Here is a 115,343-nt window from a genome sequence, read left to right on the forward strand (position 1 = left end):
GTAGCAAAATAACATGGCATTTTCCGAGTGTCAATCGCGCGACATGGTAGTAAAATCGCCATGTCTATAAGGTGGCACGTCCATTTTGTAGTCAAATAACACAACAACACGGAGACACCATGCTCGACTTCCAGCGCCGGCTGAGCCCTTCCTTCTACGCCCTGGCCAGCCTGCCCGCCACCGCCATGGGCTTTGCCCTGTGCATCCAGATTTCGGCGCTGAGCTGGTTACTGAGCACCAGGTACCACCTCGACATCCACGAGATCGGCATCGTCTGGGCCGCCGGCCCGCTGGCGGGCATCCTCGGCCAGGTCATTATCGGCTTCATCAGCGACAAGACCTGGTTCTGGGGCGGGCGGCGCCGGCCCTTCATCCTGGTCGGCGGCACGCTGGCGGCGCTGTCGGTCTTCCTGCTGCCGCGCATCGAGGTCGTGGCAAGCCTGCTCGGCACGGCCAACCTGCTGGTGGTGGCGGTGATCATCGCGCTGACGCTGGACCTGTCGATCAACATCAGCTTCAACCCCACCCGCTCGCTGATCGCCGACGTCACGCCCGAAGGCGAGGCGCGCACGCGCGGCTACACCTGGATGCAGACGATCTCCGGCTTCTGGGGCGTGATGGCTTACCTGATCGGCGCCTACATCGACAACTATGCGCTCATCTCGGTGGGCGTGTTCATCGTGCTGGCCTTTTCGGTGCTGCCGGTCTTCCTGATCGAGGAGCCGCGTGAACTGGCGCCAGCGCAGCAGGCTAGCGCCGAGGAGGCGACCAGCACCGACTGGGGCCAGCTGTGGCGCCTCTGGACCGCGCACGCCTTCAGCTGGTTCGGCGTGCAGGCCATGTTCGTCTACATCATTGCCTTCATCCAGCAGCACGTGGTGGCAAGCGGGGCCACGCCCTCTGAAGCGGCGGCGCAGTCGGGCCACGTGATCGCCATTTCCTTCGCCGTGATGAACGTGGTCGGCTTCCTGCTGCCGGCCCTGGTGCTGGCGCCCCTGGTCACGCGCTTTGGCAGGGTGCGCACCCAGGCGGGCTGCGTCGGCATCATGGCCCTGGCCTACTTTGCCATCGCCCTGTTCGCCCGCACTCCCGGCGCGCTCTACGCGCTGATGGCGGTGGTGGGCATCGGCTGGGCGGCCGTGGTCAGCCTGCCGTTCGCGATCATGAGCGAGAAGGTGGACAAGCGCCGCATGGGCTTTTTCATGGGCCTCTTCAACCTGTCGGTGGTGCTGCCGCAGCTGGCCACGACGAGCGTCGGCTATCTATTGAAATCGGCGGCCGACAAGAACGTGCTGTTCCTGATCTGCGGCGGCTGCCTCGCCGTCTCCAGCGTGCTCTGGCTGCTCGTACGCGAGAATAAAGCCGCGCCCGTCGCGGCGCCTGCGCTTGCGAGCGCTCACTAAGCTCATGAAAGCCCGTCACTCCATGACATTGACCCGCTCCCTCCTCGCGCTTGCCCTGGCCGCCACGCTCTGCGGTTTTGCTTCGGCGGCCGACAACATCGCGCCGCCACCAAAGGCATCCACCGCCCTGCCTGGTGTGAGCCTGCTGCCGGAACTTCCCGAGATGCCGGCCCTGAACCGCAAGCGGCAGGTGCGCCTCTACCTGCCGCCGGGCTATGCGACCTCGAACAAGCGCTACCCGGTTCTCTACATGCACGATGGCCAGAACCTGTTCGACGATGCCACCGCCTATGCCGGCGAGTGGAAAGTCGACGAAACGCTCGATGCGCTGGCCAAGGAAGGCAAGCTGGAACTGATCGTGGTCGGCGTCGACAACGGCGGCGACAAGCGCATGACGGAACTGAACGCCTGGGACAACACGCGCTTCGGCGCCGCCGAGGGCAGGCAGTACATGGACTTCATCGTCAAGACGCTGAAACCCCTGATCGACGCCCGTTACCGCACCCTGCCCGACCGCGCGCATACCGCCATCATGGGCAGCTCGATGGGCGGGCTGGCCTCGCACTACGCGATCGCGCAGTATCCGGATGTCTTCAGCAAGGCGGGCGTGTTCTCGCCGGCCTACTGGACCGCCGAGCCCTCGTACGGCTTCATGGCGCAACATCCGCTGCCGAAGGACGCGCGGGTTTACCTGTTGATGGGCGAAAAGGAAGGCGAGTCGATGGTGCCGGATGTGGAACGCATGGCGCAGGTGGTGCGGACGAGCGGGCATCCGGCGGCGAATACGGTCTTGCGCATCGTGCCGGAACAGCGCCATAACGAGGGATTCTGGAGCGGGGAATTGCGGGCGGCGCTGCTGTGGATGTTTGCGGACCAGAAGGCGGCGCGCTAGCGTCAACGTAGGGCGGGGTGAATGTGGCCGGGGGCCTCATTCACGAGCCCACGCGGATTCAGGCAACAGCGTATCGAAACGCTGAAGGAAACGCGAACGCCAACACTCAAATACCAGCGCTACTCAGCAGCCGGTGAGACCGCGTGGGCTCAAGAGCCCACCCTACGTGCCTGCGGCGACGAAGGTATGCGGATCTATATTGAACGCGTGGACGGCCAGCCGTCCACGCGACGCCCTCACTCCGGCTTCGGTCCCTTGCGGTGCGGCTTCTTCGCGCCATCCTTCTCGGCGAAGCGGCGGTCACCGGCCTTCTTGAAGAAGGCCTTTTTCGGCGGCGGTGCTTCCTCGCCATCGCGCGTGATGTTGAGCTGCTGGCCCGCGACCCACACGCCCTTCAGGTGGCCGAGCAGGTCGTTGGGCAGGTCGGCCGGCAGGTCCAGGGTGCTGAAGTCGTCGTAGATTTCGATGCGGCCGATCAGCTTGGAGTCGATGTTCGCTTCGTTGGCGATCGCGCCGACGATGTTGCCCGGCTTGACGCCATTCACATGGCCGACTTCGATGCGGTAAGTCGCCATGCCCGCTTCCGGCGTGCGCATCACGCGCTCCTTCTTGAAGCCGGTGCTGGCGCCGCTGTTGGCCCCGAACTCGCGCTGCGGACGGGCCGGACGGTCTTCCCAGTTGGGTGCCGCATCGCGCGGCGCACGCGGCAGGCGCTCGACGAAGTCGGTGCGCGATGGGCGCTCTTCCCAGCTCGACGGCTTGGCTTCGCGGTCCGGCTTTTCCAGCAGCAGCGGAACGTCGCCACGGCCGAGCTTTGCCAGCGCGGCGGCGATGTCCACCGCCGGCACGTTGTTCTCGCGCTCGTAGTCCTCGATCAGCGAGCGGAACTGCTCCAGGCCGCCCGCTTCCAGGGTTTCCGTGATCTGGTCCTTGAATTTCGCGATGCGCACATCGTTCACCGCCTTGATCGTCGGCAGCGTCAGCGCCGCCACCGGCTGGCGCGTGGCGCGTTCGATGGCTTTGAGCAGCCCGCGCTCGCGCGGCGTGATGAACAGGATGGCGTCGCCGCTGCGGCCGGCGCGGCCGGTACGGCCGATGCGGTGGGTATAGCTTTCCGGATCCGACGGCACGTCGTAGTTGATGACATGGCTGATGCGTTCGACGTCGAGGCCGCGCGCGGCGACGTCGGTGGCGACCAGGATGTCGATCTTGCCGTTCTTGAGCTGCTCGATGGTGCGCTCGCGCTGCACCTGGGCCATGTCGCCGTTGATGGCAGTGGCCGCGAAGCCGCGTGCCTGCAGCTTCGTTGCCAGTTCCTCGGTACCGAGCTTGGTGCGCGCAAAAATGATCATGCCGTCGAAAGGCTCGGCTTCCAGGATGCGCGTCAGCGCTTCCAGCTTCTGCATGCCCGACACCAGCCAGTAGCGCTGGGTGATGTTGTCGGCGGTGCCGGTTTTTGCCGCCACCGTGACTTCAGCCGGGTTGCGCAGGTAGGTCTTGGCAATGCGCGCGATCGCCGACGGCATGGTGGCCGAGAACAGCGCGATCTGGCGCTCTTCGGGAATGCGCTTGAGGATGGCTTCGACGTCGTCGATGAAGCCCATGCGCAGCATTTCGTCGGCTTCGTCGAGCACCAGGGTTTTCAGCTGCGACAGGTCGAGCGAACCCTTCTCCATGTGATCGATCACGCGGCCCGGGGTGCCGACGATGATCTGCACGCCACGGCGCAAGGCCTGCAGCTGCGGACCGTAGCTCTGGCCGCCGTAGATCGGCAGCACGGCGAAATTCTTCATGTGCGCGGCGTAGCTCTGGAAGGCTTCCGCCACCTGGATCGCCAGCTCGCGCGTCGGCGCCAGCACCAGGGCCTGCGGCGCGTGCTGCTTGGTGTCGATGCGGGCCAGCACCGGCAGCGCGAAGGCCGCGGTCTTGCCGGTACCGGTCTGCGCCTGCCCCAGCACGTCGCGCCCTTCCAGCAGCAAAGGAATGGTGGCTGCCTGGATTGGCGACGGCGTCTCGTAGCCAACGTCCTTCAGGGCCTTGAGGAGGGGCGCCGGCAGGTTAAGGTCGGAAAACGATGGGATGGGGGTGTCAGACATGGATGAGTTGCTCTTAAATTGAAACGGAAGCGACAGTTTACACCGTCGTCCGCGGAGGCGTGGCTAAATTGCCACCAGTCCTCATTTTTGCGGTGAGGAAAAGAAAAAAGCCCTTGCAGGCATGGCCTGCAAGGGCTTGCTGTGATGCGGATGAAATTACAGTTTGTAATTCAGACCCAACAGCATTTGACGGCCATATTTCACATAGCCGCGTGGACGGTCCGGCGAACCCGCATAGGTCTGGAAGTCGGTGTCGGTCAGGTTATTCACCTGGAACAGCACCGACAGGCCCTTCACTTGCGGGATGTCGTAACCGAGCTGCATGTCGACCACGGTGTCGCCCTTGACGAAGGTCAGCTCGCTGGCGCCGCCGATGCCGCCGATCTCGCCAACGAAGTCGCTGCGGCGACGGCCGCTGACGCGGGCCGAGAAGCCGTTCGCCTCGTAGTAGCCGGTCACGTTGAACACGCGCTTGGACAGGCCTGGCAGCGGGATATCCATGCTGCCGAAACGCTGGTCCTTGATCGCGATCTGGCTGCTGGTGAACGAGGCGTTGGCGGTGACGCCGAAGCCGGCCAGCATCGGGTGCAGCACTTCCAGCGGGGTCGACACGGCGAACTCGAGGCCGGCGATGCGGCCGCCGTCGCCGTTCTTCGGCTGGTTCATGGTGCCGATGTTGCTGGTGGCGCCTTCCAGGCGGTACTCCGAGAAGTCACGCGGCACGGTGATGTTGTAGATGTACGACTTCAGGTCCTTGTAGAAACCGGCAGCCGACACATAGCCCTTCTTGGCGAAGTACTTTTCGTAGGACAGGTCGATCTGGTTGGCGCGCCATGGATCCAGCTGGGCGTTGCCGCCGTTGCCGTACGGCGTACCGGTGCTCTGCTGGGTCAGGCCGACTTCCAGCGCGGCGTTCAACTGGTCGAGACGGGCGCGTGCCAGCGTGCGGCCGACGCCGAAGCGCAGGACCTGGTCTTCCGGCAGGGTCCAGGCCAGGTTCAGGCTAGGCAGGTAGTCGGTGTACTTCTTGCCGTCGGTGAGCGGCACCAGGTCGGCGAACGGCCAGGCGCGCAGCGTGTTCGCGGTCGAGCTCTGGTCGGTCTTGACGACCTGCACGCCGACGTTACCGCGCAGCGGCATGGCCATCAGTTCGGTGTCGATGTTGAGCTTGACGTAGCCGGTCTTGACCTTCTCGTCGATCGACCAGTTCTTGGTCGCGCCCCAAGGCACCAGGATGGCCGGGGTGTACGGGCCGAAGTTCTGGGCCAGCACGCCGTTGATGTCCCAGCTCAGGGTGTTCGGCAGCGCGTACAGGTCTTGCGAGCCGTTGACCACGTTGGCTGCGAAGCTGCCGTCGCCCAGCTTCGAGAAGCCGGTTTCCAGGTGCTGCTTTTCCTTCTCGCGCTTCGAGACGTTGAAGCCGACTTCGACGCTGCTGAACGGGCCGTTGCCGAACTTGTATTCGACGCTGGCACGGGCCGAGTTCAGCCTGTCGGTCATGTGCGGGGCGTTGACATAGCCTTCGCCGAACTGGCCGCCGATGCGGATGTCGGCCGGGTTGTCGTAGCTGCCCGACAGGTTCAGGTTCGGGATGGCGCCGTTGCCGTAGTCGAAGCCGAGGGTCTGGCGGGTGGCGCGGCCGGCGTTGATCTCGACCAGCTCTTCCTTGTGATCGGCCTTCGAGTGGGAGAGGTCGATGATGCCGACCCAGTCGCCCGAGGTGAAGCGGTTGTTCCAGCCGAACGCGGTCAGCTTGTCGTCGCGCGACATGCGGTTGTTGCGCACGACCGGATTGACGTCGGTGGCGGTGCCGCTGACCATCACGCCGTTGACGATCTTCCCGTTGGTGAAGCCGACGGTGCCGTCGTCCTTCAGCGGGATTTCCATGCCGCGGCGGACTTCGTCCTGGTCGAAGCGCGAGTGGTACACGTCCAGGGTCGAGCTGAAGTTGCGGTTCGGGCGGTACTCAAGAACGCCCATCAGGCCGTCACGGACCTGGTTGCCGGTGGTGGCGAGGGCCTTCATGCCTTTCGGGACCTTGGCGGCCTGGCCATCCACGGTGCCGTCGACCCAATCCCAGGTCTCGAACTGTTCCGAGACGTTCGGCTTGTCCTGGCGCGCGTAGCCGATGGCCACGCCGATGGTGCGGTTGGCGAACTGGTCGACGTAGGAAGCGCTGACGCGGTTGCCGGTGTCCGGCGAACCGGCGCTGACTTCGCCCTTCGAATTGCGCTCGCCGCGCACGTTCAGGCTGATCGAGCGCTCGCGCAGCGACAGCGGCTTGATGGTCTGCAGGTCGACGGTGCCCGACAGGCCCTGGCCGACGAGGCCGGCGTCGCTGGTTTTGTAGACGGTGACGCCGTTGATCAGTTCGGACGGGTACTGGTCGTATTCGACGGTACGGTTCGAGCTGGTGCTGACCTGTTCGCGGCCGTTGAGCAAGGCGGTCGACAGGTCGCCCGAGGTGCCGCGGATGCTGATCTGCTGCGCCTGGCCATTGACGCGCTGGGCCGACAGGCCCGGCAGGCGTGCCAGCGATTCGGCGATCGAGATGTCCGGCAGCTTGCCGATGTCTTCGGCGGAAATGGCTTCGACGACGCCGGTGGCGTCGCGCTTGACGGCGATTGCGTTTTCGATCGCGCGGCGGATGCCGGTGACCTGGACGGTCTGGATCGGCGCCTCGGCCGCTGGCTCGGTGACCGCGGTTTGTGCGGTGGCGTTACCGGCCATGACCGATACGAAAATGGCGCAGCCGACCGCGACCGGGCTCAGCTGGAATGCAAGGCCTGCCGTGTTTGCAGTGCGCTTGTGTGCGGAATGTTTCATTTGTCCCCTCAGATCAATACGACGTAATTTCCCGAAGACAGCTGCAGAGCCACGGCACGGGAGCGAGTTCAACGTTCTTTTGGACGTTCTGGCAAGAATTCTGTACTAAAACTAGATGCACTGTCAACGAGAGTTCATTTCCACTACGCTATTCGCGAAGCCATAGCCCCGTTATATAGAATGAAACAGCAATTCGTTGTATGCCAGCTACATAAACATCCCTACAGCGTTGTAGTCGGACTACAAGTTGCTTGCTTTTCACCATCTGGGGGCGAAAATGCACCAACAGGGTGCGCGCTCAACCAGGCCCGTACAAACAGACAGTTCACCTGGCCAGTTTCCGGAAGACGAATTGCAATGCAGAAATTTTTGAGCGATGTCGCGTCAGAGCCCTGTATGTACCTAAACTAGATCACCCTTGGCGTTGCCCAGTCCATGCGCGTGGTGTATTCTCAGCCCATTGGCAGAGCCACAAGCCTGTACTTTGCCATGCTTGCCCTGGATTGTTCTGTAGCCAAACTACGATCTATTGGCCAGCTCGACTACTTTTACCGCGAGTGTCCATGAAGCGATCCTTGGCAGCCCTCCTCCTGACCACCCTTTCACTGGCTGCAAGCGCCGATTCCCCACCCGCCATCGAGCACGTCGAACCGCCCTTCTGGTGGACCGGCATGGCGCACAAGGGGGTGCAGCTGATGGTCCACGGCGCCGGCATCGGCCTGTTGCAGCCGACAATCGACCACCCGGGTGTGCGCCTTGTATCGAGCACGCGCGTGGCCAATCCGAATTACCTGTTCATCGACCTCGAAGTCGGGCTTGATGCACAGCCGGGCAGTTTCGATATCGTCCTGACTGGCCAGGGGCGCAGCGAACGCCACCCTTACCTGCTGCGCGCACGCGAGACGGGATCGAAGCAGCGCCAGGGCTTCGGCAACGGCGACGCCATCTACCAGATCATGCCGGACCGCTTCGCCAACGGCGATCCAGGCAACGACAATGTCCCCGGCCTGCTCGAACGTGCCGACCGCAGGGCCGGCGGCGGGCGCCACGGCGGCGACATCCAGGGCGCGATCGACCGCCTCGACTACATCGCCGGCCTCGGTTTCACCCAGCTCTGGCCCACGCCCCTGGTCGAAAACGACATGCCCGCCTATTCGTATCACGGCTACGCCGCCACGAATCACTACCGCATCGATCCGCGCTACGGCAGCAACGAGGACTTCGTGCGCCTGTCGCGCGAAGCGAAAAAGCGCGGCATCGGCCTGATCCAGGACGTGGTGCTGTCGCACATCGGCAAGGGACACTGGTGGATGAAAGACCTGCCCACGCCGGACTGGGTCAACTTCGGCGGCCGCTTCGTGCCCACGGCGCACCACCGCGTCGCCGTGCAGGACAAGTATGCCGCCCAGGCCGACAGCCGCAACTTCACGGCCGGCTGGTTCGCACCAGGCATGCCCGACCTGAACCAGACCAACCCGCTGGTGGCCACTTACCTCATCCAGAACAACATCTGGTGGATCGAATACGCGGGCCTCTCCGGCCTGCGCATCGACACCTACAGTTATTCGGACGGCGCCTTCCTGACGGAATATACAAAGCGCCTGATGCGCGAATACCCCGAGCTGAACCTGGTTGGCGAGGAATGGAGCACGCGCGTACCGGTGGTCGCACGCTGGCAGCGGGGCAAGGCCAACTTCGACGGCTATACCTCCTCCCTGGCCAGCCTGATGGACTTCCCGTTGGTCGATGCGATGCGCTCGGCCCTCGCCAAGCCAGGCGAGAACGGCCTGAACGAGGTCTACGAAACGCTCTCGCTCGACTACCTGTACCCGGAGCCCGACAAGCTGGTCCTCTTCGGCGGCAACCACGACATGGCGCGCATGGTCAGCGCCGTCGGCGGCGACTTCGCGCGCTGGCGCATGAACCTGGTCTTCCTGATGACGATGCCGCGCATCCCGCAGTTCTATAGCGGCGACGAGATCCTGATGACCAGCACGACCGAAGGCCGCGACGACGCCAGCTACCGGCTCGACTTCCCCGGCGGCTGGCGCGGCGACAAGGTCGATGCCTTCACCGGCACAGGCCTGGACGCGCAGCAGCGCGCGGCCCAGGACCTGGTGCGCAAGCTGGCCAACTGGCGCAAGAGCGAGCCCGTCATCCACAGCGGGCGCCTGATGCAGTTCGGGCCCGAGCACAATACCTGGGTCTACTTCCGCTATAACAAGGACAAGCGCATCATGGTCGCGATGAACAACAACGACAAGGAAATGCGTCTGCCGGCGGCGCGCTTCCAGGAGATGCTGAAAGGGACCGCTTCCGGTGTCGATGTCCTGACCGGGAAGACGGTCAGCCTGGCGGACGAATTGCGTCTTGCACCGAAGTCCGTGCTGCTGGTCGAACTGCCGGGGGCGTGATGAAGACGATCCACGGCATCGCCCTTGCCATCGCTCTCGCCGCCGCCTTCAACCTGGCCCATGCGGTGAACAAGCCGGGCGTCGACGCGTTTTTCGATGCCATGACCATCGAGGCCGCCCCCGGCCAGCAGGCGCGCTTTGTCGCCGGCGACAACCTGGCCGGCTACTTCGAGGGATTCACGCACAGCGTCGACGCCGGAGCCGGCTATGTCTTCAAGAGCGGCACGGTCTTCCACAACTACCTGAGTCTCGTCGACGGTGCCCGCAACGAGCGTGCCAGCGGCCGCGAACGGGTACTGCCCTACGGCCACCGGGTCGACTACGCCAACGGCAGCAGCGAGGAACTGGCGCTGCTCTCGAAACAGCGGGCGCTGGCGCTGCGGGTAAGCGCCGCCCAGCCAGCACGGCTGGCATTGCGTGCGCTGCTGAAGACGCAAGGCGCCGTCATGCAATCCGACGGTGTCGTGATCGTCGCGCCAGGCAAGGATGCGCGCCTGTACATGGCGCTGGCGACCGACCGCCCGTTCACGCTGGAAGAAGGCCTGACCCTGCGCGCCACGGCGCCAGGCACATCGCTGCTGGTCGTGGCCGCCTTTGCCGACAGCGCCCACGAGGCGGCAGCGCGTGCGCGCGCGCTCGCCGCGGGCGACCCGATCGGCGACGAACGCCGCGCGACCTACGCCGCCCCCACGCGCAGCTACCTGGCGACGAACGACACGGAATACGACAAGGCGCTGAACTGGGCCAAGGCGTCGTCGCGCCTGTTCGTGGTCGACGAATACGGCGCCGGCATCTGGGCCGGCCTGCCCGGGTTCCGCGAGAACTGGGGCCGCGACACCTTCATCGCCCTGCCCGGTACCCTGCTGGTCTCGGGCGAATTCGACAGTGCCCGCGCCGTGCTGGCGAACTTTGCGCGCTACCAGAACCTGCGCACGCCGCGCGACGCCGACTACGGCCGCATCCCGAACCGCGTGTCGCCCGACGAGATCATCTACAACACGGTCGACGGCACGCCCTGGATGCTGCGCGAAGCCTTCGAATACATCCGCTACACGGGCGACCGTGCTTTCGCCGCCGACATGTACAAACTTGCCGTGCCCTACTTCGAGGGAGCGATCGCCAACCACGTCGACAGCGATGGCCTCTTGCGCCACGCAGCCTCGGACACCTGGATGGATGCGCGGGTCGAGAACCCGACCCACCAGCCCTGGTCGGACCGCGGCCCGCGCGCAGTCGAGATCCAGGCGCTCTGGTACACGGCGCTGCAGACCGGCGCCTGGTTTGCCGAACAAGCGGGCGACACCGGTCGCGCGCAGCAGTGGCGTGCCCTCGCTTCCAAAGCCCAGGCCAGCTTCCTGCGCCTGTTCTGGGATGGCGAGGTCATGGCCGATCGCCTGCGCCAGGACGGCAGCCGCGATGTGAAAGTGCGCCCGAACCAGCTGATGCTGGCGTCGATTCCTTTCGACGACTTCGTGCCGCCGGCCGTGCAGGCGCGCGTCACGCGCAACGCCGTCTCGCAGCTGCTCTACCCCTATGGCATCGCTTCGCTCAGCCAGGACGACCCGACCTTCCATCCGCGCCACGAGAATCCCGCCTTCCACCACAAGGACGCGGCCTACCACAACGGCACCATCTGGGGCTGGAACGCGGGCTTCACCGTCACGGCCCTGAACCGCTTCGGCTACCAGGACATGGGCTGGGCGCTGACGCAGAACCTGGGCCGGCAGATCCTCGGGCTCGGCACGCTCGGCACGCTCGGCAGCATGAGCGAGAACCTGGACGCGCTGCCCCACGAAGGCGGGCGCCTGCAGCCGACCGGCACCTTCGCCCAGTCCTGGAGCGTGGCCGAATATGCGCGCAACGCCTACCAGGATTACGTCGGCTTCCGCCCCGACCTGGCGGAAAATACCCTGGCCTTCGAGCCGGCGATCCCCGCCGCCTGGAAGCGCTTCGAGGCGATCCTGCCCTTCGGCCAGGGCGAGTCGCTCGACGTCGATTTTCGCCGCGTGCATGGCGGCCAGCGCTGGGCCCCTGCGCCTGCGCGGCAAGGAGGCGCGTACGCTGCGCATGGCCTGGCTGGACGCCGACAAAAGTCGCGCGCAGACCACGTTCAGGCTGGTGCCGGGCAAGACGGTGACCCTGGCCCTGCATGGCAAGCGCGCGACCCTCGACGGCCGCGCTCTCGCAAGCCGGCCAGTGCGCGCTTCGTATGCCGCCACGATCGGCACGCTGCGCTTCGTCGATCCAAAACCCTACCGCAGCGAGGACTTCCCGATGCTGCGCAGCAGGACGCGCTGCGTGGCATCATCGAACGACACGAGTACCGCTGACAGGAGCACGCATGAACCGATCGCACCCGCTGCTGGCCATCCTGGCCGGCGCGATGAGTTGCGCAGCCGTCGCCGCCGATCCTGGCCCGCTGCGCCAGGAGAGATGTTCGTGCGCGGGGGCTTCAACGGCTGGGGTACCACCCACCCTTTGCGCCACCGGGGCGGTGGTGTCTACCAGGCCGATGTGCTGGTCGCCCCGGGCAATCATGGCTTCAAGCTGGGCAGCGCCGATTGGGGCCGCGAGTGGACAGCGGCGGCCGCTACGCCACGTGCGCCGGTCGCAGCCGGTGCCACCGTACCGCTGGCAACGCATGCCGGGCCGGAAGCGACGCTCTTCGTGCGCAGCACCGCTACCTACCGCTTCACGCTCGACGCCAGCCGCCCCGCAGCGCCCACGCTACGCGTCGAGCGCCTGGCCGTCCCCAGCGGCACGGCAGCCATCGACCCGCATGCGGGCCATGCGCGCGTGGCAACGCTCAGCTACCCCACCTTCGACGGCAAGCGCGAGAGCGCGCGCTTTCGCTGCTGGACCCCGAAGCCCAGCTGCGCACCTACGTGCACTCGACGACCTTGAATCTGCGGGACCCGCTGCCGCAGCACACGCGCTACAGCGAAGCCGCCGGTCAAGCCTATACGCGCAGCGGCAACCTGGCCTTCGACGCCCTGTTCGCGCTGGCGTCCAGCGAGATGCGCCAGGACGCGGTCAGCCATATCCGCGACGGCAACTACAAGGGCGGGGAGCCGATTCCCTGCGCCTGCTTCGAGACCGGCGAGCAGTGGCATTACGTGTGGACGCGCGACCTGTCGTATGCGGCCGACCTGTCGCTGGCCATGTTCGATCCGGCGCGCGTGCGCAATTCGCTGCTGTTCAAGCTCGCGCCCTACCGTGCCGGCGTGCCGAAGGCGCCGCAGGTGGCGGGTACGAAAGATGGCCTGCAGATCGTGCAGGACACGGGCAGCGGCGGCAGCTGGCCGGTCAGCACCGACCGCGTCACCTGGGCCTTTGCCGCCGATGCGACCCTGCGCCAGTTGCCGCCCGCCGAGCGCAGTGTTTTTGCGCGCCAGGCGCTGGCTGCGCTCACCAACACGATCGAAAACGACCGCCTTGCCGTCTTCGACCCGATTGACGGCCTGTATCGGGGCGAAGCATCCTTCCTCGACTGGCGCGACCAGAGCTACGCCGCCTGGATCGTCGATGACCTGGCGGCGATGGCGAGCAGCAAGGCGCTGTCGACCAATGTCGCGCACTACGCGGCCCTGGGGCTGGCCGCGCGCCTGGCAGGCGAGGCCGGCGACAAGGAGCGCGCCACGCGCTACACGGCCTGGGCGCTTGCGTTGAAAAAGGCGATCAATGCGCGTCTCTGGCTGGCTGATGCCGGCATGTACAGCAGCCTCACCGCCGGCCACGTCGACGGCGCGGCCCTGCACAAATTCGATTGGCTCGGCCAGGCATTGGCGATCGTCACGGGCGTGGCTGACGCTAACCAAACGCGCAGCATCCTGGCGCACTACCCGCACGGCCCGATGGGCGCGCCCGTGATCTGGCCGCAGCAGCCGGGCATGCCTGTCTACCACAACCGGGCTTTATGGCCGTTCGTGACGGCCTACGGCTTGCGCGCGGCGGCGATCGGCCGCAACGATGCCGTGGCCGATGCCGCCTACGATACGCTGATGCGCGGCGCGGCACTCAACATGTCGAACATGGAGAACCTCGAGTGGCTGACTGGCCAGCCACTGCTGCTCGACGAACGGCACCCGGAGCTTACCGGCCCCGTCATCAATTCGCGCCGCCAGCTATGGTCGGTCGGCGCCTACCTCGGCATGGTCGTGAACAACGTCTTTGGCGTGACGGCGCAGGACGAGGGCATTGCGCTGCGCCCCTTCGTCACCGCCAGGCTGCGGCGCGAAACCTTCGGCAATACCGACCAGCTGACCCTGCACGACCTGCGCCTGCGCGGCAAGCGCCTGGGCGTGCGCCTGCTGCTGCCCGCGGCCAGCCAGGGTCGGGCTACCATCCCGTCGAACGGGTGCTGCTGAACGGCGCGCAGGTCGCCGGCACGATTCCCCGGGCGCAGCTTCAGGATGGCGACATGATCGAAGTGGCGCTGGGCGCGGTGGTCCAGGGCGACAGCGGCATCCGCCGCGTCGATGCGGACCCGTATGCCGAGTCGCCCGCTGTGTTCGGCCCGCGCGAGCCCCGCATCGACAGCACGAACAGGACGCTGGCCATGCACGGCTGCGCTTCAAGGCGGGCGACGACAAGGAAGTCGTCTACAAGGTTTACCGGGATGGCGAACTGGTGGCCGCGCAGCTGACGGCCGGCAGCTGGCGCGACCCGCAAGCCCATCCGTACGCCTGCTACGCGGTCGAGGCGCAGTTCGCCGGCTCCGGCAACCGCAGCCATCACAGCCAGCCGCAGTGCGCCGGGCCGGTCAGCGAGATCGCCGTGCTTGACGCGCGCGTGTCCTCGAACGTGAAGCTTGCCGCGGTCAAGGGCGCGCCCTATCTCGCTGGCTGGGGCGCACCGGCCGACCGCTTCGACCTGCGCGACCTGCGCATCGACGCCGCCGGCGACTATCGGATCCAGCTGCGCTATCGGAACGAGGCCAACCAGATCAATCTCGGCATCAGCGCCGGCGTCAAATGGCTGAGCGTGGAAGACGGCAAGGGCCGCACGGTGGCGCAAGGCGTGATAACGCTGCCGCACACCCGTCCCGACGGCCCGGCCGGGCTGTCGACACCATTGTCCGCGCGCCTGCAGCCCGGCAGCTACCGTATCCGCCTGCGCGATTTTTATAACATGAGCTACCTGGAGAGCAATGCCAGCTTCAGCGGCGCCGGCGGCAGCGGCGGTCCGTCGAACCGCTTCGACCTTTATGGCATCCGTGTGCAGCGCGTGGAGTGATCAGAAGGCGCCCCTCCCGGTTTTGAACCAGGCCGTCCGTCGGTCGGCGCATGCCGCCCTCACTGTTAACGAACATGAGGCAGGTTGCAGGCTGCCAGCTCAGCCGAGGCAAAACCGTTTTTTCATCGTCCCGGCTTCTGCCGCCTTGTAAGTAAGGAAGCACAGGAGCGCAAAAGAGAGCAGTATTGGCCACCAACTCCAAAGCAGTATTGCTGCATACGGGCTGACGGACCCTGTTATCGCACCCCACACCATTGCAGTGTTCCTCCATGCTCTGGAAGGAATGACGACCCACAACTCGCCGCAGCTTCGACACCTCAAAGAGTTCTGAAAGACGCTAGCGAAAACAATCCCAAGTATCGGCAGCGTCGGCTTTTTACATCTTTCACATTGCTTGGCCATGGTTGAATTCGCTAGTGCTTTGCCAGTTCTTCGAGTTCGGAGGCCCGCTCGCTTCGTGCCGTCACCTCGCACTCGGCTGCAAACATACGCGCCGAGGTGCCGCCATCGGGATCGTAATAGAACCGACAGTTCGCTTCAGTGTATTTGCCCCAAAGACGCTGTGCTTCAAGCAGTTGCTTCTTGCGCTCTCCCTTGAGGGACCCCATCAAGTTTCGATAGGCTGTGTTCAAACGCTTGTCTTGACGGGCATATTCCCCCGAAATGCACTCGAGCACTGCCGGGTCTACGGCGCCCGCCCTATCGATGCACTGCCCGTATTCTTTTGTTCGCGGTGCATTCTCTGCCCCATACGACAACGAGCTCGCGAAAAGCAGCAATGAAGCCAATCCGATTTTTGTCACGTCGGCACCTGTGGGTGAGGAGAAACTGCGCTGTAATGAACGACCATTGTTGGCCGAATGCAGAAGTTCAGAATTGCTCAGTGTACGGTGTTGTGGCTATCAAGACGAACGCGAGGTTTTGTCAGGCGCTTTTAATGCCGCGGGACGGCCGCAGGCCAACCGATCCGCCCCGCCCGCCGCAGGCTGGCCTTGACGACCATGCGGTGGAAGGGCGCGATCACGAAGAGATAGACGCGTCCCAGCAGGTTATGGCAGTGCACGACCGTGGAAACGGTAAGCTGGGGCGTAGCGCTGCCCGAACACAGCACCGACACGCGAAAGTCGAGGTGCCGGTCGTCCTCGCCGACCACGATCTCCGTGTCGCTCGTGCTGTAGACCTTGAAGATGCCGACCCTGCCCGCCCGCGCAGTGCTCTCCAGCGTGGCCAGATGCTTACCGGTCTTTAGCCCGAGCCTGCCGACGATCGTGTCGCGGATACGCATGAGCATACCGACCCAGGCCGGCTGCTGCGCGAAGAGGAAGCGCGCTAGCACATCCGGATCGCGCGCTGCACCCTGCGGCAGGCGGATCGAAAAAGCATCGGCGAGATGTACCGTCTCGTAGACCCCGGTGACACCAGACTGCGCAGGGAGCGGAACCGCGGCAACGGCGGTGGCGAGGGCAAATTCACTGGACATGCGCACTCCTTGGGATGGCAGGGTCAACGCGAAAAACTTGGCTTTTTTGCAAATAGGATTATGGGCCCCGGCTGTGCTATGCGTCAATGAGTGGTCGGGCTAGCGCTGTGTAATGCGCTGTCCCATGCGCGATCGGGGTATGCGGGAAAGCGATTGGCTACCGCTAGCGCTGGCCTATCAACACTTCGCAACTTTCCCAAGTAGCAACAGCTTCCGCTAAACTGGTCGCCCGAGGAACGTCTGCGATCGGCTAAGAATCGACATGAATGGATCAGTCATTCGTGCACCGATGGAAGAATGGGAGCCGGCCTATGCCGTCGCTTTCCCGTACGCGCCGATTACCAAACACCATTACCAGAAAAGACAAGCATATGTGGAATTGGGCAGTCGATAGGGGCTATGCACCGCCCTGGTTATGGAAAGCAGCTCCCCTGATCCTGCTCATCGTAGTCTCCTTCAGTCTACCGACATTGCTGGAGCAGGGTTACCGCCCTTTCATGGAGATGGGGTCCGTTCAAGGCAGACTCAGTCATGTCGACATTACAAAGTGTAATTCCTACAAGGGGCAGACCTCATGGACCCCACTGGTGAGCTATGAATACACCCTTCCATCAGGGAAATATACAGGGGTTAGGTTTTCCATCGAGCGGGTCTGCGCTTCCCGGGAGCGACTGGAACAGGACATGCGCCACCTCGAGCCAGGTCAGCCCATTACCGTGTTCTACAACAAAAGCCATCCCCGCTTTGCAATGTTGAAGAAGCCAGGGTCACTGTTGTCGATGTATCTTTACCAGTCGCTCCTTGGGTTGGGCGCCATCCTTATTCTTTGGAACAGCATCCGACTGACACGGGAACGAGCACTCCCGTAGCAAGTCGCCGAGAAAAACAAAGCGTGCTTTGCAAATATGCGGCCCCTGATGAGTACACGCTGCAGCTACAGCTCGACTTGAGCTTCTTCTTTCGGCGCTAGCTGTTACGACCTGCGAGCTTAAGGTCCGCAATGGGTCCAGGCTGTGTAAAAACGCAAAGTCGGCGGCATGGCGACGACACTCGACCTCTCAAAACGCCCGCTACGGCGCTTTCTCGATGCCGGGAATGGTGAAGAGACCCCTGAAAACACACGGATCTCGCGTTTTTACACAGCCTGGGTCGTAAGCGAACGTACGCCGGGGCAAGTCTTCTCCTAAAATTTCCTTCCAAACAACATATCCGGTACACTGACCGCTTGACGAACGTCTGCGATCGGCCAAGAGCGGACCTAAGGGGACACGATGGAATGGCAGCCAATCTCAGAAGCGTCCCTGTGGGATGCGATCATCGGTGCGGAAGGACGGATGAATCCCCAAGTGTTTCGCTTTTGGGAAGCTATCAAAATATTATCGCCTGAAAAGTGGAGTGAAGAAAGGTATGGCTCGGTTGGGGGAGGTTTTTGGGTCGTGGCCATCATGGGTAACCGTGTACTTTGGTTCAACGATATTGAGGACGGGTTTAACTGGTCGTCGTATGTCGTCTGGGGACGTCTCGCTGAGTACTTTTGCAATCAAGATGAGCTCGAACTGGCTGTTCAGAAGGGGTTGAATATTTTCGAATAGGCCGTTGCCAAAGTACTTCCCAAGCGGTGGTGGCAGTGCACGCGAAGAGCTAAGGTGAAGGTCCGCTCCGGGTCGGGAGCTGCCTGTCGCGACAGGCAGAAAACGGCTAGAAGCAATGTGATGGACTTTCTCCTCCCCCGAAGGGTCAGTCGGTCTTAATGCGTTGGCTACATACACTTCAATCACTGGATTTCCGAATGGCAGTTGAATCCGTACGTAAGATCTTTTGGCTTCTCTTATTTCTGGAGGCAATCCTCATACTTATAAGTGATCATGTAGCGCTAAAACATCTGCGGGTTACCCAATTCGGAGAACGTGGAAATGAAGAGATATTAAATAATCTGCTTCGATCCTTAAATCTAGGAATTGTAATAATTTACGCTTCTGCTATTGCAACTTCAATTAGAATCAAAAGTTTGCTTGGAAGCGAACCGTTGCCAAGTAGGCTAAAAAATCTGAGTATAGCCGTCGTATGGCCGGTTATTGTGTTTTTGTTCTATGGTTATCTGATCGGTTACTCCGCGAGCTAAAAATTGATCACAGATTCCTGTTGTTCCAGTAACGACTACACCATACACTGAGCCAATCTGAACGTCGGCAATAGGCCAGGAGCGGTCCTTCAACGGCCAAGGTCTAAAGGGGCAAATGAAGACTTTCATCTTGGAAAAGACCGATCAGGTCCGCTGGTACACCAATATGCGCGACGTGTTCGAAGCCGCCAACATTGCGCCGCAAGACTATGACTGGTACGTCAGCGACATCGAAACAAACTGGAGGCCACCGGGCTTTGAGCCGGATGATCAATGGTTCACCGGCGACGAACTCGCAGCCTTCCTTCATGCCCATGAGATCCAGTTCATCTGGGCAGTGTTTAGTGCAGTACCGAAGGGGTTTCGTCCGATACCTGCTCTGGCACCATACGTCGAGGACAATCCACGGTATTGGGACGGTACGGAACCGGAACCGCAGTTAGAAGGCGCTTTGTTCGAAATCGCATGCTGGGACAGTAGTGGAACGATTCTGATCAACCTGCCCGCACAGGTCATCGATTCGTTCGTGACCCGTTATCCAAACACCAAGCCGTTGGCAACCGCGCGTTCCTGATGGATGCCGCTACGTCCGCTTCGGGTCGGTAGCTGCCGGTCGCTATAGGCTCGTTTTCGCGTCCGCGAAAATGCAGGAACTTCCAGGCGACAACTTATCCATTAGACTGAGCGCGACCGAACGGCCGAAATCGGCCAGAAACGGTCGTTCACATACCAACCCCGACTGTCAAATGTTCAAATTCTTCAAGCAAAAATCTGCCATAGAAGGCAATAAGCTGTATCGCATAACATTGCATGTCGGGCGGGGCACGAACACCGAGATGCCCGCTAACTTGATTGGGGCATATGTTCCAGTTTTCGTAGGTGCTGATGGTCATGAGGCCGCAGCGTTTAAGGCAGTGGCGGAAGTAAGAAGTCGTGGTTTTAGCTTCATTGACATTGCCGATGGTCAAATTCACGAACTTGACCCGTATCGGTGGGACGCCTTCGTCATGGAGGCTTGGACGGATTTTGCTACGGAGTTTCCAACGCAGGCAAAGGTGATCGAGGCATTACGAACCAACTTCGTTTTCATCGGCCCGTACGCATCATATGAGGCGCAAACGCCCTAGATGCGATAGGTAACGTCGACTGTCGAAGGTCCGCAATGGGTCTATTGTGTTGAAAAAGTCGCCAAGCAACTTTTCTGACCTGTTTTCGGCCGGTTAAGAGTCCAACCAGCTGGCGTTCGTTGAACAGGCGCGGTTTTGTGTAGCCGAGGTAACGCTCTTTCGTGGACGGAAGGCAAGCGCTCCGAGTTTTTCAACACAATAGGTCGATAGCGGACTTTCGTAGCGGCACTGCAGGCATTGAGATGGCGGCCCCGTTCTCAACCGGACTGATGCGATGGCCCAAGCACTTCTCCCTGAAGTCCTTTGGTCGCTATAGCAGCTCATCTTCCCAAGCACTATCGATCTGCCGAAGGCGGGCGGCCGCGCGTCGATGGCTCCACCGTTTTTGCCGACTTTGCATCCGCTTTGAGCGTCGACCCGACATTCATCAGGCGTTCCTTTCGCTAGCCTGCACGTGGCCTTCCCTCATCGTCACGGACACTTCCGTTAGGCGCATTTTAGATTTTCAAACTGTACCGGGCTGATGTAGCCGATAGTGGAATGACGCCGGCGTGGATTGTAGAACCTTTCGATATAGTCGAACACGTCAGCGCGTAAATCATCTCGGGTCCGGTAGTGCTTTTTGCTCAGGCGCTCGGTCTTGAGCGTCGAGAAGAAGCTTTCCATTGCAGCGTTGTCCCAGCAGTTGCCACGACGGCTCATGCTGCAAACGATGCCGTGAGACTCGAGCAAGCGCTGAAAGTCTTCGCTGGTGTATTGGGAGCCTTGGTCGGAATGATGCAGCACTGCCCGAGGACGGCCACGACGGAAAACAGCCATCAGCAGGGCATCCATTACCAGCTGTGCCGTCATTGTCGGTTGCATCGACCAGCCCACTACACGCCGCGAGTACAGGTCGAGGACAACAGCGACAAACAGCCAGCCTTCGCCAGTCCATACATAGGTAAAGTCAGCTGCCCATTTCTGGTTCGGGCCTGTCGCTTCAAACTGCCGGTCCAGCAAGTTGGGCGCAATGGCGTGGATCGGCGCGTCAAGCTGACCTGGTGCACGGCGACGCTTATGCCGAGCCTTGATGCCAGCTGCTTTCATCAGCCGTGCTACGCGATTCTCGCTGCAAGCGAAGCCAGCATCGATAAGGTCTCGCACTACGCGCGGCGAACCATATGTGCCATCGCTGGCTTCGTAGCTATGCTTGATGGCCTTGAGCAGCTGCGCATTCTCGCGTTCGTGCGCACTCACTGGCCGGCCGAACCAGTCGTAAAAGCCGCTGCTCGATACGCCGAGTAGACGACACATCGTCCGCGTCGGCCAGATGGTTCGATATTTGGCGATGAAGCCGTACTTCACTTGAGGTCGGCTGCGAAGTAGCCGAGCGCCTTTTTTAAGATGTCGCGCTCCGTCTTGACCTTGGCCAGCTCGCGCCGCATGCGCTCATATTCCTGGCTTGAGACCTTCTCGCTCCCGCCTGTGACCTCTGCATCCACGTTGGCGTCTCTGCACCACCGTCCCAGCAGGTTCGCGCCAATGCCCAGGTCTCGCGCAATTGCCGCCTTGCTCGCACCAGGCTGGCCTACCAGCTTGACTGCCTCTCGCTTGAACTCTTCTGAAAACAACCGTCTTTCACGTGCCATGTAATACCTCCGATAGGGACATCATACCTATCGAAAGTGTCCGAGCTGGTGGGGGAAGGCCAGTTCGTGGTCCATGCGATGAGTGCAGTAGATCAAATCACCAAGTATAACGCTGATTGCCGTTTGGAAACTAATCCAATGACCCTCGCGCACGGAACATGTGATCTGTAGAGCGAGTGACTAGCTCGGTGTCCGCTGTGGGTCGGGAGCAGCCGTACACTGAACGGCCGAAAACGGCTACAAGCAGACCTGGCGAACTCCGGTCGATAGCCAAATCGCAAACAGATCGAAAAGCGTCGTGGCCAGCAGATGGTGTACTTGCATCCATGCTGGCGTGGTGAAGCCGGCGTCTGCAGAAAAACGCAAAAAGCGAGACAATGCCCGATTACGTCTTGCGTTATGTCCGCATCGGTCTCTACCATGTCCTCTTCTACTGCTACCCTGGCCCGCCCGGGCATCAACCCGGCGCCGCTCGGCGTCTCCCTCTTGCTCATCGCACTGGGCAGCTGGTACCTCGGCCAGGCCGTCGATGGTCGCCACGCCGCGCTGTTCGTCGTTGGCGCCCTGCTCGGCCTGTCGCTCTACCACGCGGCCTTCGGCTTCACCTCGACCTGGCGTGTCTTCATCGCCGACGGCCGCGGCGACGGCCTGCGCGCGCAGATGCTGATGCTGGCCGTCGGCGTGATGCTGTTCTTTCCGGCGCTCGCCAATGGCAGCCTGTTCGGCACGCCTGTCACCGGGCTGGTCTCGCCCGCGGGCACCTCGGTGATCGTCGGCGCCTTCATCTTCGGCATCGGCATGCAGCTGGGCGGCGGCTGCGCCTCCGGCACGCTCTATACGGTCGGCGGCGGCAGCACGCGCATGGTCGTGACCCTGGCCGCCTTCATCACCGGCTCCGTGATCGCTACCGCCTACATGCCCTTCTGGACGTCGCTGCCGCAGCTGCAGCCGATTTCCCTCGTTACCACGCTTGGCCTGGCGCCGGCGCTGGCCCTCAACCTTGCCGTGTTCGCGCTGATCGCGGGCATCACGGTCGTCGTCGAGAAGCGCCGCCATGGCCGCCTGGTCGCGTCAAGCGCGCAGCCGCTGTCCTCGCCCTGGCTGCGCGGCCCCTGGCCGCTGGTGGCGGGCGCCCTGGCGCTGGTGCTGCTCAATTTCGCCACGCTGGCGCTGTCCGGCCGTCCCCGGGGCGTGACCTCGGCGTTTGCGCTGTGGGGCGCCAAGGGGGCGTCGCTGCTGGGTGTCGACGTCGCCAGCTGGGCCTACTGGACCAAGCCGGCGAATGCCGCCGCGCTGGCGGCGCCCGTGACCCGCGACGTGACTTCGGTGATGAACATCGGCATCGTGCTCGGCGCGATGCTGGCGGCCGCCCTGGCCGGGCGCTACGCGCCGGTGTGGCGCCTGCCGCTGCGTTCCCTCGCCGCCGCCATCGTCGGCGGCCTGCTGCTGGGCTTTGGCGCGCGCCTGGCCTATGGCTGCAATATCGGGGCCTACTTCAGCGGCATCCTGTCGGGTAGCTTGCACGGCTGGCTGTGGCTGGTGGCTGCCTTCGTCGGCAACGTGCTCGGTACCCGCCTGCGCCCGCTGTTCGGCCTGGAAGTCGAGCGGGTGAAGCCGAGCGCCTGCTGAAGGCGCGGCGCGGCTAGGCGAGGCGCGCGCCTGCTGGTGCCCGCTCGCCGTCTGGCGCCGCCTCAGGCACGGGCACGGGTTTCAGCAGGCGCAGCCTGCCCTCCACCACGCGGAATTCGAGCGGCATGTCCATGCGCGTGACTTCGCCGTCGGTGGCGACCTTGATGCGCCGTCGCGGCGACAGCGCCGCGTGGCGCACGCGCAGGCGCTTGAAAGAGAAGGCGACCACGTTCTCGGCATCGCCCAGGCGCCCGAGCGCGCCGCGCACCAGCAGGCCGAGCATGCCGAACTTGCCGACCACGCGTGGTGCGATCGCCGCCAGTTCGCCCTCCTCGACCGCCTCGGTCAGCGGCTCCATGCCGACCTGCTCCATCTGCAGCCGGTTGTTACCGACAAACAGGGTGGCCGTGCGCAGCTTGCGCGTATGGCCCTCGGTTTCGAGCTCGATGCGCAGCGGCCGGTGGCGTCCGAGCGCGGTCTTCAGCGCGGAGAGGATCGCCACCACGCGGCTGCGGCCATACTGGCGCTTGTCGTGTTCGCGCGCCTCGAGCAATTGCGGATAGAGGCCGACGCTGGCGTTGACGAGGAAGATGCGGTCGTTGACCATGCCGACCTGCACCGGCGTGACGCGCGCGTCCAGCAGCGCGCACGGCGTCGGCCAGGTCTTCGGGGATGCCGTGGGTGCGGCCGAAATAATTGAAGGTCCCCTGCGGCAGCACGCCGAACAGGCAGCCCTGCAGCACCGCCTGGTGCGCCACCGCATTGATGGTGCCGTCGCCGCCGGCGGCGACCAGCACGCCTTCGTGCTCCTTCGCCTGGTTCGCCACGCGGCGCGCGATGTCGCCGATCTGGCTGGCGTCGCGCACGATCTCGAGGTGGCAGGTGCGTCCCGCGGCGCCGAGCACGTCGCGGATGGTCGAGCAGCGCAGCTCGGTTTCGGAATGGCCGGAACCGGCATTCAAGACGACGTAGAAGGCGGCGTTCGGCCCTGGTTCGGCGGTTGACATGGAATGACGCGGCTTTCGGAATGATCGACCTGACAACATCCTAGCATGCTGTCGCGTCGGGGCGGCGCACGCTGGTCCGGGCCTGCCCGGGGCGGATCTATTCGTCTCTCGTCGGCCAGTGGTCGGGATCCTGCAACAGCTGATACATCACGTAGGCGTCGACATAGCCCAGGCGCTTGTGGCGAAACGCCTTGGGCAGCGTGCCGACGATCGAGAAGCCGAGCTTCTTCCACAGCATCACGGCCGCCGTGTTGGTGCTGACGACGTAGTTGAACTGCATTGCCAGGTAGCCCTGGCGGCGCGCCTCCCCCAGGCTGTGCTCGCCGAGCAGGCGCCCCACGCCCACGCCCCGGGCGGCGGGACTGACCATGTACGAGGCATTGGCCACGTGGGCGCCGCGGCCGATCTGGTTCGGCACCACGCGGTACATCCCGAGCACGCGTTCGCCCAGCGCGGCCACGCGCGTGGTGACGCCGGCACCGAGCCAGTAAGCCTGCGCCCCTTCGGGCGAGGTGTCGTGCTCGAATGGATAGGTCTCGCCGCCGGCGACATGGGCCTGGAAGATGGTCCACATGGCGTCGAAGTCGGCGCTGGTAGCGGGGCGGATCTGGAGTTCTTTCACGGCGTGGACAAGACTTGTGGGAGTACGAAGTTGTCTGGAAGGGCGTCGTCGATCAAAAACGGTCGGGCACCAAGGGGACCGGGAATTCTAGCACCGTGCCTTGAGGGCTCAGCGCGCCATTCGAAAATCGACCGCATCCGGGCGGCCCGGCAGGCGCAGCGTGGAACGCGCGGGCGCCGCTTCCGCGACGATGGCGCCGCGCCGCACTACCGCACGGCGCGCGGCGCGCAGGCGGATCGCCTCGACCGGATCGCCGGCAGCCAGCAGCACGAAATCGGCGTAACAGCCGGGCGCCAGGCCATAGCCTTCGAGTCCGAGGATGCGCGCGGGCGTGTCCGTGATGGCCATGAAACACTGGCGCATCGCCGCCTGTCCCGTCATCTGCGCCACGTGCAGGCCCATGTGGGCTACTTCGAGCATGTCGCCGGAACCGAGGCCGTACCAGGGATCCATCACACAGTCGTGGCCGAAAGCGACGTCGACGCCGGCGGCCAGCAACTCCGGCACGCGCGTCATGCCGCGCCGTTTCGGATAGGTGTCGGCGCGCCCCTGCAGGGTGATGTTGATCAGGGGGTTGGCAATCGCCGCCACGCCGGACTCGCGCATCAGCGGCAGCAGCTTGCTGACATAGTAGTTGTCCATCGAGTGCATCGAGGTCAGGTGCGAGCCCGCCACCCTGCCCTGCAATCCGAGGCGCCAGGTTTCATGCGCCAGCGTTTCGATGTGGCGCGAGAGCGGATCGTCGGTCTCGTCGCAGTGCATGTCCACGCGCAGGCCCTGCTCGGCTGCGTACTCGCACAGCAGGCGCACCGATTCCGCCCCTTGCGCCATCGTGCGCTCGAAATGCGGGATGCCGCCGACCACGTCCACGCCCATCCTGATCGCGCGCTTGAGGTTCTCGAAGGCGCCGGGGCTGCGCAGCAGGCCATCCTGGGGGAAGGCCACCAGCTGCAGGTCGATATACCGTGCGACGCGGCGGCGCACCTCCAGCAGGGCCTCGACCGCCAGCAGGCGCTCGTCGCAGATATCCACGTGGGTACGGATCGCCAGCAGGCCGCGCGCCACCGCCCAGTCGCAATAGCGCATGGCCCGCTCGACCAGGGCTTCCTGCGCCAGCTGGGGCTTCAGTTCGCCCCACAGCGCGATTCCCTCGAGCAGCGTGCCGGACTCGTTGACGCGCGGCAGGCCATAGCTGAGGGTGGCATCCATGTGGAAGTGCGCGTCGACGAAGGGCGGCGTGACCAGGTCGCCGGCGGCGTCGATTTCGCGCCGCCCGGTGACGGCCAGTACGGGGCCGACGGCGGCAATGCGCTCGCCCTCGACGGCGATGTCGATCCCGCGGCGACCGTCGGGCAGGCTGGCGTTGCGAATGACGAGATCCATCGGGGCTCCTTTTCGAGTCTGCCATTGTAGCGAGTTCGCTTCCGCGTGGATGCTGTTTGCCGTGTCATTTTGTAACAGTGCTGCATTGCAATATTTCCCACATGCCACAGTGACAAATTCTCCTTTCCAAGGCTGACTGTCAAGGCTACACTAGGATTTGTTGCAGTGCGCCATAACCGAACGAATAAGGAATTCCAATGACTTCACTTCCAGAACAGTTCTTCGCAGCACGACAGACCCAGCTCGACCATGGATTCAAGCTGATGCGCAGTTTCAGCGAACAGGCGCTCGACCGCACCAGCCGGGTGCTGACGCTGCAGATCGATGCCTCGCGCGCCGCCGTCGAACAGTCTTCCACCGCCATGCGCCAGCTGCTGGCGGTGCGCGATCCGCGCGACCTGCTGACGCTCGGTAGCCAGTCGCAGCAACAACTGCGCACCCTGTTCGATTTCAGCCGCGAGCTCTTCAGCATCGCCATCACGCCGTATGCCACGCCGCTGCGCAGCTATGCCGTGAACGCGCCGACATCGGCCACCCCGGCGGCCACGAAACCGCGCCGTTGCAGGACAGCGCGGACAGTGCCAAGCAGGCCGCGGCCGAGGCTTTCGAGCGCATCGGCGGCGATACCGCGTCGGTCGCGGCTGCGGCCACCGCTGCCGCCGTGTCGGAGAGCGCGTCGCCTGGCGCGTCGCATGGCGCGTCGCATGGTGCACCAACCCCGGCGCATGCGGAAGCGGCCGTGCAGTCTTCGTCCGACTTCGTCCTGCCGACCGAGACTGCCCCGCAGCAGGCTGCGGAAGTCGTCACCTCCGTCATCGCCCCCGATGCCGAACCGACGCCGATCGCCAAGGCCACGGTCGAAGCGCTCGAGGTGCCGCTCGCTCCCCCGCACCCGCTTGCGGCCAGCGTGCCGGTCGAAGTGGCCGTCGAAATCGAGCTGCCGAGAATCGAACCCGTGGTGGCCGCGCCGCCATCACCCGCACACGACAGGTCCCGTCGAAACGCGCGGCACCAAGGGTCGCAGGAAGCAGACCTGAGGTACCCATGCGGGCGCGCGCCGAGGCGCGCTGCGGCCGTCGGGCAAAGAAAGTAGACTAGCGGGCTTCGGCCCGCTTTCTTTTTTCGGGCCTCACGCAAGGAATACCGATGAGTCTCGCTCGCTTGGTGGGCGGCTTCGTGCTGCGCCACTGGAAAGCCTACGCGTCCTCGGCCGTCATGCTGGCCGGGGTAGCGGTGTGCACGGTCTGGATCCCGCGCAAGGTCGGCGCCATGGTCGATGGCCTGGCCGCGCACCGCCTGTCCAGCCACGAGCTGACCGTGCAGATCCTGCAGCTGCTCGCGCTCGGCGTGGCGATCTACCTGCTGCGCGTGGGCTGGCGCATCCGCCTGTATTCGGCCGCCTACCGCCTCGGCGTGGAGCTGCGCATGCGCCTGTATGCGCGCCTGTCGGCCCAGGGGTCCGGCCTTCTACCAGAAGCAGCGCACCGGCGACCTGATGGCACTGGCCACCAACGACATCGATGCCATCGAGATGGCGGCCGGCGAAGCGATGCTGGCCGCGTTCGACGGCACGCTGACGCTGGTGATGGTGCTGGGCGTGATGCTGCTCGGCGTCGACTGGCGCCTGGGACTGGTCGCGCTGCTGCCCTTCCCCTTCATGGCCCTGGCCTTCTGGTACATCTCGCGCCACATCCACACCGCCGAAACCGATTCCCTGAAGCGCTTCTCGAACCTCAACGACCATGTGCAGGAATCGCTGTCCGGCGTACGCACGCTGCGCGCCCTCGGCCTGGAGGCGCGCAGCGCCAGCCAGTTCGCGGAGCTGGCCGGCCACGCCTCGAACGCCAGCCTGAACGCGCAGAAATGGGAAGCGGCCTACGAGCCGGCCGTCGGCCTGGCCCTGACGGCGGCCACCACCCTGACGCTGGGCGTGGGCGGCTACCTCGTGCTGCAAAATGAATTGACCATCGGCGCGCTGACCAGCTTTTCGATGTACCGCCAGCCAGCTGATCTGGCCGATGTTCGCGGCCGGCTGGGTGCTGTCGCTGATCGAACGCGGACGCGCCGGCCTGGCGCGATTGCAGCCGATGTTAGACGCGCCGCTGACAGTGGTCGACGAAGGCACCCGCGAGCGCATCGAGGACGGTCCGCTCGTGCTGCGCGAGGTCCGTTTCGCCTATGGCGGAATGGACGCGAACATGGCGCGCCCCGCGCTGGACGGCGTCTCGGTGACGCTCCGCCCGGGCATGACCACGGGCCTGGTGGGACCGACCGGTGCCGGCAAGTCGACCCTGCTGCGGGTGCTGCTGCGCCAGGCCACGCCGCAGGCGGGCAGCGTGACCCGGGCGGGCACGCGCTGGAAGACTACCGTCTGGCGGCCCTGCGCGCGGCCACCAGCTGGGTGCCGCAGGAATCCTTCCTGTTTTCGGCCACCATCGCCGAGAACATCGCCCTGGCGCGGCCGGGCGCGAGCCGGCTGGAAATCGAGGAGGCGGCCGGCATGGCGGCCATCCACGACGACATCCTGCGCTTCCCGCAAGGCTATGACACACCGGTCGGCGAAAAGGGCATCACGCTCTCGGGCGGGCAGCGCCAGCGCGTGGCGATCGCCCGTTCGCTGCTGGCCGACAGCTCGCTGCTGCTGCTCGACGACGCCTTGTCGGCCGTCGACACCGGCACCGAGACACGCATCCTCGAGCACCTGGCCGAGCTGCGCGCCTCGCGCCCGGAGCTGATGGCGATCATCGCCAGCCACCGCCTGTCGGCCGTCGTCAACGCCGACCTGATCGTGGTGCTGAAGGATGGCCGCATCGCCGAATCGGGCGACCACGACACCCTGCTGCAACTGGACGGCTGGTATGCCAGCCAGTGGCGCTACCAGCAACTGGAGGCCAGCCTTGACGCCACCTGATACCACTATTAAAGCCGGGCGCGCCCAGGCCACCCGCGCCGCCGCCCTGCTGCGCCGTGCCGCCTGGCCGGACCGCCGCCAGCTGGCCTGGGCGACCTTGTGGCTGATCCTCGCCGCTGCGCTCGAGGTGCTCGGCCCCATCCTCGGCAAGGCCCTGATCGACGACTACCTGATTCCCCGTCACGCCGACTGGACGCGCATGGCCCTGCTGCTGGGCGGCGCCCTGCTCTCGGGCTGGGCGGCGTCCTGGCTGCGCTATCTGCAGCTGGTACGCCTGTCCGGCATGGCGATGCGCTCGGTGCAGCGCCTGCGCGAGTGGGTGTACGGGCACGTGCTGCGTTTGCCGATGGCGTTTTTCGACCGGGCGATTACCGGCCAGCTGGTCAGCCGCGTCACCAACGACACCGAGGCCGTCAAGAAGCTCTACATCCAGGTGCTGTTCGTCCTGCTCGATTCCACCATTGTCCTGATTGGCACCTCGATTGCGATGGCCTGGCTCGACTGGCGCCTGATGCTGATCGTGCTGGCGCTGCTGCCGGCGGTGCTGGCCATCGTCTGGCTCTACCAGCGCATGTCGGCGCCGGCCGTCACGCGTGCGCGCAGCCTGCGCAGCGACATCAACGGCCAGATGGCCGAATCGATCGGCGGCATGACGGTGCTCCAGTCGAGCAATGCCGCGAACCGCTTCGGCGAGCGCTTCAGCGTCACCAACGAGGCGCACTACAAGGCGCGCATCAAGGAACTCACCGCCAACGCCCTGCTGCTGCGCCCGGCGCTCGACCTGCTCAATGTGATCCTGCTGGCGGTGGTGATCTTCAGCTTCGGCCAGCGCCAGATCGGCGCGGTGGAAGTCGGCGTGCTGTATGCCTTCATCAGCTACATCGCGCGCGTGGTCGAGCCGCTCATCCAGATCACCATGCAGTTCAGCGGCCTGCAGCAGGCGGTGGTGGCAACCGCACGCGTCGCCGCGCTGCTCGACGAACCCGGCGCCGCCGAACACACGAGGGAAAAAGCCCCACGCGGGGTGGCCGAGCCCTCCCGCGCGGCCCATCCCGGCGCCCCGGCCGTGCGCGTGCGCGGCCTGAGCTTTGCCTACGTTCCCGGCCAGAACGTCCTGCACGAGGTCTCGCTCGACATCCCGCAAGGCGCCTTCTTCGGCATCGTCGGCCACACCGGCAGCGGCAAGTCGACCCTGCTGTCGCTGCTGCTGCGCTACTACCCGGCCGAGCATGGCCGCATCGAGATCTGCGGCGAGCCGATCGCGGGCATCGACAACGAGGCCTTCCGCAACGAGGTCGGCCTGGTACCGCAGGATCCCTTCATCCTGGCCGCCTCGGCGCGCGAAAACATCGACATGGGCCGTGGGTTGCCGCAGGCGCGTATCGAGGCAGCCGCGCGCGGGCCCATGCGCACGACTTCATCGCCGACCTGGAACAGGGCTACGACACCTCGCTCGGCGAAGGCGGCTCGCGCCTGTCCTCGGGCCAGAAGCAGCTGATCGCGATCGCGCGCGCACTGGCGGGCGAACCGCGCATCCTGCTGCTCGACGAGGCGACCTCGCGCATCGACAGCGCCACCGAGCAGATCGTGCAGCAGGCGCTCGACGAACTGCGCGGCAAAGTCACGATCATCGCCATCGCCCACCGGCTCTCGACCATCCGCGACGCCGACCGCATCGTGGTGCTGAACCACGGCCGCATCAGCGAGGCGGGCAGCCACGACGAACTGATGGGCATCGAAGGCGGCTTGTACCAGCGCTTGTATTTGCTACAACAACTTGCAGTGTGAAACGGGACCGGGACGGGCTGTAACGATATTTGAACGCCAACATTGACATTCCTGCGTCGTATTTTTGCGATATCGCATTGAAAAAACGGATGTTTCTGTGTTGCAACAGGCATATAATGACAGATGGACCTGCGTGAAAAACAGCGCGCCGGCCGTTACATCGAGAGAATGCCTATGTCAGCAGCAAGCAAGAAGAGACCGTCAAGCCGTCGCCCTGCGGCACTGCTGGCTGCGTTGTTGCTGGCATCGGGCTGCGCATGGGGACAGGCTCCCGCGACGCTGGATGCGCGCCTGCTCGAACTGCGCGAAATCAACCGCTTCGTGCCGGAACGCGCGCTGCCGCTGCTGCTGGCGATCGAGCCGGAGGCGCGCGGCGGTTCGCGTGCCAACAAGGTCGAGATCCTGACCGAGGTGTGCTCGGCCTATACCTGGCTGGGCAAGTTCGACCGGGCCCTGGCCTACTGCGAAGAATTGATCGCGCTCGGACGCGCCGAGCAGGACAAGGACATCCTTGCCAGCGGACTGCTGCACAAGGCCTACCTCGTTTTCGCCCGCAACGAGCAGGCGCAGTCGCACGAACTCGTGTGGGAGGCCGAGCGCCTGGCAAAGGACTCGAAGAACGCCGAACTGCTCATCCGCATCGGCCTCACGTCTTCGCAGGCCTACGGCGAGGAAGGCAACTTCCCCCGTGCGCTGGAGCGCATGCAGCGTACCCTGACCTATGCGCGCCAGCACGGCAAGGAAGTGCAGGTAGCGATCGTGCTCGATTCGCTGGCGAACCTGTACGCCCAGATGCACGAGTACGACAAGGGTTTTGCCGCGCTCTCGGAAGCCATGGCGATCGCCTCCAAGACCGCTTCGCCCGGACGCCGCGCCTCGCTCAAGTCGACCGAATACTTCCTCGCGGTCGAAACGGGCCAGATGGACCGTGCCCTCAAGGCGCAGCTGGAGGCGCTGGCATTGCAGCGCCAGATCGGCGCCGAGTCCTCGGTTCCCTACTCCCTGGTGAACCTGTCGGACTGCTACCTGAAGATGCGCGACTATGCGCACGCACTCGAATACAGCCTGCAGGCGCTGAAGGCGGCGCAAGCGCTCAATGACCAGGTGCTGGTCGCCACGGCCCAGGTAAACATCGGCCAGGTGCAGATCGCGCGCGGCCACCTTGCCGAGGGCAAGCGCAGTTTCGAGCAGGGACTGGCGATCTACGAGAAAACGGAAAACAAGCCGGAGATCCAGGACGTGCTGATCGAGTACGGCGATGCGCTCGAACGCGCCGGCGACTTTGCCGGTGCGGTGAAGGCGTATCACCGTGAACGATCGATCTCGAACGAACTGTTCGAGAAGCGGCGCCAGAAAGCCATGCTCGAGCTGCAGGAAAAATACGACGCCGACAGGAAGCAGCGCCAGATCGAACTGCTCAAGACGGAAAACCAGGTGAAGTCGACCGAAATCGCCAACCGCCGCCTGCAGCAGCGGGTCTGGTGGCTGCTGGCCGTGGTGTTCGCCCTGGCCGCGGTCGTGGTCGGCATGCTGTACCGCAAGGTGCGCCATGCGAACGCCCAGCTGCACGAGAAGAACCAGGAACTGAAGCAGCAGAGCGTGCGCGACCCGCTCACGGGCCTGTACAACCGCCGCCACTTCCAGGACTTCATGCGCGGCCACCAGCGCAGCGAAAAAGTGATAGTCGAGAAGCGCGGCGCCGGCACCTCGGGCGAAGAGATGGTCAGCGCCCTGTTCCTGATGGACGTCGACCACTTCAAGCACATCAACGACACCTGGGGCCATGGCGCCGGCGATGCGGTGCTGGTGAAGATGTCGGAGAGCCTGCGCGAGATCCTGCGCGAGACCGACATGATCGTGCGCTGGGGCGGCGAGGAATTCCTCGCCTTCCTGCCCTCGATCCCGCGCAATGGCCTGGACGAAGTGGCGCGCCGCCTGCTCAACGGCATCGCCGACACCAAGATCCAGTATGGCGACATGACGCTGTCGGCGAACGTGTCGATCGGCTACGCGCCCTACCCGCTGGCACCGAACGGCATCTCGCTGCCGTGGGAACGCGCCGTCAACCTCGTCGACATGGCGCTGTACATGGCCAAGGGCCACGGCCGCAACCGCGCCTACGGCGTGCGCGGCTTCGCCAAGAGCGGGAACACCTCGATGGAAGAAATCGAGCAGAACCTGGAACAGGCATGGCGCGAAGGCCAGGTCGACATGGCGATCGTCGCGGGCGGGTATCCGGAGCTGCGCGCCAGCGCATGAACGTCGCGCAGGCGGGTCCCCCGCCTACGCGTTCAAGGACCGCCTGGACCGCGCATCCGCAGCAATCACGTAGGGTAGGCGGGTCCCCCGCCTACGCGTTCAAGGACCGCCTGGACCGCGCATCCGCAGCAATCACGTAGGGTAGGCGGGTCTCCCGCCTACGCGTTCAAGTACCGCCTGCACCGCGCATCCGCAGCAATCACCGTAGGGTAGGCAGGTCCCCTGCCTACGCGTTCAACCACAGCCCGCACCGCATACCGGCCGCAAGCATCCCGTCGACTCAGTTCGCCGCTTCCTGCATCTTCTCGCCGGCGCGCTCGACCTTTTCCCCCACCTTGCCGGTGGCTTTCTCGAGTCCGCGTTCCGCCTCGGCGGTCGCATCGTGGATTTTCGCGCGCGCCGCTTCGGTGCGTTCGGCCAGGCGTTCGCGCGCGGCGTCGGCCCGTTCGACCGCCTGCCTGGCCGCCTCGTCCGCCTTGTCGAGCGGTGCGCGCAGTTCGCCGGCCACCTTCTGGCCAGCCTCGTCCACTACCTTGCCGGCCTTTTGCGCCGGCCCCATGGATTCGTCCTCGCGCGCGCAGCCGGCGGCCAGGCCGCACGCGAGCGCCACCAGCAGCGGCACGCCGAACAGGGTTGTCGTCTTCATGATTCGCTCCCGTGACCGTGTTTCCGCAAGCATACACCTTGCCGAAAACGCATGCTCGCGAGCTTGTATCGTCGCCGCGCCCTCATTCGACCTCGTCGGCACGCCGGTGTTCGGGCGAGCGCGCGTCGATGTCGGCCTTGAGCGCGCGCGTCTCGTCGTCCTCGCCCCAGCGCCGGGTAAAGGCGCGCAAGCGCTGGCGCGCCTTGTCGGCCGACGACGCGCCGAGCGCCGACTCGACCGCGTCCTTCGCCTCGCGCCAGGCCTTGTCGCGCTGGCGCTTGCGCGTGCACGCCGCACCCGCGTCATTGAGGGCGCGCTGCACTTGCTGCAGCTGTTCCGGCGTCGCCTTGGTCTTCCTGAGGGCGATCAGGGCGCTCTGGGCCTCCCGCGGCTTGCAGTCGGTGGCCAGCGCGATCGCCTCGTCCATCTGGCCTTCGATGCGCCGTTTCGCCGGATTGACGAGCAGCCAGAGCGCCCACACCAGCGCCAGCCCCAGCAGCCACCAGCGCAGGCGCACGGGCTGGCGCGCCCGCTTCGCCGATGGCGCCGGGGCGGCGCCGGGGCCTGCTGCGGCTGCCAGCGGCGCGGTGCGGCCGCGGGCGGCGCTGGCGTCGCGGCCGGGCCCGGCGCGCCCGCCCCTGCGAGCGGCGGCTCCGGCGTGGCTGGCCCGGGTTCGGCGGCAGGCGCAGCCGCGGTCGACTCCGCCCCGGCAGCCGGAATGGCAGCCGACCTGTGATCGGGAACGGCCGCCGCCGCGGCAGCCAGCATGCCGGCAGGCGTCGTCTCGCGCAGGGCATCCGGCCCGGTCGGACGGGAGGCCTCCGCATGCCGCGCCGGCGCGCGCACCGCATCGTCGTGCTGCGCCGCGCCGCAATACGGGCAGAAGTTCACCCGGCGCGCCAGCAGGCGGCCGCAGGCGGCATCGATACAACGGGTCATTGCCTGGTCTCGCACACGGTGCTCCCTTATTGCGGGTCCGGAATGGCGTCGTCCGGATCGGGAATGGCGCCGTCCATCGCGCCATAGAGGCCCGGAATGTCGGCCACGGTGCCCCACTTGCCGGACTTCGGATCCTGCGCCATGTCCCAGGCGCGCGTGGTGGAATCGATCTCGCCGCGCGCCAGCAGGACGCGGATCTCGTCGAGCCCGAACGGACCGCGCTGGACGCCGGCCACGAACAGCTTGTGGCGCACCGCTGGCGCGGCCGGCGGATCGGGAATGACCGCCGTCTGGCGGCCGCGTTCGAGCACTTGCGCCGCGCGCGCCTCGCTGGTCAGCAGCTCGGCCTTGAGGATGCGCTTGTCGACAGGACGCTCGACTTCCCAGCTGTAGGCGTCCTGCGAGGAGTCGGGCACGCTGTCGGTCCACTCGGCTATCCGTGCCAGCGCGGCGTCGAGTGCTTCCGGCCCGAGATTCGGGTCGGTCGCGCGGGCGCGCCGGAACCAGGCATCGTAGAGGCGCCGCGCCGTGATGTTCGGCAGCGACGGGGACGGCAGCTGGGCACCGGTTTCGTCGGTTTCGAGGCGCGGCTCGTAGACACGCTGCTGGTAGTGGCGCATCAGGGCGGCAAGCAGCAGCAGCTGATGCGGGCCGAGGCCTCCCGCGCGGCTGCGCACCGCATTGATCACCTGTTCGCGGTAGTAAGGCGGCAAGCCGTTCGAGCGGATCGCGAACTCGTTCCCGATCTGCAGCCACTCGCCCGACCCGGGTTCGACTTCGAACAGGTACTGGCCGCGTGGCTGGAAGGCCGCTTCGCGGTCGCCCGCGTCCACCTTGCGGCGCACGACGCCGAGCGCGATCGCCTGCAGGAACCACTCGTAATCGTCCGCCAGGCGGTTGAGTTCGTCCATCGACGGCGAGATCGGATGGCGGAAGCGCGTGGCGTCGAAATGCAGGTGGGTCGGAATCTTCGGGTTCTCGATCTGGTACGAGGCGCGCCAGGTCGGCAGGCCGCGCAGCACCGTCATCGGGTAGCCCGACAGCTCGATGTAGCAGACCGCGCGCCCCGGCATGCCGGTGTTGACGATCGAGACCAGGTCGCCGTGGAAGTACCCGGTCGGCACCGCGGCGCGGATTTCCGCTTCCATCCTGCGCCAAGCCGCGGCATCACCCACTCCGATAAAACACTTGAATTGGTCCGCATTCGGAGTGAACTCGGCCGAGAAGCGGGCATTCACCCAGGGCATGGCGCTCCTGATCCATTCCGCAAACACGCGCGCGCGCTCCGCCGGCTGCATGGCGTTCAGCCGCTCGAGCAGCGGATCGACCGGTTCCGCGCCCGCCAGCTCGCTGTTCGACAGCTGGGTCTGGGCGCGGCGGAACAGTTTCAGCAACAGGTCGGCACGTGTGCGCTCATCGCCCAGCTGGGGGAACAGCTGGCGCGAGCCGCCGAATTCGAGCAGCACCTCCTCGCTCCAGGCGCTCACGTCCCCGGTCAGGCGCACGGGCGCCGGCTGCACGTCGCTGGCCAGCTTGATGTAGGTGGCGTGCTCCTGGCGCGCATCGGCGCGCAGCTGGCTGATGCGGCTGTCGACCGCCTGCAGGATTTCCTGCACATGCCGGCGCCCTTCCCCGGAATTCGCCGGCGATGCCGCTCCACTGGGCGTTGCCGTATTCGTCCGGCGCCTGCGGTTCGCCCAGCCAGGCCGACATGTTGCGCATGACTTCGATGGACTGGGCCGCGCTGACGGCCAGCAGGTGGAAACGCAGGTAGTCGGCGATGTCGCGCTTGAGGTGCGCCATGACTTCGCGGGCCTGCGCTTCCTTGCCGAACAGGCGGCCGGCAGCCTGCGACAAATTGCCCAGCGATTCTTCCACCTGGCGCGTGCGCAGCGCGTCGCGGATGTCGCGGTAGCGCCGGCCGTTGCGCTCGGCATGGGCCAGGTCGCGCTGCAGCAGGCGCGCCTTGACCTGCTCCAGCAGCGAGAGCACGAATTCGAGGCCGCCCTGCTTGCGGTCGTCGAGCAGCGCGTACAGGCGCTCGCGCACGCGCTCCTTCAGGCGCCCGGTCAGTTCGACCGTATGGCGCTTGATGCGGTCTTCGCTCGTCTCGGCGGTGGCGCCGGCCTCGCGGATGGCGTCGCGCTCCAGGTTCGGCAGCAGCTCGGCCACGCGTTCGCGCCACTGGTTGATGTCGAAGGCGGCCATGATGCGGTCCATCTCGAGCTGCACCTTGCTTTCGACGCGCTCGAGCAGCGAGCGTCCTTCGCGGTCGCGCAGCAGCAAACCCGTGAGCGCGTATTCCTGGAAGGGCGCGACGTCCACGGTTCCCTTCTTGAAATCGGGGAATTCGTCGAAAGGCAGCTCGCGCATGTCCATCTGCTCGCGCATGAAGCTGTCGCGTTCACCGTCGCCGGCGCGCCGCGCCAGCAGGCCGTCGCGCCCCACCAGGCCGAAGAATTCCTTGACCATCAGCGCCGCCAGCTCATACGCGCGGATGTCTTCGCGCAGGCTTTGCTGGGTATCGAGCACGGACTGGCCGAAGGCCGAATACACCTTCGAATACGACAGGCGCATGTCGCCGAAGCGGGCTTCCGGCACGCGCGGGTTGTAGGGGCCGAGCTTGTGCTGCTGCTGGTTGACGGCGACGGAACGCTTGCGGTTGGCGAAATCGGCGGAAGCGAAATCCTCGAACAGGGTGTCCGCCACCATCTGGTAGACATCCTTGACGTCCTGCGTGGCCTTGTTGGCCAGGTTCGCGTTATCGACGAAGTACACGTCATCAAAAGGAGCTCCCCGGCCCGTGATGCTGTCCGGGTCCATCCACTTGACCTGCGCGTTCATGTCGCGCATCGTCGTTTCCAGTTCCATCAGGGTAGCGTAGGCGTTCGCCTCGGTCCTCTCCTTGTTGGCCTTGGCGAACCCCGAGGGCATGAACATCACCAGGTCGACCTGGCTGTCGGCCACTTCCTGGCGCGCGATGGCCTTGGCCATCCAGCCCAGGTCGATCGCGCTGCCGGCGCCGGTGCCGCCCGCGTTCGAGGCGATGACGACGATGCGGAACTTCGAGGTATCGACCTGCAGGCCGAGGCGCTGGTAGTTTTCCTTGCGCTCGATACCGGCATTACTGCTCAGGAAATTCAGCGCGCCCTTGATGCGGCCACGGAGCTTCGGGTATTTGTCGAACAGGTACAAACGCGCCACCGAGCGGATCTGTCCCGCCCCTTTCGACGGGTCGATGCCGAGCGCGCGCAGCTTTTTCGGCCGCAGCGGCATCCAGGATTCAATCAGCGGAAAGCGTGCCAGGCTGTCGTCGGACTCGTGGTATTGCGGCAGGTCAAGCGGCTCCACGAGCCGCTCCTCGTCAGTGAGTTTCACCAGTTCGAACCAGGGGTCGGTGCGCTGCGACTTGCCCTCGTCGATGACGGCGTTCGAATCGAGGTCGAAGTGGAGGAAGCGCGCGACCGGGAAGTCGTGGATCGATTCGACGCGGGTCGGATGGTGCCGGTTCCAGACGGCCGACAGGATGCGGCGGCGGATGCGCATCATGACTTCCATGCCGGTGCCGCCGGCGCCGATGAACAGCGTAGGCCGCAGGTCGACCTTCAGCTCGGACTTGCGGTTGATGTTGTCAAGCGTGGGGATGTCTGCCATGTCTTTCTTTCGTTCTTTAACGGCGGCCGATGAACAGCGCGGCGATCAGTGCGACCAGTCCCACGATGACCAGCGGCCCGGTCACGCCGAAGGTGAGGTATTTGGCGGCGTTGATGATTGCCAGTACCGCCGCCGCCGACAGGAAGGCCAGTCCCACGAACAGCAGCCAGCCGGCGCTGCCCGCGGTCGAAGGCGCGACGCGGCGCACCACCAGGTGGTGCACGTAGGCGTTGCGGACAAAGAAGTACACGACCAGCAGCACCAGGAACACGATCGCACCGATGGCAAGGTCGCGCGTGGAGGTGTCGGTGGCTGGCGTCAGGGGCGCCGGTGCCACCTCGATCGCACCGGTGGTGGCGCTGTCGGGCGTGGTCTTCGGTTGCGGATCGTCCGGCTTGGCTTTGTCGTCGGGGAGCTTGAAGCCGGGGTCGGCCTGGGCAAGGGTCACTGGGGTGTCGCGCATCGTGGTTCCTCAGGTAGCAGCGTAAGTAGGAGCGAAATCCGGTTGTGTTCTCAGCGGCCAAGGCGCACTTGCGCGCCCTCGCGCAGGTCCGTCAGCTGGTGGCCGAACAGGGTGGTCTTCAGGCGGGCCACTTCCCTGCCCGCGTTGTCGTAGATCGGCTGCACCGTGCCGGCACGGCCGCGCATCGTGCGCAGTTCGTCCTCGACCGTGACCAGGGCCTGGCGCGGCCGCATCCAGGCCCAGGCGCCCGCAGCGCCCAGCGCCAGCAGGGCAAGCAGCCCGGCCCCCGCGGCCAGCAGCGGCCCGGAGCCGTAGTGCACCCTCACCTCGATCGGCAGGGTCGCCGTGGAAGCCTGGATGCGCGCGGGTGGCGTGAAGATCTCGGGCAGCGGGTCGCCCGGGAACAGCTCGGCCATGCGCGCGCGAAAACCCTGCGACAGCGCCAGCTTCTGCTCAAGCAGGTGCACCTCGATCGTCCCCGGCAGTACGTAGGCCGAGCCGGCGGACTTCAAGGCGGCAAGCGACCATTTGCCTGGCAGGTTCGCCGTCGGCAGCTGCAGGGTCGAACTCAAGGGCTGCGGCTTGCCGGGCGCCAGCGCATTGACGTGCTGGCTGCCGAGGCTGACGCCGCGGTCCTCGCCGCCGAGCTTCGAGCGCGCGCTCAGGGCCGCACTCGTGATCGTGTACGGGTACATCGTGTTCTCGAGGTTCCAGCTCACCTTCGCGCTGGGGGCGGTGGCGCCGGGGGCGACGTCGGCGCGCAGCACGCCGTTCGGTGCCAGCGCGAAGCGCACGCCGGGCGCGTTCTCCACCTTGCGCGGCACCAGGCGCACGGTATCGCGGTCGAGCGGTTTCAGGCGCGCCGGCGGCTCGGTGATCACTTTCGCGATGGCGCCGCTCGCCAGCAGGCGCTCGATCCCGGCCTTGCCGCCGGCGCCGATGGCAAAGGCGTACACCATCAGGCCATTCGCGTGGTAGTGCTTCCCCTGCACGGGCATGCGCAGCGGGAAGGCCAGCGCGACGCGGATCGCCTCGCCCGGTGGATCAATTCGTAGAATTCGCGGTTGCGCTGGGCCGTCGCCTGGTCGTTGTTCGGGCTGTTGCGGTTGTTGGTGACCAGCCAGACGATGCCGTCCTTGCCGCCCAGCGCCTGCGTCATGGCCGCGCCCACGGCTTCGCCGAGGTCGGTGTCGGCCAGCGCGCCGCCGGCCTTGCGGGCGGTATCGAGCCCTGCCAGCGCGCTGGTGACCTGGGCGCGCGTTCCCGCCCCGACCGTGCTCGAGACCAGCGCGCGCGGCGACGGTGCGCCCGGCTGCGACTGGTTGAAGGCGGCCAGCACCGGGCGTCGCCGGGTTGCGCCACGGCCAGCGCCAGTTCGGTCACGAGCGGCTTGAAGGACGATGCCGGGTCGCTGTAGAAAGGCTCCATCCAGCCCGAGTTCTGCACCAGGAATACCTGCGGCACGGCCCGGGCCTGCCCCACGCCGCACAGCAGCGCCAGGGAGGCGAAGGCATGCAGCAGCCTGCGACGCCAGGCCGCCATCACGACAGGTCTTCCAGGCGCCAGCCGCGCACCACGTTCCAGTCCGGGTGGTGCAGCCACAGCGCATTGGCATACACGAAAGGCACGCATTCGAGGGGCCGCGCCAGGCGCGCGAGGTCGTCGAGGATGACGTTGCGCTTGCCGATCCACTCGACCGTGGTGCGCGGGATCGTGCGTCCGGCCAGGGCTTCCTCGGCGCGGCCCGTGTACTTGTGGAAGCGCAGTACCAGGCCGCTCGGCTGGGCGCGGTTGTTATTGAAGCTGCGCAGCAGCGGCAGCACCAGGGAATCGTCTTCGATGATGTCTTCCACGTGCTCGGGCGCCCAGGGTTCGTCCAGCACCGGATGGCCGCGCCGGAACAGCAGGTTGGCAAAGCCCAGGCGCGCCCCGTCGATGGGCTCGACCTGCGGATTGTCGGCGCCGAGTTCGAGGAAGGAATAGGCCTGGCCGTCATGGCCGATGTGCCACAGGCGGCCGTCGCGGCTCTGCGTGGGGCCGCCGAAGTCCAGCTTGGGGGTCCAGCCGCGTGGCCAGGGCGTCCAGCGCGGCGCCTCGCCCGGGCGCCACACCAGCTGGCCCGTGGCATGCAGCCAGAACAGCCGGTTGTCGTAGCCGATCGGGGCCGACCAGCCGGAGGTGGGCGCATCCGGGCAGTCGAAGGTGACGCCGTTCACAAAATCGAGCTGGGCGTCGAGCAGGTTGAGCACGCCGTCTTCCACGTACAGGCAGCCGACCTGGCGCCGCATCACGCCGGGGCTCGACACGAGCTGCCCTGCGAACAGGAGTTCGAGACGGTAGGTCTCATTCACGGGATTGAGCCACAGGCGCGACAGCCCGGTATCGAGCGGCACGATGCCGACTTCGCCGCGCGCCGGATTCGCGGTCGGCAACCAGCGATAGGCGCCGGCGGAAAAGCGCAGGTCGGCGCCCGCCTCTTCCGCCCCCAGCACATGCCACAGGCCGGCCAGCGGATCCCAGTATTGCAGCACGCCGCGGCCGGGCGCCAGCGCCAGCAGGCGCGGTTCGGGGAAACCGTAGCTGCCGGCGATGAAGACGCAATGGGCGTTGGGCGGCGCCGGCATGGCCAGCTCGGCGCGGCCGATGGCGGGCGCCGCCGGCCGCTCTTCCGGGAAGTCGCCCGGGCCAGCGAAGTGACGGGCAGCCCATGCGGCACATGACGCGGCAGGGCGAGGTCGCCATAGGCGCCCCACCAGTCGGGCTGGCGGACTGTGCGTCCCTGCAGTTTGTCGAGCGGCGCGCCGCAGGTCGGGCAGAAGGCGAAGCCCTCGGGGTAGATCGGGGCATGGGCGCAGCTTCCCGGCAGCGAGGCGCCGAGCAGGTGGGCGACGTCGGGCAGCCGGCCGCGCGCATCGCCTGCCAGTCGATCTGGCCCAGCCCTTCGCTGGTCTGCAGGGCGAATTGCCCGCTCGTTTCGTCCTCCAGCCAGACGCTGGATGGCGTTTCCCATTTGTATGCCATTGCGCTCCGCTTGTCGTGACGCGTGTGTTCGACGCCGGTGAGATATGCATGCCGCCCTCGCAGCGAGAGCGGCATTGCTGTCTAAATCATAACGCCGCGCCCGTGCCGGCGGCGCGCCGTTCACGGGGTAGCACGGACCGCCACCGCCGGCATCGGCTGGCGCGACTTTGATCCGCATCAAGTCGCTGGCGTGGCTGCGCCAAGTTCTACTGGCCCGTACTGGCTTTTGCCCCCGGCTGCGCAGGTGCCGCGTTCGCCTGCCTGGCCGTGGGTTTCGCCGCCCTGCTGGTGCCGCTGGCGATCCTGGCCATGCACCGGTGGCTGCCGGCACCGGTGGCGGCGTGAATGTGGAGACGCCCTGCACCGGGCGGCATGGCGGAAACGTATAATGCCGGGTCAACCGTCCGCTCGCCTCGTCTTCCCGCCATGTCCACCGCTCCCCTCCCCGCCACACCCGACCTGCCGCCGTCCACCGTCGATGCCGCCACCGGCCACCTGCGCGACGTCCTCGCCATCGCCATCGAACACGGCCCCGGCCAGCGTGCGCTGGTGGTCTACGACACCCGCACCGGCCTGGCGCGCGCGCTGCTGGCGGCTTACCGGCGCAACCTGCCGGACGCCGAGTTCGTCGACTTCGACAGCGTGGCAGCGGACCAGGTGCTGGCGCGATTCCGCCAGCTGGCGCCGAAAGACCTGGTGGTGCTGGTGCAGTCGACCAACTTCCGCCTGGAGGCCTTCCGCATCCGTGTCGAACTGTTCAAACTGGGTTTGAAAGTGATCGAGCACGTGCACCTGTCGCGCATGCCGGGCGTGCAGGGCGAGCACTATATCGACGCGCTGGCCTACGACCCCGCCTATTTCCGCGGCGTCGGCCGCGCCCTGAAAAGCCGTATCGACACCGCGCCTGGCGCGCGCATCTGCGGCGGCGGCGAGGAGCTGGTGTTCGCGTCCCGTTTCGAACCCGCCAAGCTGAACGTGGGCGACTACAGCGAAATGCACAATGTCGGCGGCCAGTTCCCCATCGGCGAAGTGTTTACCGAGGCGCTGGACCTCGAAGCCGTGAACGGGCGCGCGCAGATCCACGTGTTCGGCGACACGGCTTACCTGTCGAACCGCCCGGCCACGCCGGTGACCATCGTCGTCGAACGCGGGCGCGTCGTCGGCACCGAGAACGCCACGCCGGAATTCCAGCGCGTGCTCGACATCATCCGTGCCGACGAGGGCGAGGTCTGGGTGCGCGAACTGGGCTTCGGCATGAACCGCGCCTTCACGCGCGAGCGCCGCGTGGACGACATCGGCACCTACGAGCGCATGTGCGGCATCCACCTGTCGCTCGGCGCCAAGCACGGCGTGTACCCGAAACCGGGCTTCAAGCGCAAGGACGCGCGCTACCACATCGACGTGTTCGCGGTGACCGACGCGGTGTGGCTTGGAGAGGAACGCGTGTATGCAGACGGCGCCTGGACGCTGCGGGAACCGTGACGGCTTGCATTTAATAACCAGTAGTAATTGCCGAAAAACGACAATTTGACGCTGTTCGCCGTGGTAGCATGGCAGGAAAATTATCGAATTTGCCGGGGATGGCATGCAGGACGACCTTATCAAACGCGTGGAAGAAATCCAGGCGATCAGCGCTGTACCAACGATTCTTGAAACCGTCGCAGCGCTCACCGGGCTGCGCTTCGTCTGCATCGCCCACGTCACCGACGACTCCTGGACCGCCTGCGCGGTGCTCGACCGGCTCGATTTCGGACTGGTGCCCGGCGGCACGCTGGACGTGACGACCACGCTGTGCGAGGAAGTACGCGACACCGCCCGCGCCGTCGTCATCGACAGCGTGGAAGGCAGCGAGCGTTACCGCGAACACCACACGCCGCGCCTCTACGGTTTCCAGAGCTATTTTTCGATTCCCGTCTTCCGTACCGACGGCAGCTATTTCGGCACCCTGTGCGGCCTCGATCCAGAGCCGGCGCGCCTGACCGAGAAGGCCACCGTCTCGACCCTGCACCTGTTCGCCGAACTGGTGTCGAAGCAGCTCGACGCCGACTCGGACCTGGTCGCGACCCGCGCGGCACTCCTGGACGAACGCGAGACCGCCGAGTTGCGCGAGCAGTTCATCGCCGTGCTGGGGCACGACCTGCGTACCCCGCTTGGCGCCATCCTGCTCGGCACCGATATCCTGAAACACAAGCATGCGGACCCGGCCAGCGCGCCGGTAGTCGAACGCATCCGCCGCAGTGCCACGCGCATCGCCTCGCTGGTGGACGACGTCGTCGATTTCACGCGCGGACGCATGGGCAGCGGTATCCCCATGCGCCTGCGCGACGCGGCGCTCGACGGCTACCTCGAGCAGGTGGTGGACGAGTTGCGCGGCCTGTATCCGGAGCGCGTGATCGATGCCGTCATCGTACCTGGACTGCGCCTGCATTGCGACCCGGAGCGTATCGCCCAGCTGCTGTCGAACCTGCTGAAAAATGCCCTGGTCCACGGCTTCGACCACACGCCGGTGGCGGTGCGCGCGGCCATGGCCGGGGATGAGTTCATCCTGTCGGTCACCAACCAGGGACGCGAGCTGGCGCGCAAGGTGATCGACCAGCTCTTCAAGCCCTACTGGCGCGCCTCTTCGCGTTCCGGCAACGAAGGCCTGGGGCTGGGCCTGTACATCGTCGACCAGATCGCGCGTGCCCATGACGGCAGCATCGACGTGCACTCCGACGGCGGCAGCACCAGCTTCGTGTTCAGGATGCGGGCCGCCGACGCGGCAGGCCGGGGCCGGTAGGCCCGTCCGGGGCGCTTCCCGACAGGAGGCCGCCATCCATCGCACCAGCTTGCGATTCGTCGCATGCGGCTGGGCGCACGCTGCGCCTGGGGCAATCATGTGTTTTTCGATGACACGGATTGCACCATGGCCCTCTCCCCTTCCCGCCCGACCACCCTGCACGCCTTCGTGCGCGCTGGCGCCACCGCCCTGCTTTGCCTGCTCGCCGGCCTTGCCGCGGCAGCCGCGCCACGCCCGGCGCTTGAACTCGTCGGCGGCCGCCAGCTCGAATCGGTCACAGTGCGCAACCCGCAGGCGAAGGCGGTCGTCGTCTTCGAAAACGGTTCGCGCGCCACGCTCGACGGCTGGGGGAAAGTGATGGATGCCGTCAGCCCGAGCGCCACGGTGTTCGCCTATAACCGGCCCGGCTATGCCAACAGCGCCGCGGCCAGTACGCCGCGCGACGGCGCCACCATCGTCGAGGAACTGCGCGCAACCCTGAAGCAGAAGGGACTGGCGCCGCCCTATGTGCTGGTCGGCCATTCGCTCGGCGGCCTGTACATGCAGCTGTTCGCGCGGCGCTATCCGAACGAGGTGAGGGGCCTGGTGCTGGTCGATGCGCTCTACCCGCGCGTGGTGAAAAAGCCCGAGGACTTCCCCTGGACCACGCGGGTCGCCAAGCGCCTGTTCTTTTCCAAAACGGTGCAGCAGGAGATCGACGCCATCCACCACACCGGCGAAGCCGTGCTGGCGCTGCCCGCCATCGACGACAAGCCCATCATCCGCCTGGTCAACCAGCCGACCTCCGCGACGGCGATCGCGGTCGACTTCGGTGCCTTCAATTTCGACCCGCAAACGCGTGCCCTGGTGCGCGGGCTGTACCCGAAGGCGAAGACGATCGTCGCCGATTCGTCGCACCAGATGCAGAGCACCAGCCCGGAACTGGTGGCAGGCGCGATCCGCGAGGTGCTGGCGGCGCCGGCACAGTAAGCGCTGGCGGAATCCGCGGGTTCAGTACAATTGCCGTATCACCGACAACCTGCCACGCCCATGCTCACTCTCGAACAGCGCCAGCAGTACCAACGCGACGGCTTCATCGTCCTTCCCGGTTTCAAGGATGCAGGGGCGATTGCCGCCCTGCGCCGCCGTGCCGAGGAAATCGTCGAGGCCTTCGACCCCAGCCAGTCGCGCGCCATCTTCACCACGCGCGACCAGGAGCGCGCCAGCGACGACTGGTTCCTCGGCTCGGACAACACGGTGCGCTGCTTTTTTGAAGAAGAAGCCTTTGGCCCTGACGGCCAGCTGCGCCAGGCCAAGGCACTGTCGATCAACAAGATCGGCCATGCCATGCACGACCTCGACCCGGTCTTCTCCCACTTCACGCGCGACCCGAAGCTGGCCGCCGTGGCGCGCGATCTCGGCCTGGCCGAATCGCAGGTCTGGCAGTCGATGTACATTTTTAAACAGCCCGGCATCGGCGGCGAAGTGCGCTGGCACCAGGACGCCACCTTCTTCGACACGACACCGATCAGCGTGACCACCTTCTGGTTCGCGCTGGAAGACGCCACGGTCGACAATGGCTGCCTGTGGGCGGAACCGGGCGGGCATCGCGGCCCCTTGCGCGAGCGTTTCCTGCGCGACGGCGACCGGGTCACGATGGAAAAGCTCGATGCCACGCCCTGGCCGGATGACAGTACCGCCGTGTCGCTGGAAGCCGAAGCGGGGACGCTGGTCTGCTTCCATGGGCTGCTGCCGCATTACAGCGCGCCGAACCGCTCGCCCGTGTCGCGCCATGCGTTCACCCTGCATGCGACCGATGCGCGCACCGCGTATTCGGCACGCAACTGGATCCAGCGCGATGCCGGCTTTCCGGTGCGGGGATTCGTCCTCTAAGGCAGGGGCAGCGGGGCTACATGCACGACATCTGGATTTTTCTTGGCGCACTCTGCTTCGTAGTTGTCTTCAGCATACGCGACGTCAAGCGGGCCAACGGCATGCGCTGCGCAACGCAGCCGGCCAATGCGCCCGCTGCGCAACGCCGCTGCGGCCCTGGTTTCTCCGGCACATTCCCTACCGCTACTCGAAAATTCGATCGGCCAGCAAAGTCGAGGTTTGTGTCCCCTGTTACGCGCGCTACCGGTGACACCGCCGCCTGTTCTGGATCGGCGTTGCACTCTCGCCGGTGGCGATGATCGGGCTGCTCAAGCTGTTCGGCTAGTAGGGCGAACTGCTGGGGTCAGGTCTGACATTCAGACACGGCCTCATCCATAACCGGGGCGAACTGCTGGGGTCAGGTCTGACATTCAGACACGGCCTCATCCATAACCGGTGTCCGAGGCGCATGCGCATACTGCCGCGGGCCGTTCCGACATCACCGTCCGCATTCCTCAACAAGTCATTGCCTCCAGCATGAGCGTAAGCGCAGAGCTCGTGTCCGAATGTCAGACCTGACCCCAGCCTTTGGGCATGAGCGTAAGCGCAGAGCTCGTGTCCGAATGTCAGACCTGACCCCAGCCTTTGGGTACTCCACTTGATGTAGCAAAACTACTCCACGCGACCCGAATTCGATTGACAGCAGTGCCCGGTTAACGGAATCCTTCCTGTCAGTGCGATGGTCTTTTGTTATTTGAAATTGGAAATAGTAGTTTTAATACGATCGCCACGCACACAACAGAGCCATTACTTGGCCGTCAAAATCGTTACTCATCGGAGGAGACCATGAAGACCTTACCACCGCTTTCGGCCCTGCTTGCCGCCGCCCTGTGCACCATGTCCGTCCAGGCACAGGCTGCCACCCCACCCGCCCAGGCCGGCAACAGCCAGGCCGTCCTGCTGCAGGGCTTTCACTGGAAATCGTCCAGCTATGCCAACCCGAACTGGTACAACACCCTGCAAGGCAATGTCGCCGACCTGAAGACGATGGGCTTTACCCACGTCTGGTTCCCGCCGCCATCGGACTCGGCCGCGGCGGAAGGCTACCTGCCGCGCCAGCTCAACAATTTGAACTCGCGCTATGGCAGTTCGGCCGAACTGACCAATGTGGTGCGCGCCTTTACCAACAACGGCATCAAGGCGATTGCCGACGTGGTCGTGAACCACCGCGTCGGCAATACCGGCTGGTCCGACCTGAGCAACCCGAACTGGACCACCCATGCGATCGTCAACAACGATGAATGCAATTGCGGCCTGGGCAATCCCGACACGGGTCCGGGCTTCAACGCTGGCCGCGACCTCGACCACAAGAATGTCGGCGAAGTCCAGAACGGCATCGTCAACTGGCTCAACTACACGATCAAGCCGGTCGGCTTTTCCGGCCTGCGCTTCGATTACGTCAAGGGCTTCGGCGCCAATTTCGTCGGCCAGTACGCGAATGCCTTCAATGCCGAGTTCTGCGTCGGCGAGCTGTGGAACGACCTGGACCTGAACAACATCGACGCCCACCGCCAGGGCATCATGAACTGGATCAATGGCACCAACAACAGCTGCGGCGCCTTCGATTTCACGACCAAGGGCCTGCTCAACGACGCGCTGGCAAACGGCAATTACTGGCGCCTGAAGGATGCCGCCGGCAAGCCGCAGGGCGCGATGGGCTGGTGGCCGGCGATGGCGGTGACCTTCGTCGACAACCACGATACCGGGCCGTCGGAATCGTGCGGCGTCGGCCAGAACCACTGGCCCGTGCCCTGCGGCGCGGTGATGCAGGGCTACGCTTATATCCTCAGCCATCCGGGTATTCCGACCGTCTACTATCCGCACATCTATAACTGGAACCTGAAGTCGGGCATTGCCGCGTTGATGAAGGCGCGCAAGACGGCCGGCGTGCATTCGACCTCGCCGGTCGCCATCCAGCAGGCCACGCAGGGCCTGTACGCGGCGATCATCACCGGCACGACGCGCCAGCTGGCCATGAAGATCGGCCCGAACAACTGGAGCCCGGGTACCGGCTGGACGCTGCAGACGTCGGGAACGAACTACGCGGTGTGGATGAAGTAAAAGAGCCTGCCGAGGCGAAGCGCGAGACATACAGATATTCGCGGAGTTGATCGAACTGGTGCGCACCCCGCGCACCAGTAATCACTCAGCAGTTAAACCATGCCTCCGTAAAAACAGAAACTAAAATACCTATTACTAACATTTCGGTAGAACAAGTATCGGATAATGAGGGCTCATCCAATGTAACTATTCCGGAGGAAGCGATGTTCCAGAAAGCCCGTCATCCCGCACTGCCCCAGCGCCCACACATCCATGCCTTGCGCGCGCTGGCCCAGGCCAGCGCCCTGCTGGCCGCGTTGACGGTCTTCGGCGCAGCGCCCGCCTCCGCCGGAACGAACGGCGACATCGCCCGCATCGAAAACGGCCTGCGTCCCGTGGTGGCGCTGGCCGGCGCGCCGGTCGTCACCAAAACGCTGGCCGAGGAAATGCAGCGCCTGCACGTGCCGGGCGTGAGCGTCGCGGTCATCCGCGATGGCAAGATCGCGTGGGCGAAGGGCTTCGGCGTCGCCTACGCGAACGGCCCCGCCGTCACCCCGAAAACGCTGTTCCAGGCCGCCTCGATCAGCAAACCCGTCACCGCCCTGGCCACGCTGCGGATGGTCGAGTCAGGGGAGCTCTCGCTCGACGCCGACATCAACACCCTGCTGAAGGACTGGAAGCTGCCGGCAGCCGACGGCAGCAACGCGACGGTCACCGTGCGCCAGCTGCTCTCGCATACGGCGGGCACGAGCGTGTCGGGCTTCCCGGCTATGCCGCCGGCAAGCCGGTACCGACGCTGCGCCAGGTGCTCGATGGCACCGCGCCCGCGAACACGAAGCCGGTGCGCGTCGACAGCGCGCCAGGCGCCGACTTCCGCTATTCCGGCGGCGGCTACACGGTGCTGCAGCAGGCGCTGATCGACCGCAGCGGCCGGCCTTTCGACGCGCTGCTGCAGGACAGCGTCCTCAAGCCCGTCGGCATGGGCGACAGCCGCTTCGCCCAGCCGCTGCCGGCCGCCCTGCTCGCGCGCGCCGCCCTGCCGCACGACCGCAATGGCCAGGCCTACGAGGGTGGTGCCTACACCTATCCCGAACTGGCCGCGGCCGGCCTCTGGACCACGCCCACCGACCTGGCGAAGTTCGCACTGGCACTGCAGCGCGCCGCCCTCGGCAAGGACAAGCGCCTGCTGTCGAAGGAGACGGCGCGCACGATGCTGCGCCCGGTCCAGAACGGCTATGCACTCGGACTGGCAACGGACGGCACAGGCACCACAGCTTCGTTCGAACATGGCGGCAGCAACATGGGCTACCAGAACACGCTGTTCGCCTATACCGAACACGGCGACGGTGCCGTGGTCATGACGAATGGCGACGCCGGCGCCGAACTGGCGCAAAGCGTGATCCGGGCAATCTCCGCCGAGTACAAATGGCCCAGCTACCAGACCAGGGTACGCAAGGCGATCGCGCTCGATGGCGCCCGCCGTGCCGCGCTGCCAGGGCGTTACGTGACCCGCGAGATCGGCGACTTCGTCATCGAAGAACGTGATGGCCAGCTGATGATCGCGCTGCGCACGGGCCAGTACGAGCCCTTGTATGCCGAGTCGCCCGAGCAGCTGTTCGTGCTCTCGCGCGAAGCCGACCTGCACTTTGCGGCGGACGCGAAAAGCGGACGCCTGGTCTCGGGCGCCTTCGACATCGCCTTCACGCGCGCGGACTGAACCCGGCTACCCGGGAGGCAGCGGCGGGATCGGACACGCATCCCGCCGGCCGGATTTACATCAGGCGCACCCAGCCGCCCTTGTAGAGGATCGGGCCGCTCGGGCCTTGCGGATTCGGCGAGCCGCCGGCCGGTTCCAGGCTGACCGCGAGCAGGGCCACGTCGGCGCCGATGGCGTTGCCGGCCAGCGGCAGGGTCAGCTCGCGTCCGCGCCCGAGCACACCGAGCGAACGGGGCGCGCCCTGGCGCGGCACGGCCCACAGCTGCAGTACCTGGTTCGGCGTCAGCGGCGCCGCCGCCAGCACGCGCACGCGCAGCAGCCGGGCCTCACGGTCGGCGGTCACCACCAGTGCCGCCTGCGCCTGTTCGTCGATCAGGGTGGCGACATCGCTGACGGCCGGCCGCCCGGCTTCGTGGCGCGTCACCGTCACCAGCAGCAGCGTGGCCACCGCCGAGGCGGAAACGGCCAGCGTGCGCCAGAACGCCAGCGAGCCATTGCGCCAGAACTGCCACGCCGGCACCGCCGGCTGCAGGTCGAGGCGGCGTTCGATCGCCTGCCGGACGCGTGCATCCGGCTGCACCGGCGTGACGAATTCGGCCATGGCGCCGAGCCGCTCGCGCCATTCGCCGACCGTGCGGCGCAGGGCGGCGTCGCCGTGCATCAGGCCTTCGAAACGGCGGCGTGCACGTCCCTTGAGCGTACCAAGCACATACTCGGCAGCCAGCCGCTCGCGCAGCGGCTCGTTTCCTCGCAGGTTCATGCCAGCCCCTTTCCGCTCAGGCAGCCATGCAGGCGCGCCAGACTACGGCGGATCCAGGTCTTCACCGTGCCGATCGGCAGCGCCAGCTGCTGCGCCACGTCGCTGTGCGACAGGTCATGGAAAAACGCCATGCCCAGCACGCGCCGGTGCTTTTCCTCGAGCGCCGCCATGCAGTTGGCCAGGGCCTTTGCCTCGCTGCTCATCTGCAGGGCCTCGATCGGCGTGGCAGCCGGGTCGCGCATGGCCGCCAGCACATCCGCGTCGAACCCTTCGCCGTCGATATCGACCTCCTGGCGCGTGCGCCGCAACAGGTCGAAGGCCTTGTTGCGCACGATCGTCGTCATCCAGGTCATGGGCGCGGCCAGGGCGCCATCGTAATCGCGGGCGCTGTTCCAGATCGAGACGAAGCTGTCCTGCAGCACCTCCTCGGCCAGCTCGCGGCGGCGCAGGATGCGTAGCGCCAGGCCATACAGCCGCGGCGCGCTGGCGTCGTAGAGGGAACGAAAGGCGGCAGCATCGCGACGCGCGGCGCCAAGCAGCCATGTGCGCAGTTGAACCGGATCTGGTTGGGTTGCAGTGCTCAATGCTTGCCTGGGCAGGAAAGTGGATAAAAGTGCCGTCGCACAACGGCAGCGACCTTAGCATATTTACGGCCAAACCATGCCAAAAAATATGTTGAATCCGACATGCATCCGGCTGCGTACAAGCCTGGGTAGCCCCGCCACGCAAATGGCATCGCCACTTCTCCCTGGAAGCGCGTGACCGGGGCTGCCTTCTGCTTCACACGACGTGAAACACGCACACCCAATAACAACCGGAGAATGACATGGGCAAGTTGAAGAGCAAGCGTTTCTGGGCCGCCGCACTGGCTTCGGGATCGGTCGTCATGGGACTGGCCGCACCGGCCGGGGCCTCCAGCCACCGCGAGGCACCGTTCCTGACCAACGCACCGAAAGTGGACGGCACCGATTTCTACATGTTCCGCAGCTATGCCCCGGGACGGGCCGGCTTCGTGACGATGATCGCGAACTACACGCCCTTCCAGGACCCGCAGGGCGGACCGAATTTCTACCAGTTCGACCAGAACGCGCTGTACGAAATCCATGTCGACAACAATGGCGATGCCAAGGAAGACATCAGCTTCCAGATCCGTTTCAAGAACGCGTCGAAGCGCACTGCGCTCAACATCGGCGGCAAGCAGGTCCTGATCCCCCTGATCAACTCCTCGACCATCAGCGGCGTCAACCCGGCGGCCCTCAACGTGCGCGAAACCTATACGGTCGACATGGTGCGCGGCGACCGCCGCGGCGGTACCCGTACCCGCCTGGCCGGCACCAACGGCGCGACCGAATTCGACAAGCCAGTCGACAACATCGGCGAAAAGGTCTTCGGCGGCGCCGGCGGCTATGAAACCTATGCCAACCAGCACATCTACGACATCGCCATTCCCGGCTGCGGCACCGGCCGCGTGTTCGTCGGCCAGCGCAAGGAGCCCTTCTATATCGCGGTCGGCAAGATCTTCGACCTGTTCAACATGAACCCGCTGGGGCCCGAGTCCGGCGGCAACCGCAACGACCTCGAAAACAAGAACGTCAGCTCGATCGCCCTCGAGCTGCCGGTCGGCTGCCTGGTGGCGGCCGGCGAACCGGTGATTGGTGCCTATACCACCGCCAGCATGCGCCAGGCGCGCCTGATCAACCCGGCCCCGGCGTCGGGCATCAACAGCGCGGTCAAGGAAGGCGGTTCCTGGGCCCAGGTATCGCGCCTCGGCATGCCGCTGGTGAACGAAGTCATCATCGGCATGGACGACAAGGACCGTTTCAATACGTCGAAACCGAAGGATGACGGCCAGTTCGCCACTTACGTCACCAACCCGGTGCTGCCGACCGTCGTGGAAAGCCTGTTCCCGTCGGCCAAGGCGCCGGCGAATTTCCCGCGCACCGACCTGGTCACGGCCTTCCTGAAGGGTCTGCCGGGCGTGAACCAGCCGAAAAACGTGGTGGCGTCCGAGATGCTGCGCCTGAACACCGCCATCGAGCCGACCGCGCAGGCATCGCAGAATCCACTCGGCGTGGCGGCCGGCGACAACGCGGGCTTCCCGAACGGCCGCCGTCCGGCGGACGACATCGTCGACGTCTCGCTGCGGGTGGCGATGGGCGCCCTGTGCGTGCTGACCGGTAGCGGCGACGCGCTCGGCGTCGGCTGCAAGCCGACCGACGCCCCCGCCGGCGGCCTGCCGCTGACCGATGGCGTGCGCAAGGATGCGACGGCCTTCAAGCCCGCCTTCCCTTACCTGAACACGCCGCTGCCCGGCAATCAATGAGGAGCATCGCCATGTCCCACTATCGATCCTTGCCGCGGCTGGCGGCGGTCACCATCGCGCTGGCGCTGTCGCTGTCGGGCTGCGGCGGCAGCAATCACACCGTCACCTTGCCGGTTCCGCCGCCGACGGGCACCGTGCCGCCGCCCGCCACGGGCGACAGCTTCTTCGCCACCGTCTACGCCAAGGCGATTCAGCTGCTCGACAACGATGAGCCGGTGGCGATCGACCAGATCGCCGAGACCAGGCCGGACAACACGGAACCCGAACCGGTTCCTGCCGGCTGAACCCGGCCGCCGGCGCAGGAACGCATCCCTGCGCCGGTTTCAAAGGAGATGTCTTGTACCCGTCCATCCTTCTGTTGTGTGCGCTGGTGGCGCCGCTGCTGTTCCAGGCCGCGGGGGCGACCCCGCACATTCCCCCACGCGGCGACCAGGTGCTGGAACGCCTGCCCGCGCGCACCGACCCGGTCCAGCGCGAGCTGCTGCGCCTGCGCGCCAGCCTGAGCGCCAACCCGGCCGACATGAGGCTGGCCACGACGCTGGCGCGGCGCTACATCGAACAGGCGCGCCACGAAGGCGACCCGCGCTACCTCGGCTATGCCCAGGCGGCGCTGGCACCGTGGTGGGCCCGGCCGGAACCACCCGCGCCGGTGCTGGTGCTGCGCGCCACGCTGCGCCAGAGCACCCATCAATTCCGCGCGGCCCTGCGCGACCTCGACTTGCTGGTCAAGCGCGATTCCGATGACGCCCAGGCCTGGCTGACCCGCGCGACCGTCCAGCAGGTGATCGGCGAGCACGACGCGGCCTGGGCGAGCTGCATGCGCCTGTATTCGCGCGCGCCCGAACTGGTCGTGCAGACCTGCCTGGCGGCCGTGGGCAGCGTCAGCGGCCAGGGCCGCGCCAGCTACGACCGGCTCCGGCAGGCGCTGGCCGAACGTCCCGATGCCCCGGCGCCGATCCGCGTCTGGGTCGAGACCCTGCTGGCCGAGATGGCCGCGCGCCTGGGTGACGCCGCAGCCGCCGAGCGCCACTTCCGCGCCGCGCTGGCGCTCGATGCCGAAGACAGCTATCTGATAGGCGCCTGGGCCGACTTCCTGCTCGACGCCGGCCGCGCAGGCGAGGCGGCGCGCCTGCTGCAGGACCGGACGCGCGCCGATGCGCTGCTGCTCCCGCTACGCGATTGCCCTGAAAAAGCTGGGCGACGCCGATGCGGCGCGCCAGGGCGCCGTGCTGGCCGCCCGTTTCGACGCCGCCGCACGGCGCGGCGACACCGTCCACCAGCGCGAGCAGGCCCGTTTCGAACTGGCCGTGCGCGGCGACGCCGCGGCTGCCGTACGCCTGGCCAGGCTGAACTGGGCCGTCCAGAAGGAGCCGGCCGACCTGCGTATCCTGGCCGAGGCGGCGCTGGCATCAAGCGATCCTGAAGCGGCGCGCCAGGTGCGCGACTGGCTGGCCCGCAGCGCGCTCGAAGACCGCACGCTAGCCTCCGCGTGGACGCAGCCGGAGCCGCGCCGATGAACCGTCCCCTCTCTCTTTCCTGCTCGCGCTGCTCCTCCTATGCGCGGCGCCGGCACAGGCGCACAAGGCCAGCGACAGCTACCTCAGCCTGCGGGTGCAGGACGCGCGCATCGAAGGCCAGTGGGACATCGCCCTGCGCGACCTCGAGATGGCCGTGGGCCTGGACGGCAATGGCGACGGCGCCCTGACCTGGGACGAGGTACGGGGCCGCCACCAGGCGATCGCCGCCTATGCCCTCTCTCGCCTGGCACTGGCAAACGAGGACCGGGCCTGCCCCCTGCGCGTCACCGGCCACCTGGTCGACGAACACACCGATGGCGCCTACGCGGTAGTGAAGTTCGACGCCGCCTGCGCCGCCACGGTCACGCAACTGGCGGTGGATTACCGCCTGCTGTTCGACATCGACCCGCAGCACAAGGGATTGCTGCGTTTGGAGCACGCGAGCGGCGCCTCGAGCGCGATCTTCGGCCCCGACAGCGCGCACCAGATCCTGTCTGTACGCGACGCCCCGCGCTGGCGCCAGTTCGGCGACTATGTCCGCCACGGCGTCTGGCATATCTGGATCGGCTTCGATCACATCCTGTTCCTGCTGTCGCTGCTGCTGCCGGCCGTGCTGGTCCATCGCGGCGGCGCCTGGGAAGGCCGTGCCACCTTCCGCGCCGCCACGCTGGAAGTGCTGCGCATCGTCACCGCCTTCACGCTGGCGCATTCGCTGACGCTGACCCTGGCCGCGCTCGGGGTGCTGTCCCTGCCCTCGCGCCTGGTCGAATCGGCAATTGCCGCCTCGGTCATCCTGGCCGCCCTCAACAACCTGTGGCCGCTGCTGCAGCGTGCCCGCGCCGTGGTCGCCTTTGCATTCGGCCTGATCCACGGCTTCGGCTTTGCCAGCGTGCTGGCCGACCTGGGCTTGCCGCCAGGCGCGCTGGCGCTGTCGCTGGTGGGCTTCAACGTGGGTGTCGAACTGGGCCAGCTGGCCATCGTCGCCCTGTTCCTGCCGCTGGCTTACCTGCTGCGCAACGGGACGTTCTACCGCCGCGTGCTCATGGCCGGCGGCTCGGTGGCGATCATCCTGCTGGCGACGGTGTGGCTGGCCGAGCGCGCGCTCGATTTGAAGCTGATGACATGAACGGGGCGTGGCGTCCCTGGCGACCCATGTATCAGCTTTTTTACAAATCCGGATGGAGCTTGCTTGATAGATGCCATTAGAATACTTTCTCCAAATTAAAACTAAAAACAGGGGAAACATGATCCGTTTGCCAATCGCCCTGGCGGCGCTGTGCCTCAGCGTGTCCGCTTTCGCAGCCGACCCTTTCGACGACAAATTCCGCCAGCTCGACGAACTGCTGCCGACCCCGACGACGATCCGCACGGCTTCCGGCGCACCGGGCCACGCCTACTGGCAGCAACGGGCGGACTACACGATCCGCGCCACGCTCGACGAGGCGAACCGTTCGATCCGGGCCGCCGAGACGGTCACCTACCACAATAATTCCCCCGACACCCTGCACTACCTGTGGGTGCAGCTCGACCAGAACATCTACAAGCCCAATTCCGACGCCCGCATGTCGGCCACCTCGGTCGCGCGCGAAGCCTGGGTCAAGCCGCGCAGTCCGGAAGAAGGCATGAAGTTCGACGCCATGCGCACCACGCTCGAAGGCCTGACCTTCGAGGGCGGCTTCAACATCACGGCCGTCAAGGCGGGCGGACGCAACCTGCCTTTTGTCATCAACCGCACGATGATGCGCATCGACCTGCCGCAGCCGCTGAAACCCGGCCAGCGCTTCTCGTTCAACGTCGAATGGAACTACAAGATCAACGAGCAGAAGGTGCTCGGCGGCCGCTCGGGCTACGAGAAGTTCGACGAGGACAAGAACGACCTGTTCGAGATCGCCCAGTGGTTCCCGCGCATGGCGGCCTATTACGACACCTACGGCTGGCAGCACAAGCAGTTCCTCGGCGCCGGCGAATTCACGCTCGAATTCGGCGACTACGACGTCGAGCTGACGGTGCCCTCGGACCATATCGTCGCTTCCACCGGCACCCTGCAGAACCCGGGTGCCGTGCTCACGGGCGCGCAGCGCGAGCGCCTCGAGCGCGCCCGGACGGCGAAAAAGCCGGTGCTCATCGTGACGCAGGCGGAAGCGGAAAGCGCGGAGAAGGCGCGCGCCGGCATCAAGGGCGGCACCAAGACCTGGCACTTCAAGGCGAAAAACGTGCGCGACTTCGCGTTCGCCTCGAGCCGCAAGTTCATCTGGGATGCCCAGGGCATCAAGAGCGGCGACACAAGCGTGATGGCCATGTCCTACTACCCGAAGGAAGGCAACCCGCTGTGGGAGAAGTACTCGACCCAGGCGATCGTCCACACCATCGAGCAGTACAGCAAATACTCCTTCGACTACCCCTACCCGACTGCGATTTCCGTGAACGGCCCGGTAGGCGGCATGGAATACCCGATGATCTCGTTTAACGGCCCGCGTCCGACCAAGGACAAGAAGACCGGCGAGATCACCTATGGCAAGCGCACCAAGTACAGCCTGATCGGCGTGATCATCCACGAGGTAGGCCACAACTACTTCCCGATGATCGTCAACTCGGACGAGCGCCAGTGGACCTGGATGGACGAGGGCATCAACTCCTTCGTGCAGACCCTGGCCCAGGAAGCCTGGGAAGAGAACTGGCCGGAGATGCGCGGCGAGCCGCGCCTGATCACCGACTACATGAAGAGCCGTAACCAGGTGCCGATCATGACCAATTCCGAGTCGGTGCTGCAGTTCGGGAACAACGCCTATGCCAAGCCGGCCGCCGCGCTGACCGTGCTGCGCGAGACGGTGCTGGGGCGCGACCTGTTCGACTTCGCCTTCAAGGAATACGCCCAGCGCTGGAAATTCAAGCGTCCGACCCCGGCCGACTTCTTCCGCACGATGGAAGACGCCTCCGGCACGGACCTCGACTGGTTCTGGCGCGGCTGGTTCTACGGCACCGACCCGGTGGACGTGAGCATCGACGGGATCAGCGAGTACACCGTCAGCACGCAAAATCCGGAAATCGAAAAGGCCTGGCGCCGCAAGTTGCGCGAGGCCGAACCGACTTCGCTCTCGGACCAGCGCAACAAGGGCATGCCGCGCCGCGTCGATGCGCATCCCGAGCTGAAGGACTTCTACAACGAGCACGACGAGTTCACTGTCACGAATGCCGACCGCAACAAGTTCAACGAGTCGCAGGAGAAGCTGGAAGACTGGGAAAAGGCCCTGCTGGCGTCGAACAAGCACCTCTACCTGGTCGACTTTTCGAATGTCGGCGGGCTGGTGACGCCGCTGGTGCTGGAGATCCAGCTCCAGAGCGGCAAGAAATACGTCGAGCGCATCCCGGCCGAAGTGTGGCGCTACTCGCCGAAGAAGATCACGAAGCTGATCGTCACCGACGAGCCGATGGTCGGCCTGACGCACGACCCGTATTGGGAAACGGCCGATATCGACCAGAGCAACAACGCCTGGCCACGCAAGGCCACGCCCTCGCGCCTGGAACTGTTCAAGAGCGAGCCGCCGGGCAACGACCTGATGAAGGACTTCAACACCAAGCTGAAGACCAAGGAAGAAAAGGATGCCGCGGCCGAGCAGCCGAAGAAGGAAGCGGCGCCGACCGTGCAATGATTGCGCTGTGAGCCCTTCGTAGGGTGGACGGGAGACCCGTCCACCCTGCAGCCGGTGGTTGCGCTGATCGTGCCGCCACCGGTTTCGTCGTCTAAACCAAATAGCACAGAAATGATCTTCCAGCACCTCGCGCGTCCGCTTCTCCTCGGCTTCGCGCTGACATTGACCCTGTCCACCCACGCCGCCGACAAGTTCGACGACAAGTTCCGCCAGCTCGACGAATTGCTGCCCACGCCCGGCATCACCCGCACCGCTTCGGGCGCGCCGGGCCACGCCTACTGGCAGCAGCGCGCCGACTATCGGCTGCGTGCCACGCTCGACGAAGGCCGCCGCGCCGTCAGCGGCAGTGGCACCATCACTTACCACAACAATTCGCCCGATACCCTGTCCTACCTGTGGGTGCAGCTGGACCAGAACATGTTCCGGGCCGATTCCGACAACCGCAAGATCGCCACCATCCCTTCGCGCGAATCCTGGCAAAAGACGGGTGCCGACGGCGTCAAGTTCGACGCCCTGCGCAGCAATTTCGACAGCCGCGCCTTCGAGGGCGGCGTCACGGTCACCAGCGTGAAAGGTACCGACGGCCGTCCGCTCGCCCACGCCATCAATGGCACCATGATGCGCATCGACCTGCCCCGGCCCTTGACGAGCGGCGCGCGCGTGTCCTTCGACCTCGCATGGCGCTTCAACATCCCGGAAGCGAACATCGTCGGCCGCCGCATGGGCTACGAGCGCTTCGACAAGGAAGACCGGAACGACATTTTTGAAATCGCCCAGTGGTTCCCGCGCATGGCGGCCTATTACGATGCCGCCGGCTGGCAGAACAAGCAGTACCTGGGCGACGGCGAATTCACGCTCGAATTCGGCGACTACGATGTCGAGCTGACGGTACCAGCGGACCATATCGTCGCCGCTACCGGCACCCTGCAGAACCCGGGCGCGGTCTTGAGCGCCGCCCAGCGCGAGCGCCTCGAGCGCGCCCGCACGGCGAAAAAGCCGGTGCTCATCGTCACGCAAGCGGAAGCGGAAGCCGCCGAAAAGGCGCGCGCAGGCGCGAACGGCGCCACCAGAACCTGGCGCTTCAGGGCCGACAACGTGCGCGACTTCGCCTTTGCCTCCAGCCGCAAGTTCATCTGGGACGCCCAGGGCGTCAGGAGCGGCGACAGCACGGTGCTGGCCATGTCCTACTATCCGAAGGAAGGCAACCCACTGTGGGAGAAGTATTCGACCCAGGCCGTCATCCACACCATCGAGCAGTACAACAAGTACGCCTTCGACTATCCGTACCCGGTCGCCATTTCCGTCAACGGCCCGGTGGGCGGCATGGAATACCCGATGATCTCGTTTAACGGCGGACGCCCGACAAAAGACAAGAAGACGGGCGAATTGACGTATTCGAAGGCGACCAAATATGGCCTGATCGGCGTGATCATCCACGAGGTCGGCCACAACTACTATCCGATGATCGTCAATTCGGACGAGCGCCAGTGGACCTGGATGGACGAGGGCCTGAACTCCTTCCTCGAGTACCTGGCCGAGCAGGCCTGGGAAGACGGCTTTCCTTCGCGCCGCGGCGAGCCGCGCGCCATCGTCGACTACATGAAGAGCCGCAACCAGACGCCGATCATGACCAATTCCGAATCGGTCCTGCAGCGCGGCCCGAACGCCTACGGCAAGCCGGCCACCGCCCTGAACATCCTGCGCGAGACGGTGCTGGGGCGCGAACTGTTCGACTTCGCTTTCAAGGAATACGGCCGCCGCTGGAAGTTCAAGCGGCCCACGCCGGCGGACCTGTTCCGCACCATGGAAGACGCCTCCGGCACGGACCTCGACTGGTTCTGGCGCGGCTGGTTCTACACGACCGACCCGGTGGATGTGAGCATCGACGGCATCAGCGAGTACACCGTCAGTACGCAGAATCCGGAGCTCGAGAAGGCCTGGCGCCGCAAGCTGCGCGATGCCGAACCGCTGTCCATCAGCGACCAGCGCAACAAGGGCATGCCGCGCCGCGTCGATGCGCATCCGGAACTGAAGGACTTCTACAACGAACACGACGAATTCACCGTCACGAATGCCGACCGCAACAAGTTCAACGCGTCGCAGGACAAGCTGGAAGACTGGGAAAAGGCCCTGCTGGCATCGAACAAGCACCTGTACCTGGTCGACTTCTCGAACGTCGGCGGCCTGGTGACGCCGCTGGTGCTGGAAATCGAACTCCAGAGCGGCAAGAAGTACGTCGAGCGCATCCCGGCCGAAGTGTGGCGCTACTCGCCGAAGAAGATCACGAAGCTGCTTGTCCTCGATGAGCCAATGGTGGGGTTGACCCAGGACCCGTATTGGGAAACGGCCGACATCGACCAGGGCAACAATGCCTGGCCGCGCAAGGTGACGCCGTCGCGCCTGGAATTGTTCAAGACCCAGCCGCCTGGGAACGACCTGATGAAGGATTTCAATGCGCCCATGAAGAAGCCGGAAGCAGCGACGACCCCGCCGGCAAAGGTCGCGCCATGAGCACCGGCCGCTTCAAGGCGCTGGTCGCCGCCACCCTGCTGGTCGCCAGCGCGCTGGTGTCGGCGCACCGCTTCCACGCCGGGATCACGGACATGTCGTTCAACGCGCGCAGCGGCAGTACCGAGATCGTGCACACCTACATGGCGCACGACGTCGAGGCCCTGCTGGCCAACCTGTACGGTCGCCAATTCGACCTGTCAGATCCCGAAGACCAGGACGTGCTGCGCAAGTATGTCGAGCCGCGCTTCTGGCTGCAGGGGCAGGACAAGGCACGCCTGAACACGCGCTGGGTCGGCATGACGATCGACGCCGAGCGCGTCGTCATCTACCAGGAGATGGAACATACCCCGCTATGGAAGGCCAGCGTCGTCCACGATGCCGTGCTGGTCGACTTCCTGCCCGACCAGGTCAACACCGTCAACCTCGACGAGGGTAACGGCGTGCGCACCCTCACCTTCAACCGTACTGTCACCGAGCAGCCGGCGCGCTGACACCGACCGTGCCGAATCTCCGCTGCCTTCCCTGCGCATTGGCTGCGCTGCTTGCCTGCCCCGTCCAGGCCGACGACCTGGTGCTGCAGCGGGTGCTGGTCGAAGGTTCGCGCATGAGCCAGCTCGGCATCGCGGAATCCGCCAATGCCGGCACGGTCAGCCAGAAGGAACTGGCCGCGCGCACGGCCTACCGCCCCGGCGAAATGCTCGAAGCGATGCCCGGCCTGATCGCCAGCCAGCACAGCGGCGAAGGCAAGGCCAACCAGTTCTACCTGCGCGGCTTCAATCTCGACCACGGCACCGATCTCGCCACCTCGGTCGACGGCATGCCGGTCAACCAGCGCAGCCACGCGCACGGCCAGGGCTGGACCGACGTGAATTTCCTGATTCCTGAACTGGTCGGCCGTCTCGACTACCGCAAGGGCCCGTATTCCGCGAGGAACGGCGACTTTTCGGCTGCCGGTAGCGCCGATGTCAGTTATGCCAGCCGCCTGGCGAAGAACATTGCCAACCTCACGCTGGGCGAGTACGGCCATGCGCGTGCCATGGTGGCCGGCTCGCCCGAGCTGGCCGGCGGTACCCTGCTGTATGCGCTCGAAGCGCTGCATAACGACGGCCCGTGGACGCGGCCGGACGACTACCGCAAGGTCAACGGCGTGCTGCGCTATAGCCGCGGCTACGCGAACAATGGCTGGAACGTGACGGCGATGGCTTACCGCGGCCGCTGGCACGCGAGCGACCAGATCCCGCTGCGCGCGGTCGATGCCGGCACGCTCGGTCGCTTCGATGCAATCGACGACACCGACGGCGGCAATGCGCGTCGATTCAGCCTGTCCGGCGCCTGGCGCCAGACCGGCAACGATGCGGCGACAAAGCTCAGCGCTTACCTGATCCGCAACCAGCTGGCGCTGTTCTCGAATTTCACCTACTTCCTGAACGACCCGGTGAACGGCGACCAGTTCGCCCAGCCGGACCGGCGCGTCACCTCGGGCCTCGACGCCAGTCACACCCTGCACCTGCACCGCGGCGAGACGATGGCTTCCGACCTGACCGTTGGCGCGCGTCTGCAGAACGACAACATCTTCAACGGCTTGTACGACACCCGCGCCCGTGCACGCCTGTCGACCACGCGCGAAGACCATATCGTCGAGACCAGTGGCGCCGTGTTCGTGGAGAGCGCGACACGCTGGAGCGAGGCCGTGCGCACGGTGGTGGGCCTGCGCGCCGACCGCTACCGCTTCGATGTCAGGAGCGACCGCGCCGCCAATTCGGGCCGCGCCGGCGACACCCAGGTGAGCCCCTCGTTCAGCCTGATCCTCGCGCCCCTTCCCGCGACCGAGTTCTACCTGAATGTTGGCCACGGCTTTCACAGCAACGACGCGCGCGGCACGGTGGCAAGGATCGATCCGGCCAGCGGCGACCCGCTGGAACGCGCCCCGGGACTGGTGCGCGCACGCGGCATGGAACTGGGCCTGCGTACCGAAGCCATCCCGCGCATGCAGACGGCGCTGTCGCTGTATCGCCTCGATATCGCCTCGGAACTGACCTACATCGGCGACGCCGGCACGACCGAGGCGGGCGAGGCCAGCCGCCGCACCGGCGTCGAGTTCTCGAACTACTGGAAGCCTTGGAAGTGGCTGTCGCTGGACCTGGACGCGGCCTTTGCCCGGGCACGTTCACGCTCGGGCGCACGCATACCGGGCGCGGTGGAAGGCGTCGGCCAGCTGGCCCTGACGCTGGGCAAACTCGGCCCCTGGTCGGGAGCCCTGCGCCTGCGCTACTTCGGCCCGCGCCCGCTGGTCGAGGACAACAGCGTGCGCTCGCATGCCAGCACCACGCTCAACGGCCGCATCGGCTACCGGATCGGCAAGGACATGCAGCTCGAACTGGAAGGCTTCAACCTGGCCAACCGGCGCGATTCCGCCATCGACTACTACTATGCCTCGCAGCTGGCGGGCGAGGCCGCGCCGCGCGAGGACATCCATTTCCATCCGATCGAGCCGCGCAGCCTGCGCCTCTCCGTCACCAAAACCTGGTAGGCGACGCCGGCGGGCACCTTCACTCCTGCCGGGGAAAGGTGCTACGCTAGCGGGATGACAACATCCGAACCACCCTTCACCGACCCTTCCCGCATAGCCGACGCCTTGCGCGGCGAAGGCTATGCGCTGGTGCGCCCGCAGGACGTGGCGCGCCTGGCCGGCTGCAGCCTGGCCGAGCTGGACACGCTGGCAGCGAGCTGGGACCGCCTCGAACTGGACAACTACCTGAAGGACGGCGGCCGCTACCGGCGCCGCCGCCATTCCTGCTTCGTCGATACCGCCGGGAAGCTGGTGCAGACGCCGCACCGCGCGCACTGGCAGCCGGTCGAGTACAACGCCCTGCACGGCGGCATGCATCGCCTGTTCGAGCCGATCGAGCTTGATACCATCGCCAACCCGGCCTGGCAACGCCTGCTGGGCGCCCTCGGCGCCGTCTGCACGAGCGTGCGCAATGTCCAGCCCCGGTACGTGGAAGCGCACCAGTTCCGCATCGATACCGCCGACGGCATCGGCCGCCCGACGCCGGAAGGCGCGCACCGCGACGGCGTCGATTTCGTCGCCGTGATCCTGGTCCAGCGCCACGGCATCAAGGGCGGCGAGACGCGCGTGTTCGAAGCGAACGGTCCGCGCGGCCAGCGCTTCACGATGCAGGAACCCTGGACCCTGCTGCTGCTCGACGACGCGGCCGTGATCCACGAGTCGACCCCGATCCAGCCGCTGGCGGAGCATGGGCATCGCGATACGCTGGTGCTGACCTGGCGCGCGGGAAGCTTCCAGGGCGAAGGGGTGTAAGGTTCGCGAACGCTGGGCTTTGGCATGAGCGCCACCCTACGGCTGCTGCCAGGTAACGCGTGGGCACGGAGTGCCCACCCTGCGGCTGGCGAATACAGGCAAAAAAAACGCCCGCGTACCTGGGGGTAGCGGGCGGCAATCCAGTATTTCGGAGAAAACTGGAGGAGACAGTTCCAATATAGCGCGATTTTTTGTGCATCGCAATACGGTAGAACTACGAGCGCGTCTCAAAGCTTCCCCCGTTTTCGTAAGAATTTTCTGACGCCTTGCATGTGACATGCATATTTTTGGTGCGGCGCATCATGATCGTGCAACCGGGACCGCCTATGCACCATCACTGGGCGCCCCCTGCTGTCAGCCCTGCCGTATGCTGCCCTGCGGCGTGCTCGGCTGGTCGGTGACGGCGCAGGCGGGCCGGTCCGGACAGCGCCGCCATCTGCCTTGACCTTTTCCTGTCCAGCCTGTCTTGCCGTGGCGGTCGCCATGGCACGTGACGATGCACTGTGCGTTTCCCGGGGTAGCCACGTGGCGGGTGCCACCGTGCCCAGTTGCGGTTGAGGCCGTGTACTTGCCCTGGCCGGCAGGGCACCGAGGGCCTGGTCAGGCGCATCGGCGCCGCAGGGCGATCCGGATGGTGCCGAGTTCGCCGCCGGTCCTGGGGCGCCGGCGGAGGCGCCCTCCTGCGCGCTGGCAAATACGGGGAGTGCCGCCCACATGGCGGCAAGCAGCAAGGAATGGTTCATCGCGGCCTCCTTCAAAACGTCCATTGTAGTACCCGCGCCGACCGCGGGCGCCGGCCCAAAAATCGCGGAAGCGGCGTCGGCTTGTCATGCAATTTGATAAACTCCTTCATTGCGTCCTTACACGCGCAACCCGCTCCATCACGCAACCGGAACCCACGCCCATGCCACCATCGACTCCACGCCTCTTGTCCCGCGCCGTCCTGGCCTTTCTCGTCCTGTCCGCGCTGGCGGGCTGCGGCAAGGGCAAGGACGAGAAGAAGGATGCCGCGCCGACGCCGGCCCTGACCGTCACCACCGGACGGCCGGCCACGGCCAGCCTGCCGCTGCGCCTCGGTGCCAACGGCAACGTCGCCCCGGCAGGGAGGCGATCGTCGGCAGCGAGTCGGGCGGCCTGCGCCTGCTTGATGTGCGGGTCAACGTGGGCGACGTCGTCAAGAAAGGCGAAGTGCTCGCCGTATTCTCGGCCGACACCGTCAACGCCGAAGTCGCGCAGGCGCGCGCCGCCCTGCAGGAAGCGCAGGCGAATGCCGCGGAAGCGGCCGCCAACGCCAGGCGCGGCGAAGCCCTGCGCGCATCCGGTGCGATGAGCGAGCAGCAGGTGGCGCAGTACGTCACGGCCGCGAATACCGCCGCCGCGGCGCGGGTGGCGGCGGCGCGCGCCACGCTCAGCCAGCAGCAGCTGCGCCTGCGCTACACGCAGGTGGTGGCGCCGGACAGCGGCATCATCTCGGCGCGCAGCGCCACTGTCGGTGCCGTCGTCGGCGTCGGCACCGAACTGTTCCGCCTGATCCGCCAGGGCCGCCTCGAGTGGCGCGCCGAAGTCACGGCAAGCGACATCGGCCGCATCAAGCCCGGCACGAAGGTGACGGTGAAGGCGGCGAACGGCAGCGAGGTCGCCGGCAAGGTGCGCATGGTCGCGCCCACGGTCGACCCGCAATCGCGTACCGCGCTGGTCTATGTCGACCTACCGCCGGCGCTGTCGGCCAACGCGCCCCTGAAGGCGGGCATGTTCGCCGGCGGCGAATTCGAACTGGGCGCCTCGAGTGCGCTGACCGTGCCGCAGACGGCGATTGCCGTGCGCGATGGCTTCAGCTACGTGTTCCGCCTGAATACGGACAACCGCGTCAGCCAGCTCAAGATCGACACCGGCCGCCGCCTGGGAAACGCATCGAGGTGGTCAAGGGGCTGGCGGCCGACACGCCGATCGTGGTCAGCGGCGCGGGCTTCCTGAATGACGGGGATCTGGTGCGCAACGTCGCGGCGCCTGCCCCGGCCAAAGCGGCCAAGGTCGCGGCGCGCTGAGGACACCTCCATGAATTTTTCCGCCCTCTCGATCCGCAATCCGATCCCGGCGATCCTGCTGTTCGCCCTGCTCACGCTGGCCGGCCTGCTCGCCTTCAAATCCAACAAGATCCAGTTCTTCCCCGATATCGAACTGCCGATCGTCACCGTCACCGCCACCCTGGATGGCGCGGCGCCCGCCCAGCTGGAAACCGAGGTGGCGCGCAAGATCGAGGACTCGGTCGCCACGCTGCAGGGCGTGAAGAACATCTATACCAAGGTGCTCGACGGCGTCGCCACCGTCACCGTCGAATTCATCCTCGACAAGAACCTGTCGGACGCGGAGAACGACGTGCGGGGCGCCGTCTCGCAGGTGCGCGCCGACTTGCCCGGCGAGATGCGCGAGCCAAGCGTGACCAAGGCGGCCACCGCGGGGCGCTCGATCCTCACCTTTACCGCCGCCGCCAAACCCGGCCTGAACGGCACGGCGGGCCTGGACGACCAGGACCTGTCCTGGTTCGTCGACAACACCGTGGCCAAGCGCCTGCTCAGCGTGCCCGGCCTGGGCGCCGTCAAGCGCGTCGGCGGCGTCGACCGCGAAGTGCGGGTCGAACTCGATGACGCGCGCATGGCCGCGCTACGGGTGTCGGCGCTGGACGTGTCGCGCCAGCTGCGCAACGTGCAGCGCGAAGCACCGGGCGGCCGCGGCGACGTCAGCGGCGCCGAGCAGTCGGTCCGCACGCTGGCCACCGTCGCCAGCGCCCGGGAACTGGCGCGCATGGATATCCCGCTGCCGGATGGGCGCCGCGTGAGGCTGAGCGACATTGCGACCGTCATCGATACCGTGTCCGAGCCGCGCGCGCTGGCCGAGCAGGATGGCCGCAAGGTCGTCGGTTTCGAGGTCTTCCGCACGCGCGGCGCCAGCGAGACCGAAGTGGCCGAGGGCGCACGCGCCGCCGTGGCCGAGCTGCAGAAGAAACACCCCAACGTGGTGCTCAAGGAAGTGGTCGACAATGCCGAACCGGTGCAGGAGAACTTCGACGCCTCGATGGAGATGCTGTATGAAGGCGCGCTGCTGGCGGTGCTGGTGGTGTGGTGGTTCCTGCGCGACTGGCGCGCCACCTTCGTCGCCGCCGCCGCCCTGCCGCTGTCGGTGATCCCGGCCTTCCTCGGCCAGTACCTGTTCGGCTATACCCTGAACATGGTCACGCTGCTCTCGCTCGCGCTGGTGGTGGGCGTGCTGGTGGACGATGCCATCGTCGAGATCGAGAACATCGCGCGCCACCTGCACATGGGGAAAACGCCGATGCAGGCGGCGCTGGAAGCGGCCGACGAGATCGGAATGGCGGTGATCGCCACCACCTTCTCGCTGGTGGCGGTGTTCCTGCCGACCGCCTTCATGGGCGGCATTCCCGGGCGCTTCTTCAAGCAGTTCGGCTGGACCGCGGTGCTGGCCATCCTGGCGTCCTTGGTGGTGGCCCGCCTGCTCACGCCAATGATGGCGGCCTACATCCTGAAGCCATCGAAGCAGCAGGAAGAGAAGGATGGCCCGCTGATGCGCCGCTACATGGGCGCGATGCAGTGGTGCCTGCGCCACCGCCTGGTGACCGCCATTGCCTCCTTCCTCTTCTTCGTCGCCTCGATTTCGCTGGTGCCGCTGCTGCCGACCGGCTTCGTGCCCGCCGCCGACCGCGGCCAGACCATCATCAACGCCGAGCTGCCGCCCGGCGCCACGCTGGCCCAGACCCACCAGGTGGCCGAGCAGGCGCGCCTGGCGGCGATGCGCGTGCCGGGCGTGACGAGCATCTTCAGCTCGATCGGCGGCGGCTCCAGTGGCGACGCATTCGCGCCGGGCGCCTCGACCGAAGCGCGGCGCGCGGTGCTGACCGTGAGCACGGTCCACCGCAGCAAGCGCGACGAAAAATTGTCGGACCTGGAAAACCGCATGCGCAAGGAGTTGTCCGCCATTCCGGGCGCGCGCTTCACGGTCGGCCAGGCCGACACCGGCGGCAAGCTGCAGCTGGTGCTGCGCAGCGAAGACCCGGCCGCGCTGCAGGCGGCGGCCCAGCGCGCCGAGCGCGAATTGCGCACCCTGCAAGGCATCGGCAACGTCAGTTCCAGTGCATCCCCGGTGCGCCCGGAAATCATCGTGCGCCCGAATTTCGCCCGCGCGGCGGACCTCGGCGTGACTGCGGCGGCCATCGGCGAAACGGTGCGCGTGGCGACCGCAGGCGACTACGAACAGGCGCTCCCTAAAATGAACTTGTCCGAGCGCCAGGTACCGATCCGGGTGAAACTGCCGGATGCCGTGCGCGCCGACCTGGATGCCATCGGCCGCCTGACCGTGCCTGGTAAAAACGGCCCGGTGCTGCTGGCGACGGTGGCGGACATCACGATGGAAAGCGGCCCGGCCGAGATCAACCGCCTCAATCGCAGCCGGAATGTCACGCTCGACGTCGAGCTCTCGGGCCGCTCCCTGGGCGAAGTCAACGACGAGGCGCGCGCCCTGCCCGCCTTCAAGACGCTGCCGGCCTCGGTGCAGATCGCGGAACTGGGCGACGCCCAGGAGATGCAGGCCCTGTTTGCCAGCTTCGGCATCGCCATGACCATCGGCGTGCTGTGCATCTATGGCGTGCTGGTGCTGCTGTTCGCCGACTTCATGCAGCCGCTGACGATCCTGGCGGCGCTGCCGCTGTCGATCGGCGGCGCCTTTGTCGCCCTGCTCGTCACCGGCAGCGCGTTGTCGATGCCGACCATGATCGGCCTGATCATGCTGATGGGGATCGTGACCAAGAACTCGATCCTGCTGGTCGACTACGCCATCCTGGCGCGCAAGGCGGGCATGCCGCGTTTCGAAGCGCTGGTCGATGCCTGCCACAAGCGCAGCCGGCCGATCATCATGACGACCATCGCAATGGGCGCCGGCATGCTGCCGCTGGCGCTCGGCTTCTCGGGCGACCCGAGCTTCCGCTCGCCGATGGCCATTGCCGTGATCGGCGGCCTGATCACCTCGACGCTCCTCAGCCTGCTGGTGGTGCCGGCGGTGTTCACCTATGTGGATGACGTCAAGGGTTGGCTGAACCGGGGAGCGCGCAGGCTGCGCCGCCATCCGCAGGAAGGGCGGCACAGGGAGCAGGAGCCGACGGCTATGAAGTAAGCCGGAGGCGGCGAGCGGCAGTACGCAAGCTGCGCCTGGTCTCGAAAGGTGAGACGGCGTGGGCTCGAGAGCCCACCCTACGAACTTCGCCGGTGCGGTTCAACCGGCGGCTCCCATCCACGCATGCGGTGCGGGAACGCATAGCGTGGAGGACGCGTCGACGGCGGAGCCGTCCAGCCTGCGAGCCGCACCGCTCGCCTCCATTTTGACGCCGGCGACTGCGCCCTTTCGTCGTGACCATGAAAAAAGCGCCGGCATTGCTGTGCCGGCGCTTTTTTTTCGCGCAAAGGGATACCGGCCGGACGCAATGCCGGCCGATCTCCTTGCTGCGGCTACCGATCAGTAGTCGCGGCGGTTGCTGCCGAGCAGCTTGGCCAGGATGTAGCCGGCGCCCAGGGCGATGGCGATGGCGGTACCTGGTTTGTTACGCACATACTCGCGGCCCGAATCGGCCAGTTGCTGGTAGGTGTCGTTCATTTGCTGCTGGCGGCCGCTGAACTTCTCCGTCGCGCCGCTGAGCAGGCCGCTCAGCTTGTCGACACCGGCGTGTGCCGTGCTGACGACGCGCTCGACCATTGGCTGGGCTGCCTGGGCGGCCTTGTCGATGGTTTTGTGCATTTCGTCCGGTTTCATCGAAGCCATCATGCCGGCGCTTGCACCCGAATCGCCGCCGGTGCCGCTGGTGCCGGCGCTGGCGCCGCCCATGGCGCCCGACGAGCCGCCGCTCGAGGACGAACCCGAAGTGCCCGAGCTGCTCGAGCTGCCCATGGCGCCCGACGAACCCGAGGACGAACCCGGGACGAGCCCGAGGTGCCCGAGGTGGACGAGCTGCCCATCGCGCCCGACGAGCCGCTCGAACCGGAGCCCGAGGAGCCGCTGGACGACAGGTTCGACGAACCCGACGAGCCGGACGTCGACGAGCTGCCCATGGCGCCCGACGAACCCGACGAACCGGTGCTCGACGAACCGCTCAGGTCGCCGCTGCTGCCGGCGCCGCTCGACCCCATGCTGCCGGCATTGCTGCTGCCGCCGACTGCGCCGGTGCTCGAGCTCGTTGCCGGGCTGGCGCTCGACGATGCGGTGCCGCTCAGGCTACCCGACGAACCGGCGCTGGCCGACGAACCGCTGCCGCCCTTGCCCAGGCTGGAGCTCGACTTGTCATCCTTGCCCAAGTTGCCGCCGCTATTTTGACCAGCGTTAACGCCTTTACCCTCGCTCGATTTCTGATTATCCATGACTTTTGTCCTTGTAAAATGTAGACCAACGCGGAGTAGACCGGTACCCGACCAACACCATTCTTCCTTCATTCCGCTCGAAACAAAACGGAGGCGCGAAAATGAACTGCGCTAAATCAATGGAGCGTTCGAGTTATGCCTACGGTCAATGATTTGCATCGACGACCTCGGGCAAGCTCAAAAGTTCCGCAACCAGCCACGTCACTTTCGCATCCCGTTTTGCAAGACTACGCCGTTCTGGCGTGCTGCACGATTGCGGCGGTCGGGTAACCGGATCGCGATACAAAAAATATAATGAATGAGCTAGCCGGACGGTGCGCTGACTAACAGAATTGCGGGATCGATGAAAATCGACGGCAATTGCGCGCCGAAGCAGGCATGTTGCGAGGCGTTTCGATGAGCGGAGGAAATAATCCCGGCCGAAAAGCAAGTTCCGCTGCGGCCGCACCCGCCATGCATGGCGATAGCGACAGCTGATCTGTCGGCGGCCGTGCCAAGGTTCCCTGGCGTACAGACTGGCGCAGGCCAGTTCATCAAGCTTGCACCATCCCGGCCTGCACCGGATGGGCGGACGGATGTCGCGGCAGCCCGGCGCGGGGCCGGGACGACGGCAGCCGCCGCTGTCCGGTACGGGTCATATGGCGTGGCGAAATCGGGGAATCCATGTTCGAACAAGTCGAAGAACAAGTACGTGACGCCGTCGAATGGCTGCGTTTGCTGGTCGAAGCCCTGGGCGCGGTGGTCATCGCCGCCGGCATCTTCCTGGTCATCGTCGCGCTGGTGCGCCATCTGTTCACGGAGCGCGGCAACAGCTTCATCCCGATCCGGCTCGCGTTTGCGCGCCACCTGACGCTGGCGCTCGAGCTGCAGCTGGCGGCCGACATCCTGTCGACATCGGTCGCGCCAACCTGGGACCGCATCGGCAAGCTGGCCGCGATTGCCGTCATCCGGACCGCACTGAACTATTTCCTGAACCGGGAACTGCAAATGGAAAGCGCCAGCGCGCAAACGATGAATGCGGACGGCTCCGGTCGGGCCGGCAGGGACGCGCCGGCCAAGGGGTGACCGGCGTCGGGGCGCTCCGGGGATCCCGCAAGGCGACGCTCAGGCGACGACGCCGAACCCGTACGACGCCATCGGCACCTTGAACACGTGGTCGACGAACAGCGCGCGGCCGGGGTCGGCCTGGGCCGCGCCGGCAACGACCATCAACGGCAGCAGGTGATCCTCGCGCGGATGCGCCAGGCGCGCGCCCGGGGCCTGCTCCCAGCGCACCAGCATGTCAAGGCGCCGCTCCGGGTCCTTCTCTTCCACGACGCTGTGCAGGTATTGTTCGAACGCGGTCGCGACAAGGGTCGACTCGTCGCGGCCGAATCCGCGCATGTTGTGGTAGGTGAGGCCGCTGCCGATGATCAGCACGCCCTCGTCGCGCAAGGGGGCCAGCGCCTGGCCGACGCGGATGTGCTCGAGCGGATCGTAATTCGACTTCAAGGACAGCATCACGACGGGAATGTCGGCCTGCGGATACATCAGGCTGAGCGGCACGAAGACGCCATGGTCGAAGCCGCGCGCCGGGTCCGTACCGACGGGCGTGCCGGCGGCGCCCAGCAGCGCGCGCACGCGTTCGGCAAGCAGGGGTGCGCCGGGCGCCGGGTAACGCACGCGATAGGTGTGTTCGGGGAAGCCGTGGTAGTCGTATTCCATCGGCGGCTGCGCGCTGGTCGACACCATGAAGCCCGGCGCTTCCCAATGCCCGGAAATGGCGAGGATGGCCGTCGGCCTGGCCGGCAGGCGGCTTGGGATGGCCGCGAACTCGCGCGCGGTGCGGTCGAACGCCCGGCGCATTTCGTCGATCCAGGGCCAGGGCCCGCCGCCATGCGACAGGAAACAGACGGGCATGCGGGGCGAATTCATGGTGCTTCCTTTCGTGAAGGCGCGCCAGCCAGATGCCGGCATGGCGCACTTCATGGCTCTTACTGGGCGACGGCCTCGATGGCGACGTCGATGCGCACCTCGTCGCTGACGGCCGGCACGTACTTGGCCGCGCCGAAGTCCGAACGCTTGATGACGGTATAGGCGTTGGCGCCAATCGCGTCCTTCTTGAGCATCGGGTGCTGTGCGGCCTGGAAGGAGGTCACGGTCAGCGTCACCGGTTTCGTGATGCCCTTGATCGTCAGGTTACCCTCGATGGTGGCCGGCTTGTCGCCGTCGAAAACGACCTTGGTCGACTTGAAGGTCGCGGTCGGGAATTTGCCGGTATCGAGGAAATCCGCGCCCTGGATGTGTTCGTCGAAGGCCGTCACGCCGGTGTCGATCGATTTCATGTCGATCGTCACGTTCACGGAAGCCTTCTTCGCGGCCTGGTCGAGCATGACCTCGGCACCGGTCTTGTTGAAGCGCGACAGCTGCGTCGAGAAACCCAGGTGGTTGTACGAGAAGCGAGCCACCGTGTGGCCCGGATCGGCGGCATAGGTGCGCGGTGCGGCGAAGGCCGAGGCGGCGCCGCCGGCCAGGGCGATGGCAACGATGAGTTTGCTGAGCTGTTTCATGGTGGAATCCTTATCGATGGGTCCAGGGTGATGGCAGGTGCGCCAGCGGATAAGCACTACTGTAAAGCGCTCGCCTGCTTTGCACTAGTCGGCAAAGAAGCAAAACACTGTGCAACCAATGGGACAATCGAAGCGATGCGACTGCCACCGTTCCAGATCGCCGGCGCACACTTGTCGGCTGTGGGCGCTTGCGACACGACCTGTCGCCTTGAGCCCCAGAGTGGATAGCCCGTACCGATAAGGAGCACCACCATGAGCAGGCAGACTTTGCGCGACGCACGTTACCGCACGATCGGTTACATCGATACCGCCCCAGACGGCAGGCAGACCGGCAGCGATGCGCGCTTTCGCACGGTCGGCTACTATGATCCGCGCACCAATCTGACCCGGGATGAACGCTTTCGTACGGTGGGCAGCGGCAACATGCTTGCCTCGCTGATCGTCTGCGCATAAAGGGAGCACACTGATGACAACAGGACTTATCCACTTCATCCACGGCAAGGAGAGCGGCCCCACGGGCAGCAAGATCCTGGCGCTGGCTGCAGTCGCGCGTGCGAACGGCTGGGAGGCCGCCAGCCTGGATTATTCGCACACGACCGACCCTGCCCTGCGGCTGGAGCAATTGCTGCGTGCCTGCGAAGGGCACAGCGGGCCGCTGCTGCTGGTGGGCTCGAGCATGGGTGGCTGGCTGGCGGCCGAGGCGGCCGGGCGGCTGGGCGCCCATGCCGTCTTCCTGCTGGCCCCCGCGCTGTACATGCCGGGTTACCCGAGCCAGGAACCGGATGTGCCCGCCAACCGTACCGAGATCGTGCACGGCTGGGCCGACGATGTGATTCCCTGCGAACATTCCATCCGCTTTGCGCGGCTGCGCGCATGCACGCTGCACCTGGTGCAGGACGATCACCGGCTCAATGCCAGCATTCCGTTGCTGTGCGAGTTGTTCGGGGCTTTCCTGGGGCGGTGCGAGGTATCCCTGCCCGTTTGACGCCCGCAGTGGGAGGATGGGATCGCATCGGTAGCGGCCGCATGACGCGTTGCGATGTGCTGCTGTTGCACCGCGTGGAGTCAGGACTCCACCCTAGGCCACTGCCGTCGTCAAGCGACATCGCATTCCCTTCGTCACCTGGGCCTGCTGGCTTTCGTCCCCATCTACAGCACGATTTTCATTTCCATCGCCCAGCCATCCCGGCCGGTCCTGACGCCCTTGTGCGCCATCGTGGGCTCGATGCGAAACACCACCCTGCCCTTCAGCGGTCCTTCCTCATGAATACGGTAGCCGAGGATCCTGCCGCCGAAGTGAGAGGGTGCATCCTGTGCGGTGTGCAGGTACATGTCGCCGCCAACGAGCTTCCTTGCCGTTTCTTCCGACAGCTTCCAGTCCCCCGAATCGTGGATATACGAGTCGGGCGACAGGCGGACGACGGAAATCTCATGTTCGATCACGTGCAGGGCGGGCATGTCTGTCTCCTTGTTGGCTGGTGCTTGCCCCGGCAGGCGGGAGGCGATGCCGATCGGTCAAGCGCACTCAAGCGTACCACCAGCCCCGCAAGGGCCGCTCACCGTTGGGTCGTGGCGCAAACCATGGCGTACCGCCCGCGCCACGTGCGACATAAGCTGTCGCAGCCCTCTTTATGATGAGTCACTCTCAAGGAGGAGCACATGAAAACCCGTCGCCGCATCGCTTCCCAAGGTTTCCCGTCGAAGGAAATCGATTCCATCACCGACCTCTGGATGTTGCGCATCCTGGTTCCCCTGTCCGGTCTCAAGTACTTTGTCATGCGCAACGGTTTTTCGGAAGACACGGTGGCCCGCCACCTGGGCGTGGGCGACTGGCTCGATAACGACGAACTCGATTTCGACAAAGCCGCCGTCTGCGCGCAGGTGCGCGAACTGCACATCGCCGCCGAAGCGCGCGCGCCAGGCCTGCTTCCGCCGCCCGCGCTGCAGGCCAATATGGCGCGGCTGTCGAAGCTGGTGGGATTGTCGGACGTCGATTGCCGCATCCTCGAATTCGCGGCATTGATCCACCACGACCGCGTCCTGGACGACTGCGCGGACATCCTCGGGCAGCTCAATTCGCTCAAAGTCATCGATGCGCTGGCGGCCATCCTGGCGCTCGACCGGCGTGCCGTACAAGCGGCGCTCGCTACGCAGGGGGTGCTGGCGCGCTCAGGCCTGCTGGCGGTGGACCGCGGCAATGGCGGTTTCCTGCGCGGCAAGCTCGACCTGCTGTCCGACAGCTTCGCAGCCCTCGTCATGGGCGAGGAGGCCGACCCGCTCGCCCTGTTGAAGGATACCGTCAGCCCCAGCCTGCCGGCCACGCTGTGCCTGGCCGACTACGCCCACATCGACGCCAGCCTGGCGCTGCTCAAGCCCTATCTCCAGCAAGCACTGGCCACTGGCCGGGTCGGCGTGAACATCTTCCTGCATGGCGCGCCCGGTACCGGCAAGAGCGAACTGGCGCGGGCCATGGCCGCCGCGCTCGGATGCGAGCTGTTCGAAGTGGCCAGCGAGGATGACGACGGCGACCCGGTGCTGGGCGAACGGCGCCTGCGTGCCTATCGCGCCGCGCAGAGTTTTTTCGGCCAGCGCAATGCGATGATCCTGTTCGATGAAGTGGAAGACGTCTTCAACGACGGCGACCGCATGTTCGGCCGCATGAGCACGGCGCAAAAGCGCAAGGCATGGATCAATCGCACGCTGGAACAGAACGCCGTGCCGGCGCTGTGGCTGTCCAATTCCATCGACGGCATCGACCCGGCCTTCCTGCGCCGCTTCGACATGGTGATCGAGATGCCGGTGCCGCCGCGCAGCCAGCGCGAGCGCATCGTGCGCGACGCCTGCGGCGGGGTGCTCGACGATGCCGCCGTCCGCCGTATCGCCTCGTCGCCCCGGCTGGCACCGGCCGTCGTCAGCCGCGCAGCCGAGGTCGTGCGTACCATCGGCAGCGGCTTCGATGCCGATGGTACGGGCAGCGCCGGCCGCGCCGTCGAATTCCTGATCGACCAGTCGCTGCAGGCGCAGGGACATGCGCCCATCAGGCAGGGCGAGGCCGCGCGCCTGCCGGCCGAGTACGACGCCGCGCTCGTCAATGCCGACGCCGACATGCTGCAGCTTGCCGACGGGCTCGCGGGCAACCGCGCCGCCCGGCTCTGCCTGTATGGCCCGCCGGGGACCGGGAAAACCGCATACGGCCGCTGGCTGGCCGAACGCCTGGACATGCCGCTGCTGCTCTACACCGCGTCGGAGCTGATCTCGAAATGGGTGGGCGAGAGCGAAAAGAACATCGCCGCGGCCTTCCGCCGCGCCGAAAGCGAGAACGCGCTGCTGCTGATCGACGAAGTGGACAGCTTCCTGCAGGACCGCGCCCACGCCCGCCAGTCGTGGGAAGTCACGATGGTCAATGAAATGCTGACGCGGATGGAAACCTATTCCGGCGTGTTCATCGCCTCGACCAACCTGATGAACGGGCTCGATCCCGCCGCGCTGCGCCGCTTCGACCTGAAAGTGCGCTTCGATTTCCTGTTGCCGGACCAGGCGGCACTTCTGCTGGCACGCTATTCGGCCGGGCTCGGACTGGCGCCGGCAACGCAGACCGACCTCGATCGCCTGCGCTCGCTGCGCAATGTCACGCCCGGCGACTTTGCGGCAGTCGTCCGCCAGCATCGCTTCCGCCCCGTCGTGTCGGCGGCGGCCCTGGTCGAGGCGCTGGCGCAGGAATGCAGCCTGAAAGCACCGGTGTCGGCGTCCATCGGCTTCCTGCGCTAGGCCGGCCGCGGCCGTCCGCGTACACGTTCGGCCGCGCGATTCCTGCGCGGAAGCCGCCTCCGTGTACCTCAGCGTGATTCTTCCGCGCCAGAGATTTACATTTCGGCAACCCATCGGGTAGACTGGGTGCTCAGCGCTCCCCTCGACAATCGCCGTTTCGGGGCCGCGATGAGCCGGAAGTCCCTGTACTTACAGATTGAAACCATTTTTACAGCAGGAGCGACAGCTTTCCGCGCCGCCTGGTGCCACACTATGAACCAGGAATACTATTACGCGCCGGGACTGGAGACTACACAGTCGCATCCATTACTGAACTGAACGGAAGAACAACATGAAGACCGCTTACCGACACCTCGTGCGCGTTGCCGCGCTCCTGACCTTCACCGCCGCCTCCGCCTCCGTATTCGCCCAGAGCAGCGAATACCGCCGTGGCTACGACGACGGCTTTGCGGCCGGCCAGCGTGCCGCCATGGGCGAGCGCGGCGACCGTGGCGGCCGCAACTGGGGCCACCTGCGCGTGGAACGGGCCGACTACGGCGCACGTGGCGCCCTGTGCGATGCACGCCAGGCGGTGCGGGCCGAAGTCGATCGCAATGGCGGCATGGTCGTCGTCGGCAACCACCTGTGCGGCGACCCGATCCGCAACGTGCAAAAGCGCCTCGACATCGTCTACCGTTGCGGTGACGACGCGCCGGTACGGCTGAGCGGACGCGAAAACGAAACACTGCGCCTGAGCTGCCGCCGCTGATTCCGCTGCAGCATGTCAGAAGGCCGGGCACGATGGCGTGCCCGGCCTTTTTTCATGGACCGCGATGGCGCTGCAGCACGGCCGAGGCCGTACAGGCCGGCCCGAGGAGTTGCCCGCATGCGAAAAGAAAAAGGGGTTGCATGCCTGAGCATGCAACCCCTTTTTCCTTACTGCTGAATTCTGGTGCCGCTGACCGGAATCGAACTGGTGACCTTCGCATTACGAATGCGCTGCTCTACCGACTGAGCTACAGCGGCTCTACGCCAGGCTATCCCGACGAAGAGCCGTATTCTAGCAACAACGTAGCAAACGTGCTAGTCCGACTCGGCAATTTCGCACGGGATTTGCCAAAAAAAACCGGCTGCCCAGTCACTTACTCCGCGTGATAGCGGGTGACGAGCTCGACTTCTTCCTTCGATCCCAGGAACACCGGCACGCGCTGGTGCAGCTTGGTCGGCGGGATCTCCATGATGCGCCCACGGCCATCGGTCGCGGCGCCGCCGGCCTGTTCGACGATCATCGCCATCGGATTGGCTTCGTACATCAGGCGCAGCTTGCCCGGCTGGGACGGGTCGCGCATGTCGGCCGGGTACATGAAGATGCCGCCGCGGTTCAGGATGCGGTGCACGTCGGCCACCATCGAGGCGATCCAGCGCATGTTGAAATCCTTGCCGCGCGCACCGGTTTTACCCGCCAGCATTTCGTCGACATAGCGCTGCACCGGCGGATGCCAGTGGCGCTTGTTCGACATGTTGATGGCGAATTCCTTGGTCGTGCTCGGGATCTTGATGTCGCTCTGGGTCAGTACCCAGGAACCCATCTCGCGGTCCAGCGTGAAGCAGTGCACGCCGTCGCCGGTGGTCAGCACCAGCATGGTCTGCGGGCCGTACACGGCATAGCCGGCGGCCACTTGCGCCGTGCCTGGCTGCAGGAAGGCCGCTTCGGTCGGCTCGCCCATGCCTTCCGGGGCTTTGAGGACCGAGAAGATGGTGCCGATCGAGACGTTGACGTCGATGTTCGAGGAGCCGTCGAGCGGATCGAACAGCAGCATGTACTCGCCCTTCGGGTAGCGGTTCGGGATCGGGTGGATGCTTTCCATCTCTTCCGACGCCATGGCCGCCAGGTGGCCGCCCCACTCGTTCGCTTCCAGCAAGATCTCGTTGGAAATCACGTCGAGCTTCTTCTGCACTTCGCCCTGGATGTTCTCGGTGTCGGCGCTGCCGAGGATGTCGCCCAGCGCGCCCTTGCTGACTTCATAGCTGATGCGCTTGCAGGCACGGGCCACGACCTCGATCAGGAGGCGCAGCTCGGCCGGAATGGTGTTGTGGAGGCGTTGCTCCTCCACGAGATGTTGCGTGAGACTGACGCGTTTCATGAACTTCCTTCGGTTTGGTGAATTCTTTGTAGTTAGTTGGCCAAGGCTTTGCCCACGACCTCACGCACGTCGTTCGACAGGCGTTGCTGGCCGGCCACCTGTTGCAGCGCCTTTTTCATCTGCTCCTGCAGTTCCGGGGTATAACGGCGCCAGCGGTCCATGGAACGTGCCAGGCGGCTCGCTACTTGCGGGTTGAGGCCGTCGAGCGTGATCACCTGCTCGGCCCAGAAGGCATAGCCGCTGCCGTCCGGCGCGTGGAACTGCACCGGATTGCCGGCGCAGAAGCTGGAAATCAGGCTGCGCGCGCGGTTCGGATTGCGCAGGTTGAAGGCCGGGTGGCGCATCAGGCCGCGGATGGCGGGCACGTCGGCGGTCGCGCTCGATGCCTGCAGGGCGAACCACTTGTCGATCACCAGCGGCTCGTCTTCGAACTCGTCGTAGAAACGCGCCAGCGCGGCGTCGGCACCCGGCGCGCGGGCATGGATCAGGGCAGACAGGGCCGCGACGCGGTCGGTCATGTTGCCCGCTTCGTCGAACTGGCGCTGGGCCAGGGCCAGGCCCTCCTCGTCCTGCGCAGCCGTCAGGTAGGCCAGGCACAGGTTTTTGAGGCCGCGCTTGCCGCTCGATACGGCGTCCGGACTGTATTCGCCCGGCGTCTGGTTCGCTTCGTACTGGGCCAGCAATTCCGAGCGCAGGCGCGCGCCGATATTGGCGCGCATGAACTGGCGTGCCAGGTGGATCGAGAGCGGATTGACGACCTCGATCTGGTCGGCCACCATGCCTTCGGAAGGCAGCAGCAGGGCCTGCTCACGGAAGGCCGGGTCGAGCGTCTCGTCGGCCAGGATCTTGCCCAGCGCCAGCAGGAAGGTGTCGTCCAGCATCAAGGGCGCGCCGACGCCGGCCTCGCCAGTCAGTTTCAGCAGGCGGCCCATCGCCAGGCGCTGGCCGGCTTCCCAGCGGTTGACGGCGTCGCTGTCGTGGTTGAACAGGTGCAGCAGGTCGGCGTCGCCATAATTGAAATCGAGGATGACCGGGGCCGAGAAGTTACGCAGGATCGACGGCGTCGGCTGTTCCTGCACGTTCTCGAACACGAAGCTCTGCTGGGCTTGCGTGAGTTCCAGCACGGCGGTGGTGCCCTTGTCTTCGCCGCCAATCGTGAGCGGCATGTCGCGCCCATCCGCGCCCAGCAGGCCAACGGCCACCGGAATGTGGAAGGGGAATTTGCTCGTCTGGCCCGGGGTCGGCGGGCAGGACTGGAACAGGGTCAGCGTATAGGTCTTGGCGAGCTCGTCGTAGCGGGTTTCGGCGCGCACGACCGGGGTGCCGGCCTGGCTGTACCAGCGGTCGAACAGGGTCAGGTCGCGCCCGCTCGCGTCGGCCATGGCTTGGCGGAAATCGTCGACCGTGACGGCCTGGCCGTCATGGCGTTCGAAGTACAAGTCCATGCCCTTGCGGAAGCCTTCGCGGCCGAGCAGGGTCTGGTACATGCGCACGACTTCGGCGCCCTTTTCGTACACGGTGACGGTGTAGAAATTGTTGATCTCGACAAAGGAGTCGGGACGCACCGGGTGGGCCATCGGGCCGGCGTCTTCCGGGAACTGGGCCTGGCGCAGGGTGCGCACCTGGTCGATGCGGGTGACGGCGCGGCCGGTCTCGGTGCCGATCATGTCGGCCGAGAATTCCTGGTCGCGGAACACGGTCAGGCCTTCCTTCAGCGACAGCTGGAACCAGTCGCGGCAGGTGACGCGGTTGCCCGTCCAGTTGTGGAAGTATTCGTGGCCGACCACGGCTTCGATGCCCTGGAAGTCGATGTCGGTGGCCACGCGCGGGTTGGCCAGTACATACTTCGTGTTGAAGATGTTCAGGCCCTTGTTTTCCATCGCGCCCATGTTGAAGTCGCTGACGGCGACGATCATGAAGCGGTCCAGGTCGAGTTCCAGGCCATAGCGTTCCTCGTCCCAGCGGATACTGTTCTTGAGCGACTGCATGGCATAGTCGGTCTTGTCGAGGTTGCCCTCCTCCACCCACACCTGCAGCAGCGCATCGCGCCCATCGGCGAGACGGAAGGTTTCTTCCTGGCAGACCAGGCGCGCCGCCACCAGGGCGAACAGGTAAGACGGTTTCGGGAACGGGTCTTCCCATTTGGCGTAATGGCGGCCATCGCCCAGCTCGCCCTCTTCCACCAGGTTGCCGTTCGACAGCAGCACCGGATATTTTTCCTTGTCGGCGCGCAGCATGACGGTGTAGACGGCCATCACGTCCGGACGGTCCGGGAAATAGGTGATGGCGCGGAAGCCCTCGGCCTCGCACTGGGTGTAGAAATTGCCGTTCGAGGTGTACAGGCCGTTCAGGGTGGTGTTCAGCTCGGGCGCGCAAATCGTTTCGATCTCGAGCGTGACTTCATCAAGCGTATCGGGAATCGTCAACAGGCTGCCTTCGACCCGGTAGTCATCAAGCCCCAGTGTGCGGCCGTTCATGCGCAGCGCGACCAGTTCCAGGCCCTCGCCATGGAGCTCGATTTCGCGCTGGGCACTGGCGGGGTTGCGCCGCATCGTCATCCGGTTGGCGACGATGGTGCGCGTGGGATCGAGGTCGAAGCCGAGCTCGACGGTGTCGACGAGGTAGCTGGGGGGCGTGTAGTCTTTCCGGTAAATCGTCTGGGGCGTGTCGGTGCGCATGGGATGTCCGAAAAATACAGTCGAAGAAGGTCTTATTTTACCAACAAGGTTTCGGAGGCTACGCGCGATTTCGATGCGGCGGAATGTGTCGGCATGTGCAGTGGGTAACCAGGTGTAAATTTACCTGCGATAAACGATCAAAAAGCGCAATCTAACAGTCGGCAAAGACCGTCTAAAAATTGGAGAGAGTTGAAATGAAACGCCTGATCATGTTGACAGCCGCGGCCGCCATGGCCCTGCTGCTTGGCGGATGTGCCACCACCATCCGCAGCGACGTTACCACCTTCCACCAGTGGCCGGCGCAAATCGAGGATAAAAGCTATGTGTTCGAAGCGCCGCCGGCGATCGACAACACGCTTGAATACCAGAGCTACCAGAACCTGGTGCGCGGGCAACTGGCGCAGCTGGGCTTCCGGGAAGCGAACACCGGGGGCGCGGCGCTGAAAGTCGCCATGCGCTTTACCACGACCGACGTCCCGGTGCGCGTGATCGAGCCGACCACGCCGCTGTTCGAGCCTTATCCGATGTATTACCGCTATGGTCCGCGTTTCGGTCCGCGCGGCCGCTGGGCGCGCTGGCACCACCCGTTCTATGACCCGTTCTGGAATCCGTTCCCGAGTTACCAGGTCTCGGTCGAGCACCAGTACCGGCGCGAGCTGCAGGTGTCGATCAAGGACAAAGCCGACAAGCGCCTGTTCGACGTCACGGTGCACAACACCAGCCGCGAACTGTCGACTCCGGCGCTGATGCCGGCCCTGGTGCACAGCGCGTTCGCGGGCTTCCCGGGGCCGAACGGGGTGGCAAGGCGCGTGGAGCTGCAGCAGAAGCGGGGCTGAAGCGGCGGCTTCAGCGGCAGAAAAGCCGGAACGATTGCGTTCCGGCTTTTTTATTGGGCGTCACGGTGATCGGCGTCAGGGCGAAAAATAGGCCTCAGACGCGAAGGTAATCAGCACTACCAGCAGCACCGCCGCCACCAGTACCAGCAGCAGCCGGCCAAAGCGGGGCGAGCCGACGGTGTCGGGTTCCTGCGGATCGTTGTCGTCGCTGAACTCCCTCATGGTGCCACCTCCGGCAGCAGGATCGTCGAGCCGGTCGTGCGACGCGCCTCGAGGGCGATGTGGGCCTGCGCGGCCTCGGCCAGCGGGAAACGCTGGTTGATGCCGACCTTGATCTTGCCGCTGGCAACCATCTCGAACAGCTCGGCCGCCATCGACTCCAGCTCGGGACGCGTGGCTGCGTAGGCGCCCAGTGCAGGGCGGGTGATGAAGAGCGAACCGCGCGAAGCCAGCTCGCTCAGCGAGAACGGCGGCACGGCGCCGGAGGAGTTGCCGAAACTGACCATCAGCCCGCGCGGCTGCAGGCAGTCGAGCGAGCGGTGGAAGGTGTCCTTGCCGACCGAATCGTAGACGACCGGCACTTTCGCGCCACCCGTCATGTCCAGCACGCGCGCCACGATGTCCTCGCTGTTGTAGTTGATCACATGGGCTGCGCCATGGGCCAGGGCCAGCTCCGCCTTCTCGTTCGACCCCACCGTGCCGATGAGGTTCACGCCAAGTGCGCGGGCCCACTGGCAGGCGATCAGGCCAACGCCGCCGGCGGCCGCGTGGAACAGGATGGTCTGGCCCGGCTGCAGCGGATAAGTGCGGCGGAACAGGTATTGCACGGTCAGGCCCTGCAGCATCATCGCGGCCGCGGTCTCGAAGTCGATCGCGTCGGGCAAGCGCACCAGGATGTCGGCCGGCATGACGCGCACTTCGCTGTAGGCGCCGTTGGGCCGGCCGGCATAGGCCACGCGGTCGCCCGGCCGCAGGTGCGTGACGCCCTCGCCCACCGCCTCGACCACGCCCGCGCCTTCCCGGTCGAGGCCGGACGGCAGCGGCATCGGGTAGAGGCCGGTGCGGAAATACACGTCGATGAAATTCAGGCCGATGGCATGCTGGCGCACGCGCGCTTCGCCCGGGCCGGGTTCGCCGACCTCGACATCGACATACTCGAGCACCTCGGGCCCGCCCGTGCGCGCCATGCGGATCGCCTTGGCCATCATGCGCCCTCCTCCTCGCGCTGGCGGTCCATCAGCCGGCCCAGCACGAGGTGGGCGGTGGCGACGTTCGTTGCGCAAGCCACGTCGTGCACGTCGCAGGCGCGCACCAGCGCATTGATGTCCGGCTCGTGCGGCTGGGGCGTCATCGGGTCGCGCAGGAAGATCACGCAGTCGATCCCGCCGTCGACGAGCTGGGCGCCGATCTGCAGGTCGCCGCCGAAGGGACCCGAATGCTTGCACTCGACCGCGAGGCCGAGTTCGTTGATCAGGCGCGAACCGGTAGTGCCGGTTGCCGACAGGATGCAGGTGGCGAGGAAGTCGCGGTACTCACCGGCAAGGGTGATCATGTCGTCCTTCTTCTTGTCGTGCGCAATGAGCGCGATGCGGGGTTTCATTGTCTTCGTCTCTTTCCTTGTTTTGGCAGCGCTTATTTTGCAGCGCTCATTTTTTCAACGACAACAGCGTGATACCGGCGAGCACCAGCCCGGTTCCAAGCAATTGCACCGCGGTGATCGGTTCGCCCAGCAGCAGCGCGCCGAGGAACAGCGTCGACACGGGCCCCACCATGCCCGCCTGCGACGCCGCCGGGGCACCGATGCGCCCGACCGCGGCCATCGTCATGAACACCGGGAAGATAGTACAGAAAACGCCATTCACGAGCGAGAGCCCGAGCACCGGCAGCGGCTGCAGCAGCAGCGACGCCGGGCGCAGCAGGAAAACTGCAGCAGGCAGGCGGCACTCGAGACGCACATCGCGTAGGCCACCAGGCGCGCAGCGAGCCGACCCGGCGCACCATCTCGCCGGTACCGAGCAGGTAGAACGCGTAGCTGAGCGCCGCGCCCAGCACCAGCAGCGCTCCGAACAGGGTGTCCGCCCCGCCGCCGGCCAGGTCGTGCAGGAACACCAGCGCGATGCCGCAGTACGACAGCGCCAGCGCACACCATTCGGCCGGGGCGATGCGGCGCCGCAGGAACAGGGCCGTGATCGCCAGCACGAAGGTCGGCGTCAGGAACAGGATCAGGCGTTCCAGCCCGACGGAGACGTATTGCAGTCCGAGGAAGTCGAGCGTGCTCGACAGGTAATAGCCCAGCAGGCCCAGCCCGGTGATGCGCCAGCGGTCGGCGGCGGAAAGCGGGGGTCCGCTGCGCATCTTCCAGAGTGCGACACCAGCGAACACCGGAAGCGAGAACAGCATTCTGAAGGCGATCAATGTCACTGCGTCGATGTGGTATCGGTACAGCAGTTTGGCGACCACGGCCTTTGTGGAGAACAGAACGGCACCGCCGAGCGCCAGCGCAAGGCCAGCCAGCCAGGCGCGTCGTGGCGAAGATGTCGCAATCGTGGCAGTTTCAGGCGGGGTCATCCGGCGATTGTACGGGCAAGCACAGAATCAGGCTCGACAGAAGCCCTGAACGCAAAGCCGACTGCGCAGTCCAACCCTTGCAAACACAACCCATGAGGAGGAACAATGCCGAACTGGAGCATGAAGCGGCCACCCGGCCATCCGTCCCGCCCACCCTGGGGAGACGGCAGCGCGCCTTCCTGCACGAGGGAACCCCGATGACCGCCCTGATCCGCGTGGACGCGCAGCCCGGCCGCGAGCGGCCGCTGGTCATCGCCTGGCTGGCCGCCCTGGTTGCCCTGAGCTGGGCCTGCCCGGTATTCCGGCGCTGCACATCTCGACCGTCGAGCCGCTGGCGCTGCCGCCGGCGCAAGGCAGCACACCCCCACCCTACCGCGCGGCTGAGGTGGTGCTGGTGCTGGCCATGTGGGGGGCCATGCTGTCGGCCATGATGCTGCCGGCCTCGACCCCGACGATCCTGCTGTTCGCCCGCCTCAACCGGCTGGTGCATGCCGTACGCCACCCGAACCTGGCCACGCTGCTGTTCGTGATCGGCTACCTGGCGGTCTGGAGCGGCTTCGGCGCCTGTGCCACGCTCGCGCAATGGGCCCTGCACGATGCCGGCGCGCTCGACCCTGGCATGGCGATGGTCAACCCGAACGCCTGCGGACTGGCACTGGTGGCCGCCGGGGTCTACCAGTGGACGCCGGCAAAGCATGCCTGCCTGCAGGGTTGCCGGGCGCCCCTGTCCACTTTCCTGACCGGCTGGCGTCCCGGGCTGGCGGGAGCGCTGCGCATGGGCTTCGGACACGGCCTGTACTGTACCGGGTGTTGCTCGCTGCTGATGGCCCTGCTGTTCGTGGCAGGCGTGAACAACCTGGGGGCGCTGGTGGGCCTGGCCGCGCTGGTGCTGGCCGAAAAACTGCTGCCGGGTGGCACGGTGGTGGCCTGTATCGGTGGACTGGGCCTCGTTGCCTGGGGCACGCTGTTGCTATTTCCATAAGCTCGAGAGCAGTTTTACAGGCGGTGTGCATGTTAAAATGTCGGCCACTCTTGCATACAGGAACCTCGAAATCCCTTGCGCTGCCGGCGGCTTGTCGCCCTGCACCGCGCAGCGGGTTGGCGCGGTTCCCACACCGTCTAAGGAATTCTCGACATGGCTGGACACAGCAAATGGGCCAACATCAAGCACAAGAAAGCCGCGACTGACGCCAAGCGCGGCAAGATCTGGACCCGCTTGATCAAGGAAATCACGGTTGCGGCGCGCATGGGCGGCGGCGACATCGACGCCAACCCGCGCCTGCGCCTGGCGGTAGACAAGGCGGCTGACGCCAACATGCCGAAGGACAATGTAACCCGCGCGATCCAGCGCGGTTCGGGCAGCCTGGAAGGCGTGAACTACGAAGAGATCCGCTACGAAGGCTATGGCATCGGCGGCGCGGCCATCATCGTCGACTGCATGACCGACAACCGTGTGCGTACCGTGGCCGAAGTACGCCACGCCTTCAGCAAATACGGCGGCAACATGGGCACCGAGGGCTCGGTCGCCTTCATGTTCAAGCACACCGGCCAGTTCCTGTTCGCGCCCGGCGTGGACGAGGACAAGTTGATGGAAGCGGCCCTGGAAGCGGGCGCCGAGGACGTGGTGCAGGACGAGGAAGGCGGCTTCGAAGTGCTGTGCGATCCGTTCGCGTTCTCCAACGTCAAGGATGCGCTGGAAAAGGCCGGTTTCAAGGCCGAGGTCGCCGAAGTCATCATGAAGCCGGCCACCGAGACCGTGTTCACGGGCGAAGACGCGCTCAAGATGCAGAAGCTGCTCGACGCCCTGGAGAACCTGGACGACGTCCAGGAGATCTACACCAACGCCGTCATCGACGATCAATAAGCTTACCTACGCGCGCGAGCACACATGAAGATCCTGGTAGTCGGCTCTGGTGGCCGTGAACATGCCCTGGCCTGGAAACTGGCCCAATCCGAACGCGTGCAAATGGTGTATGTCGCGCCGGGCAATGGCGGCACGGCGCGCGACCCGCGCCTGGTGAACGTCGAGATCACGGACCCGGCCGCGCTGGCGGACTTCGTGGTGTCCGAACACATCGCCCTGACCCTGGTCGGCCCGGAAGCGCCGCTGGCCGCCGGCATCGTCAACCTGTTCCGCGCGCGCGGCCTGAAGATCTTCGGCCCGACGCGCGAGGCGGCCCAGCTGGAAAGCTCGAAGGACTTCGCCAAGGCCTTCATGCAGCGTCACGGCATCCCGACCGCGACATACCAGAGCTTTTCCGACGCCGCCGCGGCCCACGCCTATGTCGACGCCAACGGCGCGCCGATCGTCATCAAGGCCGACGGCCTGGCCGCTGGCAAGGGCGTGGTCGTCGCCATGTCGCTCGAGGAGGCACATGCCGCGGTGGATCGTATGCTGTCGGACAATGCCTTCGGCGACGCCGGCGCGCGCATCGTCATCGAACAATTCCTGGCGGGCGAAGAAGCGAGCTTCATCGTCATGTGCGACGGCAAGCACATCCTGCCGATGGCCACCTCGCAAGACCATAAACGCCTGAAAGACCACGACGAAGGCCCGAACACGGGCGGCATGGGAGCCTACTCCCCCGCGCCGATCGTCACCCCGGCCATGCATGCGCGCGTGATGCGCGAGATCATCAACCCGACCATCGCCGGCATGGCCAAGGACGGCATCACGTTCACCGGCTTCCTGTATGCCGGCCTGATGATCGACAGCGAAGGCAATCCGCGCACGCTGGAATTCAATTGCCGCATGGGCGATCCGGAAACCCAGCCGATCATGACGCGCCTGAAAAGCGATTTCGTCACCGTGCTCGAACACGCCTGCAACGGTACGCTCGACGCCGTCGATCTGGAATGGGACCGCCGTACCGCTGTCGGCGTCGTGCTGGCCGCGGGCGGTTATCCGGACAACCCACGCAAGGGCGACATCATCGAAGGCATCCCGCCCGAGACGCCGGAATGCGTCACCTTCCACGCCGGCACCAGCATCGTCGGCGGCACCCTGCAAACCAATGGCGGCCGCGTGCTGTGCGTGGTCGGCCTGGGCGACAGCGTCAAGATGGCGCAGAAGCAGGCCTATGAAGGTGTCGACAGGATTAGTTTCGACGGCGCCCAGTTCCGCCGCGATATCGGCTGGCGCGGGATTAAATAGGCGTATCGGTTTCGGAGCGGTGCACTGGCGAAAATAGACGCATCTCGAATTTCGAACCGTTGTACCGCGTGGAGTCAGGACTCCACCCTACGAATAGCTATGAATCGTAGGGTGGAGTCCTGACTCCACGCGTTTACACCGCAGGATCTGCCACCGGCTTCGCCCCGCAGTGTACAATCCCCCTCTTATTTTTCTTTCACGACGTCCCGCCTCATGTCCACCCCGAACCCTTCCGCGATCAAAACCTGGCTGCTCGACCTGCAGCAAGGCATCGTGTCGGCCCTGGAAGACGTGGACGGCAAGCCCTTCCTGCAGGACAGCTGGGAGCGTCCGGAAGGCGGTGGCGGCATCTCGCGCCTGATCGAGGAAGGCAATGTGCTGGAACGCGGCGGCGTGAATTTCTCGCACGTGACCGGCGCCAACCTGCCGCCTTCGGCCGCGGCCAGCCGCCCGGAACTGGCGGGCCGGGCCTGGGAAGCGATGGGCGTCTCGCTGGTGCTGCACCCGCGTAATCCCTATGCGCCGACCGTGCACATGAACGTGCGCTTCTTCGAAGCCACGGCAGAAGGCAAGGATCCGGTCTGGTGGTTCGGCGGCGGCATGGACCTGACGCCCTATTACGGCAACCTTGATGACGCGCGCCACTTCCACCGCGTCTGCCACGATGCGCTGGCGCCGTTTGGCGAAGGACTGCACCCCCGCTTCAAGAAATGGTGCGACGAGTATTTCTACCTGAAGCACCGCAAGGAAGCACGCGGCGTGGGCGGGATCTTCTTCGACGACTTCAACGAACTGCCTTTCGAAGAAGCCTTCGCGATGGTCAAGCGTGTCGGCGACGGTTTCATCGACGCCTACCTGCCGATCCTGCGCGCGCGCAAGGACACGCCGTATGGCGAACGCGAGCGCGATTTCCAGGCTTACCGGCGCGGCCGCTATGTCGAGTTCAACCTGGTCTGGGACCGCGGTACGCACTTCGGCCTGCAGTCGGGCGGACGCACCGAGGCGATCCTGATGTCCTTGCCGCCGATCGTCAAATGGCGCTACGACTGGCATCCGGAAGCGGGAAGCGCGGAAGCCGCGCTGTACACCGACTTCCTGCCGCACCGGGACTGGCTCGCTTCGTGACGGCCTGTGTCGCCCTGCTGGGGGGCAGTTTCGATCCCGTCCACCATGGCCATATCGCACTGGCGCGGCTGTTTTTCGAATTGCTGCATCCCGACCAGCTGCGCGTGCTGCCGGCCCGCCCATGGCAGAAAGCGGCGCTGCAGGCGAGCGACGAAGACCGGGTAGCCATGCTGGAACTGGCGTTTTGCGATGCCGGCCTGCCTGTCATCATTGACCGCCAGGAAATCGATCGCGGCGCCCCGAGCTATACCGTCGAGACCCTGCGCGGCCTGCGCGCCGAACTCGGGCCGGCGGCGTCGATCGTCTTCATCATGGGGGCCGACCAGCTGCAAAAACTCGACAGCTGGCGCGACTGGCAGGCGCTGTTTGGCCTGGCCAACCTCGCGGTGGCCGCACGGCCGGGCTATACGCTGGACCAGGATGCGCTGCCGCAGGCGGTGGCGCGCGAACTGGCGCCGCGCCTGGCAACACCCGAACAGGTAAGCACCACGCCCGCGGGCCTGGTCTGCCTTGCGCACACGCTGGCGGTCGATATTTCCGCGACGCAGGTGCGCGCAGCATTAAAAAATGGCGCCTTGTCGGGCGCCGCCTCCCCTTCCCTTCCCCGGGCGGGCGCGGGAGCGGAGGGCACACCCGAGGGCGCGGACAATTCGCTCGTTTCGCGGGTAGTGCTAGACTATATTCAACACCATAATTTATACAAGAGCTAATGGATATCAAAAAACTGCAAACGGTCGTCGTGGACGCCCTCGAGGACGTCAAGGGCCAGGAAATCATGCTGTTCGACACGACCCACCTGACCAGCCTGTTCGACCGCATCGCGGTCGTGTCGGGCACGTCGAATCGCCAGACGAAGGCACTCGCTGCCTCGGTGCGGGACAAGGTCAAGGAAGCAGGCGGCAACGTGATCGGCCTGGAAGGCGAAGACACCGGCGAATGGGTGCTGGTCGACCTGGGCGACATGATCGTGCACATCATGCAGCCGGCCATCCGCCAGTACTACCGCCTGGAAGAAATCTGGGGCGAAAAGCCGGTCAAGCTGGGCGCGGCCAAGCGCAAGTCCACCGCGGAAGCCGTGGACGCCGAGCCGAAGACGAAGTCGAAGCACCTCGCTGCGAACCAGGACCAGCCGGAAGCCAAGCCGGTCAACGAGCGCAAGCCGGCGGCTAAGCGGGCTTCGACAGTGTCGAAGACAAGCGCAGCGAAAACGACCGCTACCAAGACCGCCGCCGCGAAGAAGCCGGCAGCGAAGAAGGCACCAGTCGGCAAGACCGTGAAAGTCGCGCCAAGCAAGAGCGAGATCGCCGCCGTTGAGGCAACCAAGGCCAAGCCGCCGAAGCGCGTCACCAAGGCAGCCGCGCCGGCCGATGCCGAGCCGGTCAAGAAGGTCATCAAGCGCGTCGCCAGGAAGGCTGCCGAGTAAGCACGGGCAGCCGCGCCGGCAACTGGACAGGCAAGCGGGCACGCAACTGTGCCCTGCCCGCCTGGCAGCGGGTCCAGTACCCGTTTGCCGCTGCGGGGCGCCTGCGATCTGGCAGATAGGTTTTAATGCAACTGATTATCGCTGCGGTCGGCCACAAGATGCCGGCCTGGATCGAAACCGGCTTTGCCGAGTACGCGAAACGCATGCCACCCGAGCTGCGCATCGTGCTCAAGGAAATCAAGCCGGTCGAGCGCTCCGGCAGCAAGACGGCCGCCACCGCGATGGCGCTCGAACGCGAGCGTATCGAGGCCGCCTTGCCGAAGAGCGTACGCATCATCGCGCTCGACGAGCGTGGCCGTGACCTGACAAGTGTTGGATTGTCTCAACAATTGATGAATTGGCAACAGGACGGGCGCGATACCGCTTTCCTGATCGGCGGTGCCGATGGCCTCGATCCGGAGCTGAAGGCGCGTGCCGAAGGCTTGATCCGTATTTCCAGCATGACGCTGCCGCACGGTATGGTGCGGGTGATGCTGGCGGAACAGCTCTACCGTGCCTGGTCCATCACCCAGAACCATCCATACCACCGCGTCTGACTCCGCCATGAAAGTACTGGACAAGAAAATCTACCTCGCCTCGAAGAGCCCGCGGCGTCGTGAATTGCTGCGCCAGGTAGGCGTCGACTTCGAGTTGCTGATGCTGCGCAGCGACCCGGCCAGAGGCGCCGACGTCACCGAGGAAGTGCATCCGGGCGAGCCGGCGCATGAGTATGTGGTACGGGTGGCGCTCGAGAAAGGCGCGTTTGCCTGGAAGATGCTGCAGCAGCGGCGCCAGCCGCCGCGTCCGGTGCTGACGGCCGATACCACCGTGACCGTCGACGACGAGATCCTCGGCAAACCCGCCGATGCGCGCGAAGCGGTCGCCATGCTCGAGCGGCTGTCGGGCCGCACCCACCAGGTGCTGACGACGGTCGCGGTGCATTATGTCGACATGGCCGAGCACGTCACCCAGGTGTCGAACGTGCGCTTCGCCAAACTCACGCCGCAGGCGATCCGCGCCTATTGCGCCACGTCCGAACCCTACGACAAGGCCGGCGGCTACGGCATCCAGGGCCTGGCGGCACTCTTCGTGGAGCATATCGAAGGCAGCCACTCGGGCATCATGGGCCTGCCGCTGTTCGAGACGGCCGCGCTACTGCGCCGGGCCGGCGTACTGATCTAGCGGCGCTACCGGCGTCGGGCAAGGCCCGTCCGCGTTCGTGGCCGCCTTCTTCAGGCGGCTTTCTTCTTCAAGCGGAACAGCTTCGGTGTCAGCAGGTGATCGCCGCTTGCCATCACGCGTTGCGTCATCTGCTGCAGCCTGTCGATTCCTTCCTTCGAGTCCATGTCGCAAAACGCCAGCACGTCGCGCGCCGGCATGGCAACCGCATAGCCTCTGTTGACCAGGGGTAGCGCTTCGTATTGCCAGAAGCGCTCGCGCAGGAACACGCTGGCCTCGAACACCCCGTTCAGGAAAACGCCGAAGATCGGGCCATGCTTTTCCACGTTCAGCTGGGTGTCGCATAGCTGGTCGAGGTTGGCCATCGCTTGCCGGTGCAATTGTTCCGTCGAGATGCCGGCTTCGCGCAGGTGGCGCTTCTGAACGAAGACGAGACCCTGCGGCTCGTCGACAACATAGGCGATGGCGACGTCATCGGTCAGGCGCGTCAGCACGGGACTGTCGTCGTCGGGTACGCTGGCGGATGCGCCGGACTCGACCGCCTTCATGTAGGTGACTGCGCGGGAAAGGAACTCGTTCATGGTGGGGGCGGAAGAAGGGCAACCTCGCTGCTGCTCGGCGCAAAAAACAGTTTCGCAATATTTCTTAACATCAAGATAGCGGATTGTTGGTGCTTGCGCAACGTTTTGCCTTTCGTCCTGTTGTATTAACCGGCGCTTAAGCGGCCGCTGGCCGTGGCCGCCCTGTCCACGCTCCGTCATCCCAGCGTGTATCATTACACTCTGAACAATATCCTGTGCAGCGGTCCATGAACGAAGACATCCTCATCAATATCACCCCGCAGGAAACGCGCGTGGCGCTGGTTCTGCAGGGCGCGGTGCAGGAGTTGCACATCGAGCGCACCCTGACGCGTGGCCTGGCCGGCAACGTCTATTCGGGCAAGGTCGTGCGCGTGTTGCCGGGCATGCAGTCGGCCTTCATCGATATCGGCCTGGAGCGCGCAGCCTTCCTGCACGTGGCCGACATCTGGGAAGCGCGCCCGCACGACAATTCGAACGTGCCGCAGACCCCGATCGAAAAGCTGCTCTACGACGGCCAGGTACTGACCGTGCAGGTCATCAAGGACCCGATCGGCACCAAGGGCGCGCGCCTGTCGACGCAGATCTCGATCGCCGGGCGCATGCTGGTCTACCTGCCCCAGGATAACCACATCGGCATCTCGCAGAAAATCGAGAAGGAAGCCGACCGCGAACTGCTGCGCACGCGCATGGCAGGCTTGCTGCCGGCCGAGGAAAAAGGCGGCTACATCGTGCGCACGCAAGCCGAGGAAGCGTCCGACGCCGACCTGGCCGCCGACATCGATTACCTGCGCAAAACCTGGGCCGCGATCCAGAACGGCGCCCGCACCCGCCCGGCCACGAGCCTCCTCTACCAGGACCTGAACCTGGCCCAGCGCGTGCTGCGCGACTTCGTGCACGACGAAACGGCCACGATCCAGGTCGACTCGCGCGAGAACTACGTGAAGCTGGTCGAGTTCGCCCAGATGTACACGCCGAGCGTGCTGGCGAGATTACAGCACTATACCGGCGAGCGGCCGCTGTTCGACCTGTATGGCGTCGAGGAAGAAATCCTGCGTGCGCTGGGCCGGCGCGTGGATTTGAAATCCGGCGGCTACCTGATCGTCGACCAGACCGAGGCGATGACGACGATCGACGTGAATACCGGCGGTTTTGTGGGCGGCCGCAATTTCGCCGACACCATTTTCAAGACCAACCTGGAAGCGGCACATGCGATCGCGCGCCAGCTGCGCCTGCGCAACCTGGGTGGCATCATCATCCTCGACTTCATCGACATGGAGAACAACGAGCACCGCAACCAGGTGCTCGCGGAGCTCAAGAAGACGCTGGCGCGCGACCGCACCAAGGTGTCGGTGAGCGGCTTCTCGGCGCTGGGCCTGGTCGAGATGACGAGGAAGCGCACGCGCGAGTCGCTGGCCCACATCCTGTGCGAGCCCTGCCCGGCCTGCGCCGGCAAGGGACAAGTCAAAACCTCGCGCACGATCTGCTACGAAATCCTGCGCGAACTGCTGCGCGAAGCCAAGCAGTTCAACCCGCGCGAATTCCGCATCCTGGCCTCGCAGGAAGTGGTCGATTTGTTCCTGGAAGAAGAATCGCAGCACCTGGCGATGCTGGGCGACTTCATCGGCAAGAAGATCTCGCTGCAGGTGGAAAAGGGGTACCACCAGGAGCAGTACGACGTCATCCTGATGTAGACGGAAAAAAGGGGCGCCGCGGCGCCCCTTGCTTTCGCGAACGGCGCAGCAGGATCAAGCGTCGGCGAACAGCGACAGCACGAACAGCACGATCCAGACGATGAAATAGCTGTTGTTCTGCTTGAGCACCTTGGCGCGCTTGAACAGGTACACCGGCACGATGAAGGCGGCGCCCATGCTGTCGGTGTCGTGGCCTGCCTGCTTGAGCTTTTTCTCGTCGGCAATCGACAGGGCGATATTGATTATTAGGGTGGTCCACCAGAAGCTGCTGATATCCTTGTCGGTCAGGCCGGACAGGAAGCCAGCCGCGAACACGCCCAGCAGCGGCCCGAACGCCAGCCACCAGACCAGGGCGTTGCTCACAGCCGCGCCGGTCAGCGGTGGCGGGGTCGCCGAAAACTGTCCGGCGAAGGACGTCGTCTCCAGGGTCATCCAGTCCGTCATGCCGCGGCTCCAGACATAGGAGCCGCGTCCCAGCCTGTTGGCGGCGATCAGGCCGAGGATGTCCGCTTCCCTGACCGGCCCCGTGCGCACGCCGTTGGACTCATAGTGCCATTCCACTTCCGGACTGACTGCTTCGGCATTTCCCATTGTCTTTTCTTCCTGGTGTTGAGCTGCTCACCGGGCGGCGCAGCATGCTATGTTGGCGACCATCGCCGGCAAGACGGTGCCCCTGCGGCACCGCTATGATTTTTGTAGCGATCGACTGTAAGCAGTCTAGCCAATAAATATGCCAGAAGCAACAATTTTTCCAGAAAGAAATACCTGATGAGGCAAGGGTTCGCAATAGACTGGCAGGGCTTGTGGAACAGGCTCGGCAAACCGGCTCCTCCCGCCCTGCTCGCGGCGCTGCTGGCCGCCTACAGCGAACCGCAGCGCCACTATCACACCCTGCAGCACCTGGGGGAATGCCTGTCGCACTTCGACGCCGAATATGCGCATGTGCCCGCCGCGCTCTTCGCCAGCAAGCGGCGCGACGTGCTGCAGCGCTTCCTTGCGCGTTCCGCCATTTACCATACGGCACATTTCGCCGCGACCCTCGAGGCGCGTGCCCGCGCCAACCTGGGGGCGGCACTCGCCCGCGGATAGCGTGCCGGTACGCGCCGCTGCAGGGACGGATGTCCGGCGCCATACCATGCCAGCAGGTATCCGCCTGTAGCAAGAATCAGACCTTTTCGCGGCATGCCGCTACGTGCGCACGCAGCACGATCGGCGCACCCCGCGCAGGCGGTTCCGATGGCGTAGTATCGGGGCGATACAGCAGCGCGCTGCACAGCTTCGCGGCCCTTGGCCTTCAAGGTCGCGCCATCCGGGAACGCAGGTCCAGGGTGCCGCCATGATCGACAGACGAGACATACTGCAGTTCATTTTTAACGCGCACCTGAGTTTGTTTAACACGCGGCGCGACCACGAGTGGCGGGTCATCATCAGCGCCATGATTTTGATGGGTGCGGTCGACGCGACCGTGCTGACAGTGAAAATCTGCCTGTCGATTCGCCAGCAAGACCTGTGGACGGCAGCCCTGGCCGTGCTGTTCCTGTCGATTGCCTGGTACCAGTGGGGTGTTCAGGTGCGCAACAGGGTCGACCGCGTGGCCATGGACAAGGTACTCGATGCAATGTGCAACGAGATCCAGGAAGAACGCGATAGCCCCATGCGCGCCGGCATCGATCGCGAGGACGAACGCATGCCCGGCTCACGGGTCGACATCATTCTGCATTACACCTACCTGTGGGCATTCATTCCCCAGATGCTGGTGCTGCTGATCGCGGTCCTGCTGTCGGCCTACGTGCCGCTGATGGTGTCGGGTTGCCCGCGTTCGACAATCCTGACCTGTCCGACGCCAGGCTCCGCCCTGCCAGCTGCTTCCCCGGGAACCGCTCCGGCGGCCGCTCCCACGGCTGTGACTCCGGCTGCGCCAGCCACGGGTGCGCCCGCCGCCACTCCCGTCAGCGCGTCGCCGTCGGGAAGAACAACTGCTGGCCCGCCGGCCTGAAGGCGGCAATGCGGGCCTGTCCCTCGTTCGAGGTGATCCACTCGATCAGCTGCTTGGCGCCGCCATAGTTCACACCCGGGTGCCTGGCCGGATTGACGGCGATGATGCCGTAGGGGTTGAACATGCGCTTGTCGCCCTCGACCAGCACCGCCAGGCCCGTCTTGGCCTTGTAGGCGCCGTAGGTGGCGCGGTCGGTCAACGTGTAGGCACGCAGTTCGGCCGCCATGTTCAATACTTCGCCCATGCCCAGGCCCGCCGACACATAGGCAGCGCCGGCGGGTTTGGTGCCCGCCTGCTGCCAGTAGCCCTTCTCCATCACGTCGGTGCCGGAGTTGTCGCCGCGCGAGATGAATTTCGCGCCGCTGGCGGCGATCTTGCCGAAGGCGGCAATCACGTCCTTTCCACCCTTGACCCTGGCGGGATCTGCTTGCGGGCCGACGACAATAAAATCGTTGTACATCACGTCGCGCCGGTCGACGCCCCAGCCTTCGCCGACGAACCGGTCCTCGAGCTGGCGCGCATGCACCAGGGTGACATCGACGTCGCCATTCTTGCCCAGTTCCAGGGCCTTGCCGGTGCCAACCGAGATTACCTTCACCTTGATGCCGGTCTTCGCCTCGAAAGGCGGCAGCAGCCAGGCCAGCAGGCCCGAATTTTCCGTGCTGGTCGTGGTCGACAGGCGCAGGGCTTTCGGTGCGTCCGCTTCTTGCGCCAGGACGGAAGGTGCGGCGAAAGAGGCGCAGAGCAGGACGGCCAGCAGACTACGGCGTTTCATCGGGTTCTCCCTTGTGGAATGGTCGGTATTCGAGACGCCCGTCGCGCAGCTTCAGGCGACGCACGCCGGGTAGTCCAATCAGGTCGCGGTCATGGCAGGCCATGACGACGGTACTGCCCTTTTGCAGCAGGGTCGGGATCAGGGCGATCACCTGTTCGCGCGCCGGTCCGTCCAGGTTCGCGGTGGGTTCGTCCAGCAGCAGCAGGCGCGGCTCCAGCACGCTGGCCCGTGCCAGCGCCACGCGCTGCTTTTCGCCGCCCGACAGGCGCGCCGGATCGGTCGCGCGCAGGTGCGCGACTCCCGCCCAGGCCATCGCCTCCTCCACCGCCTGTGCCACCCGCGCCTTGCTCTCGCCGCGCGCCAGCAGGCCGTAGGCGATGTTGTGGGCGACACTGGTGGAAAACATGATCGGATGCTGGTGCACGTAGACGATGGCGCGGCGCAGTGCGCCTGGATACGGCTGCAGCGTGACCGCGGCCCCATCGAAGGCCACGCTGTCGACCTGCGCGCTTTCCAGTCCGGCCAGCACGCGCAGCAGCGTGCTCTTGCCAACACCGTTGGCGCCGGTCAGCACATAGGCGCTGGCCGCGTCCAGCCGCAATGCATCGATATCGAACAGGATGCGCGCGCCGTGGCGCTTGCGCAGTCCGCGCAAGTCCAGCAGGGGCGCGCCGTGCAAACTCATGCGCGTCCCCCGGCCGTATGCGCCTCGCCCTGCAGCAGCATCAGCGCGCCATTCATCAGGAGCGCCAGGGCGACGAGCACGATGCCCAGCGCAATGCCCTGCGCGAACTCGCCCTTGCTCGTCTCCAGCGCGATGGCCGTCGTGATGGTGCGGGTTTCGCCTTCGATGTTCCCGCCCACCATCAGCGCGCAGCCCACTTCCGAGATCACACGGCCGAAGCCGCTGATGACGGCCGCCATCACGCCATAGCGCGCCTCAAACAGGACGGTGGCCATGACCCGCCAGCGCGAGGCGCCCAGCGCCCGTGCGGTCTCGGCGTAGCGCGGGTCGAGTGCCTGCACCGCCGCCAGCGTAAAGGCGAGCAGCACCGGCAGTCCCACCACGCACTGGCCGAGGATGATGCCCTGCTGCGAGAACAGCCACTCGAGCGCCCCGAGCGGCCCGCGCCGCGACAGCAGCAGGTACAGCAGCAATCCGATCAGGACGGTGGGCAGCGACAGCGCGCATTGCGCCAGCCAGACGGCGATACGGCGGCCCGGGAAGCGGTGCATGGCGATCGCGTAGCCGAGCAGGATGGCGGGCGGCGCGGCCAGCAGCAGGCCGATGACGCTGGTCTTGACCGATACCCAGATGATGCGCCACAGGGCAGCGTCGCCGGAAAACAGCAGGGTAAATGCGTGCGCCGTGGCGTCGAACAGGGACATTTACGCGGGACGTGCGGCAGTGGCGAGCTCAAACAGTTCCGGTTCGAACTCCAGGCGCTCCTGCCCCGCCAGCAGCAGGAAGTGCTTGCCCGTGCAGCGCGCCAGCAGCGACATGCCGACCTTCTGCGCCACCATGTGCCCCATCTGGGTCGTGCCCGAGCGCGACAGCAGGAAGGGAATGCCCATCTGGGCGCCCTTGATCACCATTTCCGAGGTCAGCCGGCCAGTCGTGTAGAACACCTTGTCGGCACCAGGCATCTCCTCCAGCCACATCAGCCCGGCGATGGCGTCGACGGCGTTGTGGCGGCCGACATCCTCGACGAAATACAGCAGTTCTCCCGTGTTCGAAAACAGCGCGCAGCCGTGCACGGAGCCGGCCTGCTTGTAGATCGATTGCTGCGTGCGGATGGTGTCGACGATGCGGTACACGACCGACTGGGCCAGGCGCGCATCAAGCGGCAGCGCGATGCTGTCGACTTCGTCCATCAGCCCGCCGAACACCGAACCCTGGCCGCAGCCGGTGGTTACCACTTTTTTCGCGGTGCGCTCCTCGATGTCGCGGATGCCGCTGCGCGTGACGACGGCCACGGCGTCCACCGACCAGTCGACCTGCACCGAGACCACGTCGGCGATGTCGCGCACCAGGCGCTGGTTGCGCAGGTAGCCCAGCGTCAGCGCTTCCGGTGCACCGCCCAGCGTCATCAGGGTGACCAGTTCGCGCTTGTCGACGTAGACGGTGAGCGGACGCTCGGCGGGAATGGCGATGTTTGATGCGCGGCCACGCTCGTCGAGCGCGCTCACCTCGTGCGTGAGCGGCGCATGCGCACTTGACAACAGGGGACGCGATCCGGAACGAGGGCGTGGCAGGTCTGGGCAGTTCATGTTGTCGATTCTGCCACATCACCCAGGATTTGGCCGCCACCGTAGCTGCCCTGCGGTGCGGGCTCCCCGCCGGGCGTCAGCTTGATCGCGCAGTACTTGAATTCCGGGATCTTGCCGTAGGGGTCGAGCGCGGCGTTCGTCAGCCGGTTGATGGCGGCCTCGTAGTAGCAGAACGGGACGAACACGGCGCCCACGGGCGAACTGTCGTCGGCGCGCGCATACAGCACGACCTGGCCGCGACGCGAGGCAATGGTGACCGGGTCGCCCGGCCGGATACCCAGGCGCTGCAAATCGAGCGGATGCACCAGCGCCACCGGATCGGGCTCGATCGCGTCGAGCACGCCGGCGCGCCGCGTCATGCTGCCGGTGTGCCAGTGTTCGAGCTGGCGGCCCGTGATCAGGACCATCGGGTAGTCGGCGTCAGGCCGCTCGTCGGCCGGGATGATATCGGCCGGCACGAAACGGGCGCGTCCGCCTTCGCGCGGGAATTCAGCCGTGAACACCACCGGCTGGCCAGGGTCGCCCTCCTCGCGGCAGGGATAGACCACGGCACCCTCGCTTTCCAGCCGCTCCCAGGTGATGCCGGCAATGCTAGGCATCAGGCGGCGCATCTCGTCGAACACCTCGGACACGTGGGTGTACGACCAGGGCAGGCCGAGGCGCTTGCCCATCTCCTGGACGATCCACAGGTCCTGGCGCGCGTCGCCTGGCGGATCGATGGCCTGGCGGCCCAGCTGCAGCAGGCGGTCGGTATTGGTGAAGGTGCCGGTCTTTTCCGGGAAGCTTGACGCCGGCAGGATGACGTCGGCGAGATAGGCCGTCTCGGTCAGGAAAATGTCCTGCACCACCAGGTGCTCGAGCGCGGCCAGTGCAGCGCGCGCGTGGTTCGCGTCCGGGTCGGACATGGCCGGGTTTTCGCCCATGATGTACATGCCGCGCACCTGCCCCGCCAGGATCGCGTCCATGATCTCGACCACCGTCAGGCCCGGTTTCGGGTCGAGCCTGGCCTGCCAGGCCGCCTCGAACTTCGCGCGCACGGCCGGGTTGTCGACGCGGCCGTAATCGGGCAGCATCATCGGGATCAGGCCGGCGTCCGACGCGCCCTGCACGTTGTTCTGGCCGCGCAGCGGATGCAGGCCGGTGCCGGGACGGCCGATCTGCCCCGTCATCAGGGCCAGCGCAATCAGGCAGCGCGCGTTGTCGGTGCCGTGCACGTGCTGCGACACGCCCATGCCCCACAGGATCATCGAGCCCTTCGACGTCGCATACAGGCGCGCAACCTCGCGGATGGTGGCGGCATCGATGCCGCAGATCGGCGCCATCGCTTCCGGGCTGTAGTCGCGCACGTTCTCTGCCAGCTCGGCATAGCCCAGCGTGCGCTCGGCGATGAAGGCCGGGTCCACCAGGTTTTCGGCGACAATTACGTGCATCATGGCGTTCAGCAGCGCGACGTCGGTATCGGGCTTGAACTGCAGGTAGCGGTGCGCGTGGCGCGCAAGTTCCGAGCGGCGCGGATCGAGCACGATCAGTTTGGCGCCGGCCCGCACGGCATTCTTGATCCAGGTGGCCGCCACCGGGTGGTTCACGGTCGGGTTGGCGCCGATGACGAGGATGACCTCGGCGCGCGTCACATCCATCACCGGGTTCGACACCGCGCCCGAGCCGATCCCTTCCAGCAGGGCCGCCACCGAGGACGCGTGGCACAGGCGGGTGCAGTGGTCGACATTGTTGCTGCCGAAGCCGGTGCGCACCAGCTTCTGGAACAGATAGGCTTCCTCGTTGCTGCCCTTGGCCGAGCCGAAGCCGGCCAGGGCCGCACCGCCGTGGCTGTCGCGAATCCGCGCCAGAGCACCGCCGGCCAGCGCCAGCGCTTCTTCCCAGCTGGCCTCGCGGAATACGTCGAGCACGCGTTCCGGGTCCATCGTGAACTCGCCCGTCCCGGGCACGCCCTCGCGGCGGATCAGGGGTGTAGTCAGGCGATGCGGATGGTGGGCGTAGTCGAAGCCGTAGCGGCCCTTGACGCACAGGCGGCCGTGGTTGGCAGGGCCGTCGCGCCCTTCGACGGCGACGATGCGCTCGTCCTTGACCTGGTAAGTGAGCTGGCAGCCGACGCCGCAGTAGGGGCAAACCGAATCGACCTGGCGATCCGGCACCAGCAGCGCCGCGCCGCGCGCCGGGGTCAAGGCGCCGGTCGGGCAAGCCTGCACGCATTCGCCGCAGGCTACGCAGGTGGAGGCGCCGAGCGGGTCATCCTGGTCGAACACGATCTTCGCATCTTCGCCGCGGAAAGCCAGGCCGATCACGTCATTGACCTGCTCGTCGCGGCAGGCGCGTACGCAGCGGGTGCACTGGATGCAGGCATCGAGGTTGACGCTGATGGCCGCGTGCGTCCCGTCTGGCTGCGGCCGGCGCCGCGTGGGCTGGAAGCGCGAGCCTGTCACGCCCGGCGCGCAGCCCACTCGTCCAATTCGTTGCGCCGCGTGTACCCGGCTTCGGGCATGTCGGCCAGCAGCAGCTCGAGCACCATCTTCTGCGCCTTCGTTGCGCGCGGGCTGCTAGTGTGCACCTTCATGCCGGCGCCGGGATGGCGGCAGCAGGATGGCGTAAGCGTGCGCTCGCCCTCGATCTCGACCATGCAGGAGCGGCAGTTGCCGACCGCTTCCAGGCCCGGCTTGTAGCAGAGGTGCGGGATGGCGATGCCTTCGCGGGCGGCGACCTCGATCAGGGTTTCATGCGCTTGCGCCTCGACCATGCGGCCATCGAGTTCGAAGGAAACGGTGTGGAGGGGGGCGTTCATGGCTGCACCGCCGGTTGGGCTAGTTCATGGGAAAAGTACTGGACGACGCAATCGACGGGATTCGGCGCGGCCTGGCCCAGCCCGCAGATCGAAGCGTCGCGCATCACCTGCGACAGCTCGGCCAGCAGCGCCGTGTCCCATGCGTGGCCGGGCTGTTCGATCAGCGCCAGCGCCTTGGCCGTACCGTTGCGGCAGGGGGTGCACTGGCCGCAGGATTCATCCTTGAAGAAAGCCAGCGTGTTGCGCGCCGCGCCCACTGCGCTGTCGTGCTGCGAGAGCACGATGACGGCGGCCGAGCCGATGAAGCAGCCATGGGGCTGCAGGGTATCGAAGTCGAGCGGGATGCCGGCTTTCGACGCGGGCAGGATGCCGCCCGAGGCGCCGCCCGGCAGGTAGGCGTAGAAAATATGCCCCTCCTGCATGCCGCCGCAATACTCGTCGATCAGCTCCGCCGCCGTGATGCCTGCCGGGGCCAGTTTGACGCCCGGTTCGCGCACCCGGCCCGAGACCGAGAACGAGCGCAGTCCGTGGCGGCCATGGCGGCCGAAGCCGGAGAACCAGGCGGCGCCGCGCTCGAGGATCTCGCGCACCCAGTGCAGCGATTCGAAGTTGTGTTCCAGCGTGGGCCGGCCGAACAGGCCGACCTGCGCCACATAGGGCGGACGCAGGCGCGGCATGCCGCGCTTGCCCTCGATCGACTCGATCATGGCCGACTCTTCGCCGCAGATGTAGGCGCCGGCACCGCGCCGCAGGTGGATCGCGGGCATGCCCTGTACCGGCGGGTCGGCCAGCAAGGCCGCCAGCTCGGCCTGCAGCATGCGGCGGCAGCCGTGGTACTCGTCGCGCAGGTAGATATAGATGGCCTCGATCCCGACCGCCCAGGCGGCAATGAGCGCGCCTTCGAGGAAGCGGTGCGGGTCGCGCTCCAGGTAGACGCGATCCTTGAAGGTGCCCGGTTCGCCTTCGTCGATGTTAATCGCCATCAGGCGCGGGCCGGCTTCGGCGCGCACCAGGCGCCACTTGCGCCCGAGCGGAAAACCGGCGCCTCCCAGGCCGCGCAGGCCCGAATCTTCGAGCGTGCCGATGACGGCTTCCACATCGTGCAGGCCGGCCACGCAGTCGCGCAGCAGCGCATAGCCGCCACCTGCGCGGTAGGCCGCGTAGCCGATCTGGCCAGTCACGGTGTCGGTCATGACGCCCGTCGCCACCGGGCCGTCACCTTGTCGGCATCGGCCTGCGCCACCGGGTACTGGCCGACCAGCACCGCGGGCGCCGCCTCGCAGCGGCCGATGCAGGGCGCAGCCAGCACCCGCACCTCGCGCCCGAGCAGGGCCGGCAATTTGTCCAGCAGGCCGCGCGCACCGGCCAGTTCGCAGGACAGGTCGGCGCAGACGCGCACCGTCAGCGCCGCCGGTGCGCTCCCCCCTTCTTTCACGATGTCGAAGTGGTGATAGAAGCTGGCGACCTCGTAGACCTCGACCTGGGCCATGCCCAGTTCCTGCGCCAGCGCGGCCAGGTGCCGGCTGGCCAGGCAGCCGGCGCCGTCCTGGATGCGGTGCAGGTACTCGATCAGCAGGTCGCGCCGCCGCGGCAGGTGGCCAAGCAGGGCCTGCACTTCGACGAGCGCCTGCGGGTCGACACGGCGGCCCTTGGGCGCCTCGCGCTTGCGCTGGCGGCTGGCGCCGCTGATCGCGATCGGGATGATGGGGTGGTTCATGGTCAGGTGGTCGCTGGAACGTTGAGCCTGGCTGCGCCGCAGGCGCGTGCGGCCATGCCGAAAGCCATCAGCCTAACATGATGTTTTTGTTACCGGAACAGGCAATTTGGCGGCGGCCCAGGCCAGCAGTGGCGGGTGCGGCATCGGGCGAGGACAAACCGCCCGGCGGCCCGTTCTGCCTCGCAGGTCTTGCCGGCCTTGATCGCGGCAAAGAGACGGATATGCACGATCGGCGTAGAATCTACGCAGGATCGGCGTATCGGTACACAGGAGGGAACATGGCAACGTCTTACAACATCGACGCGAAGCTCGATGAAACGCTGGAACAGCTGAAACTGCACTTGGGCGCCTCGTCCAAGGCGGAAGTGCTGCGCAAGGCGGTGGCCCTGCTCAACGTGGCAACCCGGCATGAGAATGCCGACGGCAGCGTGACGATTCTCCAGCAAAACAGCAGCGACAAGCCCAACGAAACCAAGGTTATCCTGAGATGAACGCGCCCAACACCGTCGTCCTCGATGACGTGTCGGTCGGTGGTATCGAAGGCGCCAGGCGTGCGAGCATCCTGTGGGATATCGTCCTGCGCGCATTCATGGTTGCCGTCGTCAGCGGCATCTTTATCTGGCTCAACTGGCAGGTCATCGATTTCGTCCTCGATGGGCTCAAGCTGGATGAGAAAATGCTTGCGGCGAAGTCCATCGTTCCGGCGGACCGGCTGGTGACCTCGGAAGTCATGATGGCCCTGATCGGGGCGACCGTGATCCAGACCGGGGCCGGCTTCATCGCGATCACCTCTTACCTGTTCCCGAAGCGGATTTCGCAGGAGAAGTGAGGTCCGCGAATGAGCGGGCGCCAGTGCCGGTCCGCAGCCCGCTCCGGTGCTTGCCGCGCAGCCGGCCCGCTCAGCGCCGGCGCTTCTTCCAGTTGTATTCCGGCCCGGTGACATCGACACCCGGATGCCCGACCAGGTCCGGATGCTCCGAGCACATGGTAATGAAGCGCACGCCTTCGCCCCCGCGCTGGCGCCGCCGCAAGTCCTCCATGAACCCCATCGCCTGCACCATATCGCTCGTGTCGAAGTCCTGCGCCTGCGGGTGGCTCCCCGCTTCATCGACGACTGTCCAATAGACCATATACATGGGCATTCCTCCCGCCTTTGCAGCGTTGCCGCAAAGGCAACAATGTCACATTGTTGCATCGCTAGCGTGCGGTGCGGCGCACGATTTCGACGAAGATGGCTCATATTTAGCAGAGGAAATGGATATGAAGCCAAAAAGTAGGACTAGTCCGAAAACTTTGTTATATGTTCGCCGTTTCACATAACCGAGTCCGTGGGGCCGTTAGGCTGGAGCCTGTCTTCAATAAAGCAGGTATTCCTCATGAACATCGACAAGCAAATCCAGCCACCTACCGCAACCGAGCGCGCACCAGAGCTGGCGCTTTGGGGCGGACTCGAATGCACCGTCAACCGTGTACGTGACAATTACTTCAGCCAGATGGACCGCAACGGCCACGCCGACCGCCTGCAGGACATCGAACGTTTCGCTTCCCTTGGCATCAAGGCCATCCGCTACCCCGTCCTGTGGGAACGCGTCGCTCCCGACCGTATCGAAGATGCCGACTGGTCCTGGTCGGACGAGCGCCTGCCCGCGCTGCAGCGCCTGGGCGTCACCCCGATCGTCGGCCTGCTGCACCATGGCAGCGGACCGCGTCATACCAGTCTGGTCGACGCCGACTTCCCCGAAAAGCTCGCCGAGTACGCCGGCGCGGTAGCCCGTCGCTACCCCTGGGCCGAGTACTACACCCCGGTCAACGAACCCCTGACCACGGCGCGCTTCTCCGGCTTGTACGGCGTCTGGTATCCGCACGGCGAATCGCACGAAACCTTCATCCGCGCCCTGATCGGCGAATGCCGCGCCACCGTGCTGGCGATGCGCGCGATCCGCGAAGTCAATCCGGAAGCGAAGCTGGTGCAGACGGACGACCTGTCGAAGACCTATGGCACGCCCGAGATGCAGGACCTGGTCGACTTCTTCAACGAACGCCGCTGGCTGGGCTGGGACCTGCTGTGCGGGATGATCGATCCCGAGCACAAGATGTGGGACTACCTGATCAAGTCGGGCGCCACCGCCGAGGAGCTGCTCTGGTTCCGCGACAACCCCTGCCCGCCGGACGTCATCGGCGTCAACTACTACGCCACCAGCGAGCGCTGGCTCGACCACCGGCGCGAGCGCTATCCCGAGGACCGCTGGGGCCGGTACGACGGCCGCAAATTCGCCGACATCGAAACGCCGCGCGTGCTGGCCACGCCGACGCCGGGCATCGGCCCGCTGCTGCAGGAAACCTGGGACCGCTACGGCCTGCCGATCGCCGTCACCGAAGCCCACATCGACGCCAACCGCGAAGACCAGATGCGCTGGCTGCTCGAAATCTGGAACGCCGCCAAAAAGGTGCGCGAGAAAGGCGCCGACGTGCGCGCCGTGACAGTCTGGGCCCTGCTCGGCTCCTACGACTGGAACTGCCTGGTGACCGAATGCCGCGGCTACTACGAGCCCGGTCCGTTCGACGTGCGCGGCCCCGAACCGCGTCCGACCGCGGTCGCCAACCTGATGCGCGAACTGTCGTCCGGCCGGCCGCTGTCGAACCCGGTACTGCAGGGAGAAGGCTGGTGGCGCCGTCCGGACCGCTTCATGGCCAAGCCGGTCGCCACCCGCACCGCGGTGGCCGACTTCGCCACCCGCAGCCAGTTCAAATCGAACCATGTACAGCCGATCCTGATCACCGGCGCCACCGGCACCCTCGGCTCGGCTTTCGCGCGCATCTGCAGGAAGCGCAACCTGGCCTGCCACGTGCTGACGCGCCAGGAGATGGATATTACGAATCCGGACTCGGTCGAAGCGGCGATCCAGCGCTTCAAGCCCTGGGCCATCATCAATGCCGGCGGCTATGTGCGCGTGGACGAAGCCGAAGCCGATGCCGAAGCCTGCATGGACGGGAACACCCATGGCCCCAACATCCTGGCCCTGGCCTGCATCCGCCACGCGATCCGCTTCATGACCTTCTCGAGCGACCTGGTTTTTGATGGCAGCAAGGGAGAAGCCTATGTCGAATCCGATCCGGTCGCGCCGCTGGGCGTGTACGGCCGCAGCAAGGCCGAAGCCGAACGCCGCGTGCTCGAGGCCGACCCGCAGGCGCTGGTGATCCGCACCAGTTCCTTCTTCGGGCCATGGGACAAGCACAACTTCGTCACCCAGGCCCTGGAAGCGCTGCGCAGCGGCCGTCCGTTCACGGCGACGAACGACCTGGTGGTGTCGCCGACCTACGTGCCCGACCTGGTCAACGTCAGCCTCGACCTGTTGATCGACCGCGAGCGCGGCATCTGGCACCTGGCCAACAACGGCGCCATGACCTGGGCCGAGCTGGCGCGCAAGGCCTGCGAACTGGCCGGCGTCGACGCCAGCGGCCTGCAGGAACGGCCGGCGGTGGAATCGGGTTATGTCGCGGTACGTCCGAGCCACTCGGCGCTGACCAGCGAACGCGGCATCCTGATGCCATCGGTCGAAGACGCGCTGGCCCGCTACCTCAAGGCAGTCGAGGAACACGCCGCCGACGACGGCCAGCTGCCGGGAGAAGCACCGCAGTACGCCAGCAGCTGACCGCTGCCGCGCAAGAGACCTGCGGACCGCGCGTCCGCAAGGTGGGCCGGCCGGTGCCCGACGCAGGACGCGTTGGCAGCGGCCGGTTGTTGTTTTGGGAGTGGGCTACGCGCTGTTGTGCGGATGATCGACCGCTCTACCGCGTGGAATCGGGACTCCACCCTACGATATGGCGCTGTGCGTAGGGTGGAGTCCTGACTCCACGCGTTCTTTCGTGTCCGTGCACACCCCGACGCTAGCGCGCCAGGATCGGTCCCAGCTCCCGCCACACCAGCGGCGCTTCCATCTGCTCCATGCAGTTGTGATGCCCCAGCGGGCATTCGCGCTGGCGGCAGGGAGAACACGCGATGCGCAGCGAAATCGAGCGGGCGATGTCGGAAAATGGCGGCGCATGCTCCGGATCGGTGGGCCCATACAGCGCCACCACCGGCCGGTTCAGGCCTGACGCGATGTGCAGCAGCCCCGAATCGTTGGCCACCACCGCATGCGCCCGCGCGATCAGGGCGATCGCCTCGTCCAGCTTCGTCTGCCCGGCCAGGTTCAGCATGTGCGGCGCGGCGGCGCCGGCCAGCGCCACCACTTCCTCGCAGCTCTCGCGGTCCTTGGGCGAACCAAGCAGCGCCACCGGGCGCTGCCATCCTGCGCGACGATCGCCTGCGCCAGCGCGGCGAAATGCCGCGGCGGCCAGCGCTTGGCCGGGCCGAACTCCGCACCCGGCGCGAACACCACCAGCGTGCGTCCCGGCGCGACGCCAAGCCGCGCGCAGACGGCGTCGATGCGCTCGCCGGGCACTGCCAGGCGCGGACGCGGTGCCGGATGCAAAGGCTGCCTGGGGTCGCCGGCCAGCGCCGCATAGAAGGGCACCATCGGCCGCGGCGGCGTGTCGTCATGGTGCATGACGTTCACCAGGCCGTAGCGCATCTCTCCCTTGTAGCCGACCCGGCGTGGAATGCCGGCCAGCCAGGGGATGAGCGCGTACTTCAGGGTATTCGGCAGCACGTAGGCGTCAAGATAGCCGCGCGCGCGCAGCACCTGGGCGTACTTCCAGCGCTCGCGCAGCTGCAGGGCCTTGTGGCGGAACGGCGTCTCGAGCACGGTATCGACTTCGGGCGCGGCGCGCCACACCGGCGCCACCGAAGGCGGCGCCAGCACGTCGATCGCGCGTTCGGGATGCATCGCCTTCAGGCGCTGCAGCAGCGGCTGCGCCATCACGGCGTCGCCGATCCAGTTCGGAGAGATGACCAGGGTGCGCGCCATGCTCACTCCTGCGCCGTGAACTGCAGGCGATACAGGTTGGCGTACATGCCGCCCCGGGCCAGCAGCTCATCGTGCGTGCCCTGCTCGACGATGCGGCCCTGCTCCATCACCACGATGCGGTCGGCGCGCTCGATGGTCGACAGGCGGTGCGCGATCACGATCGTGGTGCGCCCGGCCATCAGGCCGTCCAGCGCTGCCTGCACGGCCCGCTCGGATTCGTTGTCGAGTGCCGACGTCGCTTCGTCGAGGATCAGGATCGGCGCGTCCTTGTAGATCGCGCGCGCGATCGCCACGCGCTGGCGCTGGCCGCCCGACAGGCGCATGCCGTTCTCGCCGATCATCGACTCGACCCCGTCCGGCAGGCGCGCGACGACGTCCGTCAGGTGCGCCGCCTTGACCGCGGCAGCCAGGCGCTCGTAGTCGATGCGCTCCACGCCATAGGCGATGTTCGCGGCCAGCGTGTCGTCGAACAGCACCACGTTCTGGCTCACCATCGCCAGCTGGGCGCGCAGGCTGGCCAGGGTCAGGTCGCGGTAGGGAATCCCGTCGAGCAGGACGCGCCCGCCTTCCGGATCGTAGAAGCGGGTCGCCAGGTTGACGAAGGTCGACTTGCCGCCGCCCGAGATGCCCACCAGCGCCACCGTCTTGCCCGGTTCGATGTCGAGGCTGACGTCCTGCAGCGCCAGGCCGGCCGCGCCGGGATAGCGGAACGAGACGTTCTCGAACTGGAGGTGGCCGACGGCCTTGCCGATCGTGCGGGTGCCGGTATCCTGCTCGATCGGCGAATCGATCATCTCGAACACGGTCTCGGCGGCGGCGATCCCGCGCTGCATCGGGCCATTCACCTCCGCCAGGGATTTGAGCGGCGTGAGCAGCATCAGCATCATCGTCACGAACTGGGTGAATTCGCCGACCGTCATGTTGGCCCGGATCGCCAGCACGATGACCAGCGACAGCGTGATGGAGGTCGCGATCTGGGTTACCGGCGCGGTGGCGGCAAAGGCCACCGTGCTGCGCTGGGAAAAGCCGAGCAGCGCGCGGCTGCGGGTGTCGAAGCGCTGGCGCTCGTAGCGCTCGCCGGAGAACACGCGGATCACCTGGTGCCCGCGCGCGGCTTCCTCCACGACCTGGGTCATCTCGGCGGTGACGCGCTGGTTCTCGCGGTGCAGGTGGCGCAGGCGCCCGGTGGTGGTGCGCACGATGACGGCGGTGAGCGGCATCACGACGATGGCCACCAGCGTCAGCTTCCAGTTCAGGTACAGCAGGGTGCCGAGCAGGCCGAGCACCACCAGCACGTCGCGCACGCAGGCGATGAACACGGAATTGATCATGTCCACGACCTGGCGCACGTCGCCGATCACGGTGTTGATGATCTTGCCCGTCGATTCTTCATGAAAGCGCGCCACCGGCAGGCGCAGCAGGCGGTCGAACAGCTGGGCGCGCAAGTCGTTCAGGACGCGGCTGATGACCCAGTTGTTCAGGTAGGCGGTGGAAAAGGTACCGATGCCGCGCAGGATGAAGATCGAGACCAGGATCGCCGGAATCCACCAGAGCGAGAATTCGACCTTGTTCTTGAAGCCCTTGTCGAGCAGGAGCTGCAGGGCCTTGCCGAGCAGCGGCTGGGTAGCGGCCGTGAGCGCCATGGCCAGCAGGGCCATGTAGGCGCGGCTGCTGTACGGTTTGATGAACGCCCACAGGCGCTTGACGATGACACTGTTTTCCAATTTGCTTTGTTCCGGTGCGGTGGCGCCGCGGCGCGCCATGATGGGCGGCAGGCCCCAGGGAGGATCAACTCGCCATTTTCGCATACTCCAGTCCGGGTGCGGACGGCCACGCGGCGCACGGATCGGCCAAAGGGCCCGGTATTGCCTAAGGTACAATGCGACAGTTTTGCCGGGCTCGCTGCCACAGCGCTCCGGCAGCTTCGAGAAAAGGAAGACACATGCAGGCCTGGTTCGCCCCCTTCAGCGCTCCCGCGACAACCGACGGTCCCCCCGCAGGGCGAATCGAAGGGCTGGCACGCGCGTTGCTGCTGCTGGCAGTGTTCACCGTGCCGTTTTCGACCGCGCTGATGAACCTGTTCATCGGCCTCTCCCTGATCGTGTTCATCCTGGCGATCGTCGCCACGCCAGCGCTTGCCAGTCCCCTGCGTTCGCCGCCGGCGCTGCTGGCGCTCGCCCTGCTGGGCATGATCCTGCTGGGCTGCACCTGGACAATCGCGCCGCAGGACGACCTGTTCAACGCCGTCCGCAAGTACACCAAGCTGCTGGTGCTGCCGATCGCACTGTGCCTGTGCTGGCGCGCGCCGCGCCTGTCCACGCGCGCGCTGCGCTGGTCGCTGGCCGGCTGCGCGGTGCTGGCCACCTCGGTCTACCTGACGGCCCTGCACGCGATGCCGACCTCGAGCCTGGGCTGGTGGCGCGTGGGCGACGCCAGCGACCCGTTTGTCTTCCGCAACCACATCACGATCGGCATCCTGCTGTCGTTCGCGGCCTGCGCCAGCTTCCTGGCCGCGACCTACCCCATCGAGCGCCGCCTGCGCCTCGCCGCCATCGCCCTGGGCCTCTATTTCACCCTGCCCATCCTGATCGGCAACGGGCGCACCGGCTATGTCGGGCTGTTCGTCGGGATGTTCGCCGTCTACCTGCTGCGCGGACGGGTGACGCTGCTGGGCAGTGCGCTGGTGACGGCGGCGATGTCGTCGCTGTTCGTCGGCGTCTACCTGCTGTCGCCGAATTTCCAGACCCGCACGAACGAGCTGGTGAGGGAAGTGACGCAGCGGGTGGAAGCCTCGCCCAACGGCGTGCGCATGAGCTACATGCGCGTCGGCGCGCTGGCCGTGGCCGAGCGGCCGCTGTTCGGCCATGGCACCGGCTCCTTCGCCACGCTCTACCAGCCCGAAGCCTTGCGCATCTGGCACGGCATCCGGGATGTCAGCGGTGTGCGCAACCAGCCGCACAGCGAACCCCTGCTGCTGACCGTGCAGCTCGGCATTGCCGGCCTGGCGCTGTATGTCGCCTTGTTCGTCGCGCTGGTCCGGGCCGCGCTTGCGCGCAGGAACCCGCACGGCGACGTGCTGGCGCTGCTGCTGGCCATCTACGGCGTGACGTCACTGTTCAACAGTTTGCTGTGGGACCCGACCGAGGCATACTGGTTCCTGCTGCTCGCTGGCGCCCTGTATGCGCATTGCGTTCGGCAGCGTGAGGCTTCAGAATAGACGTTTCGATAGAGCATCACGTCCGGCCTTCCAGCCTGCGCCCCACCATGAACAACGATACCCGCATCTCGCTCATCATTGCGACCTACAACTGGCCCGAGGCGCTGCGCGCCTGCGTCGAGGCCTGCTTCCGCCAGACCGACCGCAATTTCGAGATCATCATCGCCGACGACGGCTCGGGCGAGCCGACCCGCGCCCGGTGGCGGAACTGGCCGCACGCTCGCCGGTGCCGCTGCGCCATGTGTGGCAGCCCGACGACGGTTTCCGCCTGGCCGAATCGCGCAACAACGGCATCCTGGCCGCCACCGGCGACTACATCATCACCCTCGATGGCGACTGCGTGCCCCAGCGCGACTTCATTGCCGCGCACCGCAAGCTGGCCGAGCCGGGCTACATGGTCACCGGCAGCCGCATCCTGCTGAGCCAGGCATTCAGCGCGCGCGTGCTGGCCGAAGGCATCGACCTGCAGTCGCTCACGCTGGCCGACAAACTGCGCTACCGCCTGCAAGGGGCCTGGGCAAGGCGGCGCAGCTGCTGCTCAAGCTGCCGGACATCGGCCGCCGCCGCCACCGCTTCAGCTTCCGCCGCATCAAGGGCTGCAACATGGCCTTCTGGCGCAGCGACCTGGAACGCGTGAACGGCTTCGATGAGAGCTTCCGCGGCTGGGGCTACGAAGACTCCGACGCGGTGGCGCGCCTGTTCCACGCCGGCGTGATGCGCAAGGATGGCGCCTTCTCCACCGAGATCTTCCACCTCTGGCACCGCGAAGCCAAGCGCGACCAGGCCTCGAGCAACCAGCACATCGTGCTCGAGCGGATGAAGACGAAGGAAACGCAGGCCGCACGCGGATTGCGCGAGCACGGCGTGACGGTCTGACACGGGTCCGGCGGCGCGGATCGGCCTCGGCGGCCCCGCGCTTGCTGTATCATCCCGCTCCTGAAAACGAAAGCCGCGCATGCTCATCATCACCATCAAACAGGGTAAGGAAAAAGGCCTGCTGGCCGGCGACCCCTGGATCTATCTCTCCGCCATCGAGAAAGTCGACGGCAAGCCGCAGGAGCGCAACAAGCCCGGCGCCACGGCGATCGTGCAGTCCTCGTCGCGCCAGTTCCTGGCACGTGCCGCCTACAACGCCAGGTCGCAGATCGCCGCCCGCGTCTGGACCCTGCGCGAGGACGAGCCGGTCGACCATGCGCTGATCAAGCGCCGCGTGCAGGCCGCGTTCGACCGCCGTGCCACCGCCTGGCACATCGCCGATCCGCAGGCGCTGGTGCAGCTGGTCGACGGCGACAAGGACGGTTTATCGGGCCTGCTGGTGCACAGCTATGGCGGCGCCGCCGGCTACCTGGTTTGCCAGTTCAATGCGGCCGGAGTCGAGCTGTGGAAGGTGGCCGTGGTGCAGGCGCTGATCAAGGCGACAGGCTGCCAGAACGTCTACGAACGCTGCGACGAACTGCTGCGCAAGGGCGAAGGACTCGCCATGTTCGCGCGTGCCCTTGCCGGCGACGAGCCGCCCCAGCGCCTGTACGTGCGCGAAGGCGGGCGCCTGCTGCCGATGGATATCCGCACCGGGTTTACCTACCCGCGCTGAGAGTGCAAGCGGGACAATCCGCGCATTTCAAGACCCTGCAATAGTGAAACGCGCCAGCAGACGCCGGCGCCCCGGGCGCCTGTGCGCCGTGTTTCCCCGCCTTGATGCTCGCCGGCTCATTGCCTGCGGCAGCAAAATCCCGGGTGCAAGGAACCACGGCTAGAGTCTTTGATCTTTCTCAAACCTTGATGATCGTGAAAGCCGCCAAACCCCGGGCGCCTATACTCCAACGATAAAACAGGCAATCCATCCTCGGCGATTTTTCTGCCACACGTGCAAGGCGCGCTTTGCACGGTCAACCGCGGCGCGGCACGCGCCGCTCCCGACTTCCCTGACAAGAACGTGTCAAACCACATTCGATCGGAGGCGCCATGATCGACTATCGTGCACATTTGACGGCCCTGGCGGCATGCGAAAAGACGCTGGGCACCTTACCGCTGAGCGATCCCGGCCTCGCTGCGAAGCGGGACGAACAGCTCGACCAACTGAAAGGGGAACGCGCCAGTGCCGTGCTGGGCGCGCTGGCGGACCACCTGCTGGCGCATGCCGCGTCGGACGGCAGCGAGCTGTCCCTGCTGACGCGTGCCGCCGACTTGTGGCGGCAGGGCCTGGACCTGTACGCGGTCGTCGGCGCAAGCCGCGCCGACATCGAATCGGCCCTGCTCGACCCGGCCGCGCCGGGCGCTGCCGACAAATTCAATGACGGCGTCGCGCAGTTTCGCCAGCAGGCGCCCATTGTCCAGCAGGCGGGCGAGGCAATCGAAGCGCTCAGGGCCGACGTGATGCGCCTCGCGCACATTCCGGAACACCCGCGCCAGGCCGACCGCGACATCCCGTCCGGGGATGGGGCGACATCTTCCTGGCGCGGCGCACCGATGCCATGGTACGCATGAGCTACCGTGCCGCGGGCAATGCCGCCGACCGCGCCTTCGCCTTTGGGCTGCTCTCCGGCTACGGCGCCAATGCTTGCGGCTCGGCCTACCTGGGCCAGGTCGTCGGCGGTCCGCGCCGCATGCACCGCTTCCCGCGACCGCATTGCCCGCAATGCCGTCGGCAGCTGGTTCGCAGCCCTTGACCCCGGCCTGCCCGGCCCTGCGGCCATCGCCAAGCTGATCCGCTTCGGCTCCGGCGCCGGTGCACCGGTCCTGCCGCCATCGCTCGAATCGCTGCTGGGCACGGCCCTGCTCGAAACCTATGACCCGGCCCGTACGCCCGCGCCGCCCGACCTGCAGCTAGGCTACACGCGCCTGGTGCGCCACCTGGAACTGCTCGACAGCTTCGCCATGCCGCCCGCGCCCGCCCTGCCGCTGCCGGCCTTCCTGGCCAAGCTGTACGGCGACCCGGCGAACCCGGCGCCGCCACTGTTTTCGGTCGCGGCCTCGAATTACGCGGATGGTCCCGGGCAGCCGCCGCCGCTGCATCCGACCAATCACTCCGGCACCCCGCACACGACGCCGACCGAGTCGGACAAGGCGCCGACGACGGGCGAACGCTGCGGCAGTTTCTGGATGGGGGTGATCGCCGCGATCACCTTCCTGGGCGGCGGCTTCATTCCCTGCATCGTCGTCTGGAGCGAGGGTGACCGCTGCCTCGTGTGGGACGAAATCTGGGATAACTTCAGCGATGCGAACCGTCCCAGCCAGGAGCAGATGGAATGGGCCGCCAGCCAGGGCCAGCGCTTGACGGCCGAAGAGTTCGGCAAGCTGGCCACGGTCGACCAGATGACGCGCATGGTGGGCTACCTGTTCGACCTGCAGAACCACCTGTGGGAAGGCCTGTCCAAGGCACGCGCGGTGCTGGCGATCCATGGCCTGATCTATCCGGACGGCCTGCTCGAGAACCCGGCATATGCCCAGTTCCT

The 115,343-nt window shown here is 65.8% G+C and carries 94 protein-coding genes, 1 tRNA gene and 10 pseudogenes (1 of these 105 only partly in view); 65 read left to right on the plus strand and 40 right to left on the minus strand.

The window, feature by feature from the left end:
• Positions 1-119 precede the first annotated feature (119 nt).
• Both G4G28_RS20215 and G4G28_RS20220 read left to right on the plus strand, forming a co-directional pair.
• Positions 120-1,403, plus strand: coding sequence for an MFS transporter (locus tag G4G28_RS20215; protein ID WP_182989662.1), 1,284 nt, complete (start codon positions 120-122; stop codon positions 1,401-1,403).
• A gap of 28 nt (positions 1,404-1,431) precedes the next feature.
• Positions 1,432-2,295, plus strand: a complete 864-nt coding sequence (locus G4G28_RS20220) for an alpha/beta hydrolase (protein WP_229425218.1) — start codon at positions 1,432-1,434, stop codon at positions 2,293-2,295.
• 236 nt (positions 2,296-2,531) lie between these two features.
• Here G4G28_RS20220 and G4G28_RS20225 read toward each other — a convergent pair whose 3' ends face one another.
• Positions 2,532-4,391, minus strand: a complete 1,860-nt coding sequence (locus tag G4G28_RS20225) for a DEAD/DEAH box helicase (RefSeq protein WP_182989664.1) — start codon at positions 4,389-4,391, stop codon at positions 2,532-2,534.
• Positions 4,392-4,547: 156 nt separating this feature from the next.
• Positions 4,548-7,217 carry a TonB-dependent receptor gene (locus G4G28_RS20230; RefSeq protein ID WP_182989665.1) on the minus strand — a complete coding sequence of 890 codons (2,670 nt, stop codon included), beginning with the start codon at positions 7,215-7,217 and terminating at the stop codon, positions 4,548-4,550.
• 563 nt (positions 7,218-7,780) lie between these two features.
• On the opposite strand from G4G28_RS20230, the gene G4G28_RS20235 reads away from it, so the two are divergent.
• From G4G28_RS20235 to G4G28_RS26850, 6 genes are all read left to right on the plus strand, one after another.
• Positions 7,781-9,631, plus strand: coding sequence for a glycoside hydrolase family 13 protein (locus G4G28_RS20235; RefSeq protein ID WP_182989666.1), 1,851 nt, complete (start codon positions 7,781-7,783; stop codon positions 9,629-9,631).
• Positions 9,631-11,961: an amylo-alpha-1,6-glucosidase gene (locus tag G4G28_RS20240; RefSeq protein WP_183107757.1), complete on the plus strand. Its 2,331-nt coding sequence runs from the start codon at positions 9,631-9,633 to the stop codon at positions 11,959-11,961. The genes G4G28_RS20235 and G4G28_RS20240 overlap by 1 nt, the downstream gene beginning before the upstream one ends.
• 109 nt (positions 11,962-12,070) lie before the next feature.
• The gene (locus G4G28_RS26835; RefSeq protein WP_229507741.1) at positions 12,071-12,535 is read left to right on the plus strand and encodes a hypothetical protein; all 465 of its coding nucleotides are present in this window, start codon (positions 12,071-12,073) and stop codon (positions 12,533-12,535) included.
• Positions 12,532-13,998: a hypothetical protein gene (locus tag G4G28_RS26840; RefSeq protein WP_229507742.1), complete on the plus strand. Its 1,467-nt coding sequence runs from the start codon at positions 12,532-12,534 to the stop codon at positions 13,996-13,998. Before G4G28_RS26835 ends, G4G28_RS26840 begins: the two co-directional genes overlap by 4 nt.
• Entirely contained in the window at positions 13,989-14,276 is a 288-nt protein-coding gene (locus tag G4G28_RS26845) for a hypothetical protein (RefSeq protein WP_229507743.1), read from the plus strand. Before G4G28_RS26840 ends, G4G28_RS26845 begins: the two co-directional genes overlap by 10 nt.
• A complete protein-coding gene (locus G4G28_RS26850) occupies positions 14,261-14,866 on the plus strand; it encodes a hypothetical protein (protein ID WP_229507744.1) in 606 nt (201 codons plus the stop codon). The genes G4G28_RS26845 and G4G28_RS26850 overlap by 16 nt, the downstream gene beginning before the upstream one ends.
• 413 nt (positions 14,867-15,279) lie before the next feature.
• On the opposite strand, the gene G4G28_RS20250 is transcribed toward G4G28_RS26850, so the two are convergent.
• The gene (locus G4G28_RS20250) at positions 15,280-15,669 is read right to left on the minus strand and encodes a lysozyme inhibitor LprI family protein (RefSeq protein WP_182989673.1); all 390 of its coding nucleotides are present in this window, start codon (positions 15,667-15,669) and stop codon (positions 15,280-15,282) included.
• A 131-nt stretch (positions 15,670-15,800) separates the two neighbouring features.
• The gene (locus G4G28_RS20255) at positions 15,801-16,346 is read right to left on the minus strand and encodes a DUF2867 domain-containing protein (protein ID WP_182989674.1); all 546 of its coding nucleotides are present in this window, start codon (positions 16,344-16,346) and stop codon (positions 15,801-15,803) included.
• Positions 16,347-16,717: 371 nt separating this feature from the next.
• Here G4G28_RS20255 and G4G28_RS29450 point away from each other — a divergent pair, with 371 nt between their 5' ends.
• The 4 genes from G4G28_RS29450 (at position 16,718) to G4G28_RS20275 (ending at position 19,595) form a co-directional block, all read left to right on the plus strand.
• On the plus strand, positions 16,718-17,215 hold the full coding sequence (locus G4G28_RS29450; RefSeq protein WP_374011333.1) for a DUF3592 domain-containing protein: 498 nt from the start codon (positions 16,718-16,720) through the stop codon (positions 17,213-17,215).
• Between the two features lie 402 nt (positions 17,216-17,617).
• Entirely contained in the window at positions 17,618-17,938 is a 321-nt protein-coding gene (locus tag G4G28_RS20265; RefSeq protein WP_202033688.1) for a hypothetical protein, read from the plus strand.
• 660 nt (positions 17,939-18,598) lie between these two features.
• Complete coding sequence (locus G4G28_RS20270) at positions 18,599-19,042, plus strand: hypothetical protein (RefSeq protein ID WP_202033859.1); 444 nt, start codon at positions 18,599-18,601, stop codon at positions 19,040-19,042.
• A gap of 172 nt (positions 19,043-19,214) precedes the next feature.
• Positions 19,215-19,595, plus strand: a complete 381-nt coding sequence (locus G4G28_RS20275) for a hypothetical protein (protein WP_182989677.1) — start codon at positions 19,215-19,217, stop codon at positions 19,593-19,595.
• A 486-nt stretch (positions 19,596-20,081) separates the two neighbouring features.
• Here G4G28_RS20275 and G4G28_RS20285 read toward each other — a convergent pair.
• Positions 20,082-21,226, minus strand: a protein-coding gene (locus G4G28_RS20285; RefSeq protein WP_182989678.1) for an IS3 family transposase whose coding sequence is annotated in 2 segments (ribosomal slippage) — positions 20,082-20,968 and positions 20,968-21,226 — 1,146 coding nt in all. Because the reading frame shifts where the segments join, the coding sequence is not laid out codon by codon here.
• A 420-nt stretch (positions 21,227-21,646) separates the two neighbouring features.
• On the opposite strand from G4G28_RS20285, the gene G4G28_RS20290 reads away from it, so the two are divergent.
• Positions 21,647-22,855, plus strand: coding sequence for a YeeE/YedE family protein (locus tag G4G28_RS20290; RefSeq protein WP_183107758.1), 1,209 nt, complete (start codon positions 21,647-21,649; stop codon positions 22,853-22,855).
• A gap of 13 nt (positions 22,856-22,868) precedes the next feature.
• On the opposite strand, the gene G4G28_RS26855 is transcribed toward G4G28_RS20290, so the two are convergent.
• The 4 genes and pseudogenes from G4G28_RS26855 to G4G28_RS20305 form a co-directional block, all read right to left on the minus strand.
• Complete coding sequence (locus G4G28_RS26855; RefSeq protein ID WP_229508130.1) at positions 22,869-23,462, minus strand: diacylglycerol kinase family protein; 594 nt, start codon at positions 23,460-23,462, stop codon at positions 22,869-22,871.
• 79 nt (positions 23,463-23,541) lie between these two features.
• Positions 23,542-23,901, minus strand: a pseudogene (locus G4G28_RS26860) (diacylglycerol kinase family protein); the annotation flags it as partial.
• A 58-nt stretch (positions 23,902-23,959) separates the two neighbouring features.
• Complete coding sequence (locus tag G4G28_RS20300; protein WP_202033860.1) at positions 23,960-24,484, minus strand: GNAT family N-acetyltransferase; 525 nt, start codon at positions 24,482-24,484, stop codon at positions 23,960-23,962.
• A 108-nt stretch (positions 24,485-24,592) separates the two neighbouring features.
• Positions 24,593-25,867: an amidohydrolase family protein gene (locus G4G28_RS20305; protein ID WP_183107759.1), complete on the minus strand. Its 1,275-nt coding sequence runs from the start codon at positions 25,865-25,867 to the stop codon at positions 24,593-24,595.
• A 263-nt stretch (positions 25,868-26,130) separates the two neighbouring features.
• Between G4G28_RS20305 and G4G28_RS29455 the strand changes: the two are divergent.
• The 5 genes and pseudogenes from G4G28_RS29455 to G4G28_RS20325 all read left to right on the plus strand — a co-directional run.
• A pseudogene (locus G4G28_RS29455) lies at positions 26,131-26,283 on the plus strand (phasin family protein); the annotation flags it as partial.
• Between the two features lie 143 nt (positions 26,284-26,426).
• The gene (locus G4G28_RS26870) at positions 26,427-26,960 is read left to right on the plus strand and encodes a hypothetical protein (RefSeq protein WP_229507745.1); all 534 of its coding nucleotides are present in this window, start codon (positions 26,427-26,429) and stop codon (positions 26,958-26,960) included.
• Positions 26,961-27,013: 53 nt separating this feature from the next.
• Positions 27,014-28,778: pseudogene (locus G4G28_RS20315) on the plus strand (ABC transporter ATP-binding protein).
• A gap of 127 nt (positions 28,779-28,905) precedes the next feature.
• A pseudogene (locus tag G4G28_RS20320) lies at positions 28,906-30,566 on the plus strand (ABC transporter ATP-binding protein).
• Positions 30,567-30,740: 174 nt separating this feature from the next.
• Complete coding sequence (locus tag G4G28_RS20325; protein ID WP_182989682.1) at positions 30,741-32,825, plus strand: GGDEF domain-containing protein; 2,085 nt, start codon at positions 30,741-30,743, stop codon at positions 32,823-32,825.
• 280 nt (positions 32,826-33,105) lie between these two features.
• Here the strand turns inward: G4G28_RS20325 and G4G28_RS20330 are convergent, their stop codons facing one another.
• From G4G28_RS20330 to G4G28_RS20355, 7 genes are all read right to left on the minus strand, one after another.
• The gene (locus G4G28_RS20330) at positions 33,106-33,471 is read right to left on the minus strand and encodes a hypothetical protein (RefSeq protein ID WP_183107761.1); all 366 of its coding nucleotides are present in this window, start codon (positions 33,469-33,471) and stop codon (positions 33,106-33,108) included.
• Between the two features lie 82 nt (positions 33,472-33,553).
• Positions 33,554-33,988 carry a hypothetical protein gene (locus G4G28_RS20335; RefSeq protein ID WP_182989684.1) on the minus strand — a complete coding sequence of 145 codons (435 nt, stop codon included), beginning with the start codon at positions 33,986-33,988 and terminating at the stop codon, positions 33,554-33,556.
• A gap of 1,835 nt (positions 33,989-35,823) precedes the next feature.
• Positions 35,824-38,064 carry a tubulin-like doman-containing protein gene (locus G4G28_RS26875; RefSeq protein ID WP_229507746.1) on the minus strand — a complete coding sequence of 747 codons (2,241 nt, stop codon included), beginning with the start codon at positions 38,062-38,064 and terminating at the stop codon, positions 35,824-35,826.
• Positions 38,065-38,080: 16 nt separating this feature from the next.
• Positions 38,081-38,527 (minus strand): hypothetical protein, encoded by a 447-nt coding sequence (locus G4G28_RS20345; RefSeq protein WP_182989685.1) that lies wholly within the window; start codon positions 38,525-38,527, stop codon positions 38,081-38,083.
• 50 nt (positions 38,528-38,577) lie between these two features.
• Positions 38,578-39,519, minus strand: coding sequence for a hypothetical protein (locus G4G28_RS26880; RefSeq protein ID WP_229507747.1), 942 nt, complete (start codon positions 39,517-39,519; stop codon positions 38,578-38,580).
• A complete protein-coding gene (locus G4G28_RS26885) occupies positions 39,486-39,866 on the minus strand; it encodes a hypothetical protein (protein WP_229507748.1) in 381 nt (126 codons plus the stop codon). The genes G4G28_RS26880 and G4G28_RS26885 overlap by 34 nt, the downstream gene beginning before the upstream one ends.
• A 202-nt stretch (positions 39,867-40,068) precedes the next feature.
• On the minus strand, positions 40,069-41,151 hold the full coding sequence (locus tag G4G28_RS20355; RefSeq protein WP_229507749.1) for a hypothetical protein: 1,083 nt from the start codon (positions 41,149-41,151) through the stop codon (positions 40,069-40,071).
• An 823-nt stretch (positions 41,152-41,974) separates the two neighbouring features.
• Here G4G28_RS20355 and G4G28_RS20360 point away from each other — a divergent pair.
• The 7 genes from G4G28_RS20360 (at position 41,975) to G4G28_RS20390 (ending at position 49,995) form a co-directional block, all read left to right on the plus strand.
• A complete protein-coding gene (locus tag G4G28_RS20360; protein ID WP_183107762.1) occupies positions 41,975-43,030 on the plus strand; it encodes a hypothetical protein in 1,056 nt (351 codons plus the stop codon).
• Between the two features lie 103 nt (positions 43,031-43,133).
• Positions 43,134-44,327, plus strand: a complete 1,194-nt coding sequence (locus tag G4G28_RS20365; RefSeq protein WP_182989688.1) for an ATP-binding protein — start codon at positions 43,134-43,136, stop codon at positions 44,325-44,327.
• A 126-nt stretch (positions 44,328-44,453) separates the two neighbouring features.
• Positions 44,454-45,296 carry an alpha/beta fold hydrolase gene (locus G4G28_RS20370; RefSeq protein ID WP_183107763.1) on the plus strand — a complete coding sequence of 281 codons (843 nt, stop codon included), beginning with the start codon at positions 44,454-44,456 and terminating at the stop codon, positions 45,294-45,296.
• 60 nt (positions 45,297-45,356) lie between these two features.
• Entirely contained in the window at positions 45,357-46,199 is an 843-nt protein-coding gene (locus tag G4G28_RS20375; RefSeq protein WP_182989690.1) for a phytanoyl-CoA dioxygenase family protein, read from the plus strand.
• Positions 46,200-47,024: 825 nt separating this feature from the next.
• Entirely contained in the window at positions 47,025-48,299 is a 1,275-nt protein-coding gene (locus G4G28_RS20380) for a glucan 1,4-alpha-maltotetraohydrolase domain-containing protein (RefSeq protein ID WP_182989691.1), read from the plus strand.
• Between the two features lie 203 nt (positions 48,300-48,502).
• Positions 48,503-49,195, plus strand: coding sequence for a serine hydrolase (locus G4G28_RS27645; protein ID WP_183107764.1), 693 nt, complete (start codon positions 48,503-48,505; stop codon positions 49,193-49,195).
• On the plus strand, positions 49,084-49,995 hold the full coding sequence (locus G4G28_RS20390) for a serine hydrolase (RefSeq protein WP_267875253.1): 912 nt from the start codon (positions 49,084-49,086) through the stop codon (positions 49,993-49,995). The genes G4G28_RS27645 and G4G28_RS20390 overlap by 112 nt, the downstream gene beginning before the upstream one ends.
• 55 nt (positions 49,996-50,050) lie before the next feature.
• Here the strand turns inward: G4G28_RS20390 and G4G28_RS20395 are convergent, their stop codons facing one another.
• Together G4G28_RS20395 and G4G28_RS20400 are read right to left on the minus strand one after the other, a co-directional pair.
• Positions 50,051-50,755, minus strand: a complete 705-nt coding sequence (locus tag G4G28_RS20395; RefSeq protein ID WP_183107766.1) for an anti-sigma factor domain-containing protein — start codon at positions 50,753-50,755, stop codon at positions 50,051-50,053.
• Positions 50,752-51,339 carry a sigma-70 family RNA polymerase sigma factor gene (locus G4G28_RS20400; RefSeq protein ID WP_229425222.1) on the minus strand — a complete coding sequence of 196 codons (588 nt, stop codon included), beginning with the start codon at positions 51,337-51,339 and terminating at the stop codon, positions 50,752-50,754. The genes G4G28_RS20395 and G4G28_RS20400 overlap by 4 nt, the downstream gene beginning before the upstream one ends.
• 242 nt (positions 51,340-51,581) lie before the next feature.
• Between G4G28_RS20400 and G4G28_RS20405 the strand changes: the two genes are divergently transcribed.
• The 11 genes and pseudogenes from G4G28_RS20405 (at position 51,582) to G4G28_RS20455 (ending at position 69,259) form a co-directional block, all read left to right on the plus strand.
• Positions 51,582-53,078 (plus strand): DUF4331 domain-containing protein, encoded by a 1,497-nt coding sequence (locus tag G4G28_RS20405; protein WP_183107767.1) that lies wholly within the window; start codon positions 51,582-51,584, stop codon positions 53,076-53,078.
• Positions 53,079-53,089: 11 nt separating this feature from the next.
• Positions 53,090-53,362: a hypothetical protein gene (locus G4G28_RS20410; RefSeq protein WP_183107768.1), complete on the plus strand. Its 273-nt coding sequence runs from the start codon at positions 53,090-53,092 to the stop codon at positions 53,360-53,362.
• Positions 53,363-53,415: 53 nt separating this feature from the next.
• The gene (locus G4G28_RS20415; protein ID WP_229507750.1) at positions 53,416-54,501 is read left to right on the plus strand and encodes a hypothetical protein; all 1,086 of its coding nucleotides are present in this window, start codon (positions 53,416-53,418) and stop codon (positions 54,499-54,501) included.
• 113 nt (positions 54,502-54,614) lie between these two features.
• Positions 54,615-55,721 carry a HupE/UreJ family protein gene (locus tag G4G28_RS20420; RefSeq protein WP_183108495.1) on the plus strand — a complete coding sequence of 369 codons (1,107 nt, stop codon included), beginning with the start codon at positions 54,615-54,617 and terminating at the stop codon, positions 55,719-55,721.
• Positions 55,722-55,839: 118 nt separating this feature from the next.
• Entirely contained in the window at positions 55,840-58,245 is a 2,406-nt protein-coding gene (locus G4G28_RS20425; protein ID WP_182989698.1) for a M1 family metallopeptidase, read from the plus strand.
• A gap of 111 nt (positions 58,246-58,356) precedes the next feature.
• Entirely contained in the window at positions 58,357-60,756 is a 2,400-nt protein-coding gene (locus G4G28_RS20430; protein WP_182989699.1) for a M1 family metallopeptidase, read from the plus strand.
• Positions 60,753-61,247, plus strand: coding sequence for a DUF6702 family protein (locus G4G28_RS20435; RefSeq protein WP_182989700.1), 495 nt, complete (start codon positions 60,753-60,755; stop codon positions 61,245-61,247). The genes G4G28_RS20430 and G4G28_RS20435 overlap by 4 nt, the downstream gene beginning before the upstream one ends.
• An 8-nt stretch (positions 61,248-61,255) precedes the next feature.
• Complete coding sequence (locus G4G28_RS20440; protein ID WP_229425223.1) at positions 61,256-63,286, plus strand: TonB-dependent receptor; 2,031 nt, start codon at positions 61,256-61,258, stop codon at positions 63,284-63,286.
• Positions 63,287-63,340: 54 nt separating this feature from the next.
• Positions 63,341-64,078 (plus strand): 2OG-Fe dioxygenase family protein, encoded by a 738-nt coding sequence (locus tag G4G28_RS20445; protein WP_182989701.1) that lies wholly within the window; start codon positions 63,341-63,343, stop codon positions 64,076-64,078.
• A 904-nt stretch (positions 64,079-64,982) separates the two neighbouring features.
• Positions 64,983-66,123: pseudogene (locus tag G4G28_RS20450) on the plus strand (efflux RND transporter periplasmic adaptor subunit).
• A gap of 10 nt (positions 66,124-66,133) precedes the next feature.
• A complete protein-coding gene (locus G4G28_RS20455; protein WP_183107769.1) occupies positions 66,134-69,259 on the plus strand; it encodes an efflux RND transporter permease subunit in 3,126 nt (1,041 codons plus the stop codon).
• A gap of 339 nt (positions 69,260-69,598) precedes the next feature.
• Here the strand turns inward: G4G28_RS20455 and G4G28_RS20460 are convergent, their stop codons facing one another.
• The gene (locus G4G28_RS20460; RefSeq protein WP_183107770.1) at positions 69,599-70,027 is read right to left on the minus strand and encodes a YqjD family protein; all 429 of its coding nucleotides are present in this window, start codon (positions 70,025-70,027) and stop codon (positions 69,599-69,601) included.
• A gap of 42 nt (positions 70,028-70,069) precedes the next feature.
• Here G4G28_RS20460 and G4G28_RS20465 point away from each other — a divergent pair, with 42 nt between their 5' ends.
• Both G4G28_RS20465 and G4G28_RS20470 read left to right on the plus strand, forming a co-directional pair.
• A complete protein-coding gene (locus G4G28_RS20465) occupies positions 70,070-70,450 on the plus strand; it encodes a hypothetical protein (RefSeq protein ID WP_210283268.1) in 381 nt (126 codons plus the stop codon).
• 707 nt (positions 70,451-71,157) lie between these two features.
• The gene (locus tag G4G28_RS20470; protein ID WP_229425225.1) at positions 71,158-71,559 is read left to right on the plus strand and encodes a DUF1622 domain-containing protein; all 402 of its coding nucleotides are present in this window, start codon (positions 71,158-71,160) and stop codon (positions 71,557-71,559) included.
• Between the two features lie 39 nt (positions 71,560-71,598).
• Here the strand turns inward: G4G28_RS20470 and G4G28_RS20475 are convergent, their stop codons facing one another.
• Both G4G28_RS20475 and G4G28_RS20480 read right to left on the minus strand, forming a co-directional pair.
• Positions 71,599-72,408 carry a class III extradiol ring-cleavage dioxygenase gene (locus G4G28_RS20475; protein ID WP_182989706.1) on the minus strand — a complete coding sequence of 270 codons (810 nt, stop codon included), beginning with the start codon at positions 72,406-72,408 and terminating at the stop codon, positions 71,599-71,601.
• A gap of 59 nt (positions 72,409-72,467) precedes the next feature.
• Positions 72,468-73,043 (minus strand): YceI family protein, encoded by a 576-nt coding sequence (locus G4G28_RS20480; RefSeq protein ID WP_182989707.1) that lies wholly within the window; start codon positions 73,041-73,043, stop codon positions 72,468-72,470.
• 252 nt (positions 73,044-73,295) lie between these two features.
• On the opposite strand from G4G28_RS20480, the gene G4G28_RS20485 reads away from it, so the two are divergent.
• A complete protein-coding gene (locus tag G4G28_RS20485; RefSeq protein WP_182989708.1) occupies positions 73,296-73,496 on the plus strand; it encodes a hypothetical protein in 201 nt (66 codons plus the stop codon).
• Between the two features lie 13 nt (positions 73,497-73,509).
• The gene (locus tag G4G28_RS20490; RefSeq protein ID WP_182989709.1) at positions 73,510-74,028 is read left to right on the plus strand and encodes a YqiA/YcfP family alpha/beta fold hydrolase; all 519 of its coding nucleotides are present in this window, start codon (positions 73,510-73,512) and stop codon (positions 74,026-74,028) included.
• A 164-nt stretch (positions 74,029-74,192) separates the two neighbouring features.
• Here G4G28_RS20490 and G4G28_RS20495 read toward each other — a convergent pair whose 3' ends face one another.
• On the minus strand, positions 74,193-74,501 hold the full coding sequence (locus tag G4G28_RS20495; RefSeq protein WP_182989710.1) for a hypothetical protein: 309 nt from the start codon (positions 74,499-74,501) through the stop codon (positions 74,193-74,195).
• 201 nt (positions 74,502-74,702) lie between these two features.
• Here G4G28_RS20495 and G4G28_RS20500 point away from each other — a divergent pair, with 201 nt between their 5' ends.
• Together G4G28_RS20500 and G4G28_RS20505 are read left to right on the plus strand one after the other, a co-directional pair.
• Positions 74,703-76,811 carry an ATP-binding protein gene (locus G4G28_RS20500; protein WP_182989711.1) on the plus strand — a complete coding sequence of 703 codons (2,109 nt, stop codon included), beginning with the start codon at positions 74,703-74,705 and terminating at the stop codon, positions 76,809-76,811.
• 331 nt (positions 76,812-77,142) lie between these two features.
• The gene (locus G4G28_RS20505; protein ID WP_182989712.1) at positions 77,143-77,559 is read left to right on the plus strand and encodes a hypothetical protein; all 417 of its coding nucleotides are present in this window, start codon (positions 77,143-77,145) and stop codon (positions 77,557-77,559) included.
• Between the two features lie 181 nt (positions 77,560-77,740).
• Here G4G28_RS20505 and G4G28_RS20510 read toward each other — a convergent pair.
• From G4G28_RS20510 to pepN, 3 genes are all read right to left on the minus strand, one after another.
• Positions 77,741-77,816 (minus strand) — tRNA-Thr (locus G4G28_RS20510).
• Positions 77,817-77,932: 116 nt separating this feature from the next.
• The gene (locus G4G28_RS20515) at positions 77,933-78,934 is read right to left on the minus strand and encodes a class 1 fructose-bisphosphatase (protein ID WP_182989713.1); all 1,002 of its coding nucleotides are present in this window, start codon (positions 78,932-78,934) and stop codon (positions 77,933-77,935) included.
• Positions 78,935-78,966: 32 nt separating this feature from the next.
• The gene (gene pepN, locus G4G28_RS20520; RefSeq protein ID WP_183107772.1) at positions 78,967-81,612 is read right to left on the minus strand and encodes an aminopeptidase N; all 2,646 of its coding nucleotides are present in this window, start codon (positions 81,610-81,612) and stop codon (positions 78,967-78,969) included.
• Between the two features lie 194 nt (positions 81,613-81,806).
• Between pepN and G4G28_RS20525 the strand changes: the two genes are divergently transcribed.
• Complete coding sequence (locus tag G4G28_RS20525) at positions 81,807-82,448, plus strand: DUF4136 domain-containing protein (RefSeq protein ID WP_182989714.1); 642 nt, start codon at positions 81,807-81,809, stop codon at positions 82,446-82,448.
• 75 nt (positions 82,449-82,523) lie between these two features.
• Here the strand turns inward: G4G28_RS20525 and G4G28_RS20530 are convergent, their stop codons facing one another.
• The 4 genes and pseudogenes from G4G28_RS20530 to G4G28_RS20545 all read right to left on the minus strand — a co-directional run bounded on the left by G4G28_RS20530 (position 82,524) and on the right by G4G28_RS20545 (position 85,016).
• Positions 82,524-82,670 (minus strand): hypothetical protein, encoded by a 147-nt coding sequence (locus G4G28_RS20530; RefSeq protein ID WP_182989715.1) that lies wholly within the window; start codon positions 82,668-82,670, stop codon positions 82,524-82,526.
• Positions 82,667-83,653 (minus strand): quinone oxidoreductase, encoded by a 987-nt coding sequence (locus tag G4G28_RS20535; protein ID WP_183108496.1) that lies wholly within the window; start codon positions 83,651-83,653, stop codon positions 82,667-82,669. The genes G4G28_RS20530 and G4G28_RS20535 overlap by 4 nt, the downstream gene beginning before the upstream one ends.
• Positions 83,653-84,048, minus strand: coding sequence for a methylglyoxal synthase (locus G4G28_RS20540; protein ID WP_182989716.1), 396 nt, complete (start codon positions 84,046-84,048; stop codon positions 83,653-83,655). The genes G4G28_RS20535 and G4G28_RS20540 overlap by 1 nt, the downstream gene beginning before the upstream one ends.
• A 46-nt stretch (positions 84,049-84,094) precedes the next feature.
• Positions 84,095-85,016, minus strand: a pseudogene (locus G4G28_RS20545) (DMT family transporter).
• 77 nt (positions 85,017-85,093) lie between these two features.
• Between G4G28_RS20545 and G4G28_RS20550 the strand changes: the two are divergent.
• From G4G28_RS20550 to G4G28_RS20590, 9 genes are all read left to right on the plus strand, one after another.
• On the plus strand, positions 85,094-85,447 hold the full coding sequence (locus G4G28_RS20550; RefSeq protein ID WP_210283269.1) for a hypothetical protein: 354 nt from the start codon (positions 85,094-85,096) through the stop codon (positions 85,445-85,447).
• Positions 85,420-85,998 carry a DUF2182 domain-containing protein gene (locus G4G28_RS20555; protein ID WP_229508108.1) on the plus strand — a complete coding sequence of 193 codons (579 nt, stop codon included), beginning with the start codon at positions 85,420-85,422 and terminating at the stop codon, positions 85,996-85,998. The genes G4G28_RS20550 and G4G28_RS20555 overlap by 28 nt, the downstream gene beginning before the upstream one ends.
• Positions 85,999-86,151: 153 nt before the next feature.
• A complete protein-coding gene (locus tag G4G28_RS20560) occupies positions 86,152-86,880 on the plus strand; it encodes a YebC/PmpR family DNA-binding transcriptional regulator (protein WP_182989719.1) in 729 nt (242 codons plus the stop codon).
• Between the two features lie 24 nt (positions 86,881-86,904).
• The gene (purD, locus tag G4G28_RS20565) at positions 86,905-88,170 is read left to right on the plus strand and encodes a phosphoribosylamine--glycine ligase (RefSeq protein WP_182989720.1); all 1,266 of its coding nucleotides are present in this window, start codon (positions 86,905-86,907) and stop codon (positions 88,168-88,170) included.
• A gap of 213 nt (positions 88,171-88,383) precedes the next feature.
• On the plus strand, positions 88,384-89,295 hold the full coding sequence (gene hemF, locus G4G28_RS20570; RefSeq protein ID WP_182989721.1) for an oxygen-dependent coproporphyrinogen oxidase: 912 nt from the start codon (positions 88,384-88,386) through the stop codon (positions 89,293-89,295).
• The gene (nadD, locus tag G4G28_RS20575; RefSeq protein ID WP_229425226.1) at positions 89,292-90,005 is read left to right on the plus strand and encodes a nicotinate (nicotinamide) nucleotide adenylyltransferase; all 714 of its coding nucleotides are present in this window, start codon (positions 89,292-89,294) and stop codon (positions 90,003-90,005) included. The genes hemF and nadD overlap by 4 nt, the downstream gene beginning before the upstream one ends.
• Positions 90,005-90,718 carry a ribosome silencing factor gene (gene rsfS / locus G4G28_RS20580; protein ID WP_182989723.1) on the plus strand — a complete coding sequence of 238 codons (714 nt, stop codon included), beginning with the start codon at positions 90,005-90,007 and terminating at the stop codon, positions 90,716-90,718. Before nadD ends, rsfS begins: the two co-directional genes overlap by 1 nt.
• A gap of 125 nt (positions 90,719-90,843) precedes the next feature.
• Positions 90,844-91,314, plus strand: coding sequence for a 23S rRNA (pseudouridine(1915)-N(3))-methyltransferase RlmH (rlmH, locus tag G4G28_RS20585; protein ID WP_182989724.1), 471 nt, complete (start codon positions 90,844-90,846; stop codon positions 91,312-91,314).
• A 7-nt stretch (positions 91,315-91,321) separates the two neighbouring features.
• Positions 91,322-91,939, plus strand: coding sequence for a nucleoside triphosphate pyrophosphatase (locus G4G28_RS20590; RefSeq protein ID WP_182989725.1), 618 nt, complete (start codon positions 91,322-91,324; stop codon positions 91,937-91,939).
• A 50-nt stretch (positions 91,940-91,989) separates the two neighbouring features.
• On the opposite strand, the gene G4G28_RS20595 is transcribed toward G4G28_RS20590, so the two are convergent.
• On the minus strand, positions 91,990-92,517 hold the full coding sequence (locus tag G4G28_RS20595) for a DUF1444 family protein (protein WP_182989726.1): 528 nt from the start codon (positions 92,515-92,517) through the stop codon (positions 91,990-91,992).
• Between the two features lie 227 nt (positions 92,518-92,744).
• Here G4G28_RS20595 and rng point away from each other — a divergent pair, with 227 nt between their 5' ends.
• Complete coding sequence (gene rng, locus G4G28_RS20600; RefSeq protein WP_182989727.1) at positions 92,745-94,208, plus strand: ribonuclease G; 1,464 nt, start codon at positions 92,745-92,747, stop codon at positions 94,206-94,208.
• Positions 94,209-94,262: 54 nt separating this feature from the next.
• Here the strand turns inward: rng and G4G28_RS20605 are convergent, their stop codons facing one another.
• Positions 94,263-94,799, minus strand: a complete 537-nt coding sequence (locus tag G4G28_RS20605) for a DUF4339 domain-containing protein (protein WP_182989728.1) — start codon at positions 94,797-94,799, stop codon at positions 94,263-94,265.
• A gap of 177 nt (positions 94,800-94,976) precedes the next feature.
• Here G4G28_RS20605 and G4G28_RS20610 point away from each other — a divergent pair, with 177 nt between their 5' ends.
• Both G4G28_RS20610 and G4G28_RS20615 read left to right on the plus strand, forming a co-directional pair.
• Positions 94,977-95,297 carry a hypothetical protein gene (locus tag G4G28_RS20610; protein ID WP_182989729.1) on the plus strand — a complete coding sequence of 107 codons (321 nt, stop codon included), beginning with the start codon at positions 94,977-94,979 and terminating at the stop codon, positions 95,295-95,297.
• Positions 95,298-95,544: 247 nt separating this feature from the next.
• A complete protein-coding gene (locus G4G28_RS20615) occupies positions 95,545-96,204 on the plus strand; it encodes a hypothetical protein (RefSeq protein ID WP_182989730.1) in 660 nt (219 codons plus the stop codon).
• On the opposite strand, the gene G4G28_RS20620 is transcribed toward G4G28_RS20615, so the two are convergent.
• The 6 genes and pseudogenes from G4G28_RS20620 to G4G28_RS20645 form a co-directional block, all read right to left on the minus strand.
• Entirely contained in the window at positions 96,158-96,979 is an 822-nt protein-coding gene (locus G4G28_RS20620) for a substrate-binding domain-containing protein (protein WP_182989731.1), read from the minus strand. The two genes, G4G28_RS20615 and G4G28_RS20620, sit on opposite strands and share 47 nt — an antisense overlap.
• A complete protein-coding gene (locus G4G28_RS20625; RefSeq protein ID WP_182989732.1) occupies positions 96,966-97,664 on the minus strand; it encodes an energy-coupling factor ABC transporter ATP-binding protein in 699 nt (232 codons plus the stop codon). The genes G4G28_RS20620 and G4G28_RS20625 overlap by 14 nt, the downstream gene beginning before the upstream one ends.
• The gene (locus G4G28_RS20630; RefSeq protein WP_182989733.1) at positions 97,661-98,368 is read right to left on the minus strand and encodes an ABC transporter permease; all 708 of its coding nucleotides are present in this window, start codon (positions 98,366-98,368) and stop codon (positions 97,661-97,663) included. Before G4G28_RS20630 ends, G4G28_RS20625 begins: the two co-directional genes overlap by 4 nt.
• Positions 98,369-99,250 (minus strand): formate dehydrogenase accessory sulfurtransferase FdhD, encoded by an 882-nt coding sequence (locus G4G28_RS20635; RefSeq protein WP_182989734.1) that lies wholly within the window; start codon positions 99,248-99,250, stop codon positions 98,369-98,371.
• Positions 99,247-102,047: pseudogene (gene fdhF / locus G4G28_RS20640) on the minus strand (formate dehydrogenase subunit alpha). The gene G4G28_RS20635 and the pseudogene fdhF overlap by 4 nt, the downstream one beginning before the upstream one ends.
• Positions 102,044-103,764, minus strand: a pseudogene (locus G4G28_RS20645) (NADH-ubiquinone oxidoreductase-F iron-sulfur binding region domain-containing protein). Before G4G28_RS20645 ends, fdhF begins: the two co-directional pseudogenes overlap by 4 nt.
• An 80-nt stretch (positions 103,765-103,844) precedes the next feature.
• On the opposite strand from G4G28_RS20645, the gene G4G28_RS20650 reads away from it, so the two are divergent.
• A complete protein-coding gene (locus G4G28_RS20650; RefSeq protein ID WP_210283270.1) occupies positions 103,845-104,255 on the plus strand; it encodes a hypothetical protein in 411 nt (136 codons plus the stop codon).
• Positions 104,252-104,593, plus strand: coding sequence for a hypothetical protein (locus tag G4G28_RS20655; protein WP_182989736.1), 342 nt, complete (start codon positions 104,252-104,254; stop codon positions 104,591-104,593). The genes G4G28_RS20650 and G4G28_RS20655 overlap by 4 nt, the downstream gene beginning before the upstream one ends.
• 70 nt (positions 104,594-104,663) lie before the next feature.
• On the opposite strand, the gene G4G28_RS20660 is transcribed toward G4G28_RS20655, so the two are convergent.
• Positions 104,664-104,900, minus strand: a complete 237-nt coding sequence (locus G4G28_RS20660) for a hypothetical protein (protein WP_182989737.1) — start codon at positions 104,898-104,900, stop codon at positions 104,664-104,666.
• 240 nt (positions 104,901-105,140) lie between these two features.
• On the opposite strand from G4G28_RS20660, the gene G4G28_RS20665 reads away from it, so the two are divergent.
• Complete coding sequence (locus G4G28_RS20665) at positions 105,141-107,417, plus strand: family 1 glycosylhydrolase (RefSeq protein WP_229507752.1); 2,277 nt, start codon at positions 105,141-105,143, stop codon at positions 107,415-107,417.
• A gap of 235 nt (positions 107,418-107,652) precedes the next feature.
• Here the strand turns inward: G4G28_RS20665 and waaF are convergent.
• Positions 107,653-108,674, minus strand: a pseudogene (gene waaF / locus G4G28_RS20670) (lipopolysaccharide heptosyltransferase II).
• Positions 108,675-108,676: 2 nt separating this feature from the next.
• The gene (gene msbA / locus G4G28_RS20675) at positions 108,677-110,437 is read right to left on the minus strand and encodes a lipid A export permease/ATP-binding protein MsbA (protein ID WP_183107776.1); all 1,761 of its coding nucleotides are present in this window, start codon (positions 110,435-110,437) and stop codon (positions 108,677-108,679) included.
• 179 nt (positions 110,438-110,616) lie between these two features.
• On the opposite strand from msbA, the gene G4G28_RS20680 reads away from it, so the two are divergent.
• The 7 genes and pseudogenes from G4G28_RS20680 to G4G28_RS20700 form a co-directional block, all read left to right on the plus strand.
• A complete protein-coding gene (locus G4G28_RS20680; RefSeq protein WP_183107777.1) occupies positions 110,617-111,891 on the plus strand; it encodes an O-antigen ligase in 1,275 nt (424 codons plus the stop codon).
• Positions 111,892-111,938: 47 nt separating this feature from the next.
• Positions 111,939-112,028: pseudogene (locus tag G4G28_RS27650) on the plus strand (glycosyl transferase family 2); the annotation flags it as partial.
• A 62-nt stretch (positions 112,029-112,090) separates the two neighbouring features.
• Entirely contained in the window at positions 112,091-112,528 is a 438-nt protein-coding gene (locus G4G28_RS20685; protein WP_267875254.1) for a glycosyltransferase, read from the plus strand.
• A complete protein-coding gene (locus G4G28_RS26890; RefSeq protein WP_229507753.1) occupies positions 112,495-112,767 on the plus strand; it encodes a galactosyltransferase-related protein in 273 nt (90 codons plus the stop codon). The genes G4G28_RS20685 and G4G28_RS26890 overlap by 34 nt, the downstream gene beginning before the upstream one ends.
• 79 nt (positions 112,768-112,846) lie before the next feature.
• Positions 112,847-113,482: an SAM-dependent methyltransferase gene (locus G4G28_RS20690; protein ID WP_183107778.1), complete on the plus strand. Its 636-nt coding sequence runs from the start codon at positions 112,847-112,849 to the stop codon at positions 113,480-113,482.
• 371 nt (positions 113,483-113,853) lie between these two features.
• Entirely contained in the window at positions 113,854-114,375 is a 522-nt protein-coding gene (locus G4G28_RS20695) for a hypothetical protein (protein WP_183107779.1), read from the plus strand.
• A 69-nt stretch (positions 114,376-114,444) separates the two neighbouring features.
• Positions 114,445-115,343 carry the 5' portion of a hypothetical protein gene (locus tag G4G28_RS20700; protein ID WP_183107780.1) on the plus strand. The gene runs 352 nt beyond the window's last position, so 899 of the gene's 1,251 nt are visible here — the first part of the coding sequence; the start codon lies at positions 114,445-114,447; its stop codon lies beyond the right edge, outside the window.

It is taken from the genome of Massilia sp. Dwa41.01b (assembly GCF_014171775.1).
Lineage (GTDB): Bacteria > Pseudomonadota > Gammaproteobacteria > Burkholderiales > Burkholderiaceae_D > Telluria.

Bases quoted from the DNA above. Each gene is read 5' to 3' on its own strand.
- G4G28_RS20215 (WP_182989662.1), top strand. From the start codon at position 120: ATGCTCGACTTCCAGCGCCGGCTGAGCCCTTCCTTCTACGCCCTGGCC.
- G4G28_RS20225 (WP_182989664.1), bottom strand. From the start codon at position 4,391: ATGTCTGACACCCCCATCCCATCGTTTTCCGACCTTAACCTGCCGGCG.
- G4G28_RS20230 (WP_182989665.1), bottom strand. From the start codon at position 7,217: ATGAAACATTCCGCACACAAGCGCACTGCAAACACGGCAGGCCTTGCA.
- G4G28_RS20235 (WP_182989666.1), top strand. From the start codon at position 7,781: ATGAAGCGATCCTTGGCAGCCCTCCTCCTGACCACCCTTTCACTGGCT.
- G4G28_RS20240 (WP_183107757.1), top strand. From the start codon at position 9,631: ATGAAGACGATCCACGGCATCGCCCTTGCCATCGCTCTCGCCGCCGCC.
- G4G28_RS20255 (WP_182989674.1), bottom strand. From the start codon at position 16,346: ATGTCCAGTGAATTTGCCCTCGCCACCGCCGTTGCCGCGGTTCCGCTC.
- G4G28_RS29450 (WP_374011333.1), top strand. From the start codon at position 16,718: ATGTGGAATTGGGCAGTCGATAGGGGCTATGCACCGCCCTGGTTATGG.
- G4G28_RS20265 (WP_202033688.1), top strand. From the start codon at position 17,618: ATGGAATGGCAGCCAATCTCAGAAGCGTCCCTGTGGGATGCGATCATC.
- G4G28_RS20275 (WP_182989677.1), top strand. From the start codon at position 19,215: ATGTTCAAATTCTTCAAGCAAAAATCTGCCATAGAAGGCAATAAGCTG.
- G4G28_RS20290 (WP_183107758.1), top strand. From the start codon at position 21,647: ATGTCCTCTTCTACTGCTACCCTGGCCCGCCCGGGCATCAACCCGGCG.
- G4G28_RS26855 (WP_229508130.1), bottom strand. From the start codon at position 23,462: ATGGTCAACGACCGCATCTTCCTCGTCAACGCCAGCGTCGGCCTCTAT.
- G4G28_RS20305 (WP_183107759.1), bottom strand. From the start codon at position 25,867: ATGGATCTCGTCATTCGCAACGCCAGCCTGCCCGACGGTCGCCGCGGG.
- G4G28_RS20325 (WP_182989682.1), top strand. From the start codon at position 30,741: ATGTCAGCAGCAAGCAAGAAGAGACCGTCAAGCCGTCGCCCTGCGGCA.
- G4G28_RS20330 (WP_183107761.1), bottom strand. From the start codon at position 33,471: ATGAAGACGACAACCCTGTTCGGCGTGCCGCTGCTGGTGGCGCTCGCG.
- G4G28_RS26875 (WP_229507746.1), bottom strand. From the start codon at position 38,064: ATGGCAGACATCCCCACGCTTGACAACATCAACCGCAAGTCCGAGCTG.
- G4G28_RS20345 (WP_182989685.1), bottom strand. From the start codon at position 38,527: ATGCGCGACACCCCAGTGACCCTTGCCCAGGCCGACCCCGGCTTCAAG.
- G4G28_RS20355 (WP_229507749.1), bottom strand. From the start codon at position 41,151: ATGCCGGCGCCGCCCAACGCCCATTGCGTCTTCATCGCCGGCAGCTAC.
- G4G28_RS20360 (WP_183107762.1), top strand. From the start codon at position 41,975: ATGTCCACCGCTCCCCTCCCCGCCACACCCGACCTGCCGCCGTCCACC.
- G4G28_RS20365 (WP_182989688.1), top strand. From the start codon at position 43,134: ATGCAGGACGACCTTATCAAACGCGTGGAAGAAATCCAGGCGATCAGC.
- G4G28_RS20370 (WP_183107763.1), top strand. From the start codon at position 44,454: ATGGCCCTCTCCCCTTCCCGCCCGACCACCCTGCACGCCTTCGTGCGC.
- G4G28_RS20375 (WP_182989690.1), top strand. From the start codon at position 45,357: ATGCTCACTCTCGAACAGCGCCAGCAGTACCAACGCGACGGCTTCATC.
- G4G28_RS20380 (WP_182989691.1), top strand. From the start codon at position 47,025: ATGAAGACCTTACCACCGCTTTCGGCCCTGCTTGCCGCCGCCCTGTGC.
- G4G28_RS27645 (WP_183107764.1), top strand. From the start codon at position 48,503: ATGTTCCAGAAAGCCCGTCATCCCGCACTGCCCCAGCGCCCACACATC.
- G4G28_RS20395 (WP_183107766.1), bottom strand. From the start codon at position 50,755: ATGAACCTGCGAGGAAACGAGCCGCTGCGCGAGCGGCTGGCTGCCGAG.
- G4G28_RS20405 (WP_183107767.1), top strand. From the start codon at position 51,582: ATGGGCAAGTTGAAGAGCAAGCGTTTCTGGGCCGCCGCACTGGCTTCG.
- G4G28_RS20410 (WP_183107768.1), top strand. From the start codon at position 53,090: ATGTCCCACTATCGATCCTTGCCGCGGCTGGCGGCGGTCACCATCGCG.
- G4G28_RS20425 (WP_182989698.1), top strand. From the start codon at position 55,840: ATGATCCGTTTGCCAATCGCCCTGGCGGCGCTGTGCCTCAGCGTGTCC.
- G4G28_RS20430 (WP_182989699.1), top strand. From the start codon at position 58,357: ATGATCTTCCAGCACCTCGCGCGTCCGCTTCTCCTCGGCTTCGCGCTG.
- G4G28_RS20435 (WP_182989700.1), top strand. From the start codon at position 60,753: ATGAGCACCGGCCGCTTCAAGGCGCTGGTCGCCGCCACCCTGCTGGTC.
- G4G28_RS20445 (WP_182989701.1), top strand. From the start codon at position 63,341: ATGACAACATCCGAACCACCCTTCACCGACCCTTCCCGCATAGCCGAC.
- G4G28_RS20455 (WP_183107769.1), top strand. From the start codon at position 66,134: ATGAATTTTTCCGCCCTCTCGATCCGCAATCCGATCCCGGCGATCCTG.
- G4G28_RS20460 (WP_183107770.1), bottom strand. From the start codon at position 70,027: ATGGGCAGCTCGAGCAGCTCGGGCACTTCGGGTTCGTCCTCGAGCGGC.
- G4G28_RS20470 (WP_229425225.1), top strand. From the start codon at position 71,158: ATGTTCGAACAAGTCGAAGAACAAGTACGTGACGCCGTCGAATGGCTG.
- G4G28_RS20475 (WP_182989706.1), bottom strand. From the start codon at position 72,408: ATGAATTCGCCCCGCATGCCCGTCTGTTTCCTGTCGCATGGCGGCGGG.
- G4G28_RS20480 (WP_182989707.1), bottom strand. From the start codon at position 73,043: ATGAAACAGCTCAGCAAACTCATCGTTGCCATCGCCCTGGCCGGCGGC.
- G4G28_RS20485 (WP_182989708.1), top strand. From the start codon at position 73,296: ATGAGCAGGCAGACTTTGCGCGACGCACGTTACCGCACGATCGGTTAC.
- G4G28_RS20490 (WP_182989709.1), top strand. From the start codon at position 73,510: ATGACAACAGGACTTATCCACTTCATCCACGGCAAGGAGAGCGGCCCC.
- G4G28_RS20495 (WP_182989710.1), bottom strand. From the start codon at position 74,501: ATGCCCGCCCTGCACGTGATCGAACATGAGATTTCCGTCGTCCGCCTG.
- G4G28_RS20500 (WP_182989711.1), top strand. From the start codon at position 74,703: ATGAAAACCCGTCGCCGCATCGCTTCCCAAGGTTTCCCGTCGAAGGAA.
- G4G28_RS20505 (WP_182989712.1), top strand. From the start codon at position 77,143: ATGAAGACCGCTTACCGACACCTCGTGCGCGTTGCCGCGCTCCTGACC.
- G4G28_RS20515 (WP_182989713.1), bottom strand. From the start codon at position 78,934: ATGAAACGCGTCAGTCTCACGCAACATCTCGTGGAGGAGCAACGCCTC.
- pepN (WP_183107772.1), bottom strand. From the start codon at position 81,612: ATGCGCACCGACACGCCCCAGACGATTTACCGGAAAGACTACACGCCC.
- G4G28_RS20525 (WP_182989714.1), top strand. From the start codon at position 81,807: ATGAAACGCCTGATCATGTTGACAGCCGCGGCCGCCATGGCCCTGCTG.
- G4G28_RS20530 (WP_182989715.1), bottom strand. From the start codon at position 82,670: ATGAGGGAGTTCAGCGACGACAACGATCCGCAGGAACCCGACACCGTC.
- G4G28_RS20535 (WP_183108496.1), bottom strand. From the start codon at position 83,653: ATGGCCAAGGCGATCCGCATGGCGCGCACGGGCGGGCCCGAGGTGCTC.
- G4G28_RS20540 (WP_182989716.1), bottom strand. From the start codon at position 84,048: ATGAAACCCCGCATCGCGCTCATTGCGCACGACAAGAAGAAGGACGAC.
- G4G28_RS20555 (WP_229508108.1), top strand. From the start codon at position 85,420: ATGTGGGGGGCCATGCTGTCGGCCATGATGCTGCCGGCCTCGACCCCG.
- G4G28_RS20560 (WP_182989719.1), top strand. From the start codon at position 86,152: ATGGCTGGACACAGCAAATGGGCCAACATCAAGCACAAGAAAGCCGCG.
- purD (WP_182989720.1), top strand. From the start codon at position 86,905: ATGAAGATCCTGGTAGTCGGCTCTGGTGGCCGTGAACATGCCCTGGCC.
- hemF (WP_182989721.1), top strand. From the start codon at position 88,384: ATGTCCACCCCGAACCCTTCCGCGATCAAAACCTGGCTGCTCGACCTG.
- rsfS (WP_182989723.1), top strand. From the start codon at position 90,005: ATGGATATCAAAAAACTGCAAACGGTCGTCGTGGACGCCCTCGAGGAC.
- rlmH (WP_182989724.1), top strand. From the start codon at position 90,844: ATGCAACTGATTATCGCTGCGGTCGGCCACAAGATGCCGGCCTGGATC.
- G4G28_RS20590 (WP_182989725.1), top strand. From the start codon at position 91,322: ATGAAAGTACTGGACAAGAAAATCTACCTCGCCTCGAAGAGCCCGCGG.
- G4G28_RS20595 (WP_182989726.1), bottom strand. From the start codon at position 92,517: ATGAACGAGTTCCTTTCCCGCGCAGTCACCTACATGAAGGCGGTCGAG.
- rng (WP_182989727.1), top strand. From the start codon at position 92,745: ATGAACGAAGACATCCTCATCAATATCACCCCGCAGGAAACGCGCGTG.
- G4G28_RS20605 (WP_182989728.1), bottom strand. From the start codon at position 94,799: ATGGGAAATGCCGAAGCAGTCAGTCCGGAAGTGGAATGGCACTATGAG.
- G4G28_RS20610 (WP_182989729.1), top strand. From the start codon at position 94,977: ATGAGGCAAGGGTTCGCAATAGACTGGCAGGGCTTGTGGAACAGGCTC.
- G4G28_RS20615 (WP_182989730.1), top strand. From the start codon at position 95,545: ATGATCGACAGACGAGACATACTGCAGTTCATTTTTAACGCGCACCTG.
- G4G28_RS20620 (WP_182989731.1), bottom strand. From the start codon at position 96,979: ATGAAACGCCGTAGTCTGCTGGCCGTCCTGCTCTGCGCCTCTTTCGCC.
- G4G28_RS20625 (WP_182989732.1), bottom strand. From the start codon at position 97,664: ATGAGTTTGCACGGCGCGCCCCTGCTGGACTTGCGCGGACTGCGCAAG.
- G4G28_RS20630 (WP_182989733.1), bottom strand. From the start codon at position 98,368: ATGTCCCTGTTCGACGCCACGGCGCACGCATTTACCCTGCTGTTTTCC.
- G4G28_RS20635 (WP_182989734.1), bottom strand. From the start codon at position 99,250: ATGAACTGCCCAGACCTGCCACGCCCTCGTTCCGGATCGCGTCCCCTG.
- G4G28_RS20650 (WP_210283270.1), top strand. From the start codon at position 103,845: ATGTTTTTGTTACCGGAACAGGCAATTTGGCGGCGGCCCAGGCCAGCA.
- G4G28_RS20655 (WP_182989736.1), top strand. From the start codon at position 104,252: ATGAACGCGCCCAACACCGTCGTCCTCGATGACGTGTCGGTCGGTGGT.
- G4G28_RS20660 (WP_182989737.1), bottom strand. From the start codon at position 104,900: ATGTATATGGTCTATTGGACAGTCGTCGATGAAGCGGGGAGCCACCCG.
- G4G28_RS20665 (WP_229507752.1), top strand. From the start codon at position 105,141: ATGAACATCGACAAGCAAATCCAGCCACCTACCGCAACCGAGCGCGCA.
- msbA (WP_183107776.1), bottom strand. From the start codon at position 110,437: ATGGCGCGCCGCGGCGCCACCGCACCGGAACAAAGCAAATTGGAAAAC.
- G4G28_RS20680 (WP_183107777.1), top strand. From the start codon at position 110,617: ATGCAGGCCTGGTTCGCCCCCTTCAGCGCTCCCGCGACAACCGACGGT.
- G4G28_RS26890 (WP_229507753.1), top strand. From the start codon at position 112,495: ATGGCCTTCTGGCGCAGCGACCTGGAACGCGTGAACGGCTTCGATGAG.
- G4G28_RS20690 (WP_183107778.1), top strand. From the start codon at position 112,847: ATGCTCATCATCACCATCAAACAGGGTAAGGAAAAAGGCCTGCTGGCC.
- G4G28_RS20695 (WP_183107779.1), top strand. From the start codon at position 113,854: ATGATCGACTATCGTGCACATTTGACGGCCCTGGCGGCATGCGAAAAG.